96 protein-coding genes, 6 tRNA genes, 1 rRNA gene and 1 riboswitch are annotated in these 105,101 nt (G+C 38.9%); of the genes, 62 read left to right on the top strand and 41 right to left on the bottom strand.

The genetic code is table 11. The annotated features are described in order from the left end of the window. The first annotated feature begins 76 nt into the window (after positions 1-76). Positions 77-153: transfer RNA gene (locus GNP81_RS16970), tRNA-Thr, on the top strand. Between the two features lie 17 nt (positions 154-170). Next, a 5S ribosomal RNA gene (gene rrf / locus GNP81_RS16965) occupies positions 171-286 on the top strand. Positions 287-333: 47 nt separating this feature from the next. Here rrf and ilvY read toward each other — a convergent pair. Continuing rightward, the gene (gene ilvY, locus GNP81_RS16960; RefSeq protein ID WP_155675029.1) at positions 334-1,218 is read right to left on the bottom strand and encodes an HTH-type transcriptional activator IlvY; all 885 of its coding nucleotides are present in this window, start codon (positions 1,216-1,218) and stop codon (positions 334-336) included. A 126-nt stretch (positions 1,219-1,344) separates the two neighbouring features. Here ilvY and ilvC point away from each other — a divergent pair, with 126 nt between their 5' ends. Next, the gene (ilvC, locus tag GNP81_RS16955; protein WP_155675028.1) at positions 1,345-2,829 is read left to right on the top strand and encodes a ketol-acid reductoisomerase; all 1,485 of its coding nucleotides are present in this window, start codon (positions 1,345-1,347) and stop codon (positions 2,827-2,829) included. Positions 2,830-2,958: 129 nt separating this feature from the next. Here ilvC and ubiK read toward each other — a convergent pair whose 3' ends face one another. The 4 genes from ubiK to GNP81_RS16935 form a co-directional block, all read right to left on the bottom strand. Continuing rightward, a complete protein-coding gene (gene ubiK, locus GNP81_RS16950; RefSeq protein WP_005421501.1) occupies positions 2,959-3,210 on the bottom strand; it encodes a ubiquinone biosynthesis accessory factor UbiK in 252 nt (83 codons plus the stop codon). A gap of 110 nt (positions 3,211-3,320) precedes the next feature. Continuing rightward, positions 3,321-6,392, bottom strand: a complete 3,072-nt coding sequence (locus tag GNP81_RS16945; RefSeq protein ID WP_072055353.1) for a multidrug efflux RND transporter permease subunit — start codon at positions 6,390-6,392, stop codon at positions 3,321-3,323. Between the two features lie 11 nt (positions 6,393-6,403). Further along, positions 6,404-7,510, bottom strand: a complete 1,107-nt coding sequence (locus GNP81_RS16940) for an efflux RND transporter periplasmic adaptor subunit (protein WP_005421499.1) — start codon at positions 7,508-7,510, stop codon at positions 6,404-6,406. Positions 7,511-7,528: 18 nt separating this feature from the next. Next, positions 7,529-8,095, bottom strand: a complete 567-nt coding sequence (locus GNP81_RS16935) for a TetR/AcrR family transcriptional regulator (protein ID WP_005421498.1) — start codon at positions 8,093-8,095, stop codon at positions 7,529-7,531. 187 nt (positions 8,096-8,282) lie between these two features. Between GNP81_RS16935 and rep the strand changes: the two genes are divergently transcribed. Beyond that, the gene (gene rep, locus GNP81_RS16930) at positions 8,283-10,298 is read left to right on the top strand and encodes a DNA helicase Rep (RefSeq protein ID WP_012534349.1); all 2,016 of its coding nucleotides are present in this window, start codon (positions 8,283-8,285) and stop codon (positions 10,296-10,298) included. 56 nt (positions 10,299-10,354) lie between these two features. Here the strand turns inward: rep and GNP81_RS16925 are convergent, their stop codons facing one another. Then, a complete protein-coding gene (locus GNP81_RS16925) occupies positions 10,355-10,762 on the bottom strand; it encodes a c-type cytochrome (protein ID WP_011262871.1) in 408 nt (135 codons plus the stop codon). A 278-nt stretch (positions 10,763-11,040) separates the two neighbouring features. Here GNP81_RS16925 and GNP81_RS16920 point away from each other — a divergent pair. The 10 genes from GNP81_RS16920 to GNP81_RS16875 all read left to right on the top strand — a co-directional run bounded on the left by GNP81_RS16920 (position 11,041) and on the right by GNP81_RS16875 (position 19,432). After that, a tRNA-Arg gene (locus GNP81_RS16920) sits at positions 11,041-11,117 on the top strand. Between the two features lie 34 nt (positions 11,118-11,151). Further along, positions 11,152-11,227, top strand: a tRNA-His gene (locus GNP81_RS16915). 72 nt (positions 11,228-11,299) lie between these two features. Beyond that, a tRNA-Pro gene (locus tag GNP81_RS16910) sits at positions 11,300-11,376 on the top strand. 41 nt (positions 11,377-11,417) lie between these two features. Continuing rightward, a tRNA-His gene (locus GNP81_RS16905) sits at positions 11,418-11,493 on the top strand. Between the two features lie 74 nt (positions 11,494-11,567). Beyond that, a tRNA-Pro gene (locus GNP81_RS16900) sits at positions 11,568-11,644 on the top strand. Between the two features lie 561 nt (positions 11,645-12,205). After that, the gene (locus GNP81_RS16895) at positions 12,206-13,921 is read left to right on the top strand and encodes a dipeptide ABC transporter ATP-binding protein (protein WP_017020124.1); all 1,716 of its coding nucleotides are present in this window, start codon (positions 12,206-12,208) and stop codon (positions 13,919-13,921) included. Positions 13,922-13,993: 72 nt separating this feature from the next. Beyond that, entirely contained in the window at positions 13,994-15,547 is a 1,554-nt protein-coding gene (locus tag GNP81_RS16890; protein WP_155675027.1) for an ABC transporter substrate-binding protein, read from the top strand. 144 nt (positions 15,548-15,691) lie between these two features. Continuing rightward, the gene (locus tag GNP81_RS16885) at positions 15,692-16,669 is read left to right on the top strand and encodes an ABC transporter permease (RefSeq protein WP_005421493.1); all 978 of its coding nucleotides are present in this window, start codon (positions 15,692-15,694) and stop codon (positions 16,667-16,669) included. A gap of 2 nt (positions 16,670-16,671) precedes the next feature. Further along, the gene (locus tag GNP81_RS16880; RefSeq protein WP_005421492.1) at positions 16,672-17,613 is read left to right on the top strand and encodes an ABC transporter permease; all 942 of its coding nucleotides are present in this window, start codon (positions 16,672-16,674) and stop codon (positions 17,611-17,613) included. A 238-nt stretch (positions 17,614-17,851) separates the two neighbouring features. Further along, entirely contained in the window at positions 17,852-19,432 is a 1,581-nt protein-coding gene (locus tag GNP81_RS16875; protein ID WP_155651233.1) for a BCCT family transporter, read from the top strand. A gap of 89 nt (positions 19,433-19,521) precedes the next feature. On the opposite strand, the gene GNP81_RS16870 is transcribed toward GNP81_RS16875, so the two are convergent. Both GNP81_RS16870 and GNP81_RS16865 read right to left on the bottom strand, forming a co-directional pair. Next, complete coding sequence (locus GNP81_RS16870) at positions 19,522-20,238, bottom strand: 3'-5' exonuclease (protein ID WP_155652865.1); 717 nt, start codon at positions 20,236-20,238, stop codon at positions 19,522-19,524. A gap of 9 nt (positions 20,239-20,247) precedes the next feature. After that, positions 20,248-22,128: a DUF294 nucleotidyltransferase-like domain-containing protein gene (locus GNP81_RS16865; RefSeq protein WP_005421488.1), complete on the bottom strand. Its 1,881-nt coding sequence runs from the start codon at positions 22,126-22,128 to the stop codon at positions 20,248-20,250. Between the two features lie 175 nt (positions 22,129-22,303). Here GNP81_RS16865 and GNP81_RS16860 point away from each other — a divergent pair, with 175 nt between their 5' ends. After that, on the top strand, positions 22,304-23,200 hold the full coding sequence (locus tag GNP81_RS16860) for an SPOR domain-containing protein (protein ID WP_155675026.1): 897 nt from the start codon (positions 22,304-22,306) through the stop codon (positions 23,198-23,200). Continuing rightward, positions 23,175-23,447, top strand: a complete 273-nt coding sequence (locus GNP81_RS16855) for a hypothetical protein (protein WP_080562697.1) — start codon at positions 23,175-23,177, stop codon at positions 23,445-23,447. The genes GNP81_RS16860 and GNP81_RS16855 overlap by 26 nt, the downstream gene beginning before the upstream one ends. A gap of 58 nt (positions 23,448-23,505) precedes the next feature. On the opposite strand, the gene GNP81_RS16850 is transcribed toward GNP81_RS16855, so the two are convergent. From GNP81_RS16850 to GNP81_RS16805, 10 genes are all read right to left on the bottom strand, one after another. Next, positions 23,506-25,428 carry a BglG family transcription antiterminator gene (locus GNP81_RS16850; RefSeq protein WP_155671390.1) on the bottom strand — a complete coding sequence of 641 codons (1,923 nt, stop codon included), beginning with the start codon at positions 25,426-25,428 and terminating at the stop codon, positions 23,506-23,508. Positions 25,429-25,626: 198 nt separating this feature from the next. Further along, positions 25,627-26,367: a 2-dehydro-3-deoxy-phosphogluconate aldolase gene (dagF, locus tag GNP81_RS16845; protein WP_155675025.1), complete on the bottom strand. Its 741-nt coding sequence runs from the start codon at positions 26,365-26,367 to the stop codon at positions 25,627-25,629. A gap of 12 nt (positions 26,368-26,379) precedes the next feature. Further along, entirely contained in the window at positions 26,380-27,483 is a 1,104-nt protein-coding gene (locus GNP81_RS16840) for a DgaE family pyridoxal phosphate-dependent ammonia lyase (RefSeq protein WP_155675024.1), read from the bottom strand. Further along, positions 27,467-28,603, bottom strand: a complete 1,137-nt coding sequence (locus GNP81_RS16835) for an amidohydrolase/deacetylase family metallohydrolase (protein WP_155675023.1) — start codon at positions 28,601-28,603, stop codon at positions 27,467-27,469. Before GNP81_RS16835 ends, GNP81_RS16840 begins: the two co-directional genes overlap by 17 nt. Before the next feature lie 57 nt (positions 28,604-28,660). Then, a complete protein-coding gene (locus GNP81_RS16830; protein WP_012534360.1) occupies positions 28,661-29,311 on the bottom strand; it encodes a DUF4310 family protein in 651 nt (216 codons plus the stop codon). 18 nt (positions 29,312-29,329) lie between these two features. Beyond that, a complete protein-coding gene (locus GNP81_RS16825) occupies positions 29,330-30,106 on the bottom strand; it encodes a DUF4311 domain-containing protein (RefSeq protein WP_005421478.1) in 777 nt (258 codons plus the stop codon). Positions 30,107-30,162: 56 nt separating this feature from the next. Then, positions 30,163-30,459, bottom strand: a complete 297-nt coding sequence (locus tag GNP81_RS16820) for a DUF4312 family protein (RefSeq protein WP_146864700.1) — start codon at positions 30,457-30,459, stop codon at positions 30,163-30,165. Between the two features lie 6 nt (positions 30,460-30,465). Further along, positions 30,466-30,828, bottom strand: a complete 363-nt coding sequence (locus GNP81_RS16815) for a glycine-rich SFCGS family protein (RefSeq protein ID WP_065639775.1) — start codon at positions 30,826-30,828, stop codon at positions 30,466-30,468. 1 nt (position 30,829) lies between these two features. Continuing rightward, the gene (locus GNP81_RS16810) at positions 30,830-31,177 is read right to left on the bottom strand and encodes a transcriptional regulator (RefSeq protein ID WP_336495502.1); all 348 of its coding nucleotides are present in this window, start codon (positions 31,175-31,177) and stop codon (positions 30,830-30,832) included. A gap of 329 nt (positions 31,178-31,506) precedes the next feature. Next, positions 31,507-34,278, bottom strand: a complete 2,772-nt coding sequence (locus tag GNP81_RS16805) for a hypothetical protein (RefSeq protein WP_155675022.1) — start codon at positions 34,276-34,278, stop codon at positions 31,507-31,509. A 227-nt stretch (positions 34,279-34,505) separates the two neighbouring features. On the opposite strand from GNP81_RS16805, the gene GNP81_RS16800 reads away from it, so the two are divergent. Beyond that, positions 34,506-35,369 (top strand): hypothetical protein, encoded by an 864-nt coding sequence (locus GNP81_RS16800; protein ID WP_155675021.1) that lies wholly within the window; start codon positions 34,506-34,508, stop codon positions 35,367-35,369. Positions 35,370-35,438: 69 nt separating this feature from the next. Here the strand turns inward: GNP81_RS16800 and GNP81_RS16795 are convergent, their stop codons facing one another. From GNP81_RS16795 to GNP81_RS16780, 4 genes are read right to left on the bottom strand one after another with little or no spacing between them, the layout of a single operon-like run. Further along, entirely contained in the window at positions 35,439-37,007 is a 1,569-nt protein-coding gene (locus GNP81_RS16795; protein WP_155675020.1) for a hypothetical protein, read from the bottom strand. A gap of 6 nt (positions 37,008-37,013) precedes the next feature. After that, on the bottom strand, positions 37,014-37,580 hold the full coding sequence (locus GNP81_RS16790) for an ECF-type sigma factor (RefSeq protein WP_054775880.1): 567 nt from the start codon (positions 37,578-37,580) through the stop codon (positions 37,014-37,016). An 11-nt stretch (positions 37,581-37,591) separates the two neighbouring features. After that, positions 37,592-39,019 (bottom strand): chromosome partitioning protein ParA, encoded by a 1,428-nt coding sequence (locus GNP81_RS16785; protein ID WP_155675019.1) that lies wholly within the window; start codon positions 39,017-39,019, stop codon positions 37,592-37,594. A gap of 29 nt (positions 39,020-39,048) precedes the next feature. Beyond that, positions 39,049-40,374: a serine/threonine protein kinase gene (locus GNP81_RS16780; RefSeq protein ID WP_336495501.1), complete on the bottom strand. Its 1,326-nt coding sequence runs from the start codon at positions 40,372-40,374 to the stop codon at positions 39,049-39,051. Positions 40,375-40,639: 265 nt separating this feature from the next. On the opposite strand from GNP81_RS16780, the gene GNP81_RS16775 reads away from it, so the two are divergent. The 5 genes from GNP81_RS16775 (at position 40,640) to GNP81_RS16755 (ending at position 45,103) form a co-directional block, all read left to right on the top strand. Beyond that, positions 40,640-41,227: a hypothetical protein gene (locus GNP81_RS16775; protein ID WP_155675018.1), complete on the top strand. Its 588-nt coding sequence runs from the start codon at positions 40,640-40,642 to the stop codon at positions 41,225-41,227. 134 nt (positions 41,228-41,361) lie between these two features. Beyond that, positions 41,362-41,694 (top strand): copper resistance protein, encoded by a 333-nt coding sequence (locus tag GNP81_RS16770; RefSeq protein WP_233932612.1) that lies wholly within the window; start codon positions 41,362-41,364, stop codon positions 41,692-41,694. Between the two features lie 56 nt (positions 41,695-41,750). Beyond that, on the top strand, positions 41,751-43,847 hold the full coding sequence (locus GNP81_RS16765) for a protein-disulfide reductase DsbD family protein (RefSeq protein WP_155675017.1): 2,097 nt from the start codon (positions 41,751-41,753) through the stop codon (positions 43,845-43,847). Next, positions 43,847-44,350: a protein disulfide oxidoreductase gene (locus tag GNP81_RS16760; RefSeq protein ID WP_196587449.1), complete on the top strand. Its 504-nt coding sequence runs from the start codon at positions 43,847-43,849 to the stop codon at positions 44,348-44,350. Before GNP81_RS16765 ends, GNP81_RS16760 begins: the two co-directional genes overlap by 1 nt. Before the next feature lie 24 nt (positions 44,351-44,374). Further along, entirely contained in the window at positions 44,375-45,103 is a 729-nt protein-coding gene (locus GNP81_RS16755; RefSeq protein WP_155675016.1) for a DsbA family protein, read from the top strand. A 102-nt stretch (positions 45,104-45,205) separates the two neighbouring features. On the opposite strand, the gene gorA is transcribed toward GNP81_RS16755, so the two are convergent. After that, entirely contained in the window at positions 45,206-46,576 is a 1,371-nt protein-coding gene (gene gorA, locus GNP81_RS16750; RefSeq protein WP_155675015.1) for a glutathione-disulfide reductase, read from the bottom strand. A gap of 197 nt (positions 46,577-46,773) precedes the next feature. Beyond that, positions 46,774-47,613 (bottom strand): 23S rRNA (adenine(2030)-N(6))-methyltransferase RlmJ, encoded by an 840-nt coding sequence (locus GNP81_RS16745; protein WP_011262845.1) that lies wholly within the window; start codon positions 47,611-47,613, stop codon positions 46,774-46,776. Between the two features lie 152 nt (positions 47,614-47,765). Here GNP81_RS16745 and prlC point away from each other — a divergent pair, with 152 nt between their 5' ends. Next, entirely contained in the window at positions 47,766-49,808 is a 2,043-nt protein-coding gene (prlC, locus tag GNP81_RS16740) for an oligopeptidase A (RefSeq protein WP_063649340.1), read from the top strand. Between the two features lie 152 nt (positions 49,809-49,960). Here the strand turns inward: prlC and cyaY are convergent, their stop codons facing one another. Next, positions 49,961-50,275 carry an iron donor protein CyaY gene (gene cyaY / locus GNP81_RS16735; RefSeq protein WP_005421453.1) on the bottom strand — a complete coding sequence of 105 codons (315 nt, stop codon included), beginning with the start codon at positions 50,273-50,275 and terminating at the stop codon, positions 49,961-49,963. Between the two features lie 81 nt (positions 50,276-50,356). Between cyaY and lptM the strand changes: the two genes are divergently transcribed. The 5 genes from lptM to xerC all read left to right on the top strand — a co-directional run bounded on the left by lptM (position 50,357) and on the right by xerC (position 54,309). Continuing rightward, entirely contained in the window at positions 50,357-50,476 is a 120-nt protein-coding gene (gene lptM, locus GNP81_RS16730; RefSeq protein WP_005421451.1) for an LPS translocon maturation chaperone LptM, read from the top strand. Positions 50,477-50,538: 62 nt separating this feature from the next. After that, the gene (gene lysA / locus GNP81_RS16725) at positions 50,539-51,792 is read left to right on the top strand and encodes a diaminopimelate decarboxylase (RefSeq protein ID WP_155675014.1); all 1,254 of its coding nucleotides are present in this window, start codon (positions 50,539-50,541) and stop codon (positions 51,790-51,792) included. An 81-nt stretch (positions 51,793-51,873) separates the two neighbouring features. Then, positions 51,874-52,704, top strand: a complete 831-nt coding sequence (dapF, locus tag GNP81_RS16720) for a diaminopimelate epimerase (RefSeq protein ID WP_155671332.1) — start codon at positions 51,874-51,876, stop codon at positions 52,702-52,704. Then, the gene (locus GNP81_RS16715; protein WP_155675013.1) at positions 52,701-53,405 is read left to right on the top strand and encodes a DUF484 family protein; all 705 of its coding nucleotides are present in this window, start codon (positions 52,701-52,703) and stop codon (positions 53,403-53,405) included. The genes dapF and GNP81_RS16715 overlap by 4 nt, the downstream gene beginning before the upstream one ends. Then, entirely contained in the window at positions 53,398-54,309 is a 912-nt protein-coding gene (gene xerC, locus GNP81_RS16710; protein WP_155671328.1) for a tyrosine recombinase XerC, read from the top strand. The genes GNP81_RS16715 and xerC overlap by 8 nt, the downstream gene beginning before the upstream one ends. A 116-nt stretch (positions 54,310-54,425) precedes the next feature. Here the strand turns inward: xerC and GNP81_RS16705 are convergent, their stop codons facing one another. Together GNP81_RS16705 and GNP81_RS16700 are read right to left on the bottom strand one after the other, a co-directional pair. Next, complete coding sequence (locus tag GNP81_RS16705) at positions 54,426-55,223, bottom strand: Cof-type HAD-IIB family hydrolase (RefSeq protein ID WP_155675012.1); 798 nt, start codon at positions 55,221-55,223, stop codon at positions 54,426-54,428. Positions 55,224-55,390: 167 nt separating this feature from the next. Next, entirely contained in the window at positions 55,391-56,359 is a 969-nt protein-coding gene (locus tag GNP81_RS16700) for an alpha/beta fold hydrolase (RefSeq protein WP_155675011.1), read from the bottom strand. A 248-nt stretch (positions 56,360-56,607) separates the two neighbouring features. On the opposite strand from GNP81_RS16700, the gene GNP81_RS16695 reads away from it, so the two are divergent. Then, a complete protein-coding gene (locus GNP81_RS16695; RefSeq protein WP_155671322.1) occupies positions 56,608-57,825 on the top strand; it encodes an EAL and HDOD domain-containing protein in 1,218 nt (405 codons plus the stop codon). A 64-nt stretch (positions 57,826-57,889) separates the two neighbouring features. On the opposite strand, the gene GNP81_RS16690 is transcribed toward GNP81_RS16695, so the two are convergent. From GNP81_RS16690 to hslR, 4 genes are all read right to left on the bottom strand, one after another. Then, entirely contained in the window at positions 57,890-59,848 is a 1,959-nt protein-coding gene (locus tag GNP81_RS16690; protein WP_155675010.1) for an AsmA family protein, read from the bottom strand. 182 nt (positions 59,849-60,030) lie between these two features. Continuing rightward, positions 60,031-61,653: a phosphoenolpyruvate carboxykinase (ATP) gene (pckA, locus tag GNP81_RS16685; protein WP_017018502.1), complete on the bottom strand. Its 1,623-nt coding sequence runs from the start codon at positions 61,651-61,653 to the stop codon at positions 60,031-60,033. A 336-nt stretch (positions 61,654-61,989) separates the two neighbouring features. After that, the gene (gene hslO, locus GNP81_RS16680) at positions 61,990-62,865 is read right to left on the bottom strand and encodes an Hsp33 family molecular chaperone HslO (RefSeq protein ID WP_005421430.1); all 876 of its coding nucleotides are present in this window, start codon (positions 62,863-62,865) and stop codon (positions 61,990-61,992) included. Between the two features lie 92 nt (positions 62,866-62,957). Further along, positions 62,958-63,359, bottom strand: coding sequence for a ribosome-associated heat shock protein Hsp15 (gene hslR, locus GNP81_RS16675; protein WP_005421427.1), 402 nt, complete (start codon positions 63,357-63,359; stop codon positions 62,958-62,960). Between the two features lie 279 nt (positions 63,360-63,638). On the opposite strand from hslR, the gene gspC reads away from it, so the two are divergent. The 15 genes from gspC (at position 63,639) to nfuA (ending at position 77,086) form a co-directional block, all read left to right on the top strand. Further along, positions 63,639-64,547, top strand: a complete 909-nt coding sequence (gspC, locus tag GNP81_RS16670; RefSeq protein WP_026029240.1) for a type II secretion system protein GspC — start codon at positions 63,639-63,641, stop codon at positions 64,545-64,547. A 32-nt stretch (positions 64,548-64,579) separates the two neighbouring features. Then, positions 64,580-66,616 (top strand): type II secretion system secretin GspD, encoded by a 2,037-nt coding sequence (gspD, locus tag GNP81_RS16665; RefSeq protein WP_336495500.1) that lies wholly within the window; start codon positions 64,580-64,582, stop codon positions 66,614-66,616. Further along, positions 66,616-68,115 (top strand): type II secretion system ATPase GspE, encoded by a 1,500-nt coding sequence (gene gspE / locus GNP81_RS16660; protein ID WP_005421421.1) that lies wholly within the window; start codon positions 66,616-66,618, stop codon positions 68,113-68,115. Before gspD ends, gspE begins: the two co-directional genes overlap by 1 nt. Further along, positions 68,116-69,330: a type II secretion system inner membrane protein GspF gene (gene gspF / locus GNP81_RS16655; protein ID WP_011262831.1), complete on the top strand. Its 1,215-nt coding sequence runs from the start codon at positions 68,116-68,118 to the stop codon at positions 69,328-69,330. A gap of 62 nt (positions 69,331-69,392) precedes the next feature. Further along, entirely contained in the window at positions 69,393-69,845 is a 453-nt protein-coding gene (gene gspG / locus GNP81_RS16650; RefSeq protein ID WP_005421415.1) for a type II secretion system major pseudopilin GspG, read from the top strand. Between the two features lie 22 nt (positions 69,846-69,867). After that, positions 69,868-70,464, top strand: coding sequence for a type II secretion system minor pseudopilin GspH (gspH, locus tag GNP81_RS16645; RefSeq protein ID WP_065622697.1), 597 nt, complete (start codon positions 69,868-69,870; stop codon positions 70,462-70,464). Next, positions 70,454-70,831 (top strand): type II secretion system minor pseudopilin GspI, encoded by a 378-nt coding sequence (gspI, locus tag GNP81_RS16640; RefSeq protein ID WP_054775824.1) that lies wholly within the window; start codon positions 70,454-70,456, stop codon positions 70,829-70,831. Before gspH ends, gspI begins: the two co-directional genes overlap by 11 nt. Then, positions 70,818-71,492 carry a type II secretion system minor pseudopilin GspJ gene (gspJ, locus tag GNP81_RS16635; RefSeq protein WP_155662863.1) on the top strand — a complete coding sequence of 225 codons (675 nt, stop codon included), beginning with the start codon at positions 70,818-70,820 and terminating at the stop codon, positions 71,490-71,492. Before gspI ends, gspJ begins: the two co-directional genes overlap by 14 nt. Next, positions 71,492-72,526 carry a type II secretion system minor pseudopilin GspK gene (gene gspK / locus GNP81_RS16630; RefSeq protein ID WP_155675009.1) on the top strand — a complete coding sequence of 345 codons (1,035 nt, stop codon included), beginning with the start codon at positions 71,492-71,494 and terminating at the stop codon, positions 72,524-72,526. Before gspJ ends, gspK begins: the two co-directional genes overlap by 1 nt. Beyond that, positions 72,495-73,748, top strand: coding sequence for a type II secretion system protein GspL (gspL, locus tag GNP81_RS16625; RefSeq protein ID WP_336495499.1), 1,254 nt, complete (start codon positions 72,495-72,497; stop codon positions 73,746-73,748). Before gspK ends, gspL begins: the two co-directional genes overlap by 32 nt. Further along, positions 73,748-74,239, top strand: a complete 492-nt coding sequence (locus GNP81_RS16620) for a type II secretion system protein M (protein ID WP_011262824.1) — start codon at positions 73,748-73,750, stop codon at positions 74,237-74,239. The genes gspL and GNP81_RS16620 overlap by 1 nt, the downstream gene beginning before the upstream one ends. After that, complete coding sequence (locus GNP81_RS16615) at positions 74,236-74,997, top strand: type II secretion system protein N (RefSeq protein WP_155675008.1); 762 nt, start codon at positions 74,236-74,238, stop codon at positions 74,995-74,997. Before GNP81_RS16620 ends, GNP81_RS16615 begins: the two co-directional genes overlap by 4 nt. A 10-nt stretch (positions 74,998-75,007) precedes the next feature. Continuing rightward, on the top strand, positions 75,008-75,559 hold the full coding sequence (nudE, locus tag GNP81_RS16610) for an ADP compounds hydrolase NudE (protein WP_155671314.1): 552 nt from the start codon (positions 75,008-75,010) through the stop codon (positions 75,557-75,559). 5 nt (positions 75,560-75,564) lie between these two features. Next, positions 75,565-76,383, top strand: a complete 819-nt coding sequence (gene cysQ, locus GNP81_RS16605) for a 3'(2'),5'-bisphosphate nucleotidase CysQ (RefSeq protein ID WP_005421397.1) — start codon at positions 75,565-75,567, stop codon at positions 76,381-76,383. A 118-nt stretch (positions 76,384-76,501) separates the two neighbouring features. After that, positions 76,502-77,086 carry a Fe-S biogenesis protein NfuA gene (gene nfuA / locus GNP81_RS16600; RefSeq protein WP_005421395.1) on the top strand — a complete coding sequence of 195 codons (585 nt, stop codon included), beginning with the start codon at positions 76,502-76,504 and terminating at the stop codon, positions 77,084-77,086. An 80-nt stretch (positions 77,087-77,166) separates the two neighbouring features. Here the strand turns inward: nfuA and recG are convergent, their stop codons facing one another. Together recG and GNP81_RS16590 are read right to left on the bottom strand one after the other, a co-directional pair. Continuing rightward, the gene (gene recG, locus GNP81_RS16595) at positions 77,167-79,248 is read right to left on the bottom strand and encodes an ATP-dependent DNA helicase RecG (protein WP_155671310.1); all 2,082 of its coding nucleotides are present in this window, start codon (positions 79,246-79,248) and stop codon (positions 77,167-77,169) included. 21 nt (positions 79,249-79,269) lie between these two features. Then, positions 79,270-79,602, bottom strand: a complete 333-nt coding sequence (locus GNP81_RS16590; RefSeq protein WP_155671404.1) for a DUF2500 domain-containing protein — start codon at positions 79,600-79,602, stop codon at positions 79,270-79,272. 298 nt (positions 79,603-79,900) lie between these two features. Here GNP81_RS16590 and GNP81_RS16585 point away from each other — a divergent pair, with 298 nt between their 5' ends. Continuing rightward, on the top strand, positions 79,901-80,266 hold the full coding sequence (locus GNP81_RS16585; RefSeq protein ID WP_011262820.1) for a hypothetical protein: 366 nt from the start codon (positions 79,901-79,903) through the stop codon (positions 80,264-80,266). A gap of 824 nt (positions 80,267-81,090) precedes the next feature. Then, complete coding sequence (locus GNP81_RS16575) at positions 81,091-81,333, top strand: YecH family metal-binding protein (RefSeq protein WP_155675007.1); 243 nt, start codon at positions 81,091-81,093, stop codon at positions 81,331-81,333. Positions 81,334-81,397: 64 nt separating this feature from the next. On the opposite strand, the gene GNP81_RS16570 is transcribed toward GNP81_RS16575, so the two are convergent. The 3 genes from GNP81_RS16570 to rsmD all read right to left on the bottom strand — a co-directional run bounded on the left by GNP81_RS16570 (position 81,398) and on the right by rsmD (position 83,005). Continuing rightward, positions 81,398-81,991 carry a YhgN family NAAT transporter gene (locus GNP81_RS16570; RefSeq protein ID WP_005421385.1) on the bottom strand — a complete coding sequence of 198 codons (594 nt, stop codon included), beginning with the start codon at positions 81,989-81,991 and terminating at the stop codon, positions 81,398-81,400. 144 nt (positions 81,992-82,135) lie between these two features. Next, positions 82,136-82,402 carry a DUF1145 domain-containing protein gene (locus GNP81_RS16565; RefSeq protein WP_005421383.1) on the bottom strand — a complete coding sequence of 89 codons (267 nt, stop codon included), beginning with the start codon at positions 82,400-82,402 and terminating at the stop codon, positions 82,136-82,138. Next, the gene (gene rsmD / locus GNP81_RS16560) at positions 82,403-83,005 is read right to left on the bottom strand and encodes a 16S rRNA (guanine(966)-N(2))-methyltransferase RsmD (protein ID WP_012534366.1); all 603 of its coding nucleotides are present in this window, start codon (positions 83,003-83,005) and stop codon (positions 82,403-82,405) included. A 70-nt stretch (positions 83,006-83,075) separates the two neighbouring features. On the opposite strand from rsmD, the gene ftsY reads away from it, so the two are divergent. The 6 genes from ftsY (at position 83,076) to glpG (ending at position 88,666) form a co-directional block, all read left to right on the top strand. Continuing rightward, positions 83,076-84,314, top strand: a complete 1,239-nt coding sequence (gene ftsY, locus GNP81_RS16555) for a signal recognition particle-docking protein FtsY (protein ID WP_155675006.1) — start codon at positions 83,076-83,078, stop codon at positions 84,312-84,314. Between the two features lie 3 nt (positions 84,315-84,317). Next, a complete protein-coding gene (gene ftsE, locus GNP81_RS16550) occupies positions 84,318-84,986 on the top strand; it encodes a cell division ATP-binding protein FtsE (RefSeq protein WP_005421376.1) in 669 nt (222 codons plus the stop codon). Next, entirely contained in the window at positions 84,979-85,932 is a 954-nt protein-coding gene (gene ftsX / locus GNP81_RS16545; RefSeq protein WP_155671306.1) for a permease-like cell division protein FtsX, read from the top strand. The genes ftsE and ftsX overlap by 8 nt, the downstream gene beginning before the upstream one ends. Before the next feature lie 215 nt (positions 85,933-86,147). Next, on the top strand, positions 86,148-87,008 hold the full coding sequence (gene rpoH, locus GNP81_RS16540) for an RNA polymerase sigma factor RpoH (protein ID WP_005421372.1): 861 nt from the start codon (positions 86,148-86,150) through the stop codon (positions 87,006-87,008). 485 nt (positions 87,009-87,493) lie between these two features. Next, positions 87,494-87,817 carry a thiosulfate sulfurtransferase GlpE gene (glpE, locus tag GNP81_RS16535; RefSeq protein ID WP_012534374.1) on the top strand — a complete coding sequence of 108 codons (324 nt, stop codon included), beginning with the start codon at positions 87,494-87,496 and terminating at the stop codon, positions 87,815-87,817. Positions 87,818-87,823: 6 nt separating this feature from the next. Further along, positions 87,824-88,666 carry a rhomboid family intramembrane serine protease GlpG gene (glpG, locus tag GNP81_RS16530; RefSeq protein ID WP_155675005.1) on the top strand — a complete coding sequence of 281 codons (843 nt, stop codon included), beginning with the start codon at positions 87,824-87,826 and terminating at the stop codon, positions 88,664-88,666. A 77-nt stretch (positions 88,667-88,743) separates the two neighbouring features. On the opposite strand, the gene GNP81_RS16525 is transcribed toward glpG, so the two are convergent. Then, complete coding sequence (locus GNP81_RS16525; protein ID WP_005421359.1) at positions 88,744-89,154, bottom strand: flagellar basal body-associated protein FliL; 411 nt, start codon at positions 89,152-89,154, stop codon at positions 88,744-88,746. Between the two features lie 121 nt (positions 89,155-89,275). Here GNP81_RS16525 and GNP81_RS16520 point away from each other — a divergent pair, with 121 nt between their 5' ends. Together GNP81_RS16520 and ubiA are read left to right on the top strand one after the other, a co-directional pair. After that, the gene (locus tag GNP81_RS16520; RefSeq protein WP_155675004.1) at positions 89,276-89,818 is read left to right on the top strand and encodes a chorismate lyase; all 543 of its coding nucleotides are present in this window, start codon (positions 89,276-89,278) and stop codon (positions 89,816-89,818) included. Then, positions 89,815-90,672 (top strand): 4-hydroxybenzoate octaprenyltransferase, encoded by an 858-nt coding sequence (gene ubiA / locus GNP81_RS16515; protein ID WP_155671302.1) that lies wholly within the window; start codon positions 89,815-89,817, stop codon positions 90,670-90,672. The genes GNP81_RS16520 and ubiA overlap by 4 nt, the downstream gene beginning before the upstream one ends. 76 nt (positions 90,673-90,748) lie before the next feature. Here the strand turns inward: ubiA and plsB are convergent, their stop codons facing one another. Then, complete coding sequence (gene plsB, locus GNP81_RS16510) at positions 90,749-93,172, bottom strand: glycerol-3-phosphate 1-O-acyltransferase PlsB (protein WP_155671300.1); 2,424 nt, start codon at positions 93,170-93,172, stop codon at positions 90,749-90,751. Positions 93,173-93,413: 241 nt separating this feature from the next. On the opposite strand from plsB, the gene lexA reads away from it, so the two are divergent. From lexA to dinF, 3 genes are all read left to right on the top strand, one after another. After that, positions 93,414-94,040 carry a transcriptional repressor LexA gene (gene lexA / locus GNP81_RS16505; protein WP_005421350.1) on the top strand — a complete coding sequence of 209 codons (627 nt, stop codon included), beginning with the start codon at positions 93,414-93,416 and terminating at the stop codon, positions 94,038-94,040. A 125-nt stretch (positions 94,041-94,165) separates the two neighbouring features. Beyond that, positions 94,166-94,960 carry a class I SAM-dependent methyltransferase gene (locus GNP81_RS16500; RefSeq protein ID WP_155671298.1) on the top strand — a complete coding sequence of 265 codons (795 nt, stop codon included), beginning with the start codon at positions 94,166-94,168 and terminating at the stop codon, positions 94,958-94,960. A 126-nt stretch (positions 94,961-95,086) separates the two neighbouring features. Beyond that, positions 95,087-96,418, top strand: a complete 1,332-nt coding sequence (gene dinF / locus GNP81_RS16495; protein ID WP_155675003.1) for an MATE family efflux transporter DinF — start codon at positions 95,087-95,089, stop codon at positions 96,416-96,418. A 66-nt stretch (positions 96,419-96,484) separates the two neighbouring features. Here dinF and sthA read toward each other — a convergent pair whose 3' ends face one another. Continuing rightward, on the bottom strand, positions 96,485-97,900 hold the full coding sequence (gene sthA, locus GNP81_RS16490) for a Si-specific NAD(P)(+) transhydrogenase (protein ID WP_017019516.1): 1,416 nt from the start codon (positions 97,898-97,900) through the stop codon (positions 96,485-96,487). A gap of 234 nt (positions 97,901-98,134) precedes the next feature. Between sthA and fabR the strand changes: the two genes are divergently transcribed. After that, positions 98,135-98,812 carry an HTH-type transcriptional repressor FabR gene (gene fabR / locus GNP81_RS16485; RefSeq protein WP_005421344.1) on the top strand — a complete coding sequence of 226 codons (678 nt, stop codon included), beginning with the start codon at positions 98,135-98,137 and terminating at the stop codon, positions 98,810-98,812. Between the two features lie 50 nt (positions 98,813-98,862). After that, positions 98,863-99,237 (top strand): YijD family membrane protein, encoded by a 375-nt coding sequence (locus tag GNP81_RS16480; protein ID WP_155671294.1) that lies wholly within the window; start codon positions 98,863-98,865, stop codon positions 99,235-99,237. A gap of 55 nt (positions 99,238-99,292) precedes the next feature. On the opposite strand, the gene trmA is transcribed toward GNP81_RS16480, so the two are convergent. After that, a complete protein-coding gene (gene trmA, locus GNP81_RS16475; RefSeq protein ID WP_155675002.1) occupies positions 99,293-100,399 on the bottom strand; it encodes a tRNA (uridine(54)-C5)-methyltransferase TrmA in 1,107 nt (368 codons plus the stop codon). A gap of 148 nt (positions 100,400-100,547) precedes the next feature. Next, a riboswitch (cobalamin riboswitch) is annotated at positions 100,548-100,771 on the top strand. A gap of 46 nt (positions 100,772-100,817) precedes the next feature. On the opposite strand from trmA, the gene GNP81_RS16470 reads away from it, so the two are divergent. From GNP81_RS16470 to murI, 3 genes are all read left to right on the top strand, one after another. After that, positions 100,818-102,665 (top strand): TonB-dependent receptor domain-containing protein, encoded by a 1,848-nt coding sequence (locus GNP81_RS16470; protein WP_155675001.1) that lies wholly within the window; start codon positions 100,818-100,820, stop codon positions 102,663-102,665. Positions 102,666-102,713: 48 nt separating this feature from the next. Continuing rightward, a complete protein-coding gene (locus tag GNP81_RS16465) occupies positions 102,714-103,385 on the top strand; it encodes a Dph6-related ATP pyrophosphatase (protein ID WP_155671290.1) in 672 nt (223 codons plus the stop codon). Between the two features lie 66 nt (positions 103,386-103,451). Further along, on the top strand, positions 103,452-104,237 hold the full coding sequence (murI, locus tag GNP81_RS16460) for a glutamate racemase (protein ID WP_155671288.1): 786 nt from the start codon (positions 103,452-103,454) through the stop codon (positions 104,235-104,237). On the opposite strand, the gene GNP81_RS16455 is transcribed toward murI, so the two are convergent. Next, on the bottom strand, positions 104,200-104,682 hold the full coding sequence (locus GNP81_RS16455) for an RNA recognition motif domain-containing protein (protein ID WP_155671286.1): 483 nt from the start codon (positions 104,680-104,682) through the stop codon (positions 104,200-104,202). The genes murI and GNP81_RS16455 overlap by 38 nt on opposite strands. Positions 104,683-105,101 lie beyond the last annotated feature (419 nt).

The following is a 105,101-nucleotide window of genomic DNA, read 5'->3' as shown; positions in this document are numbered from 1 at the left end:
GACATCGCCAGGCTTGAATTTAAAAAGAAGCCATCCTATCGGATGGCTTTTTTTGATTAAATTAAGTAAAAATATTGCTGATATAGCTCAGCCCGGTAGAGCGCACCCTTGGTAAGGGTGAGGTCCCCAGTTCAAGTCTGGGTATCAGCACCATTTACTGACAGATTTTGCTTAGCGACCATAGCGTTATGGACCCACCTGATCCCATGCCGAACTCAGAAGTGAAACGTAATAGCGCCGATGGTAGTGTGGGGTTTCCCCATGTGAGAGTAGGACATCGCTAGGCTCAAATTTAAAAGGCTTCCCATAGGGAAGCCTTTTTTCGTTTCAGAGTTAAATAAAAGTATTTTCAGCAACTTGCCAAAGCGCCTGAATAACAGAATCATTTAATTTTGATTTTTTACAGCATAAACCTAGTTTAAATGGCGCAATTGGTAACGTATTTAAGCGTTGTACTTTATCTTTCACTGGGCTGTTGTTTATCACAACATCCGGTGCTATTCCTATCCCACACCCTAATGCAACCATGCTTACAATTGCTTCATGACCTGAAACTTGAGCGTAGATAGTTGGTTTTATTCCTTGTTCTTTAAACCATTGATTAGCTCGGTTTCTAGCGGTACCTGATTCGGGCAATATAAAAGGGAGTAACTCCCAATTACTATTCTCTTTGTTTATTTCACTAATAAATTGGTTGTTACCTAAGGGAGCAATAATTGAAAGAGGAATCTCACTAATAATTTCAAAAGCCAGCTTATTTGAAGGTTTTTCTGGCACCGCTGAAATAGCGATATCTACTTCAGAGGATTCAATCTTTTCTATCGCTTGAGCGGGATCGCCAGTAGATAGTTTAATGTCTATATGTGGATAATTAACTTTGAAGTCGTTTAATAATTGAGGAAGATGACTGTAGCTTGCAGTGACTGAGCAAAATAACTTTAATTGTCCTTTTAAGGCGTTATTTACGACGTTTGAACTGGCTTTATATCCACTCCATTCGGAGCATATATTTAGTGCTATAGGTATCAGTTGCTTTGCCGCACTGGTTAATTCGACGCTTCGGTTATCTCTAATAAATAATGGATGACCAACGTCGTCTTCTAATTTTTGTATTTGTCGACTTAGAGCTGATGGGCTTAAGTGCATAGCCTTGGATGTGTGTGTGAAACTATGGCTTTCGCATAAATGCAAAAATGTTTGTAGTAATTTTATATTCATAATGTTGTGTTTATTGCAATCATGTGTTGCCAATATATCACTTTTTACAATGTTAATCTTTCGTTATTATCAAATTCATACACAGAATCATCCCAATGGATTAAAAGATATTTACGGAGTTTTATCATGTCTAACTACTTTAATACGCTAAATTTACGTGAACAATTAGATCAATTAGGTCGTTGTCGCTTTATGGATCGTGAAGAATTTGCAACAGAAGCTGATTACCTTAAAGGTAAGAAAGTGGTTATTGTTGGTTGTGGTGCTCAAGGTTTAAACCAAGGCCTTAATATGCGTGATTCAGGCTTAGACGTTGCTTATGCACTGCGTCAAGCTGCTATTGATGAGCAACGACAATCTTATAAAAATGCAAAAGAAAATGGTTTTGAAGTTGCTAGCTATGAAACTCTGATCCCGCAAGCTGATCTAGTTATTAACCTTACTCCTGATAAACAACACACTAATGTAGTTGAAACTGTTATGCCTCTTATGAAAGAAGGTGCAGCTTTAGGTTATTCGCACGGTTTCAATGTTGTTGAAGAAGGTATGCAAATCCGTAAAGATTTGACGGTTGTGATGGTTGCACCTAAGTGTCCTGGTACAGAAGTTCGTGAAGAATATAAACGTGGTTTTGGTGTTCCAACTCTAATTGCAGTTCATCCAGAAAATGATCCTAAAGGTGAAGGTTGGGATATTGCTAAGGCTTGGGCTGCAGGTACTGGAGGCCACCGAGCTGGTTGTTTAGAGTCTTCTTTTGTCGCTGAAGTTAAATCTGATCTGATGGGTGAGCAAACTATTCTTTGTGGCATGCTACAAGCTGGTTCTATCGTATCTTATGAGAAGATGATTGCTGACGGTATTGAACCTGGTTATGCAGGTAAACTTCTACAGTACGGGTGGGAAACAATTACTGAAGCTCTAAAGTTTGGTGGTGTTACGCATATGATGGATCGCCTTTCAAACCCAGCTAAAGTAAAAGCATTTGAGCTTTCAGAAGAACTTAAAGAACTAATGCGTCCACTTTATAACAAGCATATGGACGATATTATTTCTGGTGAGTTCTCTCGTACAATGATGGCTGATTGGGCTAATGATGATGTTAATCTATTTGGCTGGCGTGAAGAAACAGGTCAAACTGCGTTTGAAAACTATCCTGAGTCTGATGTAGAGATCTCTGAACAAGAATACTTTGATAACGGTATTTTACTCGTTGCAATGGTTCGTGCTGGCGTTGAATTAGCATTTGAAGCTATGACAGCATCAGGCATTATCGATGAATCAGCTTACTATGAGTCGCTGCACGAATTACCGCTGATTGCTAACACTGTAGCACGTAAGCGTTTGTATGAAATGAACGTAGTTATTTCTGATACTGCTGAATATGGTAACTACCTATTTGCAAATGTAGCAACGCCACTTCTTCGTGAGAAGTTCATGCCTGCTGTTGAAACAGATGTTATTGGCCGTGGATTAGGTGAGGAATCAAATCAAGTTGATAATGCAACGCTAATCGCTGTTAATGATGCGATTCGTAATCACCCAGTTGAATATATAGGTGAAGAGTTACGTAGCTACATGAGTGATATGAAGCGAATTGCCGTTGGTGGTTAGTTTGATTTGTAATTAAATAAAAAGGCTTGGTTTATGACCAAGCCTTTTTTATCGTAATCTGGATAAATTAATAACATACAATAATCAGCTCAAAACTGGATACTTCAGATTGTATTGTTGGTTATTGTTTTATTTTTCCGAAAGTTTCTCTTCTAGTTCAGCAAGTTTTTGTTCCATCGCTGTTAGCTTTTGGCGAGTACGTAAAAGAACTTGTGTTTGGACATCAAACTCTTCTCTGCTAACAACATCAAGTTTATTTAACTGTCCTTGAATAACTTGACGAACTTTTTGTTCAACATCACTACCAAGTTCTTTTACTGGCTGCGGCATTGATTCATGAATTTGCTTTGCTACTTGCTCTAACTTTTTTGGATCAAACATTATTTACCCTTAATTGAATACTTTTTCTTTATTCTAAGTAAAGCCTTTCCAATTGTCGCTATCCAAATAAAAAAAAGGCTACCGAAGCAGCCTTTAATTTTATTTCACCATTAAGATTCTTTAATCTCTTTGCCTTCTTCGAAGACAGGCAATGGTTTATGTTCACTTGCTAAGTAACTGTATATAACAGGAAGTACGAATAGCGTAAACAATGTACCAATCGCTAGACCTGCAACAATTACAATACCAATACTGAAGCGCTGAGCAGCACCTGCACCAGTTGCATATAATAGCGGGATTAGACCAGCGATCATTGCTGCTGTTGTCATTAAGATTGGGCGTAGACGCACTTTTGCTGCTTCTGTTACTGCAGCCATCTTACTCTTTTGATGATGCAGTTGTTCTTCTTTTGCTACTTCACAGATAAGGATACCGTGTTTAGTAATCAAACCAACTAAGGTAATAAGACCTACTTGTGAGTAGATGTTCATTGATGCGGCACCCCAAGCAAGGGCTATTAACGCGCCACAAATAGCCAATGGAACAGATACCATGATTACTAATGGATCTCGGATTGATTCAAATTGAATCGCAAGAACCAAGAAGATGATAGCAAGAGCCAAACCGAAAGTTGCATATAATGCACTGCCTTCCGTTACATATTGACGAGCTTCACCCATGTAGTCGTGATTGTAACCACTTGGAAGCTTGTTGTTTGCTACATCTTCAAACCAATTAATGGCATCACCCATAGCGATACCAGGCGATGGAACAGCACCAACGGTTGCTGAATTTAATTGGTTAAAGTGCGGTAATGAGCGAGGCTCTGCAATCACATCAATCGAAATTAAGCTACCAAGAGGAACCGCTTCACCATTTGCTGAGCGTACATAATAGTTATTCATTGATTCAGGGTTTAAACGGAATTTGCGTTCAACCTGAGGAATAACTTCGTATGAACGACCATTAAGGTCAATTCGGTTTACATAACCATCAGCCATCATCGTACTTAGTGTGATACCGATATCTTGCATCGTAACACCATAAGCACCTGCTTTATCTTTATCTATATTGATCTTCATTGTTGCTGAATCGAAGTTCAAATCTAGATCTGAATAAACAAATAATGGACTACCTTTAACACCAGTTAATACTTCGGTTGCTATTTGGAACAAGCTTTCGAAGCTATTTGGTGTAGTAATAACAAATTGAATTGGTAAACCTGAGCCGGCACCTGGAAGCTCTGGCATTTGGAAGGCAGTAACCGCCATTCCTGGGATATCAGAAACTAATCCACCAACTCGTTTAGTTACTTCTGCTTGGCTTGCTTCACGCTCACTCCAAGTTTTAAGGGTTGCTAGACCAAACGCTTGGTTTGAGTTAGGAACACCATTAAATACTTGAGCATATTCAACTTCAGGCTGTGCTGACAGAATATTGTTTACGTCATCCATTGTATTTTGGATGTAGTCTAAGTTCGCGTTTGATGGTGCGGTACCCATAAGTACAACAACACCTTTATCTTCCGATGGTGCTAGCTCGCTTGGAATGAACTTGAACAATAGCGGTAGACTTGCAAAAACAATAACAGCAAAAGCAATGATGACAGGACGACGAGTCATGATCACATTAAGCATACGTTCATAACGTTCGCTCATACCATCTAGTATGTGATGAACTTTTTTCTCAAAACGATTGGGCTCTTCATTTGCAACTAGCATTTTTGAACACATCATTGGAGACAGTGTTAGTGCAACGATACCAGATACGAATACCGAACCTGCTAGTGTTAATGCAAACTCTTTAAATAGAGAACCAGTAATACCGCCCATCATTGCGATTGGAGCATATACCGCCCCCAATGTTAGTGTCATTGCAATAACAGGGACAGCGATTTCACGAGTACCGATAATCGCAGCGCGGAATGGGGTTTCACCTAACTTGATATGGCGGTCAACGTTTTCTAAAACAACGATGGCATCATCCACTACAAGACCGATAGCAAGTACCATGGCCAGTAGAGTCATCAAGTTCCAAGAGAATCCCATTGCTTGCATTACCATTGCTACACCAATAAGGGATAGTGGGATAGTTACAATTGGGATGATAACTGCTCGGAATGAACCTAGGAATAATGTAATAACGATTAATACGATTAAAGCCGCTTCAAGAATCGTTTTGATTACTTCATGAATGGATTCATTGATAGCAATCGTTGAATCATACATGACGTTCATTTTGATGTTGCTTGGTAAGTTTTTCTCTAATTGAGGAAGTAACTCAAGCACATCCGCTGCAATGTTGATTGGGTTTGCACTTGGTGCGGCATTGATCGCAGCAACAACAGCTTCTTGACCATTTGCACTTGCACGGTACACATCGTGGCTCTTATCTAGTGATACTTTAGCGATATCACTTAAACGAACAACTTCACCATCATTGGTTCTAATCACTAGGTTTTCTAGTTCTTCAACATCAGAAACCTGTGTATTAGCACTACCATTATAGAGAACAAATTCCCCGGTAGCTTGACCTGCTGCTGATTGGAAGTTATTGGCATTAAGTACACCCATAACATCAGTTGCCGTCATTTTGATAGCGGCCATACGTGCAGGATCTAACCAGATACGAAGCGCGTATTTCATACCACCATAAAGGTCTACTTTTGATACGCCATTAACAGTGAACAATTGTGGGTTAACCACTCGCTCAAGGTAATCGGTGATCTGGCTTGATACTAACTCATCACTCGTAAAGCCAATATAAAGTACCGCCGTAGTAGAACCAGTTGACATAGTTACTGTTGGATCTTCAGATTCCTTAGGAAGTTGAGAACGAACAGAGTTAGTTTTTGCCAATATGTCAGAAAGTGCAGCGTTAGGATCCGTATTTAATTTCATAGTGACAGTAATAGTCGATTGACCCATTACTGATTGAGATGTCATGAAATCAATATTATCGGCTTGTGCGACCGCTTGCTCTAAGGGCTGAGTGATGAAGCCTTGAATCAAGTCGGCACTCGCACCATAGTAGCTTGTTGTTACCGTAACAACGGTATTTGTCATTTCAGGGTATTCACGAACCTGCATTTTGAAAATTGCTTGGATACCAAGCAAAGCAATCAAAAAGCTGATCGATACCGCTAAAACTGGACGTTTAATAAAAACATCAGTAAAGCGCATAATGCCTCCGATTACAGCATTGGTGTTTCAGCAGGTGGTGTTGTGGCATTGCTTTCCACAATACGAACTTTAGCGTCGTTACTTAGACGAACTTGGCCAGTTGTTACAACCATATCGCCAGCTTTAACGCCTTCTAAGATATGTGCAATATCTTGAGTACGCTCACCCACTTTAACTACATGTTGTTGAACTCGTTTTACGCCATCTTTTTCAGAAACGATATAAACATTGTCACCATATAGAGTGAAAGTAATTGCTGTTTGAGGAATAACTACTTGGTTTTCTAAAGTTGGAAGAATGATTTTTGCTTGTGCAAACATACCACTACGCAGCTTACCGCCGTTATTAGGAATATCTGCTTGAACTTCGATCAAACCACTTTGAATGTTTACTGCAGGTTCAATCGCACTGATAGAACCTCGGAAAGTATCTTCTGGGTATGAATCCACAGAAATATCAATTTCTTGACCAATGTTGATCTTAGAAATATCCGTTTGAGGAACAGTAAAGCGTAGACGCATAATACTTGTATCTTCTAAACGAACGATATCAGTGCTTGGTTGTAAATATTGACCTAGATAAACATTACGAATACCAATAACACCAGAGAAAGGAGCTTTGATTTCACGGCGATCAATCGATGCTTTCATACTTTCAATATCAGCAGCTAAAGAGAAGTAATTAGCTTCAGCTTCATCGTAAGCTTCTTTTGAAATCGAGCCTTTTTTGTATAGGCCTTTATAACGTTTATATTTTGCTTCTGCCGCAGGTAAGCGAGCTTGAGTACTCTTCAAGTTTGCTTTTTCTACTTTTGAATCAAGAGAAACTAACACTTGGCCTTTTTTAACTTGGCTACCTGAATCAAATGAAATTTTATCAATAATGCCGTTAACTTCAGTTGTTAGCGTTACACCTTGATTAGGTTCAATAAAACCGATCGCTTCAATGGTTGGAGTCCAAAGTGTCGGTTTAATTGTTTCTACAGTGACTGGAAATTCAGCTTCAGGGCGGTTAGCCATGTATTCAGCTATTTTTTGTTGTTTGAACATGTTGAAACCAATTACGCTACCAAAAAGAAGTAGTGCAAGAAGCAACATAAAGAAAGTCCACTTTTTCATTCTGATTAGAACTCCAAATTAGTGTTTAATAATTGCGTCCCAACTGGCTTCAATCGCTGAGTTGAGATCATCATCTGTTAATGTAAAAAAGCCTTGAGAATGTTTTCTTGCTAAGCAAACACTTGCTTCTAAGCTTAACCCTATAAGGATTTCTACACTGAGAGGTTTAAATACGCCTTGTTCAAGTCCATCAACAAAGAGTTGATTCACTTGGGCAAATATTTTTTTCTCTAGTTCCTTTAACTTAATTAAATTCGAAGACGGGAGTGCTTCATATTGATTTCGATTTAAAAAAGTATTTTTTTCTGAAATAGCAAAGTGCCAAATATTTAGCCACATAGCTCTAAATCGAACCTTGATAGGATCGTTATCATCTATGTCTTTTTGAATGGCAGTTGCTACACGTTGCATAATGTTCAGCTTGATTTCTTCAATCAGTGCTTCTTTGTCATCAAAGTAACGATAGATAGTACCCGCTGCGACGCCTGCTTGATTGGCAACTTTTTGCATCGATAAGCCATGAAAGCCATCAGTTGCTAACAGTTTTTCGGCCGATTCTAAAATAAGCTGACGTTTTTCCTTCATAAATACGTCCTTATGAAATGAATGAACGTTCATTCATTATTTTAGGGGACTCTGTTTGAAATGTAATCTGTTTTTGTGTCAAGAAACGTAAAGATCACATTTTTTACTTTATCGTTTGCATGGTATTCATTACCTGACAGCTTTATTATAGACGCAAATAATTCATTATCGATTTTATAGGTGATTCATGAAACTTAATCCACAGCAAGATGAGGCCGTTAAATTTGTCTCTGGGCCGTGTTTAGTATTGGCTGGTGCAGGGTCGGGTAAAACGCGTGTAATCACTAATAAAATAGCTTATTTAGTTCAGCAATGTGGTTATAAGGCGAGAAACATTGCAGCTGTAACCTTTACCAATAAAGCGGCTCGTGAAATGAAAGAGCGTGTTGGACAAACATTAGGTAAGCAAGAGTCTCGTGGATTGATGGTATCAACCTTCCACTCATTGGGTTTAGATATTATTCGCCGTGAATATAAGGTTCTTGGTCTAAAGGCTGGTTTTTCATTATTTGATGATCAAGACCAACTGGCACTGTTAAAAGAGTTAACAGAAAAACAGATTGATGGTGATAAAGATTTATTACGTCAACTTCTAAGTAGTATTTCTAATTGGAAGAATGACATGTTAACGCCGGCACAAGTCAAAGGGTTTGCTCGTTCGGAGCAAGATCAGCTTTTTGCTTTTTGCTATGAAATGTATTTAAACCAAATGAAGGCGTATAACGCACTTGATTTTGATGATTTGATATCACTGCCTGTATTGCTGCTGCGTACCAATCAAGAAGTGCGTGAACGTTGGCAGATGAAAATCCGTTATCTACTTGTCGATGAATATCAAGATACCAATACGAGTCAATATGAACTCGTTAAGCTATTGGTGGGTGAAAGAGGTCGATTAACCGTGGTGGGTGATGATGACCAATCAATTTACTCATGGCGTGGAGCAAAACCACAAAACTTAGTGTTATTGAATGAAGATTACCCAAACTTACGTGTCATAAAGCTTGAACAAAACTATCGTTCAACCAGTCGAATTCTGCGTGCAGCGAATATTCTTATTGCGAATAACCCTCACGCGTTTGAAAAACGTCTGTTTTCTGAAATTCCTGATGGTGAGCAGATAAAAATTTTAACGGCCAAAGACGATGAACATGAAGCAGAACGAGTTGTAGGTGAATTGATTGCACATCGTTTCTTGAATCGAACAGATTATAAAGATTACGCGGTTTTATATCGTGGCAATCATCAATCTCGTTTGATTGAAAAATCTTTAGTGCAAAACCGAGTGCCTTATAAGATTTCTGGGGGGACTTCTTTCTTTGCTCGTGCCGAAATCAAAGACATCATGGCTTATTTACGCTTATTAACTAATCCAGATGACGATAACGCATTTTTACGCGTGGTGAATACACCTCGTCGTGAAATTGGTCCTGTGACGTTAGAAAAGCTCGGTAGTTACGCCAACATGCGTGGAAAGAGCTTGTTTGAATCCAGTTTTGAAATAGGTTTAGAGCAAACGCTTTCTGGTCGAGGGTTAGAATCGCTTCGTCGTTTTTGTCACTGGATTGTGTCTATTTCTGAAAATGCTGAACGAGGAAATACTGTTGAAGCGGTTCGCTCCCTAGTAAAAGACATTCATTATGAAGACTGGCTGTATGAAACATCAACGAGTGCTAAAGCCGCTGAAATGCGAATGAAAAATGTGTCAGATCTCTATTCATGGATTGTTGCCGATTTAGAAGGTGATAACTATGACAATGAAGAGAAGACACTAAAGGAAGTGGTTCAGAAATTGACGTTACGTGACATGATGGAGCGTGGAGAAGATGAAGATGGTGCTGATCAAGTTCAGTTAATGACCTTACACGCATCTAAAGGTCTAGAGTTTCCATACGTTTATTTAATTGGAGCAGAAGAAGGAATTCTTCCTCACCAAACGAGTATTGATGAAGATAATGTAGAGGAAGAACGGCGATTAGCTTATGTGGGGATAACGCGAGCTCAAAAAGAACTGACCTTTACATTATGTAAAGAGCGTCGTCAGTATGGAGAATTAATTCGTCCAGAGCCTAGTCGTTTTCTTGAAGAGTTGCCTCATGATGATTTGGATTGGGAAATGAAGAAACCCAAGCCAACTCAAGAAGAGCGAATGGAGAGAGGGAAAGCAAATATTGCAAACCTCAGAGCGATGCTCAAAAAATAGAGCGTTAATGCCCATAGAGAATTCTATGGGCATTTTTATTTATAAGTGGGTTATTTTTATAAACCTTTAATTAAATGCTCTACTGCTGCGATAACTTCATCATCTGAACAATTCATACAAGATCCTTTTGCTGGCATTGCATTAAAGCCATTAAGAGCATGATCTTTTAGTGTGTCCATACCTTTTGCTATTCGAGGAGCCCAATCTTCAGCGTTTTGTGTTTTTGGTGCACCAGCAGCCCCTGTCGCGTGGCAGGCAATACAGAAAGTATTATAAACTTGCTCACCAGAACGAGGGCCTGTTGGTTCTTCAACCACAGGAACATCACTCGCAAGATAAACTTGGCCAACAGGCTTAATTCGCTCAGCAATAGCATCATCAGAGTTATTGGCTGCAAAAGAGGTGGTTGAAAAAGTTAATACAGCAACCATTGCAATGATGATGTTACGAACAGATTTTTCCATAAAGTTCACTTTACACTCCCAGTTATTATTATTGGCTTCAGCCGATTTTATTGTATTTACCGAGTTTTTAACGAATTGATAAAATCATAACGTTAATATCGTGTAAATATTGAGTGATTATATCTGCTTAAATTGTTGCAATAAACCACTAAGCCTAAAGAAAATGCGGATAAACACTAAGGAATTGTTGAAAAAGAGACCAAACAACAAAAAAAGTAAAAAAAACACTAGACGTGAGTCACACAGATCCGTATTATTCCTCTCCGCCGATAGGGTATGCGCCCGTAGCTCAGTTGGATAGAGCGTTGGCCTCCGGAGCCAAAGGTCGAAGGTTCGAATCCTTTCGGGCGTGCCATCCGGAATATAAATTAAAGGCACAAAAAGTAGTGGTGGCTATAGCTCAGTTGGTAGAGCCCTGGATTGTGATTCCGGTGGTCGCGAGTTCGAATCTCGTTAGCCACCCCATTATTTTGGTAACTTGTATGAGTTTCCAGTTTTGATTCAAGCAACATCCCAAGAATTGAAACGAAAACAAGTCGGTGAATAGCGCAGCTTGGTAGCGCATCTGGTTTGGGACCAGAGGGTCGGGGGTTCGAATCCCTCTTCACCGACCACTATTTCATTTATTGCTAAGGCAGTAAATACCAAATTTGTGGTGGCTATAGCTCAGTTGGTAGAGCCCTGGATTGTGATTCCGGTGGTCGCGAGTTCGAATCTCGTTAGCCACCCCATTAATTTGCGGGTAACCTCATTGTTTAGGTTTCCATTTTTAACTCATTTTCCCAAGAGTTAGAATAAAACAAGTCGGTGAATAGCGCAGCTTGGTAGCGCATCTGGTTTGGGACCAGAGGGTCGGGGGTTCGAATCCCTCTTCACCGACCACATTCAAAGCCTCGTCAGAAATGACGAGGCTTTTTTCATTTCTGAATAATAGAATCTTCTTATCCTCATCACATTATCACCATTTTATCTGGTTTTACCTTTCTTTTTATTTTTTAAATTTATCCTGGTGTTTAATCCTATTTGTTTTTGGTTGGCTGATTTTATAGTGCCTTATATACACACCGAGCAAACAATATACCTATAGAATTCAAGCTTACTAGTATTTAATACTAGGTAAAATGTTAAGATTATTTATGTTTTTATTTACATTATTATGAATGGTGATAATGGTCATATTTTGAATTCTAACTTTGTTATAAGTGCCTGTTTTATATGTTCTTGGTTGTTGTTTTTAAAAAGTGAGACTTAATGACTATTTATGATTTTATGATTTTTTATGCACTACAAAAGCATTAAACAGCTTATTGCTCTTTAATTGTTGCTTTTATGTGAATAATTGACTACATTGGTGTCCTAAACAAGTAACAGTTACATAAATTGTTACGAATGGAATCAATGTGCAGACAGGGCAGGATGCTGCCGAGTAGTCGGAGTCTGAGAATGTCACTTTTAGAAGTTAAAAATTTACGTATTGAATATCCGTCACGTCATGGTGTTCATGCCGCTGTTAAGTCACTGTCATTTTCAATTGAGCGTGGTGAAATTGTTGGTGTTGTTGGTGAATCAGGTGCAGGTAAATCAACAGTAGGTAATGCTGTTATTGATTTATTAAGTCCTCCAGGTGTTATTGCTGATGGTGAAGTGTTTCTTGATGGAGAAAAAATATCAGGATTAACCGCTGAAGAAATGCGTAAGGTTCGAGGTTCTAAAATTGGTTTTATCTTCCAAGACCCAATGACCTCATTAAATCCTTTATTTACTGTTGAGCAGCAATTAACGGAAACCATTCATGCCAATTTATCTGTTTCTCCTGAAGAGGCTTATGCTCGTGCATTATCTTTAATGGAACAAGTTGGCATCCCTCAGCCAGAAAATAGATTAAAACAATTTCCACATCAATTTTCTGGTGGTATGCGTCAACGTGTAGTTATTGCTATTGCATTAGCTGGTGAACCCGATCTGATCATTGCTGATGAACCGACAACGGCATTGGATGTATCCATTCAAGATCAAATTTTAAATCTAATTCGCGAGCTATGCGTTAAAAATAACGTTGGTTGTATGTTGGTTACTCACGATATGGGTGTGGTATCTAATGTGACAGATAAAGTCGCAGTGATGTACCGTGGGGATCTCGTTGAGTTTGGTAAAACTGAAAAAGTATTGGGCGATCCTGATCATTCTTATACTCGTAGCTTAATTTCTGCTGTTCCTCGTTCGGACATTAAATTAGATCGTTTTCCATTAGTAAGTTATATCGAAGAAGCGGTTGAGCATGAGCCTATTGACGTAAAAAATCACTGGTTAGGTCAAAGCCAAGATCAGCGTGAATACGCTGGCCCTTTATTGAAAGTTGAGAACGTAAATCTTCGTTTCGTAACAAAAGATTCTTTTTTTGAAAGCCGTCGTGAATATGTCCAAGCTTCTAATAATGTAAGCTTTGAAATTCATGAAGGTGAAACTTTTGGTTTGGTGGGAGAATCAGGTTCAGGTAAATCAACCATTGCTCGTGTTATCGCAGGCTTATACCCGCCAAACTCTGGTTCAGTGACATTTGAAGGTATTGATCTTACGGCTCTGAAATCGGAAAAAGAGCGTCGTCCGATGCGTCGTCAAATGCAAATGGTATTTCAAAACCCATATACATCAATGAATCCGCGCATGAAAATCTTCGACATTATTGCTGAGCCGATTCGTTTTCATAAACTCACTCGTTCAGAATCAGAAACGCAACAGATCGTTAATGATCTTTTGGATCACGTTGGTTTGGGCCGAATGGCAGCCTTGAAGTATCCGCATGAGTTTTCTGGAGGTCAACGTCAACGTATCTCTATCGCTCGTGCATTAGCAACACGTCCACGTTTATTGATTTGTGATGAACCAACTTCTGCTTTAGATGTATCGGTTCAAGCCCAAATTCTCAATTTATTGAAAGATTTACAGGATGAATTGAATCTAACCATGTTGTTCATCAGTCATGATTTACCAGTGATTCGTCAGATGTGTGATCGTGTTGGTGTAATGCAGATGGGAACGTTACTAGAAGTCGCACCAACAGAGAATCTTTATACCAATCCTCAGCATGAATACAGTAAACAGTTAATTTCTCTTATGCCGGAATTTAAGGGTTTAAGGGAACACACTACATCGGTATAAACCATCAAATAATAAATACAAACACAACAAAACAACAAACTAGGGATACAGTCCCGCATAAGGAGTTATGCAATGAAAACCATGAAGACTAAATTAGCTATCGCATTGATGGCTGCAGGTTTAAGTTTTAGTGCAGCAGCTGCAGATATTACTGTTGCCTATGATGCAGATCCAGTATCACTCGATCCACATGAGCAGCTATCTGGCGGTACGCTACAACTTTCTCATATGGTATTTGACCCCCTAGTGCGTTACACGCAGTCGTTCGATTTTGAACCTCGCCTAGCTGAAAAATGGGAACGTATTGATGATACGACTTTCCGTTTTAGTTTACGTAAAGGCGTGAAGTTTCATTCTGGTAATGAAATGACGGCTGATGATGTTGTATGGACATTCAATCGATTAAAGGATTCTCCAGATTTTAAAGCAATTTTTGAACCGTATGAAAAGCTAGTTAAAATTGATGATTATACGGTCGAACTGGTTTCTAAAGGTGCTTACCCACTTGTACTTCAAACCGCTACCTATATCTTCCCAATGGATAGCAAGTTCTATACGGGTAAGACTGAAGACGGTAAAGATAAGTCTGAAATCGTAAAACACGGTAATTCTTTTGCATCGACACACATCTCAGGTACAGGTCCATTTGTTGTTAAATCACGTGAGCAAGGCGTGAAAGTGGTATTTGATCGTTTTGATGATTACTGGGATAAGAGCTCGCCAGGTAACGTAGATGAGTTAACGCTAGTACCAATTAAAGAAAATGCTACTCGTGTAGCGGCACTTCTTTCTGGCGACGTAGATATTATTGCTCCGGTAGCGCCAAACGATCATAAGCGTGTTAAAAATACGAAAGGTATTGATTTAGTTACGCTTCCTGGTACTCGTATTATTACGTTCCAAATGAACCAAAACAGCAATGAAGCACTGAAAGATGTCCGTGTTCGTCAAGCGATTGTTCATGCAATTAATAACGAAGGTATCGTTAAGAAAATCATGAAAGGTTTTGCGACTACCGCTGGTCAACAAGGCCCATCAGGTTACTCAGGTTATGATGCAGAGTTGGTTCCTCGTTACGATTTGAAAAAAGCTAAACAGCTAATGGCTGAAGCTGGCTATAAAGATGGCTTTAAACTTAGCATGATGGCGCCAAATAACCGTTATGTTAATGATGCAAAAGTAGCACAAGCTGCTGCTGCGATGTTGTCGAAAATCGGCATTAAAGTTGATCTTAAAACACTACCAAAAGCACAATATTGGCCTCAATTTGACCTATGTGCTGCTGACATGATGATGATTGGTTGGCACTCAGATACAGAAGATTCAGCGAACTTCTCTGAGTTCCTAACTATGACGCGTAATGAAGAAACAGGTAAAGGTCAGTATAACTGTGGTCATTACTCTAACCCTGAGCTAGATAAGATGGTTGAAGCAGCTAACGTAGAAACGGATCCTGCGAAGCGCAGTCAAATCCTGAAAACGGTTGAAAAGACCTTATATGATGATGCGGCATTTGTTCCTCTACATTGGCAGAACCTTGCTTGGGGTGCAAAATCAAACATTGATATCAAGCCAATCGTAAACGCAATGGAATACCCATACTTTGGTGACCTAGTGGTTAAATAAAAACATAAATGAAAAGGTTGCTCTATGGTGTTAGAGCAGCCTTATTTATGTCTTTCATTTCTTAATAAAAGTAATACCAACAATTTGTTAGATATAGAGATGTTTTTCTCATGTCATTTTTAGGATAAAGAAAGGGGACAAGGAATGTTTACGTTTCTGGTCAAGCGCCTGTTTCAGGCACTGATAGTGATGTTTGTGATCAGTCTGGTTGCGTTTTCCATCCAAGATAATTTGGGTGACCCGTTACGTGAATTAGTTGGTCAGTCGGTTTCTGAAGCTGAGCGTCAGGCTCTGCGTGATGATTTAGGTCTAAATGACCCATTTATTACCAAATATTCTCGATTTATAAGTAATGCGGTACAAGGTGACCTTGGTACATCGTATTTCTTTAAAAAACCTGCGGTAGAAGTCATTCTTGATAAATTGGTTGCAACGCTAGAATTAGTGTTTGGTGCAGCAATTATTATTGTTTGTTTATCGATACCTCTTGGGGTTTATTCTGCTATTAATCCAAAAAGTATTTTTACTAAAGCCATTATGGCATTCAGCAGTATTGGTATTTCAATACCTGTTTTCCTTACCGCGATTATGCTGATGTATGTTTTCTCTATTGAACTTAATTGGTTGCCATCTTATGGGCGAGGGGAAACGTATAACTTACTTGGTTGGGAGTCAGGATTTTTTACTATTGATGGTTTGGCTCATCTGATTTTGCCGTGTATCTCTCTTGCTTCAATTATGCTTCCTCTATTTATTCGTTTGGTTCGTTCTGAAATGCTAGAAGTATTAAGTTCTGAATACATTAAGTTCTCAAAAGCAAAAGGGATCGCAACCAATAAAATTTATTATCAACATGCTTTAAAAAATACCATGCTACCAGTGTTAACGGTTGGTGGGGTTCAAATCGGTACCATGGTGGCTTATACCATTCTTACTGAAACTGTTTTTCAGTGGCCGGGGACTGGGTTCTTATTTTTAGAAGCGATTAACCGTGTAGATACGCCATTAATTACTGCTTACGTTATTTTTGTTGGTCTTATTTTCGTGGTAACAAACACTATTGTTGATTTGTTATATGGATTAATTAACCCAACCGTTGATATCACAGGTAAAGGAGCGTAATCATGAATACGACAACGACTCACGTTCCAACGCGTTGGGAACGATTTAAATCATCTGATTTTCTGTATTATTTTTTACGCGATAAAGTTGCGATGTTCAGCTTTGCTGTATTTTTAGTGTTTGTATTAGGGGCTCTATTATCTCCTGTTATTGCGCCTACTAATCCATACGATTTGAGTTCGATTGATATTATGGATTCAGAGCTACCACCATCTTGGATGGAAGAGGGAGATGAACGATTTCTTCTTGGCACTGATGACCAAGGACGAGATGTGTTATCGACGATTCTTTATGGTTCGCGCTTGTCATTAACGATTGGTTTCTTGGCGGTAGCAGTACAACTTACTTTAGGCATCATTATTGGGTTATCAGCAGGCTATTTTGGTGGTCGAATTGATAGTTTCTTAATGCGATTTGCCGATGTGCAGCTGTCATTTTCGACAATGATGGTGGCGATTATTGTGTCTGCTATTTTTAAAGCCAGCTTTGGTACTGAGTTTTTTAGTCAGTATGCAGTGGTGATGCTTGTTGTGATTATCGGGGTAGCAGAGTGGCCACAATACGCTCGTACCATTCGTGCATCTGTGCTTGCTGAGAAGAAAAAAGAGTATGTAGAAGCGGCAAAAGTTATGGGGTTCCGTTCTCCTCGCATCATGTTCCGCCATATACTTCCTAATTGTTTATCGCCTATTTTGGTTATATCAACGGTTCAAATTGCTAATGCGATTATGTCAGAGGCGGCGCTGTCTTTCTTAGGGTTAGGTTTACCCGTTGATCAACCTTCTTTAGGTTCGTTAATTAGTATCGGATTTAACTATATTTTTTCAGGTTCGTGGTGGATTACCGCTTTCCCTGGACTTGTGTTGGTGACGTTAGTTTTAGTGATTAACTTACTTGGTGACTGGTTAAGGGATGTATTTAATCCTAAAATTTATAAAGGCTAATCTATTTTTTAACTAATAAAAAAGCGGTGAATTATTCATCGCTTTTTTGTTTGTAGAACAGATATTGTGTTTCACAATATGGATAATTCCCCTTTATTTGTTGTTTTATTAGGCTAATTCGCTGCTTTTACTGGCAATTATATGCTCAGTTGTTAAGATCATTAGGTGTGTTTAAATATTTTAAAGCGAGTATTTGAATTAAACCAAAACAGAGAGCTAAGGCTCGAAGTGAGGAATAATGAGTAGAAATAAGGATAAGTACAGTATAGATAATACGGATTATACTGTTGGACAGGATAACGTTCAGAAATGGGGATTTGATGTACATAATCCCGTCTTTGGCATCAGCGCAGGTCTGATTGCACTCTTCTTAGTTGCTGTAGCAGTAACTGATCCCGAAAGCGCCAAAACCGTTCTTGATGGTTTTAAATGGAAGATCATTAATGCATTTGATGGTTTATTCATGTGGTCAGCTAATATCTTTGTTATTTTCTGTTTAGCATTGATTGTATCGCCATTTGGCAAAATTCGTCTGGGTGGTGATAAAGCCAAACCGGATTACTCAATGGTATCTTGGATAGCAATGCTATTTGCTGCAGGTATGGGTATTGGGTTGATGTTCTGGGGCGTAGCTGAGCCTGTCGCATATTTTACTGGCTGGTTTGAAACACCGCTTGGCGTTGAGGCAAATACACCAGAAGCCGCGAAGTTAGCGCTGGGTGCAACTATGTTCCACTGGGGCTTACACCCTTGGGCTATTTATGGTGTTGTTGCTTTGTCATTAGCATTCTTTGCTTATAACAAAGGGTTGCCACTTTCGATGCGCTCTATCTTTTATCCAATTTTAGGTGATCGTACATGGGGATGGCCTGGCCACGTTGTTGATATTTTAGCGGTTCTTGCTACTTTATTTGGTCTGGCGACGTCATTAGGTTTAGGTGCTCAGCAAGCTGCGAGTGGCTTCCATCATGTATTTGGTATAGATGGTGGTCTAGGTCTTCAAGTCGCAATTATTTTTGTTGTTACCTTACTTGCTGTTGTATCGGTAATGCGTGGTATTGATGGTGGTGTAAAAGTCATTAGTAACATCAATATGCTAATTGCCATTGTACTATTGGCTTTTGTTGCTCTTGTTACTTTCGCTATATCAATGGGGACGATTCCAACAACGATTATGGGATATGTGGAAAATATCATTCCGTTAAGTAATCCGCATGGTCGTGTAGATGAGGCATGGATGCATGGTTGGACGGTATTTTATTGGTCTTGGTGGATTTCGTGGTCTCCATTTGTAGGTATGTTTATTGCGCGTGTATCTCGTGGTCGTACGGTTCGTGAGTTTATTACTGCGGTATTGATTGTACCTACACTATTTACTGTATTGTGGATGTCTATCTTCGGTGGTGTCGCGATTGATCAAGTTGTAAATAACATTGGCACATTAGGTTCAAAAGGCCTGACAGATGTTTCTTTAGCTATGTTTGAAATGTTTGATGCTCTGCCTATGGGTAATATTCTTTCTATGATTGCCGTTGTTCTGGTGCTTGTGTTCTTTATCACCTCATCGGATTCAGGTTCATTGGTTATCGATAGTATTACCGCTGGTGGTAAAGTGGATGCGCCAATGCCACAACGTGTGTTCTGGGCGTTTATGGAAGGTGCGATTGCTGTTGCTCTACTGTGGGTTGGCGGTACTGAAGCTATCCAAGCATTACAAGCTGGTGCAATTTCAACAGCGTTACCATTTACCCTGATTTTACTTGCGATGTGTGTAAGTTTGTTGATGGGTATGAGAACAGAAAAATATAACCGTAGTTAATTTATTTTAGATTATTACGTGCAAATAAAAGCCGACGAAGTTTTATCTTCATCGGCTTTTTTATATTTCATCGCAATATAAATAAAACGTTATAACCACAACTTACGAATTGGGTCGTGAGGTGAGAAGTGGTGTCTCACTTGTGCTTGAAATAATTCAGCCGTCGCTATTGCATCCGTTAATGCGTGATGGGGAGGGTATGAAGGCAATCCATAACGTAGCCGAGTGTTGGCTAATCTAATTGATTCTGGACGCTTACCTTTAAGCCAATTGATAAAGCCTTTCGCTTGTTCTTGTTGGTAATCCCCTTCAATTTGCATGGTATCTACGACAGGGAAAACGATCCCTTCACCAATCAAACTACGAAGATTTGTATCAAAGAAGTCTCGTTCTATACGGCGATAGTGCACAACTACGACTTTTCCTGCGAGTGCATCTAATACCTGTTCTAAAATCCGGCGTAAATCAGGAGCACCTTGTAGATCTGAGTGAGTAATACCATGAATAACCACTGAATTTTCTTCTAAGCTGTCTTGTGCTTTTACAAACCAGTGTTGTGATTGACGGCAAAAAATACGTTCTAACGTAAAAGGCACTAAACCAATACTGATAATACTATTTTGGTTCGCATCCAATCCTGTTGTTTCAAAATCAAGCGCGACAAATTCAATGTCACTCAGTGGTGTTTCTTCTTCGTACGTTCCTGTCTTGTAGAAGTTTTTTAGCCGCTTATCTTTACTGATCTCCTGCTTATGCTTGAAAAAGGAGGGCCAGTTTAAAATTTCTTGAGGAGCATGTGGGATCATCATTAGCTCCTAGAATTTATTCGCGTTATAGCGATATTTTAAGAAATTTTGTGCGTTACTTAATACTTGGAATGCATCCTTTAAATTACGGCGTTCAAAGTCTGACATGTTTTCAGGTTCGATATTGTTATCGGGTTCAATACCAGCTTCGACATCTAATGCTTGGTGGCGTAATCGAACCAGTGAGATTAATTCCATTGCATGATGCAAATCTTGCCCCTTGGATTTAGGTAAAATACCGGCTTCGATAATGTCATCTAGACGTTCAAATGAGTTTTGAGCATGAGAACCAATGGCCAATGCGTGAACACGAATTAAATCGGCTAGTGGGGCTGTACCACGACGCTTTAGGTTAATGGAATTATTATGACGACCATCTTTTTCCATTACAAAGTCTTTAAAGAAACCCAGAGGTGGCGTTCGACGTAAGCCGTTTCGTGCTAAACAAGCTAAGAAGCGGTTATTCTTTTTCGCACGTCGAACAATGAAACCATTAAGTTGTTCTGCCCATTTAGTTCGACCATAGACACCATTTAAATCAAAGAAAATAGAGCTATTTAATAGCGCTTGAGGATCCGGGTTATCAATCCAATCGGCAAAACATTCTTCCCACTCTGATTGAGTTTTACGCCATTTAGGGTTGGTTGCCATGATATCGCCTGTGCAATATTTATAGCCACAAGCCGCTAAGCCATCACAGACAAATTCAGATAGTGCTTTGAAGTATTCACCATGCTCTTTTTCGTTGTATTCGTTATCTAAAATGATCGCATTATCTTGGTCTGTAACAATTAATTGTTCGTCACGAGCCATAGAACCAAGAGCTAAGAAACAATAAGGCACAGGTGGCTCCCCAAGCTCTTCTTCTGCTAGTTCTAATAAGCGTTGTTTAAAACTACGTCCAATTTCAGACATTGCGCTACCAACCATGTGAGAGTTGGCGTCTTCGTTGACCATACGTAAGAAACAATCTTTCAATTGAGTAGAAAGAATCACTAAATCTTCAATGGTTTGTTGTTGGAAAATACTGCTTACAAACAACAAACTGTTTTGCGATTCGTAGCGAACAATATCAGAAACCTCAATAACGCCAATGGGTTGTTTATTTCTTAGTACAGGAAGGTGGTGGACGTTGTAGCGTAGCATCATCAGCATCGCTTCAAAAACATAAGCGTTGTGATCAAGAGATATTAATTCTGTCGACATCACTTCAGATACGGGTGTTTCAAAATCTAAGCCACACGCCAATACCTTGGTGCATAAATCTCGGTCGGTAATAATACCAACAAAGTTATTATCTTCTTCTTCGATATCGATGTCGGGATCTGTAATTAATACCGCCGATACGTTTTCTTCAGCCATGGTTTTTGCAGCAGATTGAATGGTTTGATTTTTTTCAATCATTACGGCTTCACGGGTGATCAGCGTTTTCACTTTAGATGTTGTTAAGTCGTTTGCATCGTCTTCTGTGTTTTCAACCGCTTGTTTTAAACGAGTGGCATCTTCTACTTCAACAAAGTCAGAGAACTCATCATAGCGTTCACAGAAATCATCAAAAACGGCTTCAGGAATGCAATAAAGCAGGGAATCTTTTAGGGCTTTGGCTGGGAAACGAACTTTATTGTTCATTAATAGCCCCATTTGGCCAAAGATACTGCCTTCATCAAGACGGTTATAAAGCTCTCCATTTCGACGATATACTTCGATGATACCACTGCGAACCATGTAGAGATCTTTGATCTCATCACCAAAGCCAATCACCATGGTTTCTGCTCGGTAATAAGATATTTCAACACTTTGCGCCGCTTCTTTTATCGCTTCCTCTGGAAGTAAATTAAACGGAGGGTATTGAGATAAAAAATGCTGTATTTCTAACAGTTCAACTTCCATGTGTTACTCGACATAAATAGAGAAGGGGAAAAATAATTTTAGTTTATCGGCTTATGGATAGCCATTTTATTCTATGAAAATGAGTAATATAAGCGCATTAGAATGAGGTTCTCGGATTTGAAACATAACTTTTGCTATGCTGATAATATTGTAAGTGCTTGCTTGGAGAAATTTGATGGCTCAATTAATAAAAATAACAAAAATTTCATTGGGAGTATTAAGTAGCGTCCTTGTTATGACGCATGCTTATGCCAATGATGCTTCAAATGATGATGTGGTTAAAAAGGAAAGCGCACTTACCTCGATTTGTTTTTCTAAAGCTGCGTATTCTGATGCGAAAAATGTGTTGTTAGATGCTTGCCCAATTGGTGATGGTTTATGGGGAAATCAACAACCAAAATTAGAAAAAGGAAAGAGCGAGTTTTGGATTCAATGTGGTGTGTTTAATCAGGATCTGACGAAAGAAAAAGTAAATCATATTCAAAAGAAAGTGGATGCTTCGATTAACTTTAAATTAGAGGGAGAAGCTAAACGTTGCTTGATTGGGCCTTATCAAGATTTCACTGCAGCGCAAAAGCAATTAAGAAGTTTACAAAGTGATCGGTTATTTAAGCATGCAGCATTAAGGGAAGTGAACTTAGCTTTGTTGCCTCAAGTTGAAGAACCGATTGAAAGAGCTTCAGAGACGGTAAGCGAGCCAGAACCTGATCCTATTACTATTCGTAAGCAAGCAAAGATAAATAATCTTCATTTTGTCGTTCCATTTACTGATGACAGTAGTGAAGGTTTTTATATGGAAAATAGTTTGCCATGGCTTCGAGCTACATCTCTACATGCTCAAGAAATTTGTCAGCAAATAGATATGGATTTGGTTACTAAAGAGCAATGGCAAATCTTGCTTGATTCAACAATAATGACCAAAGACAAATGGCCTGTATTATTGCCTTATTGGGGTGCTGATAATTTGGGACTCTTTAAAGGTGGTGCGGCCAGAAAATTAAAAAACACCTCCATGCTAAATGTGATGTGTACTAAGAAAGTAGAGGATGAAGTCGTTGGAAATCCAATTTAAAGGTCGCTGGGACAGTAAGTCTCTTGCTGAAAACCTACAAGAAGCACTAGAGACATTAGAAGATGAATTTGGTGTTAAGGCGCTTTCAAATATTTCATTAAATATTTGTTTGGAAGATGAACATAGAGAAGAGCTTGCGTTACTTAGTCCTACAGGACGCGCCTTGGATTTTTTAGTTATTAACAATCCAAAAGATGTGAATGATGGAGAGAAAGCGCCAGTGCTTGAGTTTAAGCCTCGCGGATAATTTTTATCATTCAATTTAATTGATATGTAAAACCCCGGCATGTTCCGGGGTTTTTTATTTACCAATCTTTTTTTCGATTAAACCAACATTCTTTAGCAACATATTGAAATTCATCATAAGAGTGGCAGCCTAAGATGGTATCGACGGCTTTACCATTCATGAAGGTCACAAATAAATCGTAAAGGCTCATTGCTTCTTCATAATCGTCTTTATTGATAGCAAAAAGAAAAATTACATGAGCTATTTTCCCGTTCCCCCAATCCACACCGTGTGGAGAAATGATGGTATATACTTTGGTTTCGTTAGCGAGTAATCCCAAAGAATGTGGAATCGCAATGCCTTCCCCTAAAATTGTCGATGTAATGCTTTCTCGCTCAATAACAGAGTCGTAAAACTCAATAGGGGTGATGTCATCTTCTGTAAAATGAGAGCTGAATTTTTTGAGCACTTCACCTTGTGTCATTGGCTTATCCAGAACAGAAAAATAGCGGAGATCAAAAAACTTATCCAACATATATGGATGTGAGCGATTCATTAGAATGAGTTTATTTACTTGTTCTAATTGGAAGCTCGTTGGTATCGGAGATACCGTGATGGTTGGTTTGTTTTTTTGGGATACTTTTTCTGTTGAAATAACGAAATCGGCATCTACTTTTGATAGTTCTTCATAATCCCTAAGACTCTCTACTTTCTCTATAGTGAGTTGAGGCAGTGAGCGCATAAGCTGAGATTCAAGTAAACGCACGATTGATGTGCCTGAGTCACAAACAAGTAAAGCTTTTGGTGGAAGTTGCTCTTCAAGTGAAAAATTACGTTCTAGTCCAACACCAATATGCATGACTAAATAACCGATCTCACCGTCTGGAATTAAATGTTTACCCCAATGAGAAATGGCTGCTACAGTCATATCATAAGCCAATGGATAGTATCGTTTAATATGATCAAATAGTGGATTTGGGATGGTAATTTGATACTTAACTCGTAAGATCATGGTCGTAATATGGCAGAGTAAGTCTCGTTTTAATTGCTCATCATTACGCAGATCGTAGTTGTAATGTGTATTCACGTAATTCAATAAATATTGAGTTAGCTCTAATTGTTCCGTTGGTTTTTGAGTGTCGATTTCAGGAACCCCAGTAACTCGACGAGCAGCAATTTGAATACTGAGGTAATCGATTTCTGCTTGAGGTAAAGGCGCACCAAGTAAACTTTCTATGGTTTGACTCAACTCTGTTGCCGTTTTTTGTGCTTCTTCACTGAGGTTGGGTTGATCTACATGATGAATACTCGCATTTTGTTTTAAGCGATGTAAGGCAATACCACAATAAACGACTAAATGATGCAAACCTTCGTCGGTAAGCTTGATGTGATTTTTATTAATTAGCTCAAGTAAATCGGATTTCAAGGACGGGTGGTTAATCTCTGGGAAAAAATATTCACATACATCAATAAACGTATGATCGCTTGGTTTAAATTGAAATAAAATATGGGCGATACAAGCTCGAATAGCTTGCTCTTCACCAAATAATCGTAATCCACAATGCGCTTTGCTTATTAGCTCTAAATTATATTGTTCAAGTTGCTCACGAATCTCTCCCATATCGGCTTGTAGCGAAGTGCGACTGACAAACCATTGATTGGCAAGATCATCCAACTTACATTCTTCCTCTTGAGATAATAGACGCATCATCAAATACACCATGCGATCTTTGGCGTTGCGAGGAGATGATTTCATTTTTTTCGTTTGTTTTTCAATATCTAAAAAACGAGTCTCATCATAGATATCAAAGTGATAGCCTTTTCCTCTCTGATGTTGAATTTGGGCACCATAAGAGGCCAAAATATCATTCAAGGCAGAGATGTCTGTTCGAATTGTTCGTGTCGAAATATCACAACGCTGAGCAAGTTCTTGCTGAGGAAGAGCTTCATATCTAAGCGCTTCAAAAATGACATTAAGACGAGGATAAGGCAGTTGGATCATAGAAAAACCAGAACAGTTAATAAGTGTTTATATTGATAATAATATCAACCAACGAAAACGTTAGGGTAATGGTATTTATTCAATATGTGATGTATATGTGGATGTAATTTATTTTATTGAAAAATATACATTTTCCCTCTTGTTTTTAATAAAAAAGGCCAATATCCGGGGGCGAATAATTGGCCTTTTGGAGCAAACTTAGTTAAGCAGTTTTTTTGTCATGTCTAACAGTGTTTTTACATCTTCAGGACGGGTGTTTCCTGTCGCTTTATCTATGATAGAACTGTAGATGTGAGGAATGATTTTGCTAACCCCTGCATCTAATGCGATTTGCATAATTTCTTCATAGTTTTCAAGGTCAATTCCTCCAGTTGGTTCTAACCAGAAATCTTGATCAGCACAGGCTTTTGCAACACAAGTAAATTCTTCACGTGTTTCTAAGCCGCCCATAGGGAAGTATTTTACAGAGCTGCCACCCATGTCTTTTAGCATGGCAATTGCTGTTTCTACTGGAACAATTGCGTCTTCAGAGCGAGAACTTAATGGGCCTGTTGATATTTTCACCATTCCTACGGTGCCAGTTGGTGAAATAAGACCATTCACGATACTTTTATCTTGCCCAGCTAAAGCTCGACTTGTTGCTACACCAGTAAATACTTGGTTAATGTGCTGTGGTTGTACGTGCTGTGAAATAAGCGAAACCATCATTGATTGATTTGGATCTCCAGCACCTAAGCCAACAGATACAGCATTGTTTGTTACTTCGCTGTATTTCTTCATATCTTCAACAGCAGTATCAACATTTGGGTAATTTTTAGATAAAACACCAACAAGAACATGACCTTCTGCTGCGTCATAAATATCAGCCGCATTATCAACAGAGCCTGCTAATACATTTAGGCATACGCGGTTTTTATAGAAGTTAGCTTTTAAACTCATGGAATATCTCTCTTAAAATAATGCGTTAATTTTTTTGAAAATAGTGTTTAATTGAGTGGTGTTAACACTGCGAACATCAATCTCAATAATGCCTTCATTAGCTTTGTAGCCACGGCAGTAAATTGCTGGATTACCGTTATTTAATTGCTTAACGATATTATTAGTTGTTGTACCTAGGGCTTCATGGTCAAAAGCAATTTCAGCTCTTGCAATATCACGTCCTGCGCTGTCCCATACTACTCGTGACGTTACGCCATGAATGGTGTTCATATCAGAGATGAATTTTTCCATCTTCGCTACCATTTCTTGGCCTGTTTCTTTTTCTACCGTTAAGTAATCAGTGATAGCGTGAGTTAAACCTAAGATACCTTCTTTGCCGACTTTCATTGCTCGGCCAATGCCTTGAGATTGTTTGCGAACCCAATCTACATATTGAGTTTTACCTACAACTAATCCGCTTGTCGGTCCTTCAATGGCTTTTGCACCACTGTAGATAACGAGATCAGCACCCATTGCAAAGTAGCCTTTTAAATCTTCTTCTGCTGCGGCATCAACAATTAATGGCAGGTCATGTTTTTGAGCTACTGTCACCGCTTGCTCTACGCTTAAAATACTTTTTTGAACACAGTGGTGAGACTTGATGTACAAAATCGCCGCTGTATTTTTAGTGATAGCAGCTTCAAGTTGTTCTGCTGAGCATTCATTTGCGTATCCCGCTTCTTTAATGGTTCCGCCACCGAGAGTTACCATAGTGCCAACAGGAGCTCCAAAATTAACGTTATGACCTTTTGGTAGTACAATTTCTGATGGAACATCGTGAGCATGTGCGTGTAGGTTCTCTAAACGGTATTGGCTGTCTTTAACAATCACTGCAGCTACAGACTGAGCGATGCCAGCAGAAGCACAAGACACAACAACCGCAGCATCAACATTTAGAAGGTTGGCAATGTATTCACCGGTTTTGATAACGAGATCTTTCATATCAAAATATTGCCCAAGTCCTTCTTTTACTGCATTTACAACGTCTTCATTTGGCGTTGAAACCCCTAATGCAGTCATGCGACCAGATGCATTAATTACTTCAGTTAGACCATACTTCTCATGAATTGAAGACATCAGTTTTCTCTCCGTGTTGTGTCGTAATGAGTTGGCCAGCAACAATGCTTGCCAAAGGTAAAAATGATTCGTTGCCTTGACGATTTCCTTGTTCAGAATCGACAAAAGTACATGGTTCATGATGGATATTAAAAATGGTTAGATCGGCATCTTTCCCCACTTCTAATTGACCCTTTGTGTCCATTTGCAGTGCATTTGCAGCATTTATCGTTACACAGTTAATTACTTGCTCAAGAGATAAACCAATGGTTAAAAACTTGGACATGATATGAGCTAGGCTACGCACAGGTCCTGCAATTCGGTTTTTACAGTAAATATCGGAACTTATCGTGTCAGGATAAATCCCTTTTTTAATCGCTTGTTCAGCAACATCAAAACTGAAACTCGCACCGCCATGACCAACATCCAAAATAACGCCACGTTTAATGGCTTTTTTCATCGATTCTTTTAACTCACCTTCAGAGGTTAAAGTGCGATTTGGTTTACCGTTATAGCAGTGTGTAATGATGTCGCCTTTTGTTAGTAAATCAGCAATATCATCTAAATTTGGTGGATTATTTCCAACGTGTACCATTAAAGGTAGGTGGTTATTTTGAGCTTGCATTTCTTTGGCTTTAACCAAAGGTTTTAATCCGTTTTCTTTTACAACACTGCCGCTCATTCGTGCTTTAATGCCAACCACAAAATCGGAATGTTTGTTGATGGTTTCTTTGGCGATATCCAAATCAATATCACTCATATCAGCAAGCTCATCTTGTCGTAATAAACCAATTCGAGAGATATTAAGAATGCTGTATACGTTAGTTGAGCTTTTTTGAGTTAGTTGATAAAAATCATCAATATCATCCGCACCGACACTGCCTGCATCGACAACAGTGGTTACACCGTGAGCGACACCAATTAAATCTGGCTCATCGTTATATATAGGGGAAGCGGAATAACAGTGAGTGTGAGAATCAATCCAACCAGCACTGATGTAATGAAGCCCTTTTAAATCAATTTCTTTTTCAGCATCTTCGATAATATTGGTATTAATTTTGGCAATTTTCCCTGCTTGAATAGCAATATCAACAAAATGACCGTTGACTAATTTTCCATTTTTAATGAGTAAGTCATACATAATTCTTACCTGTGTTATGTGGTGCTCTTCTTAATTGAAGAGCACTACTGAGATGGGTTAGCCGATGGCTACAGGGAATAATGAGCCGAAAACCATTGCACCTAAGATAGCACCACCAGTGATTGGTTTTTGCCATTGGTAAAATGCTAGAGCACCAATTAATGAACCAATACCAATTGGAATTGAAGCACCAATTGCAGATAGAACAATCAAAGGACCTAAGAAGCGGCCTGATGAATTACCAGCACCCATCATGACATCAGCACCATAGGTAGAGTTACTTTGGCCAACGGTATACTTACGAGCAATAATGATGATGTAACCAATTGCCACGCCTAAGAAGAAACCAACAATTAATGAGGCAACAAAGTTTTCTAGCGGGTAAACAATACCAGCGCCAAGAAGTAGAGCCGGAACACCCAGTCCAATACCGGTTTGAATTGCACCACCGATGTCCAAGATACCAACTAGCGAACCTTCAATGATTCGTGCGAATAAGAAACTCGCGCCAAAGGCAGCAACTGCACCATAAACACCGGTATCCATACCTGCTCGTAACATTGAAACGAAAGCAACTTCGTTAAATGCGCCGATGCCGTATAGGTAATACATGTGAGTACCAGCAAATACGCCTGAAGAAAGCAGACCTACGAAGAATGGAAAAGACCAATCTGCGTACCAAAAGTTATTCTTTAATTTGTCATCCATTTTAAAACTCCAGACTTACTATTTGCCGCTAATGCTTGTATGAACACTCTCTAACCATGTAGGGATAGTGAGTCGGAAAGATTCTAGAAGCTCAAGGTCAAATCCACGGAAGAAGGCACTTAGAACAAACAGTGCAATTACCGCAGTTAACATCGTTTTTGTTACACGGTTCCAGCCACCATCTTCAACACCTTTACCAATTAAGATACCTAGAACAAGACCTGGAACGGCGTTACCCATGATCATATGAGCAAGACCACCAAAGATAGTTGCCCAAAAACCTGAACGACGACCAGCATCAATAGCAGCAAGCCAGAAAATAACCGGCATCGCGATGTTTACAAGAAGGTTAGCTGCCGGAACAAGTACTTTAACGGCTGTGATTTGTAGGCTTTCTGGTACGGCTGATGCTGTTGTATTTAAGAAGGCAACGACGATCATGCCGATGATGCCACAAGCAATACCCATTTTTTTCGGGTCGTGCATAGTTGTTGCTACATCGCGGTTTTTAACCATGAGAGCAGCGGCACCCCAGTTAGGGATGATGCGGTGATCAACATCTTGAGTGAAAGCACCAGCAGCAACAGATGATGCCCATGCGTTAAAGAAGAAACCAAGACCAAAAGAGAAGTGAGATGCAGGGTCGCCTTCACAAGAGTTAAGTTCTCCAAGAGTACGGAATGCACCCATACCTTGAACTGTTGGAGCATGGAACATTCGAGCAGCACCGACACCTACGCCGACACCAACTAAAGCCCCAATAATGAGAGACTTTATTAATATTATTAAGAACATCTATATATACCTTCCGTTAGTATATTTAATTAAGGAGCAATTAAATAAATAGGTGTTTATATTGATTTGAAATCCAATTGGTCAATATTAATTATTGTGACATTAACAGTGACATCAATCGTGACTGAATAAGTTGTTTTATTTCTTGGTAAAAAGAAAAACATAAACTTTTCAATTCTTTCTTTTTTCTCTGCATTAATTAATTTCACATCAACAGGTTCAATACGTAAAATAACTTGTTCGTTATCTTTTAAAATTGTTTTTTGAATATTATTTAATGCAGAGCTGAAAGCTGATTGTTTTGTATTTCCATTACCACTGACCGTTACGGTTGTTGTAATAGATTCTTTCATAAATAATTAACTTCTGTATTTTTTAACGAAAGCTTCAACTAGTTTTTTACCTAGTTCCTCTTGATCCATAAAACCAAAACCAAGAACGTTGTACCCTTCATTAATTGCTGTAACGCCTTCTTCTACAGAGCGCATACCATATTTTGCTTTGTAGCCGTATTTATTTTGAGCTGTGATTGCGCCAGCACCGCCGCTACCACAAAAAGAGATACCAAAGTCAGCCTGCTCTTGGTTCATGATGTCACCAAGCTTCATATCTGCTGCCATGCCTGGGATTACTGTTACAGAACCACCTGCAGCCTCAACACCCATACCTACTTTTTGTCCTTTACCTAGACGGTCACCGATAACTACTTTTACATCAGCCATATTAAACTCCTAATTCTTCAGTTAATTCGTTTTCTTTTGCCACTTCAAAGTGAACAGATAATAAATATGTTTCTTCGTATGCTAATGTCGGAAACCATGTCACGACATCTTCAGCTAATTTGTGTGATGACTTAGATATTTCATCAAACATTTCAATTTCAACTTCTGGTAATGGCTCATTAGTATGAGAACGAATTACCATGGCTTTTAAATGAGAAAAAAGCATTTGTTTTTGAACACTGTCTGGAAATATATTCTCAGCTCGTAAAATAGATATTACTTTATTGAACGTTGAATCTACTTCTTCAGTGAATAACTCTTCATTAATTTCTAGAGTATTACTATTCACGTTTTTTATTTCCTCTAAATAATATTTTTAATACGTAACTTGATGATGAAATAATATAAGTGGAAAGAAAAAGTGAACAGAGAGAGTTTTTCCACTTTGAAGTGGAAATTGGAATACTTGAGGAGATATAGATCATACTTTTTATTTCATTTCCTTATTTATTATGAGGTTATGAATTTGCCCAGTGTGGAAATAAAAGTAGAAGTCGGAATTTGAGGTGTTTTTTTTGTGATGTGAGTGGGGTTTTAATTGGATGTTGGGAGGGAAGTGGAAATGGAAAATAAAAAAGCCCCGCGATTGCGGAGCTTGATTCGTTGTAATGGATTAGATTAGTCAGCGAGTAAAGGTAATTGGCTTACCACTTTTTCCATTGCTTCTTGAGAGTAAGAATACAGACCGAAATCTGGTGAAGATGTTCCGTAAGAATCTTCACTCCACTTAATACCAACATAGAAATCACCAAAGTTGTGGTTTACATAGCGGTAACGTGTTTTGTAATCCGATTGATCACCAGTTTCCTTAAGAATCAACATTTCATGCTCACCTGTTTCGTCGATTTCAAGTTCACCTGGAGTGTAGAAACCTTCTGGCATGATTGATGTGTATTCGTATGCTGCACTAGCGTATTCAAACTTACCTGCTGCGTAGTATAGTTTTGTACTTTCGTCAGCAAGGGTTTCACTTTCAACCGTCATATCAAATTCGATTTTACCATCAGCTACTTTATCGCTAACAGAAAGAGATTGTGCAAATGGTGCATCTGTCGAATCCATCCAAAACAGTTCATCACCATTGATTTTTAAGATGATTTGGTAATCACCATTCGCTGTTTTGTTTTGGTAAAGCATTTCATATACGTAGATTTCACCTGCGTCTGCATTATCGTACAACTTGCCATCTTTAAGTTGTACGTCCCAACAATCTCGTTGTGCATAATCTGCGTAGTTTGGTAACGTGTCTAGTCGAGCAAGTGTAGTGTATGCACTTTGATCCCAACGACTAATATTTGAAGCGTATTGTTGATCTGCTCCATCTTGAGAGCCCCAACAGAATTGCAGATTTTGACCATTGTTCAAAAGCATTGCATGGCCAATTTCGCCGTCACGATCTGCAAAGCTACCCATTTTCCACACTTTATTTGTGTTGAAATGTGTTTCAGTGAAACCTAGTTCAGGCTCTACTGGTGGTAGTGTTTCATCTGCAGGCTGAACATTTGGTAGATTCAGTAATACCATTTCTGATTCAATGTCATTGTCTTCGCCACCAGAGAAATTGATGCCTTGAGCTAGGTATAGAACAACCCCATTAGTTACTTGAGTTGGAGTACCTACTAATGTAACTAAACCACTTTGATCAACTGTTACGTTAACGCCATTAATTGGATTTGATGCTGGTGCGTTGTCGTGTTCTGCATAATTAGCATAATATTGAACGTCACCATTTACAGCTGAATCAAATAGTTCACTGATATTTAGTGTTTGGTTAAATGCAGTGCCAACTTTTAATTGCCATGTCGTTGTTTTTTCTTGTAATTCTGCTTTAACATTTGTATCGATGGCGATTTCACCTGCTTCAATCGCTGGTAATGTAAAGCTTGCAGGAGTAGAAGCAAGTCGAGTAGCAGGGTGACCGTCATCAGCAATAATAGTAAATGCTAATTCACCTAAATTCTTAGGTTGAGGTGTACCCGAAATGGTCATTTCACTAGTGTTTTTATTAAACTTAGAAGTTAGACCTGGTACAACAGAGTTGATGTTAGTTGTATAAGTTAAAGCATCACCCTCACGGTCACTGAATAAGCCATCAACAGAGAATGTTTGTGAAAATGCAGCACCTTGTTGCATTTTCCAAGAATCAACAAGAGTTTGGATGTTCGTTTGGGTGTCCGTATCTACAACTGGTGCTGAGTTTTGTAGCTCAACTTTAAATGAGAACGTTGTGCTTAGTGTATTTAATACTTCAGAGTTTGCTGTTGCTTTATCTTCGGCTTTTAACGTGATGGTGTAGATATCTTGAGTAGGTTGTAGGTTATTAGCTGATAATGTCAGTGTTTCACCTACTAAATTAGCTGTAATTTCACCTTCACCATTAATTTCAACTACTGCTTGTACGTTAGTTTGTGTATTGTCGTACTTGTCTTGGAATAGGTTTGCAGGAATAGTAATTGTGGTATCTAGAGATTGACCTTCAGTGATAGCTAATGCACTAATTTCTTTTTGAATGGCAATTTTAGCATCTTCGTTTACTAATAATTTGTAGTTCGAGACAACAGGAGCTGTTGGTGCTGAAGGGTTAATGACAGGCTTCTGATTTAATAAATCATCTGAACCCATTGTTTCATCAGTTACAATCTTTTCAGACTCTTCTTGAGCAACAGCAGCAATCTCTGCTGAATTTTGCTCATAAGCCACAGGGTTTTTTGCTTTTGATTCTGTCAGGATTTGTGCTGTTTTGTGTAGCTTAGCGCTTTCTAAATTTGTCTTTGAATCTTTTACGAAATCAGAGAATAGGTCAATAGGCTGTTCATCTGTACCGCCAAGGGCTGCTGTTACAGCTGCGATCGCGGCTTCTTCACTTACTGGATTTTCAGCCGTGCCTTTTGCCATTTCGATAGCAACAAGATCGGTTAGTGGAGAAATTACTGCTGTTTTATCTTCAGCAGAAACAGGTGCACGGAATACAACAGCATTTGCCATTGGTTGACCTTCATGATCCATATCTGTTGTGTATGTATTCATGAAGTCAGAGTAAGAATCAGCTGCAGGGCTTAGTGCTGCTAGCTTTGCCGCAAGCGCCTTGTCAGTATCGCCTGGTTTTAGCGTTTTAAGGGCAAGAGAACCTTGGAACTCTGTTCCTTTTGGTAGAGTGATTTTACCATCGGCTTTAGTTAGACCAAATACAGTATCAACATTAACATCTAAAACACCATCGTTGTTTACATCATCAAACACAACCGCATTCTTAAAGTAGCCATCAAAACCAGTAATAATGATACCGCCAGCTGAAGGTGTGCCAGTATTAGTATCTGAACCACCATCAGAGCCGCCACAACCTACTAACGCTAGTGCCACTGACGCTGCTAATAAACTTACCTTTTTCATTCTGTCTCAATCCTTTTTGATGAGGGTAGCCTTTCCCTCAATAAGTGTTTATTTATTTGTAAAACTCAAAAGTGCGACACTTTTACGCCGGTTCAAAAAACAAAACAAGACACGGAAAATAGGAAAAAAACCGTAAAATTTATTTTATTTTTTTATCAATAGTACTATTGGTTTTTTGGAATGAATCACTCATATTTCGCACCGAAAAATACATCTAGGGACGAAAAATGAAAAAAATATACTGGTTAGGTTTATTGCCGTGTTTTGCAATGGCGCATGAGGGAGATAAAAACTATGGGTATTCTTACTTTACGTTTGGTTTAGAGAACGTAACGTATCAAGAATATTATGGTGGAACGCAATCTAAAGTGACGATCACAAACCCTGTTTTGAACAGTGGTGGCTTGTATTACATTAACGATAAATTTGATTTTTCTATTGATGCCTTGGCTTCATTTTCTCCTCAAAGTGCGCAAGAAGATTGGAAGTATTATGGTCAATTAATGCAAACCAATAAGTTTGAATATTTAAAAACGGCGACCAACATTCAACTGCACTACAAACTTACTGATGAGTGGCGAGTTATCGGTGGTCCGGCACTTACTTATCAAACGTATACTCGCTACGGTATGAAAAACCATAATGGATTCACCAATAAAGCGTTTTATGGCACATGGGAAGAAACCTCGACCGATATTTTTGTTGATTTGGGTGTGGCTTACGATAATGGCTTACTGTTTAGTGATAAGAAATGGAAAGTGAGTGGACGCGCTGTATTAGGTGTACCCGTCTATAGCGTAACTCAAAATACTAAATTTGAAGATAATACATTTAATGACTTTGGGATGAGAGCATCAATCGAAGGGACCATTAGTTACGAAGTAATGAAAGGGCTACACCTTGGTTGGTATGCGATGCTAGGTTATGAAAAACGTTTTGAGACAGACAAGCAAGCGGTGCAGGTTGAAATGTGTGTCACCATGGTTGATGGGGTTTGTACAGAGCGTGAAATGAAGAGTGGTTATGCAACCTTACCAGAGGCAGATACTCATACATTCAGTACAGGTTTACAGGCACTTTGGAGTTTTTAGCCTATAGTAGGCCAAACAAAAAAAGAGTGACACATTTCGCTCTTTTTTTGTTTTATCACTATGATTTTTTTAACTTAAATTTGGTGCGTGATAGATTAGGTTAACTTTAAACTCTTCCACTAAATGAGCATATTCCGGTTTGGGTTTTAAAATGTAACTATAGATCCCACCATCAACAAACTCATCATAAGTTGAGTAATCTAAGTCAAGATACGCATAACGTTTACCATTATTTGGGTTAATTCTTTCTTCGCATTCTAATGGATCTATATAGTTAGGAGCTACGGAACTCGACGTTATACTTATACCACTTGCTCCTTGTCCGCCCATGGTTGAGCTTTGATAAAAAGCGACAACAAAATCACACGTCATATTATGCGTATCCGAATGAATATTGAGATCAGAATCTAGCTCGAACCAGTTTGGATTAACCAACCTAGAGTCCATCATATACATTCCCGCTGTGCCTTTAATGTAGTTTCCTTGTTTGTCTGTAGGGAAGAAATATTCAAATTTTTCCATTTGATAAGGGGTCTGCCCAGTAACGACATTTAAACGAGACTCCATTGCTCGTTTATTTTTTAATATTGTATAGGTTTCAAACTCTTTTCCATTATGAATCGTAGTAAGTAGGCTTTCACCTTTATTAAAACTAGATTCATAGGAATGCAGTATTTTCCAACGTTGCTCTGCATCAAAAGCAGAATAGCTGCTTGTTACAATGAGGTGTTTGTCATCAATAGCGTAGGTACCAATTTCGGATAATGATTCCTCGGTAGGGCAGGTTCTTTTATTGGTTGAAGTAGCATAATAAGCGAGGTTATTAATGAACTTAAATGCCTCACAATAAACAACTTCATAATCATAATTATGACCAGCAAAATGATTTGTTGTTTCTAATCTATAAAGGGTATGTCCAATTAATGGATGTTCAATGTTAGTGTTTGATTCTTCTGTCGAGGGTAAATCAAAGCTTACATGAGTCCATGCACTTTCTTCATTTCCATGATAGTCATCTTTTGCTGAAATAATGAATTGAATTGGTTTATCACTTTCGATAGGAGAACCTGCTAAGGTTAGCTCTCCTTTATTGATCAAAGAAAGTCCAGGATAAGAGAAGCGCACTCTCGTGGTGATAAAGTCATGCTCTTCATCATAAAAAAGGCCGTTGATATTAAATGAATAATTTACCGGTGTGGATTGGGTTAGATTCCATGCATACATCATGGTCTGTAACTGCTGCTGTATGTCATTATCCACTTTGGGTTTTTGGTTACCAACGCTTCCTGCTTTTTGAGTTGAGCTCAATTGTGGGAGGCTTTGTACCTTATCTGCGTTATATCCTAAATCACTTCCTTCACTCACTTTAGAGGAGGCTTTCTTGGTCTCTGTTTTTTGTGAATGCTCTGCATTTTTATCATTATCGCGATCCTTTTTAGATACGGTATTTAATGATACTTTTTCTTTATGAAAGCTAGATAAAAATGCCTCACGAGATGGCGTGTTTTGTATTGTTGGTAATGGAATTGGTTCTGCTATCACGGCGTGTTCTGATGGTGACGAAATAGCAGAGCGTAACCAGATACCACTTAAAGCAATAGTACTTATTGATAATAGAATGAGTGCTTTTTTTTTCATTAGTAATTACATCATACGAGTTTGAAGCCAACTGCGAGAGAATTTTAAATCTTTCTCTATCAGGCTTGAGCTGCATTCTAAAAGTTGGCAAATTTCATTGTTCTTCATACCCATAAGATATTTTAATTTTAGGGCATTGGATTGGCGGGGATAGCGAACACTAAAGTTATCAAGTGCTTTATCCATAATGATTAATTGTTCAAATTTATCATTATCATCTTGAATTGAGGTTAACGCCTGACGCTTTTGAGCTTGTTGCGAGCGAGCGTTATCAATCAAAATTTGACGCATTACTTTGGTTGCCATTAAAAAGAAATCGCGTTTGGTTTTTACATCACTTAGCTCTGAATTTGAAAGCTTAAGGTAAGCGTCGTGAATCAAAGCGGTTGTACTATTTACACTGTCAGCCAGAACATCATTATGTTGGCCGAATTTTTCAGCGTTACGTTTTCGCTCTTCTTGAGCGATATGTCTGAGTTGTAAATAAGCGAATTGATATAACTGGTTTTCAGCTTGTTTATTTCCTGCTTGCCAATCTTGAATAATGCGTGTCAGTTCTGTTGTCGTTTTCATGACTAATTCCGTTATATTTTGCTAAATTCAGAGACAGAAAATGTATCCATAGTTTCAATACCATTTGGTTGGCGTTGAAGTGTTTGTCGATAGCGATAGAGTACCCCTTGCTTCCAATCTCTACCGGCAGGTAAATACTCCCATGTTGTATGTTGAACCTGATTTCCATTGAGATACCAACGAACCAATAGGTTCATTTGCTCTAGTTGAGCACTGTTGTCTTTATTGTTTACCCACCACATATCGGCATAGTCTTTCGTCACATTTAATGTGTACTGTTCTTCATTTTTTGAGCAGGTTTTACCTGTTTTTGGGTGTTTAAGAACTTGATGATTCTTGACTAATAAACAGTGTTTTTCGATTTTTTGACCGTGGTATTGCGTTTGTTGCCATATACCTTCAAAAGGGATTTTTTCTTCTTTATCTATTGGATAAATAAAAGCAATTTGTTCACCTCTATTTTGATGGCGTACGTGTTCGTTAGGGCCTAATCCTTGAATCTTCTCCATCATTAATTCCGTTTCTGGATCAAAATTCATCGCAATGGTTCGGTATTTCCAGTCACCTTCGTCGTTATAATCGTCTAACGTAAAACCATTAAGATCATTACGAGTGCAACCTGTTGCTGCACATCCGATCATTCCACCAAAGCCTTCAAATTCAGAGATAGGGCTTTTGTCTGCAATCACAGGATGACTGGTATCTAATTCGCATCCATTAAAGTAATCACCAGCGCTTGGGTATTGGATAAGGTGAGTATCAGTCACTGTGTATTCCATATTGCCAAAAGAAGGGCGATATCTTGGGTGATGCTGATATTTAATGTCGTAAGCACACATTCGACCTTGCCAGTCTTTTTTCTTAATGATGATGTGTTTTAGATGTTTATTGACTGGCTCATAAATAATGTCATCGGAAGTGAAATTATCTTCGATGTATTGCTGGCTTAGATTTAAGTGCTCAACAGCTTCTTTTACTGAAACAAGATCAATATTTAGCTCTTTAGAAGAACTGTCTAATACATTGAGATCGATTTGCTTAAGTCGTTGTTGAAAATCCACGTTAGAAAGCATCTTACTTGCTAGAGTGATTTCATCTCGGTTGTTTGGTGAACTATCAAGAGAGAGCAATAACCGAGTTAAATTAATGCTTTTACTTGGTGTAGTGGTGGCTAACGTTGGGGTAACCACCTCTTGGCCCGATAATGTACTAATAAGATAACCATTTTCATCAGTACCTAAGAAAAAACGTACCACATCACCCGTTCGATACTCAAAAGCGCCTTTATTTGTTGTTCCTGACAGTTGTGAGCTTGTTTGGTAATAAAGACCGGTAACTGGCGAGTCGATGAAATATCCCGTTTTTATTTCTGCATGAGCAACAGAAGGAGTACCTAGAAATAGCATTAATAAAAGGGCTGAAAACGGTTTGTTTTTCATATTATGAATGTCCTTTTCTAAACGAGAATTTAATTATTATTAGTGAAATGATGAGTCGTTAATTTCTGTTTTGTTGGGATCGGCGTCATCATGGCCAATAACATTCGCTGTTTTATATGTGCTGGTAAGTCTGGGTTAGATAAAATTCGGCGGCGAGTAAGCTCTAACATTGAATTGATCGATGCTTGAGAGACGCTTGATCCTTTTGAGTGAAACAGTAATTGCGTTACTTCATACATCATGTTTTCAGCAACGATTTTTTCTTGCTCTAACTGATGATTTTTAAGTGCTAATAAACTTGAAAATGCGATCCCTGTAATCATTAATAATGCGCATAAAAATGAAGGAATAGGTTTACGTTTTAATAAGCACGTTAATGTATAGCATGGGCGATGCTGTTTTAAGCTAATTGGACGAGAAGCGATAACCGCTTCGATATCTAATCGCAGCTCTAAAACCGAGTGATAGCGCTTATCTAAAGATTCTTGCATCGCTTTTGTTTGTATACAGTGAATATCATCATTTTCATTTGTTACTGGAAATAGCAAATGTAAGATTTTTCCGAGAGAAAAAATATCACTCTGTTGCGTAAGAAACCCACCAGATTTCTGTTCAGGACTCGCAAATTGCTCACTAAAGGCAAGCACGCCTTGTTGAGGCTCAATCGTGCTCTCTTTTACTTTTTGTGTAAGGTTAAAGTCGATTAATTTGGGAGAGTGTTGCTTATCAATCAATATGTTTTCAGGCTTAAGATCAGCATGAAGCACATTGTGTTGATGGGCGTGCTCAAGAGCCTTACAAACCTGACTAAATAGATGTAATTTTTGTGTTTTGGATAGTTCATGCGTAGCTAAAAAATCGTTAAGTGTTGAACCAATTACTTTTTCCATTACGACATAAACAAGATTTTGGTGCTCACCGCCATCAAACACTTTTGCAATGTAAGGGTGATTTAAACGCGCTAAAAGTTGGGCTTCTTCAAATAGCGCTCTTTTATCGAGTAGGTTGTTAAAACTTGGCTGAATAAACTTAATAGCCAACTCTTGCTCAAAAGTACCATTTGCTCGATGTGCAGAATAAACAACCCCCATTCCTCCACGACCCAATTCATCACGTAATTGGTACTTATCGATCGTTTGATTGCTTAAATCCCAATCAAAATGACAAGTTTGTTGCGCGTGAAAGCCGAGCAGATCGGAAAAATGCTCTGATGGAGAAGAACCTAATAACGCTGTGATCTCTTGATGGATTTCTGGTTGATTTTCTTTAAGTGTATCGAGCACTTTTTGTTGTTGTTCATCATCCAGATCTAACAAGTGATAAAAGATTTGTGTTGAAGAAGTACCTAGCAGCACGATGTTAATTTATAAAAATAATTTGTGCGTACTGTATAAGTTAATATTCAAAATGTGAATGAATATTCTCGATTTTAAGAAAGTTTAAATGGATTTTTTGATCTCAGTAGATGGAGGTTATTGATGTTTTTAATAATAAATTAATAATGGTGATTATTATTACAAATAAGTAATAGTGATTTGCTTTTTACTAGGATAGTCATTTTTCAAATAAGGATTACACTTAGCAATATAAATTGAGATACAGATTAAGAAGGTAATGATTATGGCAGAACACAACACCCCACAATTTCAAGTTGGACAAACGTTTGAAAACCACCCGTTTCAAGAGGGTGACGGTGCGATGCTTGAATTATTTCGTAATGATTTACCTAATTTACTGTATGTTGGACTTAGCAATATTACCGCTGATGAACAAACATTATTAGGTCAAAGCGGCGCTCAATTAGGTTTAGTTTCATCAGAGAAAGGCGGTTGCCTACTTGTTGTTAGTTTTGGTGATTTAGCTTTTGAAATGCAATTTAATTCATCGGCAATTCCGGATGAATATTTCTCTCTTTCTGAAGATAACACCTTATCTGTTTCTATGATTGCAGTAGATACAGCTACTAATTTATTGTGTGCAATTCGTGAATTTACGTTACCTGAAGTGTTAAGCCGTCAGTTTATTGAAGTAGCAAAAACACAACGTGAGCTAGGTGATGTGAATGTGGTAAATATCGAGAATATGCACCTATTAAATTCATTAACACCTGATGCTTTGCAAGAAAAAATGGAATTCCATCCATTACAAAGCGTGGTTGCAGCACCAACATGCGGTTGTGGTCATCACCACCATAACCATGCTCATTAAATTTAAATAGGTAACTAGGAAACTATTTAAAGGAGCGTGTGTCCTAACTGCACTCGTTCCTTATTCTTGTAGTTAACCAGTTGATGAAATCTGCGTTTTACAGACATGATTTTTTTAGATGGCCCCTCATTCTTGTGTGTTGGGTTATCTTTGTCTGTGCGGCGAATAATATTGGTTTATTGAGTTCGTGTTCTTTACCGTTGGATAGCTCAGTATCTGATACTGTGCAACAAGCATCGGAAACACAGCAAGACAAAAATGGGTTAGGTGATAAGTGTGAATTATCGGAACATTTAATCCATTTCGAACAACATCAAGTTGGCGATCATGCGCTTATTGTGCAGATATTCACGGTTCTTCTCGTTATTGGGTTGTGTTTATCATTCAGCTATACCTCTTCATTTACCGAGCCTATTCTTCATAAAGGAAGGCGGGTTCACCTCAAGTTGTGTGTTTTTAGAGAATAAATAATCGAATGTTGTAACAACATTCGACGTATATTTATTTTTTAAAGGAAACACAGATGCAAAAATCAGTAATGACAACACGTATGGTCCTATTTGGGCTATTCGCGATGTTGTGCAGCGCATTTATATCCGTTGCTCAAGCCGAAACCCCACATACTGGGTGGCTTAAAAACCAGAATCACACTCCGATTGAAACTCGCTTTGTTCTTACCGGGCAAATCAATAAAGTCGATCAAACCGTTGCTGGGTTTCTAGAGGTTCGCTTAGCCGGTGATTGGAAAACCTATTGGAGAAGCCCTGGAGAAGGTGGTATTGCCCCGAGCATGACTTGGGAGGATTCTCAAAATATTCGTAGTATCGATTGGTATTGGCCGTATCCGAAACGCTTCGATCTACTTGGTATTGAAACCTTAGGGTATAAGGGAAGTGTGATTTTCCCTATGACACTTCACATTGATGATCTCAATAAGCCTGTTACCTTTAAGGCTGATCTCACCCTGTCATCTTGCACCACTATTTGTGTACTGACTGACTACCCATTCGAACTTACCTTCACTCCTACCGATTTAACGCTTTCTAAAGAAGCGATGCACGTTTACGCCCAAGGGTTAAGTCAGGTTCCAAAAGCGTCTGCACTGATCAGTGATGTAAAAGCAGTGTGGGATGCCACAAAAATGCAGCTTCAGGTGACAGCAAGCAAAAAAATGGGATGGATAACGCCTGATGTTTTGGTGGATGGCCCGTCAGATGAAATGCAAGACGCTAATTTTTCTCGCCCGAAGATCGATGTAGATGGTAATAATATCACCGCCACATTTGATGTCAGTAGTTGGATGGGAACGCCGGATTTAACTGGTGAAAATATCAGTGTTACTTTAAAAGACAGTGAGTTTATAGCAGAGCAACCAGCAAGTATTCGTGATGGGATAATCACAAGCAGCAATGGATTACAGTCTATTCTGAAAATGATCTTATTTGCTTTATTTGGTGGTTTGATTCTAAACGTAATGCCTTGTGTTTTTCCTGTGTTGGGAATGAAGTTAAGCAGTGTTATTTCAGCTCAAGGTCTTGAGAAAAAACAGATTAAATTGCAGTTTTTAGCCTCTGCAAGTGGGATTGTTTTTTCGTTTTGGCTTTTGGCTTCGTTCTTAGTAGTACTTAAGTTATCAGGCAGTGCAATTGGGTGGGGCATTCAATTTCAGAGTGCATGGTTTATTGGAGTCATGACGCTTATTACGGCATTGTTTGGTGCCAATATGCTGAGCTTGTTTGAAATTCGATTATCCTCAAATACCAACACTTGGATCGCATCAAAAGGAAACAACTCGTACTTTGGTCATTTCATTCAAGGTATGTTTGCCACCTTACTTTCTACCCCTTGCTCCGCACCTTTCTTAGGTACTGCGGTTGCTTTTGCTTTAGCAACAAACATCCCAACCATGTACGGCATTTTTACTGCGTTAGCGCTTGGTATGGCTTTGCCATGGATATTGGTTGCCCTCTTCCCATCCATTGCTCTTTCATTACCTAAACCTGGCCCATGGATGAGTAAGGTGAAGTATCTCTTTGGTGCGATGATGCTCATTACTAGCATTTGGTTGCTGAACTTACTTTCTAACCATCTATCAGAGTTTTGGATTTATGTCATTGCAGCAATTGCGGGTGGCGTAATCTTGCTGCGAACCGTTCAAGTTCATAGTAAGAAAGCGGCAGGCTGGTTAAGTATCTTATTTGCTATCGCATTTGGTTTTGGCACCGTGATAGACAGCATGACGTCAACTGATCTACTGCCTGAAGAGCCTAAATGGGTTCCGTTATCGAGTGAATCTATTCAGCAATATGTGGATGAAGGAAAAGTGGTCTTTGTTGATGTTACTGCTGATTGGTGTGTGACCTGTAAGGCGAACAAAATCGGAGTATTGCTTCAAGAGCCGGTTTATAGCGAGTTAAACAGCGCCAATGTTGTACCTATGCAGGGAGACTGGACGGTTCCGAGTGAAAAAATCACTTCTTACCTACAAGAGCATGGGCGATTTGGAGTGCCATTTAATGTGGTTTATGGCCCAAGTGCGCCAAACGGTATCGAACTTCCGGTTATTTTGAATGAAAAAGTCGTTATGGATGCGATTAAAAAAGCAGGAAATAAACCGTAATGGGGAAAAGACAAAAAATGAAGCGCTGGGGTAAAGAGGCACTGATTTACCTTCTGGTGATCATTATTTTTAGTTTTGCTGTTGATGCGTGGAGAACTAAAGATATGCCAGCTAATACTGCGCCAGCACTTGCAGGAATAAGCACAACAGGTGAAGCGATTGATGTTATTGCTATGAGTCAAGAAAAGCCGGTGGTGGTGTATTTCTGGGCGACGTGGTGTGCAGCGTGTCGATTCGTAACACCAACCATTAATTGGTTCAGCGATGCTTATCAAGTTGTTGGGGTGAGTACGAGCTCTGGAGAGGACAGAAGAGTCTCTGGTTATATGAGATCTCACGATTACACTTTTAAAAATATGAATGATACGCGTGGCGATATTTCAAGAGAATGGGGCATTCAAGTGACCCCAACCATCGTCATTATTGATAAAGGCGAGATAAAAAACATCACCACGGGGATAACAACTCCGATGGGATTACTTGCTCGCTTATGGCTTATCTAAACGAATATATACGGACAATAAAAAATGAAATTTAAAACGAAATTAATCACAACACTGGTAATGGCATGCTTATTTTCTCCTCTTGCTTCTGCAATGACTCAATCGGAGAAAGTGGAAGATATTAATAAAATGCTTAAAGCCAACCCTACCATTATTGATAGCCTTCATGAGAGTTTGGCCATGTATATTGATCAACAGGGTAAGTATGAAAAAACGTTGGCGGATTATCATGATTATATGTACAACAACCCAAATCTTCCGTGGTTTGGTGCGAAAGATCCTAAATTAACCATTGTTGTATTAACGGATTTAAGTTGCCCTTGGTGTAAAAAGCTAGACCCAGTATTAATGAAATTGGTCGATGAGCACCCTGATGATCTTAAAGTGATAAATATTTATGTACCACTTAAAGAAGGTTCAAATCCGGCTAACTCGGCAACCTTTGCATTAAGAGTATGGAAAGAAAGGCCTGAGAAATTTAATAAGATCAGTGAGACCTTATTAAGTAAGCCGGGAATTCACAATATGCGTTCTATCATGAAGGTCGCAAAAGCAAATGATGCGGAAAAGTACGTATCAACGAATGATGAAGTTCAAGATATGGTAGCGAAGAACTATCAATTATTTACGGATTTAGGTGTGCGAGGAACGCCTGCTATGTTGATCGATGGTCAACTTCTTCCGGGTTATTTACCTTATGAAAAATTAGCACCAATGGTTGAAGCTAAAATCGCAGAAAAATCGGGTAAGTAATAACACTAACTGTTTAATTGAGTTAAACATGATTCAATAAAACAAAAACGCCGCCAAGGTTAATTGGCGGCGTTTTTTATAGATAACGAGTCTACTATCAGACTATCGCATCGTTACAAATTCTTCAGAACCTGTTGGGTGAATAGCTACAACGGCATCGAAATCAGCCTTAGTTGCACCCATCTTCATTGCTACTGCAAAACCTTGGATCATTTCATCAACCGTGAAACCGATACCGTGTAGGCCAACAACTTTCTCGTCTTCGCCCGCACAGACTAGCTTCATCTTACAAGGTTGACGGTGCTTAGTTACTGCTGTGTACATTGCAGTAAAGCCTGATGTGTACACTTTCACGTTATCTTTGCCGTATTGTTCGTCAGCTTCTTGTTCTGTTAAGCCAATCGTACCAATTGGTGGGTGGCTAAATACAACCGTAGGAACTAAATCGTAGTCCATTTTTGCATTGGTTTTACCATTGAATAGACGTTCTGAAAGTTGACGACCTGCTTTAACCGCTACAGGAGTCAGCTCAATACCGCCTTCCATGATGTCACCAACACAGTAGATGCCTTTCACGTTTGTTTCTTGGTATTCATCTACTTTGATGTAACCGCGATCGTTTGTTGCAACACCAGTTTTATCAAGATTGATAGCATCAGTTGCTGGGTGACGACCGATAGCCCAAATTAGCGTATCAACGTTTTGTGTATTACCGTTTTCTAGGTGAAGCGTTAGGCTGCCGTCTGCTTCTTTAACTACTTCTTTTGGTACCGAGTGAGTATGAAGTGTTGGGCCTTCGGTATTCATTACTTCAACTAGCGTATCGATGATCATTGGGTCAAAGCTACGCAGTGGTGATTCTTTACGGCAGAATAGGTGAGTTTCTGTACCTAGAGAGTGAAGAACGCCTGCGATTTCTACAGCAATGTAACCTGCACCAATAACCGCAACACGTTTTGGTTGTTCAGTCAGTTCAAAGAAACCATTTGAATCAATACCGTATTCTGCACCAGGGATATTTGGAATTGTTGGACGACCGCCAACGGCAATAAGAATATGATCCGCAGTATAGTGCTCACCGTTTACTTCAACGGTTTTTGCATCACCGCTTTCTGTTTCAACAAAGCGAGCAAAGCCTTTGATTACGTTTACTTTGTTATTACCAAGTACGCGATCGTAAGATTCATGAATACGACCAATGTAAGCTTGGCGACTTTCAATCATCTTGTTCCATTTGAAGTCTTTTAACTCTACATCAAAGCCGTAATCTTCAGCGTATAGGTTAATGGCTTCAGCAACTTGAGCGCCGTGCCACATCACTTTTTTAGGTACACACCCTACGTTTACACATGTACCACCAAGATCTTGAGCTTCGATCAGTGCCACTTTTGCACCGTACATTGATGCACGGTTTGCTGATGCGATACCGCCTGAACCACCGCCAATACAGATATAATCAAAATGCGTAGTCATTACTTTCTCTCCAATATTTTTTTAATTCTTTTTACATACTATGTATGAAATGCGACCAAATTTTTCTTTTTCAAGGTCTACTAGGTTTCAGGTCGCTTCGCTTGCAGGTTTCAGGAAAGAGATAAAACTGAGCAATGCTATCTGCTTTTCCTGAATCCTTTGAGGGGACTTGCGACCGGCCTGAACCCTTATTTTTTTTATTCTGGAACAATCCACTCTACTTTGAAGTGACCTGTTGCAGGTGCAATCGCTTCTTTTAAGAAAGGCAAAATATCGTTCATTTGGCTTTCTAGTTTCCAAGGTGGGTTAATCACGATCATGCCTGATGCTGTCATGCCACGCTCGTTGGTATCTGGTGATACACCTAATTCAATTTGCAGAATGTTACGAATATCTAATTTTTTTAATCCGTTGATCATATCGTCGATATCGTGACGATTTACAACAGGATACCAAATCGCATAAATACCCGTAGCCCAACGCTTATGACTTTGGCCAATAGCAGTAACTACATCGCGATATTCTTTTGCAAGCTCATAAGGTGGGTCGATTAAGACTAATCCTCTGCGCTCTTTTGGCGGAAGACTTGCTTTTAGTCGCGCAAAGCCGTCTTCTTTATAGATAGACACTTGGCGATCACGATGAAACTCTTGTTCAAGCAGTGGGTAATCTGAAGGGTGAAGTTCCGTTAGTACCATACGGTCTTGGCGACGCAAATGTGCACGGCCAACACGAGGAGAACCCGGGTAGTAACGCAGCTCTTCGCCGTCATTTAAGGTTTTGATAGCATCAAGGTAGCTGGTGATTTCTTCTGGAAGATTCGCTTGATCCCAGATACGTGCGATACCTTGTTTGTATTCACCTGTTTTTTCAGACCATTCATGCGTTAAGTCGTAACGGCCAACACCTGAGTGGGTGTCATGATAAACAAATGGCTTATCTTTTTGAGTTAATGAATTAAGGATAAGGCTTTGTACAATGTGTTTAACCACATCGGCATGGTTGCCTGCATGAAAACTGTGACGGTAACTTAACATGGATGAACTCTCACTATTGGAATGGGAATATTATACCCAAGTTTGTGGCTCAATGTGTGTACTCTTGCATCAGCCATTGAAATTTAGTCAATTAAGCACCATCTTATCTACATAGTGACATCAAATCGAATAAGAAATAAAAAGGAATGAATATGTCTAACCCGCTACTGACCTTCACCGATTTACCTCCATTTTCTCAAATTAAGCCTGAGCATATTCAGCCTGCTGTAGAACAAGCGATTGCTGATTGCCGTGCAAAAATTGAAGAAGTATTAGCTTCTGACGTAACTCCTAGCTGGGAAAGCATTATTGTTCCTTTAGCGGAAACGGATGATCGTCTTAGCCGTATTTGGTCACCAGTAAGTCATTTAAATTCAGTAAAAAATAGCGAAGCATGGCGTGAAGCTTATGAAGCGTGCCTACCTGAGTTATCTGAATATGGTACTTGGGTTGGTCAACACAAAGGATTGTACGAAGCGTATAAATCCATTAAAGAGAGCGAGGCGTTTGCGTCTTTATCTCAAGCTCAACAAAAAACCATTATTGATGAACTGCGTGATTTTGATTTATCAGGTATTGGTTTACCGGCTGATCAGCAAAAGCGTTACGGCGAGATCAGTAAACGCAGCTCTGAGCTAAGCTCAAACTTCAGCAACAATGTGCTTGACGCTACTATGGGTTGGTCAAAACACATTACGGACGAAAAAGAGTTATCAGGTTTACCTGAGTCTGCAATGGCGGCAGCAAAAGCCGCGGCTGAAGCAAAAGAATTGGATGGCTGGTTACTTACGTTAGAAATGCCATCTTACTTACCTGTAATGACGTACTGTGATAATAAACCACTGCGTAAAGAAATTTATGAAGCGTTCGTTACTCGTGCATCGGATCGTGGTCCAAATGCAGGTAAGTGGGATAACAGCGCAATCATGGAAGAAGAATTACAACTTCGTCATGAAATCGCTCGTCTACTTGGTTTTGGTTCATACAGTGATAAATCATTGGCAACCAAAATGGCAGAAAGCCCAACTCAAGTACTTGGCTTTTTAAATGACCTAGCAACAAAAGCAAAACCTCAAGGTGAGCGTGAAGTTGAAGAGTTAAAAGCGTTTGTAAAAGAAGAGTTTGGTATTGATGAGTTAGATCTGTGGGACATCACTTATTACTCTGAAAAGTTAAAGCAAAAGCTGTATCAAATCTCGGATGAAGAGCTTCGCCCTTACTTCCCTGAATCAAAAGCCGTATCTGGTCTATTTGAAGTATTGAACCGTTTGTTTGGTATGACAGTAGTTGAGCGTGAAGGTGTGGATGTATGGCACGAATCAGTGCGTTTCTTTGATATCTTTGATTCAACGAATACACTACGCGGCAGCTTCTACCTTGATTTGTATGCTCGTGAACATAAGCGTGGTGGCGCATGGATGGATGAGTGTCGTGTACGTCGTTTGACTCAAGAAGGCGAACTACAGACTCCTGTTGCTTATCTAACTTGTAACTTTAATAAACCTGTCGGTGGTAAACCTGCACTGTTTACTCACGATGAAGTGGTGACGTTATTCCACGAATTTGGTCACGGTATTCATCATATGCTGACTCAAATTGATGTGGCTTCGGTATCGGGCATTAATGGTGTTCCTTGGGATGCAGTTGAGCTGCCAAGTCAGTTCTTAGAAAATTGGTGTTATGAAGAAGAGGCGCTAGCGTTTATCTCTGGTCATTATGAAACGGGTGAGCCGCTTCCTAAAGAGATGCTAGATAAAATGCTAGCAGCGAAAAACTTCCAATCAGCGATGTTTATTTTGCGCCAGTTAGAGTTTGGTTTGTTTGATTTTACACTGCACACTAATTTTGACCCTGAACTAGGCGGTCGAGTGCTGGAAACGCTAGCGGAAGTGAAAGCGAAAGTAGCGGTATTACCAAGTGTTGAGTGGAACCGTTTCTCTCACAGCTTTGGTCATATTTTTGCTGGCGGTTATAGTGCAGGTTATTACAGCTACCTATGGGCAGAAGTATTATCAGCTGATGCGTTCTCTCGTTTTGAAGAGGAAGGCATTTTTAATACCGAGACTGGCCAAAGTTTCTTAAATAATATTTTGGAAATGGGTGGCAGTGAAGAGCCGATGGAGTTGTTCAAGCGTTTCCGTGGTCGTGAGCCGCAAGTAGATGCGATGCTGCGTCACGCGGGAATTGGAGCTTAAGGTTTCAGGTCGCTTCGCTTGCAGGGTTCAGGAAGAGCAATAAAATCCTCCTGAATCCTGAATCCTGAATCCTGAATCCTGAATCCTGAATCCTGAATCTCAAGCTCCTCTGAAACCTTCAAGGGAGCTTGCGACCGATCTGAGCTCTGCTTTTAAACCCACTCAATCTCTTCATCGGCGTGCTTCTGACATTCTTCTTTTACCATCTCGATAAATTCCATGCCCGTTTTAGAACATGTCCATTTTTCATCAACATAAGAGAAGTGGAAGCCACCAGATTTTGAAGCTAACCAAATTTCGTGCATTGGTTCTTGTTTGTTAATTACGATTTGGCTGCGGTTTTCAAATTCCAGCGTTAATACGTTTCCTGTGATAACAGGTTCAATATCAGCACCTGAATCATCAATCATATCTTCGATTAATTGCAGTTTTTCATCGACTAGTTCGTGAAATTCAGTGTTATTCATCTTATTTATCCTATTGCTTTTCTTGGCTGTGGTGCGATTATAGAGAGCATCAGTAGATATTAACACTAATGGTAAAATCTTATGCACAAAAGAGTGATGGCATTAATGCTATTGAGCCTTCTTACTTTAGCTGGTTGTGGCCAAACTGGTCCGTTGTACATGCCTGCAGATGAAGCACCACAAACAGAAGCGGCAGAGTAGTCAATAACTCTCGCGGATAAATCGATAAACAGAACAACGAAAACTAGACAAGGAAGACGACATTGGATTATTTCAATTATAAAGATGATGGACAACTTTGGGCAGAAGAGCTGCCTATTACACAGTTAGCTGAGCAATTCGGCACACCTTTATACGTGTATTCTCGTGCGACATTAGAGCGTCACTGGAAAGCATTTGATAACTCTGTAGGTAATCACCCTCATCTTGTGTGTTATGCCGTAAAAGCGAACTCAAATATCGGCGTGTTAAATGCACTTGCTCGTCTAGGTTCAGGGTTTGATATTGTTTCTCAAGGTGAACTAGAGCGTGTTGTTGCCGCTGGTGGCGATCCAACTAAGGTTGTTTTTTCTGGTGTAGGTAAAACGGCTGATGAAATGCGCCGTGCGCTAGAGTTAAAAATTAAATGCTTTAATGTTGAATCAGAGCCAGAGCTTGAACGCCTAAATGCCGTTGCGGCTGAAATGGGGGTTATTGCGCCTATTTCTTTACGTATTAATCCAGATGTTGATGCAAAAACACATCCGTATATCTCTACGGGATTACGTGATAATAAATTTGGCATTGCGTTTGATCGCGCGCCTGAAGTGTATAAATTTGCTCAAAGCCTACCAAATTTAGATGTTCAAGGTATCGATTGTCATATTGGCTCTCAATTAACCGATATTGAACCGTTTATTGATGCAACGGATCGTCTGCTTGCGTTAATCGATGATTTAAAAGCACAAGGTATCAACATTCGTCACCTTGATGTTGGTGGTGGTCTTGGTGTGGTTTATCGTGATGAATTACCGCCACAACCTTCAGAATATGCGACAGCATTATTAGGTAGACTAGCGGAACATCAAGATTTAGAACTTATTTTTGAGCCGGGACGTGCTATTGCTGCAAATGCAGGTATCCTAGTTACTAAAGTTGAGTTTTTAAAACACACTGAGCATAAAAACTTTGCGATTATTGATGCGGCAATGAACGATTTAATGCGCCCAGCTCTTTATCAAGCGTGGCAAGATATCGTTCCTGTTGTACCTCGTGAAGGTGACGCTCAAAATTACGATCTTGTGGGCCCTATTTGTGAAACCGGTGATTTTCTTGGTAAAGATCGAGCATTGGTACTAGAAGCGAATGATTTACTGGCAGTTCGCTCATCAGGTGCTTATGGGTTTGTAATGTCATCCAACTATAATACACGTTGCCGAGCGGCAGAGATTATGGTGGATTGCGGGGACGTTCACCTTGTTCGTAAGCGTGAAGAGCTAAGCTCATTGTGGGAACTGGAAGCGATTTTACCCAACTAAAAATATTATTTAAGAGCAAGGTGCTAAGCATGCTTGCTCTTTTTTCAGCCAAGAAAGAAAACATACATAAGAAGAACAACTATGCACTTTCATTTTTCTAAAATGCACGGGCTAGGCAACGACTTTATGGTTGTTGACTGTCTGACACAGAATATTTTCTTTTCTCCAGACCTGATCCGTCGTTTGGCTGATCGCCATCGTGGTATTGGATTTGATCAGTTATTGGTGGTTGAAGCCCCTTATGATCCTGAAACGGATTTTCATTACCGAATTTTTAATGCTGACGGCTCGGAAGTAGAGCAGTGTGGTAATGGTGCGCGTTGTTTCGCTCGATTTGTACGAATGAAAGGGTTAACCAATAAAACCAGCATTTCGGTCAGTACTAAAAAAGGCAAAATGATTTTAAAAGTGGAAGATGATGATCAAATTACGGTGAACATGGGTGAGCCTGTATTTGAGCCAAATAAGATTCCATTTAAAGCAACGCAAGCTGAAAAAACCTATTTATTACGTGTTGATGATAAAACCTTATTCAGTGGCGCAGTAAGTATGGGAAATCCTCACTGTGTGACTGTTGTTGATGATGTTGATGCTTATGATGTTGATAAGTATGGACCGTTGGTGGAAAGCCATGAACGCTTTCCTGAGCGTGTAAATGCTGGGTTTATGCAAATCATCTCACCAAATGAAGTGAAACTACGCGTGTATGAGCGTGGTGCTGGTGAAACTCAAGCTTGTGGTAGTGGTGCTTGTGGTGCGGTTGCTGTTGGTATTATGCAAGAATTATTGGGTGAAGAAGTGAAAGTGTCTTTACCTGGTGGTGATTTGCACATTGTATGGCAAGGTCCTGGAAAACCGTTATATATGACTGGTCCTGCAACACACGTATATGATGGTCAATTATCAATATGATTGAGAAGCAACAAGAATACATAGAGCCAACTGAGTTAACCGAAGATATCGTGGCTCAGTTTTTAACGGATCACCCTGATTTTTTTCATAAACATCCTGAGTTATTGAATCGAATTAAGGTGGATACACCTGAGCGTGGGGTGGTTTCGTTAGTTGAAGTTCAAGTTAATAAGTTACGTGGACGCATTAGTGAATTAGAAGAAGAGATCACGCAACTAATGTCATTAGCAGCACAAAATGATCGCTTATTTCATGAGTTTTCAAGTATTCAAAAGCAACTGTTGTTGAGTGAAAATTTTTCTCAAGCTGTCGCAATCATTGAGAAAAAAGCCATTGAGTTGAATCTAACGGCACACATTAAAATTATCGAACACTCTCATCCTAAATATCATGTAGATCAAAGTGCACTAGATAAATTTGTAAAGAAATTCCTGAATGGGCATTCCGCTTATTTAGGTCGATTACGTAAAGCCGATCGCGATAGTCTTTTTGCTTATGGTGGTCTTGATTTATCAAACTCGGATTTAGGTTCGTTTGCTATTTTACCTTTAGGTTCATCATCAAAACCTGTAGGTATTATTGCATTTGCTAGCCGTGATGGCGGACATTTTCAACCTAATATGGGCACACTGTTTTTAGAGCAACTAGTGAGTGTGTTTCATTATTTATTAACTCAATGGTCGAAGTCAGATAATGAGTGATGTTTTACCGATTCAATTTTCAAAGCATCTTGATGCCTTTTATGAATTCTTACGTAATGAAAAAGGGCTCAGCATTTACACCCAACGCAACTATAAACGTCAATTAACAACGATAGCAGAACAACTTGTTGAGCTAGGTGTTGAGTCTTGGCAAGACGTTGATGCAGGATGGGTGAGACAAGTCACCAGTAAAGGAATGCGTGAAGGATTAAAAGCGAGCAGTTTATCTACGCGTTTATCTTCCCTACGTAGTTTCTTTGATTTTTTAGTTTTGCGTAATGTGTTGACTGCCAATCCAGCTAAAGGGGTTTCTGCACCTCGAAAATCTCGTCCTTTGCCTAAAAATATTGATGTGGATGAAATGGGGCAATTACTTGAAGTAAATGAAGATGACCCATTGTCTATTCGTGATCGCGCTATCATGGAATTAATGTATGGTGCTGGTTTACGTTTGGCGGAACTGGTCAGTATTGATGTTCGTGACATTCAATTACGTCAAGGCGAATTACGTGTTATTGGTAAAGGTGATAAAGAACGTAAAGTGCCATTTTCAGGTCAAGCGAAAGAGTGGTTAGGGCATTGGTTACGAGTGCGAAATCAATTAGCAAAACCAGAAGAAAAAGGATTGTTTGTTTCTAAGTTAGGTGTGCGTATTTCTCATCGAAATGTACAAAAACGCATGGCTGAATGGGGATTAAAACAAGGGGTAAATAGTCACATTAGCCCACATAAATTGCGTCACTCCTTTGCGACACATATGTTGGAATCCAGTGGTAATTTACGTGCGGTACAAGAACTGCTTGGGCACGAAAATATTTCGACCACTCAAATCTACACCCATTTAGATTTTCAACACCTTGCTCAAGCGTATGACCAAGCGCATCCAAGAGCGAAGAAAAAATAGAATCGTATGATACAAAAAAGCCAGAAAGTTCTCTGGCTTTTTTAATGCATTGATTTTAAATGCTATTACTATGGTACTCACTATTTGGCCTACGATAGGCCAAATAGTAAAAAAGCTTATTTAAGCAATAAATTCTCTAGGTAATGAGCAACAGCTTCGTCAGCTGAAGAACCAATCACCTCATTATTTGGTAGCGCTTTTTTTACTTTTTCGTGCGATGTACCCATCACAATCCCTTTGCCTGCCATGCTCAACATTTCGTAGTCATTCATGCCGTCGCCAAACGCGATGCAGTTTTCTAATGTCTTACCAAGCAACTTAGCTACTGCCTCTAAAGCTGCTCCTTTTGATACTTCAGAGGCCATAATCTCTAAACACCAAGGCGTAGAGAAAGCCACCATCAGTTGATCGCCAAACTGTGCTTTTAATTGCTCTTCGTATTGCACTAAATACTCGTGTTCAGGCATGGTCACAAAGACTTTAGCAATATCGTCTACTGGTGGGTTATTTACATCGAATACTGTGTAGGTGAAGCCGTTGTCATGAAATTCTTTTAAGCTCTCATCTTCAGCATTAATGAACCATTGCGTATCTGAGTACATATGAATCGTTAGTTGGTCATCATTTTTTAATAGATCGATAACTTGAGGTACTAACTCTTCAGGAACATTTTTGCTGTAAATTAAATTATCATCAGCATCATGAACTCGAGCACCATTAGAGGTGATCATATAAGCAGGAATACCAACATCACTACGAATGTTGCCAACATCAATATGATGACGACCCGTTGCAAAAATGAAGGTTAAGTTTTGTTGGTGTAATTTATTCAGTGTTTTTTTCGTGAAGTCAGCAACTTTGTGCTCTGGTGTAAGAAGGGTACCGTCAAGATCCGATGCAACAATGGTAATCATAAAGCCTCATGATAATACCGATGCGAGTAAATAGAACATTCAATTAACGGCATCAGTATAAAATTAGAATTCAGTTTAATGAGGCTAAGTTTACGTCACTTTATAAGTAAAAAAGAGGGTAAAGATTACACTTCTTATCTTTCCTCTTTTTACTTTTTAGCAGAGAGTCACACGTGAGCGTGTTGCTGGAAAAAATCAATAATGGTGATTAATGCTTGGTTACGACATTCATCGGATTCAAACAGTAATTCATGCTTAGCATTAGGAATTGTCACCAGTTGGCAATTTGGTGCTTTTTTCTGAAATTTCACATGTGCATTATTATCAACGATTTGGTCTTTTTCACCTTGAAGTAATAGAGTTGGAAGTGTGCAGAGACTTGCTTGGTCAATACACATTTTTGCCCCTTTTAATCCTTGATTTACCCAGTGATTGCTTGGACCGCCAATTTGCAGTTCAGGCTTGGTGTCATAAAGCTCTCTAAACCATTGATAACGAATTTCACAGGTGGTGAGTGTATTATCTAAAAAAGGTTTTGCATGATATGGCGCTTGGCCTAAGGCATAAGAGGGCTGTTTTGACCACAAGCTTAAGTAGCGACTAATTGGATTTGCAATGGGTTTTAACCAAGGTTGCATATGAATACCATGCATTGGGGCACTCAGTGCTAATGCAGTGTAGGGGTGTGAGTGAGTTTCAACGTATTGAGTTGCAATCGCCCCTCCCATAGAATGACCAAGCAAATAGCAATCTTGATAATGTTCAGGTGTGATTAATGATTGAGTTAAGCTATTTAAATCGAGAACGTAGTCATTAAAATTTTCAATATGGCCAATATCGTTATTATCCGTTAGACGATCTGATAAACCTTGGCCGCGGTGATCAAAAGAATAAATATCATAGCCTTGGCAAAATAAATCATAAAACAGCTCTTGGTATTTATAGACGCTTTCAATCCTACCATTCACGACCATGATCGCTTTAGTGTGAGCTGGGCTTGTAAAGCTTACCCAATGAAGTTGTGTTTCCTTCTCTCCTTGATAAAAACCGTGTTGGCGTTTCTCCCAAAAAGGAGTTACTTGGTTTTTCATGGTTTCAAGGTAATGCGTTTCTTGAGTAAAGGTCGCTGCTTTCATTGGGCTCTCTGAATAACGAATAAGTGAAATCAATGGTGTTATTATAATGACATAAGTTAACTTCGTATCATATTTTGGTAAGTTCTTGCATACTTCTTAAGCAAGAGCATTTTTTTTATTGTGTGTTTCGACTAAGATGTCCTGCAAATCATTAAGGAATGTGTTGATACATCTCAAGTTCATAAAGAAATTGCCGATATAATCATTTATCATCCCGATATATTTTTACAGGATACCGCTTTAAAGTTATGTATGCATACGTTGCCAGACAACCGATACTTAATCGAAAAAAACAGACAATAGGATATGAACTGCTTTTTCGCGACGGTGCAAGCAATGCGTTTCCTGATATGGAAGCCAATCAAGCAACGTGTCGATTGTTGGTTGAAAACTTTATGGCAACGGGAAACAACCCAGCTTTAGAGTCTCCTCGTAGTTTTATTAATTTTCCACAAGAATCATTAATTTCTCTCGTTCCAACTGCATTTCCTAAAAAGAAAATTGTTATTGAAGTACTCGAAACTTGTACTCCAAACGATGAGCTATTTAGTGCGATTAAGCATTTGCATCGAATGGGTTATGTGATTGCGCTTGATGACTTTAGTTTAGAGCCTGAGTGGGATCGATTCCTTCCTTATTCGCATATCGTTAAATTAGATATTATGCAGTTAGGTCTTGAGAGAGCATGCGCTTATGTAAAACAGCGCAAACGTCAAGGCTGTAAGCGCCATTATCTTGCTGAGCGAGTGGAAACGAATGAAGAGTTTCAGCAAGCATATGATGTTGGTTTTCACTTCTTCCAAGGGTATTTCTTTAGTAAGCCTGAAATCATTAAAAATCGAGTGGTAAAACCTGAAGAGCTGTTAACGGTACAACTTTTTCAAGAGGTGTGTCGTGAAGAGGTAGACTTCACTCGAATTGAACAATTAATTTCTCAAGATGTGTCTCTTTCGTACCAGTTGTTGAAGTTTGTAAATACGGCAGCAGTTCGATTAGAAAATCCAATTTCATCGTTTAAGCAAGCGTTAGTGTATTTAGGGGAAGAGCAGATAAAAATGTTCGTTACTCTGATTGCGACAGCACACGCGGCGATAAATAAGCCTAAAGAATTGTATAAACAATCGTTAGTGAAAGGCCGTTTTTGTGAGTTGATGATTTATCGTTGTCAAAATGGAACACCAGGACAGCAAGCGTTTATTGTTGGGTTGTTCTCTTTACTTGATGCATTATTGGATAAGAAGCTAGATGATGTATTGGTGCAGCTTTCGTTAAGTTCTGATATTGAAAAAGCCATTTTGATCCGAGAAGGTTTACTCGGTTCGATGTTAGAGTTGTATGAAAATATCGATACCGGTAACTGGGAAAATATTGATAAGTTGAGTCGTCAACTTGGGTTCTCGGCAAAAACCGTTGAATCGACCTATCAAGAAGCGGTTAAGTGGTATCAAAGCATTTTATCTAAATAGTTTTTGCAATGCTTGGTTCAAATAAAAACGCCCCATAAATCATTTACGGGGCGTTTTTTTAGGTTTACTGGCAGTAATTAATCATTTGCACAGTATCTGAAAAGAGTTTTTGAACCAGTTGATGGCATTCTTGTGTTATTGACGTAATCGTTTCTGCTTTATCTGGATTAACCAGGTCGTAATCACCCTCAATGTTATAACTAAAGCCATCACCGGTAATGGTGATCGGTTTGATTGTAATGCGTCCACGGTTGGCTGAAATGTGAATAGGTTCAACATGGATCGGGTAAGAGGCCTGTTTTGTTTTTGGTTCTTTTACTTCATTATCTGGCTGTTCTGTATCAGGAACCAAACCTAATTTATATTGCCATAATTCTTTCGCTGTTTGAGTGGTCACCATTTCTCTTGGAATGATATTTAAATCACCATTAAAACTGTAATTAAAGCTGTCACGATTGGCCGCAAGACCGCTGCCATTAAAAGTAAATTCAGCCATACCATCTAGCGGAACAGCATGAGGGAATAAACTGGTTAGATAGCTTATTGGTAAACCGTCACCGTACGCTTCTACCTGCCAAGGCTGACTATCTTGAGTTAAATTTAGGCTGCCGCTAAAACCAAATAGCCCTTCTGCTAATGGGAAAAGTGCTCGTTCAACAGTCCAAAGTCCATTTTCAGTATTCATCTCAATCAACATCTGTTGAGTTAATAAATAATTAAAACTGGCATTTGAAGCGCTTAAAGAGAGTTTTCCATTCCATAATCCCCATTGATAATATTTTAATAAATCAAGGTCATGACCTTCGGCGTTTAATCCTGAAACTTGGTATGGATATTTCCCTTCGGGTTGTATTACTTGCACATTGTTGATGTCGACGTTATCGATCTTAACTTGCTCAAGTTGCTTGATATATTCAACGATTGAGTCTGTATCTTTGTTATCAATTAACCATCTTATCTGGCTAATCGTTAACGATTTTAGGTTGATTTTATGAGGTGATAAGTCACCTGAAAGCTGAATGTTGCCATTAAAAATATCAAAAGACAGGTTTTCAATATTGGCTTCTTTTTTATTTAAGGTGACATCCATGATCGGTTTTTCAATCATGGTTTCATTCCACACTATGCTGTCAGCATTAAGGGAAATATTGGCGTTAGTTTGCTCCCAGAGATCGTAAGGAAGTAAAATATTTTCAGCAGATAGACTGAGATCGTTTGTTACTATCTGAGGCAATTCTAAATTGATATTTAATAAATCGATACGCTTGAATTGATACGTAAAGTGTTGCTCTGATAGCCACTGTAATGGTTTTCCAATGATGTCAGCATTATCTGACTCTAAATTAAATCGACGTAGCGTAAATTGTGGGATAACCCATAATTTATTTTCTTTTAATTCAGCTTGAGCTGTAATGGTACTTCCACGCCAAGTGAGTGATATGCCATCTAGTGCGGTGTAATCTTGTGAGTAATAACCATCAATGAGCACATCATCTAGAGCTTCTGATTGCCAATATAGTTGTTGTGTTGAAAACTGGAACTCACCTTCGAAAGGCAGCGTTTTGGTTTTATCAATTGACCAGTTACTGATTTGAACTTGTGCTTCACGGATAACTAATCCATCGTCAGCAAAATCTAAATTGGAAATGCTCAGTTGTGAAATAGAAAGCCAATCCAGTTGTTGTGTGTTAGGTAATCCTGTTTGTAAGCTAATACCGTCGATTTTTACACTATCAAATGCCAATTTGTTATTTTGAATAGGGTGTTGAGATAACCAAAAATCAACTTGCTGAATATTAATGTTTTTTTCTGATTCAATACTTACATCTGACAGAGTTAAATGCAGCGGTGATTGAATTGAATAATTCAGTTCGCCAAAAGAAATCTTCTGATGAGAGAGTTTTTGAACGAAAGGGTTAAGCACGGGTTGTGCATAAGGAGTATGTAATAAGGCTAAGAATGCGACCACAAGCAGCAAACAGAAAGTGATAAGCCAGCCTAGGCTTTTCAGTGTGGTGTACATTGTTAACTCCAATAAAAGAAAGATGAATAGAAAGAGTGGAGTAAAAACGCCTTTCAATCAAGTGATCGTGTTCAATAATCCTTATGATCTCCAGTCTTTATTGCGTTCTTGAGCTAAGGGTATAAAAAAGCCCTTCTCATAAGGAGAGAAGGGCTTGGTTTTTATGAGTAATCAGGCGTAGGTTATAGCTGAGGACCCGCTTTAACTAACGCTTTTCCTTCCTCGTTATCTGTGTATTGAGCGAAGTTTTTGATAAAGCGTTGCGCTAAATCTTCCGCTTTGCTGTCCCACTGTAGTGGGTCAGTATAGGTGTCACGAGGGTCAAGAATAGAGGCATCAACACCAGGTAGTGATGTTGGTACTTCTAAGTTAAATACAGGGATATTTTTGGTTTTAGCTTGGTCAATTGAACCATCTAAAATCGCATCAATAATGCCACGTGTATCTTGAATTGAAATACGTTTTCCTGTGCCATTCCAACCCGTGTTTACGATGTAAGCTTCAGCACCTGCAGCTTCCATACGTTTAACCAGTACTTCTGCATATTGTGTTGGGTGAAGCGTTAAGAACGCGGCACCAAATGCAGCAGAGAAGGTTGGTGTTGGCTCTGTGATACCACGTTCAGTACCTGCAAGTTTTGCAGTAAAACCTGATAGGAAGTGATACTTAGTTTGTTCTGGTGTGAGTTTCGCTACCGGTGGTAGGACACCAAATGCATCCGCTGTTAAGAAGATGACTTTTTTAGCGTGACCAGCTTTTGAAACTGGTTTAACGATGTTATCGATATGATAGATAGGGTAAGAAACACGAGTGTTTTCTGTTTTAGAACCATCATTAAAATCAATAGAGCTGTCGCTACGTACAGTAACGTTTTCTAACAACGCATCACGGCGGATTGCGTTATAGATATCTGGTTCAGCTTCTTTTGAAAGACGAATGGTTTTAGCGTAACAGCCACCTTCAAAGTTGAAGATACCATCGTCATCCCAACCGTGCTCATCATCACCAATAAGTTGACGTTTAGGATCGGTTGAAAGTGTGGTTTTTCCTGTTCCTGATAAACCAAAGAATACCGCAACATCGCCTTTTTCACCGACGTTAGCTGAACAGTGCATTGAAGCAATGCCTTTAAGTGGAAGTAGGTAGTTCATCATTGCGAACATACCTTTTTTCATTTCACCGCCGTACCAAGTACCACCGATGATTTGAACGCGTTCTGTTAGGTTGAAAGCAACAAAGTTTTCAGAGTTTAATCCGTGTTTTTCGTAATTAGGGTTAGTGGCTTTTGCTCCATTCATTACCACGAAATCAGGTTCGAAGTTTTCAAGTTCTGCTTCTGTTGGACGAATGAACATGTTTTTCACAAAGTGTGCTTGCCATGCAACTTCGGTAATGATGCGAACGTTTAAACGAGTGTCTGGGTTGGCACCACAGAAACCATCAATAACAAATAAGCGTTTACCCGATAGTTGTGTTGTAACTAGCGACTTTAGATCATCCCAAACTGCTGGCGTGATGGCTTTGTTGTCGTTCTTTCCTTGATCTGACCACCATAGCGTATCTTTGGTAGTGTCATCTTTTACGATGTATTTATCTTTTGGTGAACGACCAGTAAATATACCAGTATCTACCGCAACTGAGCCAAGCTCTGTCATTACACCACGCTCATAACCTTCTAAATCTGGACGTGTCTCTTCTTCAAATAGTTGCTCATAGCTTGGATTACGTAGTACATCTGTAACCCCAGTAAGACCATATTGAGTTAGATCGAGTAGTGCAGCCTTCTTGTGTTCCATAACAGTCATAGGTGCTCCTTAGAGGATTTTGTAGGGATTTTAATATTTCTAATTATTTGTATTCTGCTAATCATGCTAACAACGCGGTAAATTGAAAACAGGGAGATGAATCATAAAATAACCATAAAGCGGTAGTGGTTATTTTATCGCCATCACAAAATAGCAATAGCTCTATTCTACTCTTAATAAAATCGATTGCGCTAGATGTAATTGATTATTATTTAATCAAAATTAAGTGTGGATAAGTGGAATTAAAAGTGTGGTTTATATCAAATTTAGTTATAAAAAAAGCCAACCTAATGGCTGGCTTTTGTAACAGTTTTGCAACTTATTCTATGCAGTAAATTAATGTACTGTATCGTTGCCGCTTGTTGCTTGTTCAAATAGGTTTGCAACATCAATACTGTCGAAATCGTAGCTTGTGCCACAGTAGTCACAGTGAAGAGAAATTTTCCCTTCTGTTTTAATGATGTCATCAACTTCAGCGCGATCAATCGTTACGATTGCACCACCGCTGCGTTCACGTGAACAACCACAGAAGAACTCAACATCTTGAGGTTCAAACAGTTGAACTTTATCTTGGTTATATAGACGGTAAAGTACGTCTTCAGCTGGTAAACCAAACAGCTCTTCATTTTTAATGGTGTCTGTTAGTTGCTCTAAATGTTCGAAGTCATTTTCCGAACCAGTACCATCTGGCATTACTTGCAGTAACATACCTGCTGCGTGAGGTTTGCCTTCATATTCACCTAGACGTAACCATAGACGAGTTTTTAGCTGCTCAGAACGCTCGAAGTAACCTTCAAAACATTGTGCTAGATTTTCACCTTCAAGAGCAACAACACCTTGGTAACGCTCACCATCTTTTGGTGTGATAGTGATAACTAGGTAGCCGCGACCCATTAGTTGGTGCAAGGTTGCGTCTTCTGCAATATCACCTTCAAAACGAGCAACACCACGTACTTTTTGGTTGTTATCGCCGTTAATTACTGCAAGAGAAACTGGACCGTCACCTTGAAGTTGAAGGGTAATAGAACCTTCAAATTTCAATGTTGCCGTTAATAGTGTTGTTGCAACTAATAGCTCACCCAATAGATTTTGAACTGGTTTTGGGTATTCCTTGCTAGAAATGATTTGTTGGTAAGCATCATCTAGTTGAACTAATTCACCACGAACAGATAAATCTTCAAATAGGTAACGATGCAATGTGTTATTTGCCATGAAATACTCCAGCAATTGTATTAAGGGTTGTCGTTACTCATAGTATAGCGGAGACAACCAGTATAAATAAGGTGTGAGACAGAAAAGCGTATTTATTGGTGTTTAAACTTCATGATATCGCGTCGTTGTTTTTTATCCGGACGTTTATCAGGTCGTGGGCTACCAAGTGAATTGAGTTTGCGTAATTGCGCATTTTCTTCACGGTGCTTAATGCTGTCTTGTGTTTCTTTGTAAAGAGTTTGTGCAATAGGTGCTCCGCGGCGTTGATCGGAAACGATCTCGATGATCACCGTGATCTCTTCATTGTTTCCTTGGCGCAGTTTTATTTCAGCGCCTACTTCCACAATTTTACTTGGTTTTGAGCGCTGTCCATTATATTGAACTTTACCGCCATCAACCATGTTGCGAGCAATTGAGCGTGTTTTGTAAAAACGAGCTGCCCAGAGCCATTTATCGAGTCTTACACCCTCTGCAGTGTTTGATTTTGAACTCATGATGTCTACCTAATGTCATATCTCTGCTTCTTAAATGGTGGCTGGAATCTTTTTTTCAATCTTTTGAGGGGAATTAATCAAAAATCGTATCTAATTAGAGTCATTAATGAGAAATAATGCTCTAATACGGTGCTTTATTTATGTAATTTCGTGATATGTCTGCGAGTAATTTAAGAAAATACCGTCAATGACAGCAAAGCTGTGCTGTTCTCTTATAATAAATATAAAATCAGACATTTAATCATTTTATGACGATGAGAAAGGAAACATAGGATCCAAATGATAACTAATATGAAAATAGAGAAGATTTCTCAATATTGGTCGATATATCAATCAACAATAGCAAAGAGTTTGACGGTGATCCTCGTTGCTTGGTTTGCGTGGATTTGTGGCTCTCTTTTTTGGTCTATGTTAGCCCCACAAACGTCTGTATCTAAGTGGACGCCTAAAACAGTGGCGGTTGCTGTATCTCAAGGAAAACAAGGTAAAGATTCGCTTTCTGAACTGCTTAATAGCCAAGTGTTTGGTCGTTTTAATGCAGAGAAAAAAGTTGATCAGCCAAAAGCGGTTGAAGTGAAAGATGCGCCAAAAACGCGCTTGAATTTAACGCTATCAGGTGTGGTTGCTAGTTCAGAGCCTTCATTGAGCCTTGCGGTGATAGCTAATCGCGGTAAACAAAATACGTATGGAATTAATGAAACCATTGATGGTACCCGTGCAAGTGTTAAAGCGATAAGCGCAGATCGCATTATTATCTCTAACAATGGCCGTGATGAAACACTGATGCTTGAAGGTGTTGAATACACCAAAATTTCTACTGAAAGAAATATCACAGGCAGTTCGGGAACCGTATTAGGAAATAATCGTCAAAATTCGAATCAAGATGAGTTGGATAAGATCCGTAAAGAAATGGCTCAAAACCCACAATCTGTTTTGAAATACATTCGCCTTTCACAGGTGAGTGATAATGGAAAAATTAAAGGGTATCGAGTGAACCCTGGTAAAGACCGTAAATTATTTGATTCTGTTGGTTTAAAGCCGGGTGATATCGCAACCAGTTTAAATGGGGTTGATTTAACCGATCCTGCTGCAATGAGCTCATTGTGGAAAAATATGTCAGAAATGACGGAATTAAACTTAACTGTCCTGCGTAATGGACAATTATATGACATCTTTGTTGGCCTGTAGCTTGAAAAGATGAGAATGAATAAGGGTGTATTGTGAAAAAGTGGATGGGCAAGGGAGCCTTATTACTTGCAAGTAGCATGATGTGGACATCGGCAATTGCAAATGACTTTAGTGCCAGTTTTAAAGGGACAGACATTCAAGAATTTATCAATATTGTTGGTCGTAATTTAGAAAAGACCATCATTGTTGATCCATCTGTTCGTGGAAAAGTTGATGTTCGTAGCTACGATTTATTAAATGAAGAACAATACTACCAATTCTTCCTTAGCGTACTTGAGGTATATGGATACGCTGTGGTTGAAATGGATTCAGGTATTTTAAAGGTCATTAAAGATAAAGATGCAAAAACATCGGCAGTTCCTGTTCTTGGTGCAAAAGATCAAGTGAAAGGCGATGCGGTGATTACGAGAGTTATCGCTGTACGTAATGTGTCTGTTCGTGAGCTTTCTCCTTTGCTTCGTCAACTTAATGATAATGCGGGTGCAGGTAACGTGGTTCACTACGACCCTGCCAATATTATTATGATCACAGGTCGTGCGGCGGTAGTTAACCGTTTAGCTGAGATTATCGAACGTGTTGACCGTGCTGGTGATAAAGAAGTCGAAGTGGTGGAGTTAGATAATGCATCAGCAGCAGAAATGGTGCGCATTGTTGATGCTCTAAATAAAACCACAGATGCCAAAAATACCCCTGCATTCTTACAACCTAAATTGGTTGCGGATGAGCGTACTAACTCGATTTTAATTTCGGGTGATCCAAAAGTGCGTAATCGTCTGAAGAAACTAATCAAGCAGCTTGATATTGAGATGGCGACCAAAGGTAATAACCAGGTCATCTATTTACGTTACGCTAAAGCCGAAGATTTGGTTGATGTATTAAAAGGTGTGTCAGATAACTTATCGGCAAGTAAGGGCTCTAAGCAAAAAAGCAGTTCACAAAATCGCAATGATGTGATGATTTCTGCACACGTTGATACGAACTCACTAGTAATCACTGCACCGCCTGATGTCATGCGTGCAATGAAAGATGTGATTGCTCAGTTGGATATCCGTCGTGCTCAAGTATTGATTGAGGCTTTAATCGTTGAATTAGCAGAAGGTGATGGCGTTAATCTAGGCGTCCAGTGGGGTAATCTAGAAACTGGTGCGATGATCCAATACAGCAACACGGGGGCGTCAATTGGTGCCACCATGGTTGGTTTGGAAGAAGCGAAAGATACAACAACTACGACTGCTGTTTACGATGAAAATGGTAAATTTGTTCGAAATGAAACCACAACCGAAGAAGGTAGCTATGATGCACTAGCTGGTGCTCTTGGTGGCGTTCAAGGTGCGGCGGTAAGTATTATGATGGGCGATTGGGCGGCATTAGTTACAGCAGTATCTACCGATTCCAATTCAAACATTCTTTCATCTCCAAGTATTACGGTAATGGATAATGGCGAAGCGTCATTCATTGTGGGTGAAGAAGTACCGGTATTAACAGGGTCAACCGCAGGCTCAAGTAATGACAATCCATTCCAAACCGTTGATCGTAAAGAAGTGGGTATTAAGCTAAAAGTGGTACCGCAAATTAACGAAGGTGATTCTGTTCGTTTAGATATCGAACAAGAAGTATCTAACGTGTTAGGTGCCAACGGTGCTGTGGATGTGCGTTTTGCAAAACGTCAACTTAATACCTCGGTAATGGTGCAAGATGGCCAAATGCTAGTACTCGGTGGTTTGATTGATGAACGTGCGCTTGAGAGCGAATCAAAAGTTCCGTTCCTAGGTGACATCCCTGTGTTGGGGTATCTATTCAAATCAACCAGTACTCAGGTTGAGAAGAAAAACCTAATGGTATTCATTAAGCCAACCATTATTCGTAATGGAATGACAGCGGATGGTATCACTCAGCGTAAATATAACTACATTCGAGCAGAACAGTTATATAACGCAGAAAAAGGCCTAAAACTGATGGATGATGCGAATATTCCAGTATTGCCTACCTTTGGTAAGGAACTGAATCACCCTGCTGAAATTCAAGCGTTTTCTGAGCAATTTGATGATAACGAGAAAAAGGAAAAATAATGGCGGATACATTATTTCCTGAATCTAACGCTGTACTTCGTTTGCCTTTTTCATTTGCAAAAAGGCATTCGGTAGTCATTGAATCAAGTGTTAATGGATGGGTGCTGTACTATGTATCGCCCCCTTCATCTATGGTGCTGTGTGAGATTCGCCGTGTTTGCCAATCTAGTTTTTCATTAATTCAGTTAACCAAAGATGAGTTCGATACTAAGTTAACTCAGGTATATCAACGTAATTCATCAGAAGCTCAGCAGTTAATGGAAGATATCGGTGCAGACAGTGACGATTTCTTTTCATTAGCTGAAGAGTTACCAAATAATGATGATTTATTAGAATCAGAAGATGATGCGCCGATCATTAAATTAATCAATGCCATGTTAGGTGAAGCGATTAAAGAGGGTGCATCAGATATTCATATTGAAACGTTTGAGAAAGTATTGTCGATTCGTTTCCGTGTGGATGGTGTACTGCGTGATGTATTAAGCCCAAGCCGTAAGTTAGCGCCATTATTGGTGTCTCGTGTAAAAGTGATGTCGAAATTGGATATTGCTGAAAAACGAGTCCCGCAAGATGGTCGTATTTCACTGCGTATTGGTGGTCGCGCTGTTGATGTGCGTGTATCAACTATGCCGTCATCACATGGTGAGCGCGTGGTAATGCGTTTGTTGGATAAGAACGCAACTCGACTGGATTTAAACAGTTTAGGTATGTCGGCTGAAAACCATAAAAACTTTCAGCATATTATCAAGCGTCCACATGGCATTATTTTAGTTACTGGCCCAACAGGTTCGGGTAAATCAACCACCTTGTATGCAGGGTTAGGTGAACTAGACAGCTCTCAATCCAATATTTTAACCGTTGAAGACCCTATCGAATTTGATATAGATGGCATTGGTCAAACACAAGTAAATCCAAAAGTAGACATGACGTTTGCCCGTGGTTTACGTGCCATCCTTCGTCAAGACCCTGATGTGGTAATGATAGGTGAGATCCGTGATTTAGAAACCGCAGAAATTGCCGTTCAAGCTTCATTAACTGGCCACTTGGTAATGTCGACACTACACACTAATACAGCGGTAGGTGCGATTACTCGTCTTCGTGATATGGGCATTGAACCTTTCTTAATATCATCTTCACTGCTTGGGGTGCTTGCACAACGTCTCGTTCGAACTCTGTGTGGTGAATGTAAAGAAGCGTATCAAGCGGATGAAGAGCAGAAGAAATTGTTCTCTCTTTCGGCAAGTGACGAGTTAACGCTATATAAACCAATTGGTTGTGAACACTGTAATGGTAAAGGCTATCGTGGTCGTACTGGTATTCATGAACTTTTAGTGGTGAATGAAAAAGTACAAGAGTTGATCCACAAAGAAGTGGGTGAACAAGCGATAGAAAAAGAAGTAAGAAAGTCGACTCGCAGTATTCAACAAGACGGCTTATTAAAAGTGCAAAAAGGAATAACCACATTAGAAGAGGTGATGCGAGTCACTCGGGAAGGATAGATGGCGGCGTTTGAATATAAAGCGTTAGAAAAAGGGAAACAGAAAAAAGGCGTCATGGAGGGAGATAACGCCCGCCAAGTTCGTCAGCGATTAAAAGAGCAAGGTCTGATCCCTGTCGAAGTCATTGAAACCAAATCTAAGCAGCAAAAAAGTGCATCGCAAGGATTGAGTTTTAAACGTGGGATCAGTGTTAACGATTTATCATTGATCACTCGTCAATTGGCCACCTTAGTTCAAGCTGGAATGCCACTTGAAGAGAGTTTAAAAGCAGTGGCAGAACAGGGTGAAAAAGCGCATATCCGTAGCATGATGATGGGGGTGCGTTCGCGGGTTATTGAAGGTTACCCTCTTGCTGAGAGTTTTGCTGATTATCCTCATGTATTTGATGATCTGTTTTGCTCAATGGTGGCTGCAGGTGAAAAATCAGGCCATTTGGATACGGTATTAAATCGTTTAGCGGATTACGCTGAAAATCGCCAGAAGATGCGCAGTAAATTACAACAAGCGATGATTTATCCGATCATGCTAACTTTGATTGCCATTGCTGTAATTTCATTCTTGCTAGCAACGGTCGTTCCCAAAATTGTTGATCAATTTGTGCAAATGGGACAAGGACTTCCAACGGTTACTGAGGTCTTATTGGCAGCCAGTAACTTTGTTGTTCATTGGGGGTTGTTGGTTGTTGTGGTTGTAATTGTTTTTATTGCAGGTGTGAAGTGGTTACTTACAAAACCACATTTACGCTTAGCGTGGGATAAAAAAATCTTACAGCTTCCTGTTATTGGTAAGGTGGTTCGAGGGTTAAATACCTCTCGTTTTGCTCGTACATTATCCATTTGTACATCAAGTGCGATTCCTCTGCTTGATGGTATGAAAGTCGCTGCAGATGTAATGAGTAATACCTACTTTAAACAACAAGTATTAGAAGCGGCAGACAATGTTCGAGAGGGCGCAAGTTTACGAGTCTCTCTTGAACAAACGAAACTGTTTCCCCCAATGATGTTACACATGATTGCCAGTGGTGAACAAAGTGGCGAGTTAGAGCAAATGTTAACGCGTTCTGCGGATAATCAGGACCGAGATTTTGAATCTTTAGTTAATATGGCTCTAGGGATTTTTGAACCGTTATTGATTGTCTTTATGGCAGGCATTGTTCTCTTTATTGTTGTTGCGACATTGATGCCAATAATCGAATTAAACAATTTGGTTGGGTAGCATTCACTGCTATCTACCTTTTCTTTTATCTTATATGAATTTTTAACGTTAGGAGTTATTCCATGCAAGTCAATTCAGCTCAACGTAAACAAGGCGGCTTTACACTGTTAGAAGTAATGGTCGTGATTGTAATTCTTGGTGTGTTAGCGAGCTTAGTGGTTCCAAATCTACTTGGTAACAAAGAGAAAGCCGATCAGCAAAAAGCGATCACCGATATTGTTGCACTAGAAAACTCACTGGATATGTACAAGTTAGATAACAGCGTATATCCAACGACAGACCAAGGTTTAGATGCGTTAGTTTCAAAACCAACAGCAACTCCAGAGCCTCGTAATTACCGTGCAGACGGCTACATTCGTCGTTTACCGAATGACCCATGGGGTAATGAGTACCAATACCTAAGCCCTGGTGATAACGGCACTATCGATATTTTCACATTAGGCGCAGATGGCCAAGAAGGTGGTGAAGGTGCGAATGCTGATATTGGTAACTGGAACATGCAAGACTTTCAATAAGTCTTCATAAATAAGAACAATGATGAAAATAAAACGTGAGGTTGGGTTTACCCTGATCGAAATAATGTTGGTATTGGTGCTGCTATCGCTTAGTTCGATGGCCGTTATCATGAGCCTTCCTGATAATCAGGAAGACCAACTGGAAGAAGAAGCCTCACGTTTTTATCAACTTGTTCAACTCCTTAATGAGGATGCTTTGCTCAATGGGATGGATTACGGCATTTACTTTAATCAAGAGCGACAAGAATATCGCTTTATGCAATTAATGGTAGATGGCTGGCAGCCAATTGAGAAAAGCCGCTTTTTTACAGAAGTGAAAATGGAAGAGTCGCTAGAGTTTGATATGACGCTTGGTGGTTCAGCTTGGGCAGATGATGAGCGACTATTTGAGCCGGGCTCTTTATTTGATGAAGAGATGTTTGCGGATGTCGAAAAAGATAAAAAGCCAACACCTCCTCAAGTCATGGTGCTTTCAAGTGGTGAAGTGACTCCTTTTTCGTTTCGCTTATCTCCGCAAGGTGCTCGTGGAAACCTTGATGATAAGTCATGGCTTATTCGCGTTGAAGAGTCAGGGGTGATTAAGTTATTTGCTCCGGGAGAGGAACGTGATGAGGAATAAGAAATATCAGCGAACCTCTTATAAAGGCATGACATTACTTGAAGTCTTAGTTGCGCTTGCTATTTTTGCTACCGCAGCCCTAAGTGTGCTGCGCTCGGTGACTCAGCACATAAATACATTAAGTTATTTAGAAGAAAAAACCTTTGCAAGCATTGTGGTGGATAACCAAATGGCATTAATGATGTTAGATAAACCACCGACAACGAAGAAGAAGGGAGAGACTGAGCTGGCAGGGCAAACATGGTATTGGACAATTGCTCCAGTAAAAACAACGTCTGATATTTTAAAGTCTGTGGATGTCTCTGTGTCGACCACAAAAGATCAAGAATCCCCTTTAATAACGGTACGAACTTATGTTGCGCCGTAATTCTTCTCATCCTTTTTCAAAAGGCTTCACACTGATTGAAGTGATGGTCGCTATTGCTGTGTTTGCGACCTTGAGTTTTGCCGCGTATCAAGTGGTGAATCAAGTGCAACGCAGTAATGAACAATCATTAGAAAAAAGTGAGCGCATTAAACAGCTCCAACGCAGTTTGGTTTTTCTTGATAACGATTTTCGACAAATTGTCGCTCGTCCATTTCGAACTGGTGGTGAAAAAGCGTCGGAAGCTTTATTGAAATCGGGAGAGTATTTCCTTGATTCTGAATTCCAAGCCATTTTGTTTGTACGCCTTGGTTGGAAAAATCCACAGCAAGCTTTTCCTCGTGGTGAAATTACTAAAGTTGGCTATCGAGTTATTGAGAATAAATTAGAGCGATTATGGTGGCGATACCCAGATACGCCTGTTGGCCAGGAAGCGGTAATTACTCCGCTTATTGACGGTATCGAAGAGCTAAAATTTGAATTTTATGACGGTAAAAAGTGGCTAAAAAAATGGGAAATGAAAAATCAATTACCCAATGCCATTAAAATGATACTCACGTTTAAAGATTATGGTGACGTTGAGCGTGTTTACCTTACTCCGGGATTTAAGCTGGATAATAACGTGAATCAAAATAGTGATGATTCAAAAGAGGATCGTGGCTAATGAGAAAGGTAGGCGTGATTTCCCATTTTAAAAATAATAAAGGCGTTGCATTGATCGTGGTACTGCTGCTTTTAGCCATTATGACCACCATTGCAGCCCAAATGTCAGAACGATTATTTCTTCAATTTCATCGAGCTCAGAATCAGTTAAATCATCAGCAAGCGTATTGGTACTCTATTGGTGTTGAAGCCTTAGCAAAAACCGGAATAGAAGAAGCCTACAAAGATGGAAATAAAATTAATTTAAGCCAAGCGTGGGCAACCGAGGAAACCACTTATCCACTTGATTATGGTGAAGCTTATGGTGGTGTAAAAGACAAACAAGCTTGCTTTAACTTAAACGCATTAAGCAGTGTTGAAGCCAGTAATGATTCATCCAAACGCCCTTTTTTGGTGAGTGTATGGATGAACTTATTAGAGTCAGTTGAGGTAGATAATTATCTTGCTGAAGTGATTGCTGACTCCACATGGGAATATCTAGATCCTGATGACGTTGTGCGCTCAATGGCAGGCGTTGAAGACAGTACTTATCAATCGTTTAAACCTGCATATTTAGCTCCAAACGGTTGGATGGGAGATGTCAGTGAGTTACGTGCCGTTAATGGCGTTACAGCGGAAGTTGTTGAAAAAGTATCTCCACTAATTTGTGCGATACCAAGTGGTAATTGGTACTTAAATGTAAATACCTTAGCTCCAGAAAATGCCAAGATATTGGTTGCGCTATTTTCCCCAAATTTAAGTGAAGATGACGCAAGAAGTGTATTAGAAGATCGTCCATTTGATGGATGGGACTCGGTTGATGATTTTCTTGCTGAAGGACCAATTAGCCGAGTTGAAGAAAAAGTTCGTAAACAAGCAAAAGATTATTTATCCGTAGATAGTCAGTTTTTTGAGTTAGATGCTCAAGTATTAGTAGAAGATTCGCGCGTACGTGTGCGTTCTTTATTGCATAGCAGTGATAAGAAAGTGGTGAACGTTATCCGTCGCCAATATGGAGGAATGAGTGAGCGAACATCTGATAATACGGTTGAATAGTCAACCATCAGATCCCATTCAATGGATAGTCTGGTCTCCAGAAAATAAAGAAGTGATTGCTTCAGGTGAGTTAGGTTCGTCTGAAGAATTACCTTCGTTGTCGTCATACAGTGAGCAACGCATGGTGTCTGTGCTTTTACCAAGCAGTGACGTGTTATTGCGTGAAGTTGCGATACCTGAAGGGGCAACTCGTCAGTTTTCATCGATGTTACCGTTTATTATTGAAGATGATTTAGCACAAGATGTTGATGATCTTCATATGGTTATTTTGAAAAAAGACAGCAAGCTCGCTCAAGTAGCGATTGTTGAACACAGCAAAATGGCCATGTGGTTAGAGCAATTGAGCGATGCAGGGATCCAAACCAAACGGTTTATGCCCGATGTATTGGCTTTACCATTTCATGATGATGGTGCGAGTATGGTTCAGTTGGATCAGCAATGGCTTATTCGTCATCATGAATACCAAGGTGCAGTCGCTGAATCTGAATGGGTATCCATGTTATTGACGGGTATCGTTGATCGTGCTGAAACCAAATATGAAGATTCAGAAACCGATGAAGACGCTGAATTATCACCAATGCCTTTTATTCTTCATAGCTATTCTGAATGTGAGATGGAAGTCGCAGGGACTAAGGTCAGCCTTGAATCCCCTGAGTTAGTGATGCAATTATTAGCTGAAGGATTGTTGTCTTCAAAAGTAAACGTGCTAAATGGTCCATATCGTCCACAATCTTCATGGAGAAAGCATTGGCGAGTATGGCAAAAAGTAATTTTGTCTCTTGGTCTCGTTATGGTTGCTTTTGTTGCTCAACACGTTTCTGAAGTACAAAAATTAGAACAACATAGTTTGGCTTTGCATGCGGAAAGCGAACGTATCTTTCGAGATATTTTTCCTAATAAGCGAAAAATACCAACGGCGAGCTATCTAAAATCTCAGATGAAAAATGAAGAAGCTCGTTTACAAGGTGGTGCTGGCGGACATGATTTGTTAGCTTGGATGGCAGAAATATCACCTTATTTATCAAAGGTTCCTCAAGTTAAATTACAAAGCCTAAAATTTGATGGCAAGCGTAATGAAATTCGACTTCAAGCCAGTGCTTCTGATTTCCCATATTTTGAGAAGTTGACTTCAGAGCTAGGAACTAAATTTGAAGTAGAGCAAGGTCAATTGAATAAGAATGACGGCCAAGTCTTTGGTGCCATTATCATTAGGAGACAATAATGAAAGCATTTATGGCATGGTGGCAAAGTATCTCTCCACGTGAGCGTATATTGGTTGCTGGCGGTGGTGTAGCACTGTTGATCGCGGTTATTTACTGGGGGGGGATCAAACCATTAAATGACCGTGCAGAACTTGCTCAAAATAGAATTAATAATGAACGTAATTTATTAGCGTGGGTTCAGAAAAAAGCCGATACGATCATTACATTAAGAGGTGGGGCATCTTCTAGCTCACAATCTGCAATTCGTCCAATGAATCAGGTGATACCAAGCAGTACTCGTCAATTTAAAATTGAGTTGATTCGTATGCAGCCCCGTGGCGAACAAATGCAAGTGTGGGTAAAACCATTGCCTTTTAATTCTTTGGTTAATTGGTTGGCATTTTTACGCGATTCTCAAGGAATAAATGTACAATTTTTAGATTTAAATAAAACTGATGTGGAAGGCGTGGTTGAAGTGAACCGTCTTCAATTAACTCGAGAGGCATCATGAAGTTTAAGTTATTAATCGCTACCGTATTTTCTACTTTTTTTACTTTTAGTGCGTTATTGCATATTCCAATCCAGTGGGTTGTAGAGCAAGCCCCTAAAGTAAGAGGATTAGAGTTAACTGGGCTTTCAGGAACACCATGGAAAGGACAGGTTGATTCATTATCATGGCAACTAATGAATTATGGTCAAGTTCAATGGGAAATAGACCCATTAGCTATATTTAAAGGCCATGCTGTTTTTTCGGTGCGTTTTGGTCGCGGTAGTGAATTAGATTTAAGAGGAAAAGGTACGGTTGGTTATAGCGTATCTATGGGTGCTTATGCTGAGAATTTAGTGCTTTCTTTCCCGATAGCAAATGCAATGAAACACTTGCCGATGGCGGTTCCTATCTCATTACAAGGTCAAGCAGAGATCAGTGTTAAATCTTACCAACAAGGTCAGCCTTGGTGTAAACAAGCTATCGGTGAAGTGGTGTGGTCTGGTGGTAAGGTCGTTTCGCCATTAGGTAATATTGACCCTGAAACAGTGATTGCTGATGTAACTTGTAATGACAGTAAAATTAGTGTCGTGAGCAAACAATCATCAAAAGATGTCGCGAGCCAATTTGATGTTACCCTTAATCCAAATCGCTCTTATCAAGTAAGTGGTTGGTTTAAACCCGAAGCGAATTTCCCTTCAAGTTTAAGAAGTCAGCTAAAATGGGTAGGCAAGCCGGATGCAAAAGGGCAATATAGAGTGACATACTCAGGACGTCTATAAAGGAAAAACGATGGCTAAAAAACAGTTGCCAACGATTTTGGATACACGCGTTGAAGCCAAATCCAACTTATTCTGTATTGAATCGGTTGATTTGCGCTTTTCTAATGGTGTAGAACGTACCTATGAACGAATGAAACCAAGCGGTCGTCATGCCGTCATGATGGTGCCTGTAACAGAGCAGGGTGATTTACTTTTGGTTCGTGAATACGCTGTCGGAACCGAAAGTTACGAGCTTGGTTTTCCAAAAGGATTGATTGATCCTGGAGAGATACCGTTAGAAGCGGCAAATCGAGAACTAAAAGAAGAGATTGGTTTTGGTGCAAAAGTACTCACACCATTGAAAGAAATTGTATTAGCCCCTTCTTATTTCTCAAGCAAAATGACATTAATTCTGGCTCAAGATTTATATCCAGAGCGATTAGAAGGTGATGAGCCTGAGCCTTTAGATGTAGTTAGGTGGCCTTTAGCTCAAGCATCTGAGTTATTGCATCATCTTGATTTTTCAGAGGCAAGAAGCATTACCGCATTATTACTTGCTCAACAGTTTTTAGCTAAGGAGTAATATTGATGGATTCTACACTTTCTCATCTTATCCCTGAAGTGATCAATATTGCACGTGCATCGGGTCAACTTATTCTCGATATTTACGAGAAAGGAGACTTCGAAGAGTTCATTAAATCAGATGAAACTCCAGTGACCAGCGCTGATCTTGCCGCTCATAAATTAATTATCGAAAAACTTTCTCAGCTAACACCAGATATTCCAATTCTTTCTGAAGAAGATGCAGGAATATCCCTAGAACAACGTGCTCAATGGGAGCGTTATTGGCTCGTTGACCCTCTTGATGGTACGCAAGAGTTCATCGCTCGTAGTGGTGATTTTGCTACGATTATTGCTTTAGTTGAAAATAATCGCCCAGTAATGGGGGTTGTGTATGGCCCTGTTTCTGGTGTGACGTACTACGCTTATGAAGGGAAAGGAGCGTGGAAAATTCCTGATATGGATGAAAGTGTTCGTATTAGCACGTTAAAGCATGAAGATGAAAAACAGCCAATTGCGATAGCGATCAGTCGACGTCAAGATATCAATAACATAACACGTTGTATGAGCTCTGATTGGAATTACGATTTGGTTCCATTGGGATCAGCTGCGCTTAAAGCCTGTTTGGTTGCAGAAGGTGCTGTGGATTGTTATTTACGATTAGGCCCAACTGGCGAATGGGATACTGCAGCAACGCAGTGTATTGTTCAAGAGGCGGGAGGTCGTATCTTATCTACAGAGCTTGAACCGCTTTCTTATAATGAGCGAGAGTCGTTAGAAAATCCGAATTTTATTGTTCTCGGTGACGAAAACTTACCGTGGAATAACATTCTTACATGTAAATAATTAGACCAAATCTTGATAAATTGATTATTAAGATTGCTATAATTTGACTACGCTACTCGAAAATTATTTCTTTTCAGAGTACAATCCTTAATCATACTAAATTAGTCAGGTATTACTTGTGTCTTCAATCAATATTACTGAAAGTGCCCAAGAGCATTTTGCAAAACTTCTAGCACAGCAGCCAGAAGGGACAAACATCCGTGTATTCGTGGTTAACCCGGGTACTCAAAACGCAGAGTGTGGCGTATCTTACTGTCCACCAGAAGCAGTAGAAGCGAATGATACTGAGCTGAAGTTTGAAAAATTATCAGCATACGTTGATGAGTTAAGCCTGCCATTCCTTGAAGATGCTGACATTGATTATGTTACTGACAAGATGGGTTCTCAGCTTACTCTTAAAGCACCTAATGCGAAAATGCGTAAAGTAGCCGATGATGCACCATTATTTGAACGTGTTGAATACGCAATTCAAACTCAAGTTAACCCACAATTAGCTGGTCACGGTGGCCATGTTAGCCTGATGGAAATTAACGATGAAGGTGTTGCTATCGTTCAGTTCGGTGGTGGTTGTAATGGTTGTTCAATGGTTGATGTGACACTAAAAGAAGGCATCGAAAAAGAACTATTGGTTCAATTCGAAGGCGAATTAACAGCAGTTAAAGATTTAACTGAGCATGATCGTGGTGAGCACTCTTACTACTAATTGCTAGTTTAATCGCAATAAAGAAAAGGTGAGTAGTTACTCACCTTTTTTGTATCTGCTATTTATGAGGAGGAAATTATTTAAGCATTCGAGTAAATGTCTCGTTCCCCTAACCAACGTAAAATAATGGCTTTCGCATTTTTTGGGTAGTTATCATGTAGGTGACGAGCAATGCGTTGTACTTCTGGTATTAGGTGTTGGTCTCGAACTAAATCAGCAATTTTAAAGTCAGCCAAACCTGTTTGTTTGGTTCCAAGTAATTCACCTGGTCCTCGAATTTCTAAATCACGTTGGGCAATCACAAAGCCATCATTACTCTCTCGTAAAACACTTAAGCGTTTTTGTGCGGTCTTTGATAATGGCGAGTGATATAAGAGTACACAATGACTTGCAACAGAGCCTCGACCTACACGCCCACGTAATTGGTGTAGCTGTGCTAACCCTAAACGTTCAGGGTTCTCAATGATCATCAAACTTGAGTTAGGCACATCTACCCCCACTTCGATAACCGTAGTAGCCACTAACAAATGCAGATTTCCTTCTTTAAACTCCTGCATGATTTGCTGTTTTTCTTTTGGCTTCATTCTGCCGTGCACTAAACCAATTTTTAGTTCGGGTAGTTGTAATCGTAACGCTTCTGCGGTGTCTGAAGCGGCTTGGGCTTCTAATACTTCGGAATCATCAATAAGAGTACAAACCCAGTAGGCTTGTCTACCATCGTTCATACATGCACTACGAACTTTGTTTACTATCTCATCACGACGTGTATCTGGAACGGCTATCGTTTGAATCGGTGTTCTACCCGGAGGAAGCTCATCAATAACAGAGGTTTCTAAGTCAGCATAAGCCGTCATGGCTAGCGTTCTTGGTATGGGCGTAGCAGTCATGATTAATTGATGTGGATAGGCTCCATTTTTTTGGCCTTTTTCACGCAGTTCTAAGCGTTGATCAACACCAAAACGATGTTGTTCATCAATAATAACCAGAGCAAGATGATGAAACGCCACATTTTGCTGAAACAGTGCGTGAGTACCCACTATCATTTTCGCTTCGCCACTGGCTATGCGCTCTAATTCTTTTTCTTTCGCTTTACCTGTTAGTTTTCCTGCAAGCCAACCAACAGTAATTCCCATCGATTCAAACCAATGTGCAAAGTTAGCGGCGTGTTGTTCTGCGAGTAATTCCGTCGGAGCCATTAAAGCAACTTGATAACCGTGTTCGATAGCCTGTACCGCTGCTAATGCTGCAACTAAGGTTTTACCTGAACCTACATCACCTTGTACTAAGCGCATCATTGGATGAGGTTTTGCTAAATCTTGTTCGATTTCAGCGACAACACGTTGTTGAGCGTTCGTTGGAGTAAAAGGAAGTTGTGCTAATAGTTTTTGCTTTAAATTAGTTAGTGTTGCTAGTGGTAACGCATCTTCTTGTTGTCCTTTACTGCGAACAGACAACATAGATAAATTTTGAGCCAACAACTCTTCCATAATTAGGCGCTGTTGAGCAGGATGTTTACCTTCATCAAATGCATCAAGGTTTATTGATGGATCTGGACGATGAATAATATGAAGCGCTTGATTAAGGGTGATTTGGTTATTGTATAAACCTTGTGGTAAAAGCTCAGTAACTGCTGCTTTATCTAATAACTCTAAGGCTTGGTCAGTTAAACTACGTAATGTATTTTGACGTAATCCATCCGTTGTTGGATAGACGGGCGTTAAGCTTGCTTCAATTTCAAGTGGCTTGGATGGCACATGAAATTGATATTCGGGATGAACAATTTCTAAACCACTGCCTCCACGTTTAATCTCTCCATAAGCATGAACTAACTTGCCTTCACTAAAGCTGTTTTTCATGCCAGCATTAAAATTAAAAAAGCGTAGGGTTATGGTGCCGTTTCCATCACTGATCTTTACCAGTAGCATTTTTCTTTTGCCAAATTGCATATCACAAGACATGACTTTGCCTTGTACTGCGGCAAATAAGCCAGAGTGAACACGTGCCATCGGGTATACACGTGTTCGATCTTCGTAGCGTAATGGAAGGTGGAAAAGTAAATCTTGAATGGAGACCAATCCTATTTTTTCGAGCTTTTCTGCGACTTTTGCTCCCACACCAGCAAGAGAGGTTAATGGAATGGCAGAAAGCATGGTATTGGTCATAAGTGGTTCCCTAGTATTTCTTTAATCTCGCTTTAAGGCAAAGTGATGAAATTTACGCCCTTGATAAGTCATTATACCTTTATCTCCTGGATTTAGAGCATGAAAATAATGGACGCCGACTTCAAATTCTCGTTTTGGTCCAAATCGTCCTTTTTGCACATAAATCCAAAATTCCTGATCTTCTTCTCCGGGTTGAGTGTCTGGGATTTCAACTATTTGCTTATCTAAAATAGTTACTTCGGCTGTCATCTCAGGTGCGTTTTCTCCCAAGATATATTTGCTTTGGAAGCGTTTAAATAAAAAAGCTGCAGCAAGAATAAAGATAAGTAACAAAATAATATAAGTAACAGGCATGATTTTCCTTAAACGTGCAAGTAAATACATAAGTTCATCATTATTCTACTCTTTATAGAAAGATAGATAAGGAGTATTTATCGAGTTTGTGCGGGTTTTCTAGTTATTTTATGTATCTTTTCTTTAGAAGTAGAAATCAAGAGACGAACTGAGATCTAGCTCGAACATTATCTTAAAATTATCCCCTATTATTTTACTGTGTACTAAAGATAATAATCTGAAGGATCAGAAAGAGAAACTCGCATTTGCATGGTATAAAGTAGAAAGAGATTTCAGAGTTAAAGATTAGGAGAGTGATATGTCTGATATTGATCTTGTTGTGAAGCAAAGTCGTAAAATTGAATCTTTATTAAAGACACATTATCACGCAGAAGGAAAAGGACTTCATCAGCTTATTAGTAGTTGTGAGGAGCGTCTTCCTCATGAAGTGATTAAGAAATTACGCTTTATTGCAACTATGCGAAACAAAGTCGTGCACGAAGAAGGATATAAGTTAGAAGATAAATCCGCTTTCAAAGCTACGTGTAAAGAAATGAATGATATTTTGACCCCAAGAGCCAGTCGATTTTTATGGAAATTAGTGGGAGGGATTGTATTGATTGCTACTTTGATTTCTTTAGCTATCTATATGATTCACTGGGAAAATATTAAGCATTTATTTTAATTTCTATATTTTAGGCATAAAAAAACGGACGCATTTGCGTCCGTTTTTTTATATGAACTTATTTGAATGTAGATTAGTACATCATTGGCAGAGTCATTAGTCCAACAACTACTGCGATCATCATAAGTCCTTGTTTTTGCGATGAAGTAATCATTACTATGCTCCTCTAATGTCATCTATCATTGCTTGACAAATAGAATAACACCGTTTTTGGTTATTGATCAAGCACTGATTGCTCTAAAGCTTAAAAAAATAACTTTTCTATGACAATAGTACCCGTTACCTCCTTGGTTAAGGTATGTTTTTGTCTGTTGTTATTGTGGTTTTTTGTGTTTAAATCATGTTAACTTGATTTAAGTTGTTGATTTTAATGTTTTTAATTGGTTTTTTTGTGGTTTGTTTATTGAGCATCTATTTTAGTTGTGATTTTAGAGTTTAGGTGCGATATCTTGCTCTACTTTCAATTTTGCCTTTTTTATTGCTTTAATATGATCGGCTTTTAAGTGACTTTTATATCATTAGATTCTAAAGAGCGCATTTTTCTAATAAAAAATCATATTGAACTGGTTATAAGTTACTTTGATATATATGAAAAATTAATATATATACTGCTTAAGTGGTTGTATTTGTTGTGTTTTATCTTCTATTTTTATGTTTTTCATCTTGTCGATAAAATGGTCTTTTTTAATGTGGATTATGCTTTTAGTTGTTTTGGCTTACTATTGCTTTCTATGCGCTATTTATCGATAAAAATAGAAAGCATAAAGTTCACAGTTGTTATCTGGTATCCTAAGACGGTCTTTAATAAATGATGAGAAAGTGAAATGAAACAAGATATCCATGGTCATGTTGTTTTAAATATTCTTATTGATTCTAAAGAGCCGCTACCACGCGCTCAATTGGAAGAAAAAATAGAGAGTGAATTTGGTTCTGAGGTTTGTTTTCATACTTGTAGCCAACAAGATTTAACGTTGGCTGAGTTGCTTGATTTTTTACTATCTAAAAAGAAGGTTGTCGCAACGGAAGAAGGGCTTACAGCAAACCCTGAGCGCATGTGTCATCATTAATTATATTAGCGTAAATAAAAAGGTCGCATATAGCGACCTTTTCATTTGAAAGAGATGGTTTAGATTAAATATGGCTGAAGTAGCTCATGATGCCATCTAAGAACATTTGTACCGATATCATAAGTAATAGCATACCCATTAAGCGTTCTATTGCTGCTAACCCTTTCTCACCAACCACGCGTTGGAATATTTCAGAAAACATTAAAATAACGGTTGTTGCTGACCAAGCTCCTAATAAAGCAAGGCTCCAATCAAGCATGCGATCTGGCTCTTGGTGAGCTAAAAGTAATAATGTAGCGAGAATAGAAGGACCAGCAATCATAGGGATAGCAAGTGGTACAATTAAAGGTTCATCACCAGCACCTAAACTTGCACCTAATCCCCCCTCTGGTGGGAAAATCATTTTTAAGCCAATTAAGAATAAGATAATGGCACCAGAAATAGATACCGCTTCTTTTTTAAGGCTTAAGAAATTCAGGATTTGCTCTCCCATAAACAGGAATGCCATCATTATTGCCAAGGCAATAAGTAGCTCTCTGATTAAAATTATACGTCTACGCTTTTTTTCTACGTGTTTAAGAATGGCTGTAAATACAGGTAAGTTACCCATAGGATCCATTATAAGAAAAAGCATGACAGCGGCAGAAAGCGTATCCATAAATGTGTACCAAGATTAAAGTTCAGAAGAATATCGGCAATGGTAGCATAGATACCCATTAAAAATGAGTTGAAGAGGTGGAGTCGTAGTATAAAAAAAGGAGCTAGGTGCTCCTTTTAAAATACTTTATTTGTAGCGGTTATTTTACATCATGTGTTTTTTTCTGATGTCCAATAAAGCAAATACACCAAAGATGAGTATTGACCATTTTTCCCAACGACTCATTGATATTTTATCGCCAAAAGCACCAATAAAGATAAGCATCTGTAAACCATGCATCATAAATAAGAATGCAGTCATGATGTAAAGGGCAATGGCGGCTTTACCTGGAAATGGCATAAAGAAATTTAAAATTAAAATAAACCATACAAAGGCAATGGCAGCTTTAGCAAGAATGATCAATCCTTTCATCTATTCCTCTCTTTCATATAATTTGAAGGTTACTTGTCCTGCCGTTTTGTCTTTGCTTAGATGCCAATGGGCAGGAACAGGCAATGAGCTTAATTCTTTTTCTGCTTCAATGTATATCATAGCGTTTGCCGCTAACCATCCATTATTTTCTAATTTTGTTAAGGTTTCTTCTAATAAATCTTTTCTAAATGGAGGATCAATAAAGACAACATCAAATGGAGTTGCTGCTTGATTTAAAAACGTCAATGCATCGGTATGATGAATTTCGATATTATCTGCTTTTAAACTCTCTGCATTTTGTTTAAGTTGTGCATGAGCTTGTTTATTTAATTCAAGCATTACGACGTGTTCAGCACCTCGAGAAGCGGCTTCAAAACCTAAACCGCCGCTACCAGAAAAAAGATCTAAACAACGAGCTCGAGGAATATCAGGTGCTAACCAGTTAAAAACAGTCTCTTTTACACGGTCCGTGGTTGGTCGTAATCCTTCTGCATCATGTACAGGGAGTTTGCGTCCGCGCCAGCGCCCACTGATAATACGAATGCTTCCTGAGCGACCATTTGTGCCAGAAGTGCGAGGTGAGTGTTGTTTACGTTTAACCATAGATTTTTTGACCGCTCAGAAAGTGATAGTATACGAGAAAATTGTACCAATTTAATTCTAGGATTTCCCAATGACAGGCAAAAAGAAACGCGGATTATTGTCTTGGTTAGGTTTTGGTGATGAAGAAAAAGCCGAACAACCAGCAGTAGAACAACAATCAGTAGAAGAAAATGCAGAAACGCTTTCTCAGGCTCCATCTAAAGATGATAGTGCCGTAGAGAGTGTAGTGGAAGATGCAGAGCTTGAACAGCCTAAAGAAAGTGAGAAAGTAACGGTACAAGCTGAAGAAGCGACAGAAGCGGAAGAAGTTGTTACTGAGAAAGAACCTGAAGCGGAATTAGAGGCTGAGCCTGTAATTAAAGTGGAAGAAGTTCAAGAAAAACCAACAGAAAGTTTCTTTGCTCGCTTAAAGCGTAGTTTACAGCGCACAAAAGAGAATATTGGTGCAGGATTCTTTGGTTTATTTAGCGGTAAAAAAATTGATGATGAACTGTTTGAAGAGCTTGAAGAACAGTTATTAATTACCGATGTTGGAATGGACACGACAGTTAGAATTATTGATAGTCTAACTGAAAAAGCGAGTAAGCAAGATCTTAAAGATGGTGAAGCATTATATGGTTTACTAAAAGAAGAAATGGCTGAAATCTTAGCGAAAGTTGAACAACCATTAGAAATTGACGAAAAAAATATGCCACACGTTATTTTAATGGTTGGTGTAAATGGTGTGGGTAAAACAACAACCATTGGTAAGTTAGCGAAACAATTCCAAAATGAAGGTAAATCAGTCATGCTGGCTGCGGGCGATACGTTCCGAGCGGCTGCAGTAGAGCAACTTCAGGTTTGGGGTCAGCGCAATGATGTTCCTGTTATTGCTCAACATACTGGAGCTGATAGTGCGTCTGTTATTTATGATGCGATTGAAGCTGCACGAGCACGTAAAGTTGATGTTGTTATTGCTGATACTGCCGGTCGTCTCCAAAATAAGAGTAACTTAATGGAGGAATTGCGTAAAATTGTTCGTGTAATGAAGAAAATTGACCCATCAGCACCGCATGAGATCATGTTAACGTTAGATGCGGGTACGGGTCAAAATGCCATTAGCCAAGCTAAATTGTTCAGTGATGTTGCTCCAGTAACTGGAATTACATTAACGAAATTGGACGGTACAGCAAAAGGTGGTGTTATTTTCTCTATTGCGGATCAATTCCAAATTCCAATCCGTTTTATCGGTGTCGGTGAAGGCATTGATGATTTACGTCCATTTGTGGCGCAAGATTTTATTGAAGCATTATTTAGTCGTGAGGAATAGCGCGTGATTCGATTTCAGCAAGTGTCGAAAGCCTATCGAGGTGGTCGTCCAGCATTACAAAAAGTAAATTTTCATTTAAATAGAGGTGAAATGGCTTTTTTGAGTGGTCATTCAGGGGCTGGTAAAAGTACGTTGTTGAAACTGATCTGTGCAATAGAACGTCCAAGTGATGGCAAGATCTTATTTAATGGTCATGATATTACAAAAATTTCGAATCAAGATATTCCATTTTTACGTCGTAATATCGGTATCGTTTTTCAAGATCATAAATTACTGATGAATCGTACTGTTTTCGATAATGTTGCATTACCAATGCGTGTTGAATCAGTACGAGAAAATGATATTAAGCGCCGAGTCTCGGCAGCATTAGATAAAACTGGGTTATTAGATAAAGCAAAAAGTTACCCTATGCAATTGTCTGGTGGTGAACAGCAACGTGTGGGTATTGCTCGTGCGGTTGTAAATAAACCTATGTTGTTATTGGCTGATGAACCAACAGGTAACTTAGATCCACAGTTATCTCGTCAGGTGTTTAATCTTTTTGCTGAATTTAATCGTGTGGGAGTAAGCGTATTAATGGCTTCTCATGATTTATCATTAATTGGTGGTAATAAGTACCGTCGTTTTGATTTACACCAAGGGTGTTTACGCGAGGTTGCTGATCATGGCTAAGCGTAAACCTAAAAATACTCAAGGTGCATCAAATGACGGTTTCTGGGCTACTCATAAAAAACAAGCCAAGCTTTCTTTTCAAGAACTGTTACGTCGTCCTTTAGGTAATATGCTGACATTAGCGGTGATTGCTATGTCATTAACCCTACCTTCAAGTATGTACTTAATTGGTAAAAATTTAACGATTGTCGCTTCAAAATGGCAAGCGCCTTCGCAAGTCAGTTTGTACTTACAACAAGATGTTGCAGAAACCAAAGTTCAAACTTTAAAGAGTGAGCTAGAACGCTGGAAAGAGATTGAAGCGGTTCAATACATCTCTCCACAAGAAGGTTTAAAAGAGCTGAGTGAGCATTCAGGATTTGAGCAAGCACTAACACTATTAGATAGCAATCCGTTACCCGCAGTGTTAATTGTTTCACCAAAAACTGAGTGGCAAGGTACAGAACAAGTAAACCAGCTCGTTAATCGTTTGAAGCAGCAATCTTATGTAAATGAAGTTCGTTTGGATGATGATTGGTTAGCTCGATTGGATGCCATTAAACATGTAGCTATCGTAGTTGCAACGACATTGGCTATTCTAATGTTTGTTGCTGTCTTTTTGATTGTAGGTAATACATTACGTTTTAATGTATTAGAGCAAAAAGATGAAATTCAGGTAATGAAATTAGTTGGTGCAACAAATACTTTTATCCTACGCCCTTATTTGTACACGGGTATGTGGTTTGGTCTATTAGGTGGTTTTGTTGCTTGGCTATTAACTGCAATTATTACGGTTACTCTAAATGGAGCGGTAGATAATGTGGCTGTACTTTACGATAGTATCTTCCGTTTAGTTGGTTTAACGTGGGATGAGAGTTTACTATTGCTTATGTTATCGTCATTTTTAGGTTTACTAGCGGCTCGAATTTCAGTATTGCGTCATTTAAAAGAAATTGAACCGGTATAAAACAAAACGATCCTTATTTTAAATAAGATCTTAAGCCGCTAATTGATTGAATTAGCGGCTTTTTTGTTTTTGTTTTGTTAAAAACTGAACTTACTTAACAGAAATTAGTCAATAAAGTGTGGATAATTTTCCGCCTTTCACTTGCAGTCTGTTTACTTTAAGTACATTATTGCAAGGTTAAGTTAAGTAATACCAAGATATAAATGGGGATTTGAATGTCGAAAGAAATGTATTCAATGGCTGTCGTTTCACAAGATAGTATCGATAGCTATCTACGATCTGTTAATAGTTACCCAATGTTAACTGTGGCAGAGGAGCGTGAGCTAGCGGAGCGTTTACACTACAAAGAAGAAATAGAGGCAGCGAAAGAGCTGATCCTATCTCATCTTCGTTTCGTCGTACATGTTGCCCGTGGTTATTCAGGTTACGGTCTACCTTTAGCTGATCTTATTCAAGAAGGTAACGTAGGCTTAATGAAAGCTGTAAAACGTTTTAACCCAGAAGTGGGTGTGCGTTTGGTGTCTTTTGCTGTGCACTGGATTAAAGCTGAAATTCATGAATACGTATTGAGAAACTGGCGTATTGTGAAGGTAGCAACGACCAAAGCACAACGTAAATTGTTTTTTAATTTAAGAAAGAATAAAAAACGTTTAGGTTGGTTTAATAACGGTGAAGTTGAAGCCGTTGCAAAAGATCTTGGTGTTGCACCGTCTGAAGTTAGAGAGATGGAAGCACGACTTGCTGCTCAAGACTCAACGTTTGAAGCTCCTGCTGAAGATGATGATCGTGATATGGCGTTTACTGCACCAGTTTACTACCTAGAAGACAAGCAATCTGATGTTGCTTACTCTTTAGAAGAAGATAACTGGGAAGATTATACAAATAATCGTTTAGCAAACGCGATTGCGACGCTAGATGAGCGTAGTCAGCACATTGTCCAATCTCGTTGGTTAGCTGATGAGAAAGCAACACTGCAAGAGTTAGCAGATACTTATCAAGTATCGGCGGAGCGAATTCGTCAACTTGAGAAGAATGCGATGAAAAAATTGAAGGATGCCGTTGGCGACGTTCTTTAATAATAAGAAGAATTTTAAAAAAGGCTGAACTTGAAAGAGTTCAGCCTTTTTTTATACCTGACTGTAATAGTAACGTCAGTAATTGAGTGGAATATCTAATCTAACCGTATTGGTATGATCAAGAGTTTGATTAATTGGACAGATTATAATAAAAATATCTTGTGCATAAGTAGGGAGTTATCTGTTCAGATCTTAATTAAATTTAGTAAAACCTAGATAACACGATAGCTTAGCAACAGAATTTATATCCACACTTTAAAAAGGATCTTCACTACATATAGTGGATCACTTTTTCATAAACTACTTTATCAACGTAATTCACAGCTTTCTCCACAGGTGGGTAAAAATTAAACAACTAAAAATAGCCTAAAAAAATGTGTGGATAATAACTATGTGGATAACTTTGTTTAACCCTTACGTACTCTGTGTTTTTCTTGTGGTTAATCGAGAGTACAATAAATAAAAAATAGAGAGAAAGGCTCATAATGGATCAGTTTCAACATATATCAGTAGTAGACGCTCAAGAAAAATTAAAGCAGCAAGATCTTAATGCTGTATTGGTAGATATTAGGGATCCACAATCCTTCATTAGAGGGCATGTAGAAAATGCATTTCATTTAACGAACGACACGATCGTTGAGTTAATGAATGAGGTTGATTTTGAACAACCAGTATTGGTTATGTGCTATCACGGGCATAGTAGCCAAGGTGCTGCTCAATATTTAGTGAATCAAGGCTATGAAGAGGTCTATAGTGTTGATGGTGGATTTGAAGGTTGGCATAAAGCAGGATTACCTGTGGAGAAATAAAAGTATATGCAAAGATTAATCGCATTATCAAACCCTAGAGCAGGGCAGGCATTTATAGATTATATGGCATCGAGACATATAGATATCAGAATGATGCCTGAAGGGGATGGACAGTTTGCTTTATGGGTTGTTTCTGATGATGCTTACCTACTGGAGGTTGAGTCAGAATTACAGGCATTTTTACGTAACCCTAATGATGTTAAATACCAATCAGCATCATGGGATATGGCGGATACACGAACTGCAAAGTTTGCATATGGTTCGCCTAATCTCATCAAAATGATCAAAGCCAAAGCCGGGATCTTTACGTTATCGATTATGCTTGTGTGTATTGTGATTTTTGCTTTGCAGCAATTAGGTTGGAATAACTCGATTTTCCAAGCACTACACTTTCCTGCCTATCAAGGACAGAGTGTTGAAGTATGGCGCTGGTTCTCACATGTATTGTTGCACTTTTCTGCGACACACATAATTTTTAACTTATTGTGGTGGTGGCAGTTAGGTGGGGATATTGAATTACGATTAGGTCGCACTAAATTAGTTCAGCTGTTTTTATTTTCTGCCTTATTTTCTGGCTTAGGTCAGTTCTGGGTAGAAGGGGCTAATTTTGGTGGCCTATCTGGTGTGGTGTATGCATTACTCGGTTACTCTTGGTTTATTGGCTGGCTAGCGCCAGAGAGGGGCGTTTCAGTTTCTAAACCAATAGTCGGTTTTATGCTTGTTTGGTTAGTTCTTGGTTATGTACAACCTTTTATGGCGATTGCAAATACTGCACATTTAGCCGGTTTAATTACGGGATGTGTGATTGCAGGTATTGATAGTCGCTTTAAAAGATCTTCATTAAGTTAAAAAAATGAGCGAGGTAATGATTATCTCGCTCATTTTATATCGACGCAGATAAATGAAAATATCTGGTATAAAAACGGTTATTGGTAGATGTATTTGGTAAACAGTAAATCAACGGCTAACGTCTTTCCTGTCTCTGCAAGTAACAGTTCATTAATTGCAGTTAAACACTCTTTTCTAATTTCTTCACGACCCGCAAGGGATTTAATTCTTTGTTCTGGTTGTTGTCCTAACACTTCAACTAATGCGTTTCGGATCTGTGGATTATGACGCTCTAATTGCGGTAAATCTCGGTTATCTGCAACAAGAATATCTACTCGAATTTGGATGTAACCTAGCTTTTTTCCTGTTGTTACAAAGTTCGTTGTTAAATCTGGTGCCAGTGTAAAGTAGCCCATTTGAGGAGCGACTTCTTCTTCTGCGTGGATCGCAGGGGAGAATATTTGGCTAATAATCAGCAGTAACCCTGCAAATAATGATTTCTTTGTCATTTTCTAATCCATTCATCAGTCAATTTATTTTATTACTTGATACAATAGTCGGCAGTTGTGAGAAAAAATTAACTACAATCTTTCAATATAAGCAATATATGTGAAAGATGTTATAGAGAATATGTCAGATATCAATTCTTGGTGTGCTTCTGTACTAAAAAGAGTGCAGTGGCAAGAGGCCGATACATTTGAGTGTAGTAACGATCTGCAGCGTTATTGGTTGCTAGGATTAGATTCACTATCACGTCGTTTAGAGCAACATTGCCATGTGTTATCGGTATCGGTATTGGATAATACCCATGTGAACCCAAATAAATTAACCGTAGAAGAGAAAGCTCTTCTTAGCGGAGAAGTGTGTTTGCGTCGAAAAGTTATCTTAAAAGGCGATCAGCAGTCATGGGTTTATGGTAGAACATTAATTCCATTATCATCATTGCAGGATCAACCACATGATTTAACTCGTCAAGGTCACACACCTCTAGGTATTACAGTATTTAGTGCTCAAAGTGCACATAGAGATAAATTACAAGTAGGAAAAATAATGACAGAAAGAGGAGAGTTGTTTGCTCGTCGTTCTCGATTATGGATGAATAATAAACCTATGTTAGTTGCAGAGTTATTTTTACCAGAAGCACCCATTTATTCAAAGGAAGTGGAATCATGAATATGTCAAAAGCAGAGGCGTTTTGGCAATTGACCCGAATGAATCGTCCAATTGGTTCTCTATTACTTTTATGGCCAACATTATGGGCTTTATTTTTAGCAGCCGATGGATTACCTGATTGGCATGTACTTATTGTATTTGTATTAGGTGTCGTTTTTATGCGCTCTGCAGGGTGCGTGATTAATGATTTTGCGGACCGTAAAGTGGATGGTCATGTAAAACGAACGGCTAATCGTCCATTACCTTCTGGACTTATTTCTTCAAAAGAAGCGTTGTCTCTTTTTGCTGTTTTGGTTGTGTGTTCTTTTATTCTCGTTCTAACCATGAATACCTTAACGATTATGCTATCGGGTATCGGTATTGTTCTTGCAATTGCTTATCCTTTTATGAAACGAGTGACGTATCTCCCTCAGTTTGTACTTGGACTAGCATTTAGTTGGGCGATTCCAATGGCATATGCGGCAGAGTCGAATCAAGTTCCCCCTGAAGCATGGTTACTGTTTGTGATTAATGCTTTGTGGACGATTGCCTACGACACACAGTATGCAATGGTGGACAGAGATGATGATGTAAAGATTGGCATTAAATCAACCGCCATTTTATTTGGACGTTATGATAAAACCATTATCGGTTTATTACAGTTATCAGTATTGGCATTATTGATCGTATTAGGTTCTCAATTAGCACTTTCAGGTGTGTATTACTGGGGGATATTAGCGGCTGCTGGATTTTTTGTGTATCAGCAATGGTTAATAAAAGGACGTGAAAGAGAAGCTTGCTTTAAAGCGTTTTTAAATAATAACTATGTTGGTGGACTAATTTTTATCGCTATCAGTGCTAGTGTGTTAATTTAAGATATTGTTTTTAAAGAAAAGCCAGTATGAGTCATCTCATACTGGCTTTTTTGTATTTAAAGAAAAGGACGTTAAATTAGTCTTCTTTTGTCATTACTGCATGAATCGTTAGTTTGATTTCAGGAGTAAGAAGGTGCGCGATATCTTGTGATAATGGCTCAACTTTACTTAACACTGCTGCACCATCTTCATCAAGGTATCCTTCTGTTTTTAGAGTATTAAACAGAATACAGAATACGCCTTTATCAAAGAACTCAGGTGCATTGATACCATGTAGACGACTTAAACGCTGAGCCATGATTTGGCTTTGCTCTTCTAGTTCATCTTTACCCAAATCTGGAGATGCTTGAAGATGCGTTAGTGCGATTGCATAGCGTTGCAGAGTTTCTGAAATAGTATGAGCAAGTAAATGTAACTTACGAATGTTCGCATTACACAGTTGCAGCGTATCGCCATCACGTAAAATCAGATTTTGTTGCACTAATTCATCAATATGATTATTTACAATAGAAGCTAATTCATCTTCTTTATAATGTAAGAACAACTCCGCTTTTAGGAAAGGATAAATTAATTTTATCTGTTCCTGAATTTGCTCTACGGTAATTGTGTCATGGTGAACGACGAGTTTTGCAATTAATGATGGTAGTGCAAATAGATGAATAATGTTATTTCGATAGTAAGTCATCAGTAGTGACTGATTGCGATCTAGTGAAACAATCTCACCTAGCGTATCTTTTTCAATAACAAATTTATCTAGCTTAATGGCATGTTCTAGTAAGGCGTCAGCATCTTCACTTGGAACTGTTGCCGTTGCTGAGTATGGAACATTACGCAGAATTTGCAGGTAACAATCTAATTGTTCAGTTAAGTCTTCTTTACTTAGTGCTCGTTGGTTTGCAGCAAGTAAAGCGGTTGCACATAATGTTAATGCGTTAGCAGCAGCTGCGTCATTAATATGTGTCATCATCTTATTAGCGATGCCGTTTACGACAGGTGTCATCCATTCTGGTTTTTGTGGTTCAATCGGGTTGATTGATTCTGACCAGTTTGGCGCATGCTCATTTAAGTAATGGTTTAATGAGATAGGCTCACCAAAGTTAACGTAACCTTGTCCGAAATTACGTAGTTTGCGTAGTGTACGTAATACCTGACCTGCATTTTCTTTTTCTTTACGCTTACCACGTAGTTCTTTTGCGTAAGTGGTTACTTCCATTACGTGTTCATAACCAATATAAACAGGCACTAAAGTAACTGGGCGGTTTAAGCCACGCAGCATTGCTTGTACCGTCATTGCTAACATACCTGTTTTCGCTTGTAGTAAACGACCGGTACGAGAACGTCCGCCTTCACTGAAGTATTCAACTGAGTATCCTTTTGCAAAAAGCTCAGCTAAATATTCACGGAAGATGGTTGAGTACAGGCGATTACCTTTAAAGCTACGACGAATAAAGAAAGCACCACCGCGACGGAAAATAGGACCCGCAGGGAAGAAGTTTAAATTAATGCCTGCAGCAATATGCGGTGGAACTAAACCTTCATGATACAAAACATAAGAAAGGAGTAGGTAATCCATGTGGCTACGATGACAAGGAACATAAACAATCTCATGACCCTCTTGTGCTAATTTACGCACAGTAGAAGCGTTATTGATGTTTAATCCCTGATATAAACGGTTCCATAACCATTTTAAAATACGGTTACCATTTTTAATTAGAGAATAAGAGAAGTTGGTAGCGATTTCTTCCATGATACCCATGGCTTCTTTACGCACTTTCTCTACATCGACATTTCGACTTTTTGCTTCTTCTAAAATGACTTTCTCAATCGCTTGTGATTTTAATAAGCGATTAAATAGCGCTTGGCGATTAGGTAGGTTAGGACCTGATGCCGCTAATTTTTGGCGAGAAAAGTGTATTTTTGCAACACGCGCTAGTTTATGCGCAATGGCTTCATCAGAGCCGTGGTTATCAGCCATATAACGTAAAGATACTACTGGGCTAATACGAACGGTTGAGTCTCGTCCTGCTTTTATTAACGTGACAAATTTTTGAGGTCCGTTAAGTGGCATTAAGTGAGGCTTACTTGTTCCTTCTTTACCTGGCTTTCTTCCCCATAAAATAGAGGTAGGGATCAGTTGGAAATCAGCGTCTGGATTATCAGCATGGTGTTTTAATACAATCTTAAATAAATCGAGTGACTCTTGTGGAAGATCGTCATCAGTATCGAACATTTTTGGTCCGATAGAAGTAAATACATAGCGTGGGTATTTAACGCCTTCAATCTCGATAGGAGATAGAGGGTCAGGTAAACCAAGTTCTAGAGCACTTTTTTGTAGTGTAAGTAAATCCACATGTGAACGAAATGGTAGTGCGTAAATAATTGGGCGCTCAAGATCAATTTTTAAATCTTCAATAGGATTCGATGGAATCGAGCTACTCTTCACCATTACCGATAGTGGTAACTTTAGTAAAGAATGATAAATAGTGTGTCCTGTAGACATAATGACAATAACGCCTTAGTTATGTACCGAGCAGTCGGCCGTATAATAGATGCTTACAATTTCAGGCAAGAATAGCAGAACTGGTCAAACCTTTTAATAGGGATGAACAGAATATCCGCAATTGTATGAGTCATATGACAGAAAAGTAAGCGATTTTGTCTTATTTTTAATCAATAGGTCTTTCAAAGCATAGCACAGCTGTATATACTCACAGTGAACTGTATAAACAGACAGGTGATTTATGAAGCCGCTAACGGCAAGACAGCAAGAAGTCTTTGATCTTATCAAAGCAAAAATTGATGATACTGGCATGCCACCAACACGTGCAGAAATTGCTCGTGAGTTGGGATTTCGTTCTGCGAATGCGGCGGAAGAGCACTTAAAGGCATTAGCACGTAAACAGGTGATAGAAATTATTCCTGGCGCATCTCGTGGGATACGTATTCTATTACAAGATGCTGATCATCATGATGAAGAACTAGGTGTTCCGTTAATTGGTCAGGTAGCGGCTGGAGAGCCTATTCTTGCTCAAGAGCATGTTGAGAGCCACTATAAAGTTGATCCTGGAATGTTTAAGCCACAAGCGGATTTCTTATTACGCGTGAATGGCGAAAGCATGAAAGACATCGGCATTATGGATGGTGATTTACTTGCGGTTCATAAAACTCAAGACGTTCGTGATGGCCAAGTGGTTGTTGCTCGTGTTGATGATGATGTAACGGTAAAACGTTTAGAGCGTAAAGGCTCAATGGTATTTCTTCATGCTGAAAATGAAGAGTTTTCACCAATTGAAGTTGATTTAACCTCTCAAAGTTTAAGTATTGAAGGTCTTGCTGTTGGCGTGATCAGAAGTACAACTTGGATGTAGTTACAATCTAGCCATTTAGATTGATGTCATATAATCGTCATTATCGCTTGTTTAGCTGAAATAGATCTTTACAAGTGGTAATGATAGTTATTATCATTTAACCTTATTCTCAAAGGATGATGATAATGACAAACCTCGGCCATAAAATTCCTTCACGTTTATTGCAGCCTCTCTGGTTAAGAAGCCGTGAAAGTATGATCGACAATGGGCTCATTTATGACCCTATTGCTGCAGCGGCTTGTCAGCGCTGTCACCTTTCTGCTGAATGTCTCTCTGGAGATATAGATCAAAAACAGCTTCTTCATGCCACACTGACGGTTCAGTGTGATCAGCAAGTTTCTAAATTTCTAAAATCAAATCCATCTGGCTGGGTTGTCAATGTTGGTGCAGGGCTAGATACGCGTTTTTATCGTTTAGATAATGGTCGTTGTCATTGGCTTGAACTTGATATTAATGAAAATTTGCTTTGGCGCCAAAAGCTCTTTCATACCAATGAACGATATTATTTACGTTGTGGTTCTGTATGCGATGATCATTGGATAAATGAGCTTCCTGTTCCTAATAATGTGCCAGTCATGATTGTGTGTGAGCAAGCTTTGTTAGATTGTACTAAAACTCAACTATCTAAATTTATTCAACTGCTTGGTCGTCGTTTTAATCATGCAGAAGCGTTATTCGTTGTAGCAGGTGATCGCTGTAATACTATGATAGGCAAAAAGCTTGGTAGTGCAGAATATCAACATGGCTTATATCAGCCGAAACTTGATTTCACTGGTTGGTTGCCATGGATTGAAAGCGTCTCGGTAACGTCTCCTATAGAGCATAACTGTACTCGCTGGAAAGCATGGCAGCGTTGGTTAGCTAAATTCCCATTGTTTAAGCACAGAGTGACGCCGTTGCTGATTCATATGAATTGGTAATAGTAAAATAAGCTTTAATACCAATTGTTCTATTTAATGACATGAGTATAAATTGAATGGTGTAAAGGTTTAGGATTGAAAGAAAGTAAGCAATAATGCAGTTACTTTTTTCTCTCGGTACTCTCTATGTGGCATTCATTAAGAAACCTTTCATTACATCGGCAAGTACTAGCATTAGCCATACCGATGGTACTATCAAATATCACGATTCCTTTATTAGGATTAATTGATGCTGCAGTTATTGGGCATTTAGAACATGCGTGGTATTTAGGTGGTGTCGCTGTTGGTGGCACGATGATCAGCGTAACATTCTGGTTGTTGGGCTTTCTTCGTATGGCTACTACGGGGTTGACCGCTCAGGCTTATGGTGCAAAAAATAAAAATGCACTGAGTCAGACGTTTTCTCAAGGCATTTTTCTTGCTCTGTGCTTTTCTTTTGTTTTATTGCTTTTTCATCAGCCACTTTCTCAGGTCATTTTTTCATTTAGTGACGCCTCTGCTGAAGTGAAGCATTATGCCGAGCAATATTTCTCTATTCGTATATGGAGTGCACCTGCCGCATTGAGTAATTTGGTTATTATGGGCTGGCTACTGGGAACGCAAAATGCTCGTTATCCTATGTGGTTAGTTATCATAACCAATAGCATTAATATTATTCTCGATCTTTTATTTGTTGTTGGTTTTAATTGGAAAGTTGAAGGTGCGGCACTTGCTTCCGTTATTGCCGATTATTCCTCATTAGTAATAGGTTTGTGGTTTGTTTTAAAACAGAGTAATAAGCTTGTATTACCTAGCTTTATTATGTCTCTATCAGATTTATTATCGGGTTTTAAGCGTCTCTTGAATTTAAATCGAGATATATTCTTACGTTCTCTGTGCTTACAAGCTTGCTTTACTTTTATGACGTTTCAAGGGGCATCATTAGGTGTAGATATTGTTGCTGCAAATGCAGTATTAATGAGCTTCTTAATGATGATTTCTTATGGCATGGATGGATTTGCTTATGCAATGGAGGCAATGGTAGGAAAGGCGATTGGAGCAAAAAGTAAAACTCAGCTAGCGGATTCCCTCATTGGTACGACTTTTTGGAGTTTAGTGATAAGCAGCTTACTCAGTTTGGTATTTGGTGTATTTGGTTATCAGTTAATCGCAATGATATCTTCAATTGAAGATGTGCAAAAAACAGCGCTGATTTATTTACCTTGGTTAATTGCTATGCCATTGGTATCAATGTGGTGTTTTTTGTTGGATGGTATTTTTGTTGGAGCAACCAAAGGCTCTGAGATGAGAAACTCTATGTTTATTGCAATGATAACCTTTTTCTCGGTTTGGTGGTTAATGCAAGATAGCGGAAATCATGCGCTTTGGGCTGCTATGATTTCATTTATGGCAATGCGTGGTTTTAGTTTGGCTGTGACATTCTATTATCAATGGAAAAAAGCAATTTTCCTATCATAGGCCAAATGCAATATCTAATTGATAGTTAAATAAAAAAAGGGCTGTATGGTGCAGCCCTTTTTATAATTAAAATAATCTATTTAGACCATTGAGTGCGGCAACTCGATAAGCTTCTGCCATTGTAGGGTAGTTAAATGTGGTATTGACAAAATACTCAATAGTATTGGCTTCGCCTTTTTGTTCCATAATGGCTTGACCGATATGAATGATTTCAGCCGCACGTTCGCCAAAGCAATGAATGCCTAATATCTCTTTGGTTTCACGGTGGAATAATATTTTTAGGCTTCCGATATCTTTACCAGCAATCTGTGCTCGTGCTAAATGTTTAAATGATGAGCGGCCAACCTCGTAAGGTACTTTTGCTGCGGTCAGCTCTTGTTCCGTTTTTCCTACAGAGCTAATTTCAGGGATGGTGTAAATCCCAGTAGGAATATGATCGATGAGTCTAGCTTCCGCTTTTCCTTTAGTAATGGCTTGAGCGGTAAATCGTCCTTGGTCATAAGCTGCACTGGCTAAGCTTGGGTATCCAATCACATCACCAACCGCATAAATGTGCTCGACGTCTGTTTGGTAATTATCATTTACTTTTAATTGGCCACGAGAATCGGCTTCTAGACCAACAGCTGAAAGGTTTAACTTGTCCGTATTACCTGTTCGTCCATTTGCAAAAAGTATGCAATCGGCTTTCATTTTTTTGCCTGATTCTAAATGCATGATCACACCGTCATCATTTGCTTCGATATGCTCAAAATTTTCATCATTGCGAGTGACGATACCGCTGTTCCAAAAATGATAGGAAAGCGCATCTGACATTTCATTATCTAAAAAGGAGAGTAGGCGATCACGAGTATTAACTAAATCAACCTTTACACCTAATCCTCTAAAAATCGAAGCGTATTCACTTCCAATGACGCCTGCACCGTAAATAATGATATGACGAGGATCATGCTTAAGAGATAAGATAGAGTCGCTGTCATAAACACGACTATGGTTAAAGTTAATACCTTCAGGACGATATGGACGAGAGCCAGTAGCAATAATAAATTTATCTGCTGTGTAGGTTTCAATCGAGCCATCTTTTGCTGTAACCGCAACGGTATTTTTTTCTACGAAACTCGCTTCTCCAAAGATGAGAGAACATTGGTTGCGATCGTAAAAACCTTGTCTCATTCGGGTTTGCTTATCTATTACGCTTTTCGCATGACCTAAAATATCCGAAAAAGTAGAATGAAGACTGGTATTATTCTTACAGTAAAGAGGGTTTGAGTTAAACTCGATAATACGACTAACAGCATGACGTAGCGCTTTCGATGGAATCGTACCCCAGTGTGTACAACCGCCACCAACACTTGGTTCTCTTTCAATAATTGCGACATTTAAGTTGGCTTTAGTAAGACCCATTGCAGCCCCTTCTCCACCTGGGCCACTACCAATTACAATGGCATCAAAATGGGTTGAACGTATTGGGGTTGAATTAGTCATTATTAGCGCCTTAATTATTATCAATATCGCAACATTGCTAACAAAGTATTTTAACCTTTTCATTCGTTTGGTAAATCAAGTGATTAAGATAGAGTGGAGAGGATCACGTTGTTTATGGAAATCTGTCGTATTAGTGATTTCATTATTTACATAGGTAAGTAGAAATCGATAATGTGGGTTGGCGGAAGTTTGTGATACCCATTTAATTAAATCACGCAACAAACGGTAAAGTATATGTATCCTGAATTTGAAGCTGATGATCTCAATGCAGTATCAGAAGTAAAGCGCCCTGTGAGTGCAAAAGGCGTTCGTGCTCAACAAAAAGAAAGAACTCGAAGAACCATTATTGACGCTGCTTTTTGCCTATTATGTGCCGAGCGAGGTTTTACGAGTTTAAGCTTGCGAGAAGTTACTCGAGAAGCCGGAATTGCTCCAACATCTTTTTATCGACACTTTAAAGATATGGATGAGTTGGGCCTAACTCTAGTGGATGAGGGGGGGTTGATATTACGTCAATTAATGAGACAGGCTCGCCAACGTATAGTCGTAGAAGGGAGTGTTATTAGAACTTCTGTCGAAACTTTCATGGAGTTTATTGAGGGAAGCCCTAACGTCTTTCGCTTATTACTACGTGAACGTTCAGGAACGTCACCCGCTTTTCGTGCTGCGGTAGCAAGAGAAATCCAACACTTTGTTGCGGAACTTACCGAATATTTAGTTGCCACAACAGGGGTAGCTCGTGAAGAAGCATTGGTTCAGGCTGAGGCATCGGTAACACTTGTATTTAGTTCAGGAGCAGAAGCGTTAGATTTAGACTCGGCATCACGAACTGAATTATCTGAGCGACTCATTTTTCAATTGCGAATGCTCTCTAAAGGAGCGTATTGGTATCGTAAAGAAAATGAAAAATAGAATGTAGATGCATTGATCGCAGTGAATCAATGTCTGTATGAGGTAAGAACATGACACATGAAAATAGTAGAAATGAACGAAAGACATTAGCGCTATCAGTGGTGGCAGGTCTTTGTTTAAATGCCGTTTGGGTTGGATTAACAGTAACTGAAGTTGCTTTCTCAATTTTTCCAATTATTGCATTGGTTCTAGCGGCTCAAGGTTTATACCAAGAATATTTACGACCGCCAGTGAGTGAAGATACTCCGCTTATTGCCGTGGCTTGTTTTTTTGTAGGATTGTTTGGTCATTCAGCATTAGTAAAAGCACAATATCCAGAAGCGGGTTCTAATTTCTTTTCGATTTTAGTTGCTCTGGCTTTGTTACTTTGGATTGGTGTGAAAATGGGTATTTTAAAAAAGAAAGATACTCACACTGAAGTATAAATAACCGTTCATAAAAAAGGCTCAGAACATTACGCTCTGAGCCTTTTCTTTAAGTTTATTTTCTTTCTAAGAAAACGCCTGCTTCCATATGGTGTGTATATGGGAATTGGTCAAATAAAGCAAAACGCGTAATGTTGTGTGTTTGGCTTAAAATTTCTAAGTTTTCTTTTAGCGTTTCAGGATTACAAGAGATGTACATAATACGCTCGTAGCCTTGAACCATCTTACAAGTCCCTTCATCCATTCCAGAACGAGGTGGATCAACAAAGATAGTGTTGCAGTTATAGCTTTTTAAATCGATGTTTTGATCTTTTAAGCGTCTGAACTCACGTTTACCTTCCATAGCATCAGTAAAATCTTCAGCTGACATTCGAATGATTTGTACATTATCAATGTTATTCGCTGCAATATTGTATTGAGCAGAATCAACAGATGGTTTTGCTAATTCGGTTGCTAAAACACGATCAAAGTTTTTCGCTAATGCCAATGAGAAGTTACCGTTACCACAGTATAATTCAAGTAAATCACCTTGACTGTTTTGCGTGCAATCTACAGCCCATTCCAGCATTTTTTGAGCAACAACGCCGTTTGGTTGTGTAAAACTATTCTCAACTTGTTTGTACGTTAGGATATCGTCATTCACTTTAAGTTTTTCAATAACAAACTCTTGGTCTAAAACGATTTTCATTTTACGTGCACGACCAATGATATTTAGGTTAAAACCTTCATCATTCAGACGTTGTTTTAATGCTTTCGCTTCTTCTTTCCAAGCATCATCTAGTTGACGGTGATAAAGCATCGACACCAAAATTTCGCCACTAAGGGTTGATAAGAAATCCACTTGGAACATTTTATAGCGAAGTGTTTTACTCTCTTTTACTGCTTCTGTTAGTAATGGCATCAAATCGTTAATTAAACGGCTTGCAGGTAAGAAGTAATCAACACGGTATTTTTCTTTGGTTTCTTGGTTGAACATGACGTAATACATTTCGTCACCTTCATGCCACACACGAAATTCAGCACGCATGCGGTAGTTTTCAGCAGGAGAGGAAAAGACTTCCAGTTCTGGAACATTAAATTCAGAAAACATAGCAGAGAGTGCTTCTGCTTTTTCATCTAACTGTACTTGATAATTTTCTGGGTTCATGACTGATTGTGTCATCGTCTTGCCTCACGCTGCTCAAAATAAGAGCGCCGATTTTATGCGATAGAGATCTGTTGTCCAGTATTTGTGTGTTATTGATCGAAACTAATTAATACTAAGACGTGATATTGAGCGCATAAACCTAGACAAAGATAGTGTAGGTCACTACTATTTCGCCCATGTTGGTGCGCTATTTTTAATATTAATTATAGCCTGAATAGGGAATCTGGTGAAAATCCAGAACTGACGCGCAGCGGTAAGAGAGAACGAAGGTACAATTTTTCACACTGTTAATTTTAGATGTTTAAGGATATCGACGAATAATGGGAAGTGAGTACTCTAGGTTAACTGCTCTCAAGTCCGAAGACCTGCCAGCAATAAGTAATACATTACGTATTGCTATATGGACTTAACGCGATTTTAGGAAACAACGGAAATGAAGAAAACTGCCTTAGCGACAGCTGTAGTGTCGCTGCTTTCACACGCCTATACATCCCCTGTATTTGCTCAAAATACCACAACAGAAACCGATGAAACTATGGTTGTTACTGCGAACAGATTTGAGCAGTCAACAGAAGATGTTATTGCACCAATGAGTGTAGTCACCAAAGAAGAGATTGTTCAGATTCAAGCAAAAACGATGACGGACATTTTAAGGTTGCAACCTGGGATAGAAGTCGCAAGCAATGGTGGTATTGGTCAAAATGCCTCTATTTTTATGAGAGGAACTAACTCTGATCATGTATTGATTTTAATTGATGGTTTTAGAATGAACAGTTCCATTAAAAGTGGAATGAACATTAATAAGATCCCTGTAAATCAAGTCGAAAGAATTGAAATAATTCGTGGTTCTGGAGCGGTAATGTATGGCTCCGATGCTGTTGGTGGTGTGATTAATATCATCACTAGAACGTCTTCTGATAATCAGTCGAAATCAGCAACCATTGGTGCTGGTAGTGATAGATATAAAGAAGGAAACTTTGCAGCTAACACTAAGGTAGGTGAAAACGGACATTTAAAAATGGCTGCCGGATTCACCCAAACAGAAGGCTACAATGTTAATCCTCAGCCGGGATTAAATGATGGAGATAAACATGGCTTTGAAAATAGCCAGTTTATGTTGAACTACGAGCACCAGCTTTCTTCTTATGTAAGTCTTTTTACTGGTGTTAGATGGTTTAATAGCACATCAGAATATAACCATTATACAAATACAAAATCTCGATCAGAATCAGAATCTACGGTTTATTCTTCAAAATTATCTTTTCATAAAGATGCGGTTTCATCAAACCTAAGTATTAGTTATCAAGATGACCAAACTCTGGAATATCATGAGAATGGAGATCTCGATTCTGAGCAAAAAATTGATCAGCTAAATATGCAATGGGCTAACCAAATCAAACTAACGGATGACTGGTTAGTTAATGCAGGTGTTGATTGGACTGATGCGAAAGTGAAAGCTGACATTACTGATTGGTCAAATAAGGTAATTATTAATGAAGGTGAAAGTCGTACGTCGACTGGCGTCTATCTTGGAACTCAATATCAACTAGAGCAATTAAAGTTAGAAGCAAATACTCGATTTGATAAGCACGATAAGTATGATGAATATACAACGTGGGGTGTTGGTGCGAGTTATCAAATTAATGATATTTACAAAGTAAGTACTGCTTATAATACAGCGTTTAAAGCGCCATCATTTTATGATTTATCGACAGCTCCAGATTTAGAGCCGGAAACGTCAAAAAATATTGATGTTAGTCTTGCAGCAGTATATAGCCTAGTTAATGTTAATTTATCTCTTTATAAGAACCGTGTAGATAATTTAATTGTATATTATGACGCTCCAAATTTTGCAGGCTATAGTGCGAATGTTGATGCTGATATTAAAGGTGCTGAGTTAGAGTTGTTATTTGATACTGGAGTTATTTCTCATACATTGATCGCTGAGTATAAAGATCATGAGGATACAGAAGGTCAACAACTAGCAAGAAGAGCAAAACAGAATTATAAATGGATGGGTAATGTAAGTTTAGGAGATCTAGACCTGAACCTTTCTTATATTTATACAGGAAAGCGCTCTGATTTACCTTCAGCCCCAGGTGTTGAAACCGCTTATCTTGATCCATATTCATTGTGGAGTGTTGCTGCTGCTTATTGGGTAACGTCAGATCTTGCTGTTCGAGGTCGAGTTGAAAACTTATTTGATGAAGAATATGAAACGGCGGGCGGCTATAAACCTGCAGAGCGATCATATTATGTTAGTTTAGATTATCAATTTTAATTTGATTTAAGACCGCCTTCATTGGCGGTTTTTCATTTTGAGGTATGAATGAAAAAGAAAGTTATTATTAGTTGGTCATCAGGTAAGGATTCAACACTCACTCTTATTCGATTACTTGAGAATCCAGACTATGAAGTTGTTGCTTTATATACGACACATGTAGCAAATGAAGTCCCATTTCAAGTAACTCCATTATCAGTTGTTCAAATGCAAGCTGATTTAGCTGAACTTCCTTTAATAACGATTGAATTGCCTACCGTATTCCCTGCAAATGATGAATACCAATATCTAGTGGTGAAAGGCTTAAAAGAGTCTGGTATTGAGTTCGACGCAGTAGCTTTTGGTGACATGTTTTGCAATGGCATTGTTGAATATCGTAAAAGCTACATTGAAAAAGCAGGTTGGGAGTGTGTTTTTCCTTTAATAGGGCAATCAAGTAGGGATTTGGCAGAAGAGATTATTTTATCAGGCATTAAAACAATTCTTGTTACAACTGATGGGACTCAACTTGATAATCAATTTTGTGGAAAAATATACACAAGAGAATTAATTGCACAGCTACCAATAGGAGTAGATCCTTGCGGAGAAGATGGTGAGTTTCATTCTTTAGTGGTTAGCGCGCCATGCTTTAAAGGTTCAATCCACTTATCTGAGATGCAAATTGAAAAACAACAGCGTTTTACTCATCTGCGTTATAACGCTTCTGTTTTACAAAATTAGTGCAAGAGGTATGATTAGAACTCATCTTCTCATATCGGCTTACAATTAGAGTCTGTGGTTTCAGTTATGCCAAAACACATTTTGATTTTTGATTCGGGTATCGGTGGGTTATCGGTATATAAAGAAATTAAATATCAGTTACCTTTAGCTAAGTATATTTATGCGTTTGATAATGCGGCATTCCCTTATGGTGAACTAACTGAATCGGTACTTATAGAAAGAACGACGCATATTGTCTCTCAGTTGTGTTCTAAATTTCCTATAGATATCGTTGTGATTGCTTGTAATACAGCAAGTACCGTTGTACTCCCTTCTCTTAGGGATAAGTTAGATATACCTGTAGTAGGTGTTGTTCCAGCCATCAAGCCAGCAGCACTTGTATCAAATAAGATAGGCTTACTTGCAACACCAGCAACAGTAAAGAGAAGCTACACGTATGATTTGATCAAATCTTTTGCCCCTATATCTGATGTTCTGTTATTAGGTTCAACACGATTGGTTGAAATGGCAGAAGAAAAAATGGTTGGAGTCGATGTAAATATTGATGAACTAAAAGAGATTTTATCTCCATGGGAAAATAAAGTAGATACGATTGTTCTTGGGTGTACTCATTTCCCTTTTTTGAAAAACGAAATAAAAAAAGCGCTTGGAAATAAAATATTGCTTATTGATTCTGGGGAAGCGATAGCTAGAAGAGTTAAGCAGTTATTAAAAAGTGGGAAAGAAGAAATGATTATTTACGAGGGAGAGGTGTTTTGTAGTGCCTCATCTATAAAAGAAGAGGCACTAAATAGTACATTCAAAAAACTGGGTTTTAGTTCTCTTCAGTATTTGGATTACCCGAAGTTTTAGGATCATTAGCAATACGCACCTTCAGAGTACGCTGATCAAATTCGTTATTGTTTAAATTTTCAATAACGTTGTCGGCGTCTTTCGTTGCAACTACTACGAAACCAAAACCTCTTCTTTTACCCGTACGTTTGTCTTTCATTAAACGCACAGCAAAAACATCACCAAATTCAGCAAAGAGTTCTTTTACATCTGATTCATTTGCACGATAAGGTAAGTTACCTACATATAATGTAGTACTAGCTTGATCTGAGGTTGGAGCAGTATCAGCAGAACCATCTGAGTTTGGTTGTGCTGGAGCTTTGTTAATAGTTAAAACCGTAAAACCTGTAATCACTGCGCCAAAAGCGAAAGCAAAAGCTGGAGATACTGTTGGGAATAAAGAGATTGCACCGGCACCTAGTGCAGCGATAGCAATAATAGCAATGTTTGAATTAGTAGATTTCATGATAAGTAAGGTCTAGTAAATAAATGGAAAGTGATGAATTAACAATAAAATCACATTGATACTACTTATATTGTTTATCAATTGCCAACTAATTAAGCCATTGTTCATTTCTTGTAGGGGGTTTGTTTGAAAAAAAGTGATCTGTGTAGAAAATAATCACTTAGATGAATATTTTTAAATATCGCTTGCCAATCCTAATCAGCTCTCTATAATGCGCCTCCGTTCCCAAGGAAAAGATTAATAACTTTAGCCATGAGAACGACAAGTTTTAGGACTTCAAAATAAATTGAAAATAATCCTTGACTTAATAAATTGGCTCTGTATTATACGCAGCCTCAAACGACGAAACGGAAACGCAAGTCGTTGAAAGAAAAGCTCTTTAACAATTTAACCAAATCAATCTGTGTGGGCACTTGTGA

The organism is Aliivibrio fischeri (assembly GCF_009727955.1).
Classification (GTDB): domain Bacteria; phylum Pseudomonadota; class Gammaproteobacteria; order Enterobacterales; family Vibrionaceae; genus Aliivibrio; species Aliivibrio fischeri_A.
The sequence above is the reverse complement of the archived record's forward strand: the minus strand, read 5'-3'. Positions and strand labels throughout refer to the sequence as shown.

Excerpts from the sequence above, each read along its gene's own strand:
- GNP81_RS16790 (WP_054775880.1), bottom strand. The coding sequence starts at position 37,580 with ATGAAAACGACAACAGAACTGACACGCATTATTCAAGATTGGCAAGCA.
- murI (WP_155671288.1), top strand. The coding sequence starts at position 103,452 with ATGCCAAAACACATTTTGATTTTTGATTCGGGTATCGGTGGGTTATCG.
- gspG (WP_005421415.1), top strand. The coding sequence starts at position 69,393 with ATGCAAGTCAATTCAGCTCAACGTAAACAAGGCGGCTTTACACTGTTA.
- cysQ (WP_005421397.1), top strand. The coding sequence starts at position 75,565 with ATGGATTCTACACTTTCTCATCTTATCCCTGAAGTGATCAATATTGCA.
- GNP81_RS16885 (WP_005421493.1), top strand. The coding sequence starts at position 15,692 with ATGTTTACGTTTCTGGTCAAGCGCCTGTTTCAGGCACTGATAGTGATG.
- lptM (WP_005421451.1), top strand. The coding sequence starts at position 50,357 with ATGCACAAAAGAGTGATGGCATTAATGCTATTGAGCCTTCTTACTTTA.
- gspE (WP_005421421.1), top strand. The coding sequence starts at position 66,616 with ATGGCGGATACATTATTTCCTGAATCTAACGCTGTACTTCGTTTGCCT.
- GNP81_RS16455 (WP_155671286.1), bottom strand. The coding sequence starts at position 104,682 with ATGAAATCTACTAATTCAAACATTGCTATTATTGCTATCGCTGCACTA.
- GNP81_RS16830 (WP_012534360.1), bottom strand. The coding sequence starts at position 29,311 with ATGGATGACAAATTAAAGAATAACTTTTGGTACGCAGATTGGTCTTTT.
- ubiA (WP_155671302.1), top strand. The coding sequence starts at position 89,815 with ATGAATATGTCAAAAGCAGAGGCGTTTTGGCAATTGACCCGAATGAAT.
- GNP81_RS16565 (WP_005421383.1), bottom strand. The coding sequence starts at position 82,402 with ATGAAAGGATTGATCATTCTTGCTAAAGCTGCCATTGCCTTTGTATGG.
- GNP81_RS16850 (WP_155671390.1), bottom strand. The coding sequence starts at position 25,428 with ATGATCCAACTGCCTTATCCTCGTCTTAATGTCATTTTTGAAGCGCTT.
- GNP81_RS16940 (WP_005421499.1), bottom strand. The coding sequence starts at position 7,510 with ATGAAAAAGTGGACTTTCTTTATGTTGCTTCTTGCACTACTTCTTTTT.
- hslR (WP_005421427.1), bottom strand. The coding sequence starts at position 63,359 with ATGAGTTCAAAATCAAACACTGCAGAGGGTGTAAGACTCGATAAATGG.
- GNP81_RS16470 (WP_155675001.1), top strand. The coding sequence starts at position 100,818 with ATGAAGAAAACTGCCTTAGCGACAGCTGTAGTGTCGCTGCTTTCACAC.
- ubiK (WP_005421501.1), bottom strand. The coding sequence starts at position 3,210 with ATGTTTGATCCAAAAAAGTTAGAGCAAGTAGCAAAGCAAATTCATGAA.
- GNP81_RS16795 (WP_155675020.1), bottom strand. The coding sequence starts at position 37,007 with ATGAAAAAAAAAGCACTCATTCTATTATCAATAAGTACTATTGCTTTA.
- glpG (WP_155675005.1), top strand. The coding sequence starts at position 87,824 with ATGCAAAGATTAATCGCATTATCAAACCCTAGAGCAGGGCAGGCATTT.
- ftsY (WP_155675006.1), top strand. The coding sequence starts at position 83,076 with ATGACAGGCAAAAAGAAACGCGGATTATTGTCTTGGTTAGGTTTTGGT.
- GNP81_RS16585 (WP_011262820.1), top strand. The coding sequence starts at position 79,901 with ATGTCTGATATTGATCTTGTTGTGAAGCAAAGTCGTAAAATTGAATCT.
- gspH (WP_065622697.1), top strand. The coding sequence starts at position 69,868 with ATGAAAATAAAACGTGAGGTTGGGTTTACCCTGATCGAAATAATGTTG.
- GNP81_RS16590 (WP_155671404.1), bottom strand. The coding sequence starts at position 79,602 with ATGCCTGTTACTTATATTATTTTGTTACTTATCTTTATTCTTGCTGCA.
- ilvY (WP_155675029.1), bottom strand. The coding sequence starts at position 1,218 with ATGAATATAAAATTACTACAAACATTTTTGCATTTATGCGAAAGCCAT.
- GNP81_RS16745 (WP_011262845.1), bottom strand. The coding sequence starts at position 47,613 with ATGTTAAGTTACCGTCACAGTTTTCATGCAGGCAACCATGCCGATGTG.
- gspC (WP_026029240.1), top strand. The coding sequence starts at position 63,639 with ATGATAACTAATATGAAAATAGAGAAGATTTCTCAATATTGGTCGATA.
- GNP81_RS16520 (WP_155675004.1), top strand. The coding sequence starts at position 89,276 with ATGTCAGATATCAATTCTTGGTGTGCTTCTGTACTAAAAAGAGTGCAG.
- hslO (WP_005421430.1), bottom strand. The coding sequence starts at position 62,865 with ATGGCAAATAACACATTGCATCGTTACCTATTTGAAGATTTATCTGTT.
- GNP81_RS16615 (WP_155675008.1), top strand. The coding sequence starts at position 74,236 with ATGAAGTTTAAGTTATTAATCGCTACCGTATTTTCTACTTTTTTTACT.
- GNP81_RS16775 (WP_155675018.1), top strand. The coding sequence starts at position 40,640 with ATGGCAGAACACAACACCCCACAATTTCAAGTTGGACAAACGTTTGAA.
- GNP81_RS16700 (WP_155675011.1), bottom strand. The coding sequence starts at position 56,359 with ATGAAAGCAGCGACCTTTACTCAAGAAACGCATTACCTTGAAACCATG.
- GNP81_RS16835 (WP_155675023.1), bottom strand. The coding sequence starts at position 28,603 with ATGTATGACTTACTCATTAAAAATGGAAAATTAGTCAACGGTCATTTT.
- GNP81_RS16705 (WP_155675012.1), bottom strand. The coding sequence starts at position 55,223 with ATGATTACCATTGTTGCATCGGATCTTGACGGTACCCTTCTTACACCA.
- GNP81_RS16575 (WP_155675007.1), top strand. The coding sequence starts at position 81,091 with ATGAAACAAGATATCCATGGTCATGTTGTTTTAAATATTCTTATTGAT.
- GNP81_RS16890 (WP_155675027.1), top strand. The coding sequence starts at position 13,994 with ATGAAAACCATGAAGACTAAATTAGCTATCGCATTGATGGCTGCAGGT.
- GNP81_RS16820 (WP_146864700.1), bottom strand. The coding sequence starts at position 30,459 with ATGAAAGAATCTATTACAACAACCGTAACGGTCAGTGGTAATGGAAAT.
- trmA (WP_155675002.1), bottom strand. The coding sequence starts at position 100,399 with ATGACACAATCAGTCATGAACCCAGAAAATTATCAAGTACAGTTAGAT.
- cyaY (WP_005421453.1), bottom strand. The coding sequence starts at position 50,275 with ATGAATAACACTGAATTTCACGAACTAGTCGATGAAAAACTGCAATTA.
- GNP81_RS16815 (WP_065639775.1), bottom strand. The coding sequence starts at position 30,828 with ATGGCTGATGTAAAAGTAGTTATCGGTGACCGTCTAGGTAAAGGACAA.
- plsB (WP_155671300.1), bottom strand. The coding sequence starts at position 93,172 with ATGTCTACAGGACACACTATTTATCATTCTTTACTAAAGTTACCACTA.
- rpoH (WP_005421372.1), top strand. The coding sequence starts at position 86,148 with ATGTCGAAAGAAATGTATTCAATGGCTGTCGTTTCACAAGATAGTATC.
- gspI (WP_054775824.1), top strand. The coding sequence starts at position 70,454 with ATGAGGAATAAGAAATATCAGCGAACCTCTTATAAAGGCATGACATTA.
- GNP81_RS16570 (WP_005421385.1), bottom strand. The coding sequence starts at position 81,991 with ATGGATACGCTTTCTGCCGCTGTCATGCTTTTTCTTATAATGGATCCT.
- dagF (WP_155675025.1), bottom strand. The coding sequence starts at position 26,367 with ATGAGTTTAAAAGCTAACTTCTATAAAAACCGCGTATGCCTAAATGTA.
- ilvC (WP_155675028.1), top strand. The coding sequence starts at position 1,345 with ATGTCTAACTACTTTAATACGCTAAATTTACGTGAACAATTAGATCAA.
- GNP81_RS16785 (WP_155675019.1), bottom strand. The coding sequence starts at position 39,019 with ATGAAAAACAAACCGTTTTCAGCCCTTTTATTAATGCTATTTCTAGGT.
- GNP81_RS16935 (WP_005421498.1), bottom strand. The coding sequence starts at position 8,095 with ATGAAGGAAAAACGTCAGCTTATTTTAGAATCGGCCGAAAAACTGTTA.
- recG (WP_155671310.1), bottom strand. The coding sequence starts at position 79,248 with ATGACCAATACCATGCTTTCTGCCATTCCATTAACCTCTCTTGCTGGT.
- xerC (WP_155671328.1), top strand. The coding sequence starts at position 53,398 with ATGAGTGATGTTTTACCGATTCAATTTTCAAAGCATCTTGATGCCTTT.
- rep (WP_012534349.1), top strand. The coding sequence starts at position 8,283 with ATGAAACTTAATCCACAGCAAGATGAGGCCGTTAAATTTGTCTCTGGG.
- dapF (WP_155671332.1), top strand. The coding sequence starts at position 51,874 with ATGCACTTTCATTTTTCTAAAATGCACGGGCTAGGCAACGACTTTATG.
- GNP81_RS16500 (WP_155671298.1), top strand. The coding sequence starts at position 94,166 with ATGACAAACCTCGGCCATAAAATTCCTTCACGTTTATTGCAGCCTCTC.
- gspK (WP_155675009.1), top strand. The coding sequence starts at position 71,492 with ATGAGAAAGGTAGGCGTGATTTCCCATTTTAAAAATAATAAAGGCGTT.
- gspJ (WP_155662863.1), top strand. The coding sequence starts at position 70,818 with ATGTTGCGCCGTAATTCTTCTCATCCTTTTTCAAAAGGCTTCACACTG.
- GNP81_RS16870 (WP_155652865.1), bottom strand. The coding sequence starts at position 20,238 with ATGATCCCACATGCTCCTCAAGAAATTTTAAACTGGCCCTCCTTTTTC.
- GNP81_RS16855 (WP_080562697.1), top strand. The coding sequence starts at position 23,175 with ATGAAGTCGTTGGAAATCCAATTTAAAGGTCGCTGGGACAGTAAGTCT.
- pckA (WP_017018502.1), bottom strand. The coding sequence starts at position 61,653 with ATGACTGTTATGGAACACAAGAAGGCTGCACTACTCGATCTAACTCAA.
- gspF (WP_011262831.1), top strand. The coding sequence starts at position 68,116 with ATGGCGGCGTTTGAATATAAAGCGTTAGAAAAAGGGAAACAGAAAAAA.
- GNP81_RS16895 (WP_017020124.1), top strand. The coding sequence starts at position 12,206 with ATGTCACTTTTAGAAGTTAAAAATTTACGTATTGAATATCCGTCACGT.
- fabR (WP_005421344.1), top strand. The coding sequence starts at position 98,135 with ATGTATCCTGAATTTGAAGCTGATGATCTCAATGCAGTATCAGAAGTA.
- GNP81_RS16860 (WP_155675026.1), top strand. The coding sequence starts at position 22,304 with ATGGCTCAATTAATAAAAATAACAAAAATTTCATTGGGAGTATTAAGT.
- GNP81_RS16480 (WP_155671294.1), top strand. The coding sequence starts at position 98,863 with ATGACACATGAAAATAGTAGAAATGAACGAAAGACATTAGCGCTATCA.
- ftsX (WP_155671306.1), top strand. The coding sequence starts at position 84,979 with ATGGCTAAGCGTAAACCTAAAAATACTCAAGGTGCATCAAATGACGGT.
- lexA (WP_005421350.1), top strand. The coding sequence starts at position 93,414 with ATGAAGCCGCTAACGGCAAGACAGCAAGAAGTCTTTGATCTTATCAAA.
- GNP81_RS16840 (WP_155675024.1), bottom strand. The coding sequence starts at position 27,483 with ATGTCTTCAATTCATGAGAAGTATGGTCTAACTGAAGTAATTAATGCA.
- GNP81_RS16620 (WP_011262824.1), top strand. The coding sequence starts at position 73,748 with ATGAAAGCATTTATGGCATGGTGGCAAAGTATCTCTCCACGTGAGCGT.
- GNP81_RS16805 (WP_155675022.1), bottom strand. The coding sequence starts at position 34,278 with ATGAAAAAGGTAAGTTTATTAGCAGCGTCAGTGGCACTAGCGTTAGTA.
- GNP81_RS16755 (WP_155675016.1), top strand. The coding sequence starts at position 44,375 with ATGAAATTTAAAACGAAATTAATCACAACACTGGTAATGGCATGCTTA.
- rsmD (WP_012534366.1), bottom strand. The coding sequence starts at position 83,005 with ATGGTTAAACGTAAACAACACTCACCTCGCACTTCTGGCACAAATGGT.
- GNP81_RS16760 (WP_196587449.1), top strand. The coding sequence starts at position 43,847 with ATGGGGAAAAGACAAAAAATGAAGCGCTGGGGTAAAGAGGCACTGATT.
- glpE (WP_012534374.1), top strand. The coding sequence starts at position 87,494 with ATGGATCAGTTTCAACATATATCAGTAGTAGACGCTCAAGAAAAATTA.
- GNP81_RS16925 (WP_011262871.1), bottom strand. The coding sequence starts at position 10,762 with ATGGAAAAATCTGTTCGTAACATCATCATTGCAATGGTTGCTGTATTA.
- GNP81_RS16880 (WP_005421492.1), top strand. The coding sequence starts at position 16,672 with ATGAATACGACAACGACTCACGTTCCAACGCGTTGGGAACGATTTAAA.
- GNP81_RS16945 (WP_072055353.1), bottom strand. The coding sequence starts at position 6,392 with ATGCGCTTTACTGATGTTTTTATTAAACGTCCAGTTTTAGCGGTATCG.
- GNP81_RS16765 (WP_155675017.1), top strand. The coding sequence starts at position 41,751 with ATGCAAAAATCAGTAATGACAACACGTATGGTCCTATTTGGGCTATTC.
- GNP81_RS16525 (WP_005421359.1), bottom strand. The coding sequence starts at position 89,154 with ATGACAAAGAAATCATTATTTGCAGGGTTACTGCTGATTATTAGCCAA.
- GNP81_RS16690 (WP_155675010.1), bottom strand. The coding sequence starts at position 59,848 with ATGTACACCACACTGAAAAGCCTAGGCTGGCTTATCACTTTCTGTTTG.
- GNP81_RS16825 (WP_005421478.1), bottom strand. The coding sequence starts at position 30,106 with ATGTTCTTAATAATATTAATAAAGTCTCTCATTATTGGGGCTTTAGTT.
- sthA (WP_017019516.1), bottom strand. The coding sequence starts at position 97,900 with ATGACTAATTCAACCCCAATACGTTCAACCCATTTTGATGCCATTGTA.
- GNP81_RS16865 (WP_005421488.1), bottom strand. The coding sequence starts at position 22,128 with ATGGAAGTTGAACTGTTAGAAATACAGCATTTTTTATCTCAATACCCT.
- GNP81_RS16465 (WP_155671290.1), top strand. The coding sequence starts at position 102,714 with ATGAAAAAGAAAGTTATTATTAGTTGGTCATCAGGTAAGGATTCAACA.
- GNP81_RS16715 (WP_155675013.1), top strand. The coding sequence starts at position 52,701 with ATGATTGAGAAGCAACAAGAATACATAGAGCCAACTGAGTTAACCGAA.
- gorA (WP_155675015.1), bottom strand. The coding sequence starts at position 46,576 with ATGACTACGCATTTTGATTATATCTGTATTGGCGGTGGTTCAGGCGGT.
- GNP81_RS16875 (WP_155651233.1), top strand. The coding sequence starts at position 17,852 with ATGAGTAGAAATAAGGATAAGTACAGTATAGATAATACGGATTATACT.
- nudE (WP_155671314.1), top strand. The coding sequence starts at position 75,008 with ATGGCTAAAAAACAGTTGCCAACGATTTTGGATACACGCGTTGAAGCC.
- dinF (WP_155675003.1), top strand. The coding sequence starts at position 95,087 with ATGTGGCATTCATTAAGAAACCTTTCATTACATCGGCAAGTACTAGCA.
- prlC (WP_063649340.1), top strand. The coding sequence starts at position 47,766 with ATGTCTAACCCGCTACTGACCTTCACCGATTTACCTCCATTTTCTCAA.
- GNP81_RS16695 (WP_155671322.1), top strand. The coding sequence starts at position 56,608 with ATGTATGCATACGTTGCCAGACAACCGATACTTAATCGAAAAAAACAG.
- GNP81_RS16800 (WP_155675021.1), top strand. The coding sequence starts at position 34,506 with ATGAAAAAAATATACTGGTTAGGTTTATTGCCGTGTTTTGCAATGGCG.